Source organism: Cognatundibacterium crateris (assembly GCF_010078235.1).
GTDB lineage: Bacteria > Pseudomonadota > Gammaproteobacteria > Burkholderiales > Burkholderiaceae_D > Undibacterium > Undibacterium crateris.
Genome location: NZ_JAABOS010000001.1, coordinates 172,085 through 287,427 on the forward strand (window position 1 = coordinate 172,085; position 115,343 = coordinate 287,427).

101 protein-coding genes and 1 pseudogene (1 of these 102 cut by a window edge) are annotated in these 115,343 nt (G+C 51.6%); 60 read left to right on the plus strand and 42 right to left on the minus strand.

Annotated elements, in window-relative coordinates:
- Window positions 1–87 precede the first annotated feature (87 nt).
- Window positions 88–345, plus strand: coding sequence for a type II toxin-antitoxin system Phd/YefM family antitoxin (locus tag EYB48_RS00735; RefSeq protein WP_162018371.1), 258 nt, complete (start codon window positions 88–90; stop codon window positions 343–345).
- A gap of 4 nt (window positions 346–349) precedes the next feature.
- Window positions 350–760, plus strand: a complete 411-nt coding sequence (locus EYB48_RS00740) for a type II toxin-antitoxin system VapC family toxin (protein WP_162018372.1) — start codon at window positions 350–352, stop codon at window positions 758–760.
- Between the two features lie 139 nt (window positions 761–899).
- Here EYB48_RS00740 and EYB48_RS00745 read toward each other — a convergent pair whose 3' ends face one another.
- Window positions 900–1,190 (minus strand): putative quinol monooxygenase, encoded by a 291-nt coding sequence (locus EYB48_RS00745; protein ID WP_162018373.1) that lies wholly within the window; start codon window positions 1,188–1,190, stop codon window positions 900–902.
- Window positions 1,191–1,358: 168 nt separating this feature from the next.
- Window positions 1,359–2,117, minus strand: coding sequence for a helix-turn-helix domain-containing protein (locus EYB48_RS00750; RefSeq protein ID WP_162018374.1), 759 nt, complete (start codon window positions 2,115–2,117; stop codon window positions 1,359–1,361).
- Window positions 2,118–2,427: 310 nt separating this feature from the next.
- Here EYB48_RS00750 and EYB48_RS00755 point away from each other — a divergent pair, with 310 nt between their 5' ends.
- The 19 genes from EYB48_RS00755 to EYB48_RS00845 all read left to right on the plus strand — a co-directional run bounded on the left by EYB48_RS00755 (window position 2,428) and on the right by EYB48_RS00845 (window position 24,291).
- On the plus strand, window positions 2,428–3,231 hold the full coding sequence (locus tag EYB48_RS00755; RefSeq protein ID WP_162018375.1) for a TatD family hydrolase: 804 nt from the start codon (window positions 2,428–2,430) through the stop codon (window positions 3,229–3,231).
- 12 nt (window positions 3,232–3,243) lie between these two features.
- On the plus strand, window positions 3,244–5,685 hold the full coding sequence (locus tag EYB48_RS00760; protein ID WP_162018376.1) for a DNA internalization-related competence protein ComEC/Rec2: 2,442 nt from the start codon (window positions 3,244–3,246) through the stop codon (window positions 5,683–5,685).
- 65 nt (window positions 5,686–5,750) lie between these two features.
- The gene (locus EYB48_RS00765) at window positions 5,751–6,557 is read left to right on the plus strand and encodes an alpha/beta fold hydrolase (protein WP_162018377.1); all 807 of its coding nucleotides are present in this window, start codon (window positions 5,751–5,753) and stop codon (window positions 6,555–6,557) included.
- Between the two features lie 8 nt (window positions 6,558–6,565).
- On the plus strand, window positions 6,566–7,555 hold the full coding sequence (locus EYB48_RS00770; protein ID WP_162018378.1) for a lipid A deacylase LpxR family protein: 990 nt from the start codon (window positions 6,566–6,568) through the stop codon (window positions 7,553–7,555).
- A 235-nt stretch (window positions 7,556–7,790) separates the two neighbouring features.
- The gene (locus tag EYB48_RS00775; protein WP_162018379.1) at window positions 7,791–9,419 is read left to right on the plus strand and encodes a CTP synthase; all 1,629 of its coding nucleotides are present in this window, start codon (window positions 7,791–7,793) and stop codon (window positions 9,417–9,419) included.
- A gap of 10 nt (window positions 9,420–9,429) precedes the next feature.
- Window positions 9,430–10,284, plus strand: a complete 855-nt coding sequence (gene kdsA / locus EYB48_RS00780) for a 3-deoxy-8-phosphooctulonate synthase (protein ID WP_162018380.1) — start codon at window positions 9,430–9,432, stop codon at window positions 10,282–10,284.
- Between the two features lie 186 nt (window positions 10,285–10,470).
- Window positions 10,471–11,754 carry a phosphopyruvate hydratase gene (gene eno / locus EYB48_RS00785; RefSeq protein WP_162018381.1) on the plus strand — a complete coding sequence of 428 codons (1,284 nt, stop codon included), beginning with the start codon at window positions 10,471–10,473 and terminating at the stop codon, window positions 11,752–11,754.
- A gap of 136 nt (window positions 11,755–11,890) precedes the next feature.
- Window positions 11,891–12,268: a cell division protein FtsB gene (gene ftsB, locus EYB48_RS00790; protein ID WP_162018382.1), complete on the plus strand. Its 378-nt coding sequence runs from the start codon at window positions 11,891–11,893 to the stop codon at window positions 12,266–12,268.
- A gap of 161 nt (window positions 12,269–12,429) precedes the next feature.
- Window positions 12,430–14,103, plus strand: coding sequence for a benzoate-CoA ligase family protein (locus EYB48_RS00795; protein WP_162018383.1), 1,674 nt, complete (start codon window positions 12,430–12,432; stop codon window positions 14,101–14,103).
- A 12-nt stretch (window positions 14,104–14,115) separates the two neighbouring features.
- The gene (locus EYB48_RS00800; RefSeq protein WP_162018384.1) at window positions 14,116–16,476 is read left to right on the plus strand and encodes a bifunctional salicylyl-CoA 5-hydroxylase/oxidoreductase; all 2,361 of its coding nucleotides are present in this window, start codon (window positions 14,116–14,118) and stop codon (window positions 16,474–16,476) included.
- Window positions 16,473–17,276 (plus strand): SDR family NAD(P)-dependent oxidoreductase, encoded by an 804-nt coding sequence (locus EYB48_RS00805; protein ID WP_162018385.1) that lies wholly within the window; start codon window positions 16,473–16,475, stop codon window positions 17,274–17,276. Before EYB48_RS00800 ends, EYB48_RS00805 begins: the two co-directional genes overlap by 4 nt.
- A gap of 136 nt (window positions 17,277–17,412) precedes the next feature.
- Window positions 17,413–17,895 carry a MarR family winged helix-turn-helix transcriptional regulator gene (locus tag EYB48_RS00810; RefSeq protein ID WP_162018386.1) on the plus strand — a complete coding sequence of 161 codons (483 nt, stop codon included), beginning with the start codon at window positions 17,413–17,415 and terminating at the stop codon, window positions 17,893–17,895.
- An 88-nt stretch (window positions 17,896–17,983) separates the two neighbouring features.
- The gene (locus EYB48_RS00815; protein ID WP_162018387.1) at window positions 17,984–18,838 is read left to right on the plus strand and encodes an enoyl-CoA hydratase family protein; all 855 of its coding nucleotides are present in this window, start codon (window positions 17,984–17,986) and stop codon (window positions 18,836–18,838) included.
- Window positions 18,839–18,842: 4 nt separating this feature from the next.
- The gene (locus tag EYB48_RS00820) at window positions 18,843–20,081 is read left to right on the plus strand and encodes an acyl-CoA dehydrogenase family protein (protein WP_162018388.1); all 1,239 of its coding nucleotides are present in this window, start codon (window positions 18,843–18,845) and stop codon (window positions 20,079–20,081) included.
- A complete protein-coding gene (locus EYB48_RS00825) occupies window positions 20,081–20,473 on the plus strand; it encodes a RidA family protein (protein ID WP_162018389.1) in 393 nt (130 codons plus the stop codon). The genes EYB48_RS00820 and EYB48_RS00825 overlap by 1 nt, the downstream gene beginning before the upstream one ends.
- A 272-nt stretch (window positions 20,474–20,745) precedes the next feature.
- Window positions 20,746–21,921, plus strand: a complete 1,176-nt coding sequence (locus EYB48_RS00830; protein WP_212681417.1) for an acyl-CoA dehydrogenase — start codon at window positions 20,746–20,748, stop codon at window positions 21,919–21,921.
- A 288-nt stretch (window positions 21,922–22,209) separates the two neighbouring features.
- On the plus strand, window positions 22,210–22,626 hold the full coding sequence (locus tag EYB48_RS00835) for a TIGR02594 family protein (RefSeq protein WP_162018391.1): 417 nt from the start codon (window positions 22,210–22,212) through the stop codon (window positions 22,624–22,626).
- Between the two features lie 696 nt (window positions 22,627–23,322).
- Window positions 23,323–23,727, plus strand: coding sequence for a VOC family protein (locus EYB48_RS00840; RefSeq protein ID WP_162018392.1), 405 nt, complete (start codon window positions 23,323–23,325; stop codon window positions 23,725–23,727).
- Between the two features lie 153 nt (window positions 23,728–23,880).
- Entirely contained in the window at window positions 23,881–24,291 is a 411-nt protein-coding gene (locus EYB48_RS00845; RefSeq protein WP_162018393.1) for a DUF4279 domain-containing protein, read from the plus strand.
- A 182-nt stretch (window positions 24,292–24,473) separates the two neighbouring features.
- Here the strand turns inward: EYB48_RS00845 and EYB48_RS00850 are convergent, their stop codons facing one another.
- Both EYB48_RS00850 and EYB48_RS00855 read right to left on the minus strand, forming a co-directional pair.
- On the minus strand, window positions 24,474–24,713 hold the full coding sequence (locus tag EYB48_RS00850) for a hypothetical protein (RefSeq protein ID WP_162018394.1): 240 nt from the start codon (window positions 24,711–24,713) through the stop codon (window positions 24,474–24,476).
- Window positions 24,714–24,854: 141 nt separating this feature from the next.
- Entirely contained in the window at window positions 24,855–25,817 is a 963-nt protein-coding gene (locus EYB48_RS00855) for a sigma-54 interaction domain-containing protein (protein ID WP_162018395.1), read from the minus strand.
- A gap of 829 nt (window positions 25,818–26,646) precedes the next feature.
- On the opposite strand from EYB48_RS00855, the gene EYB48_RS00860 reads away from it, so the two are divergent.
- Window positions 26,647–26,910, plus strand: coding sequence for a hypothetical protein (locus tag EYB48_RS00860; protein WP_162018396.1), 264 nt, complete (start codon window positions 26,647–26,649; stop codon window positions 26,908–26,910).
- Here EYB48_RS00860 and EYB48_RS00865 read toward each other — a convergent pair.
- Window positions 26,907–27,197, minus strand: a complete 291-nt coding sequence (locus EYB48_RS00865) for a 7(1) septoil knot domain-containing protein (protein WP_162018397.1) — start codon at window positions 27,195–27,197, stop codon at window positions 26,907–26,909. The two genes, EYB48_RS00860 and EYB48_RS00865, sit on opposite strands and share 4 nt — an antisense overlap.
- A gap of 103 nt (window positions 27,198–27,300) precedes the next feature.
- Between EYB48_RS00865 and EYB48_RS00870 the strand changes: the two genes are divergently transcribed.
- Window positions 27,301–27,642: a hypothetical protein gene (locus EYB48_RS00870; protein ID WP_162018398.1), complete on the plus strand. Its 342-nt coding sequence runs from the start codon at window positions 27,301–27,303 to the stop codon at window positions 27,640–27,642.
- A gap of 42 nt (window positions 27,643–27,684) precedes the next feature.
- Here EYB48_RS00870 and EYB48_RS00875 read toward each other — a convergent pair whose 3' ends face one another.
- The 19 genes from EYB48_RS00875 to tssC form a co-directional block, all read right to left on the minus strand.
- On the minus strand, window positions 27,685–28,275 hold the full coding sequence (locus EYB48_RS00875; RefSeq protein WP_162018399.1) for a hypothetical protein: 591 nt from the start codon (window positions 28,273–28,275) through the stop codon (window positions 27,685–27,687).
- A gap of 80 nt (window positions 28,276–28,355) precedes the next feature.
- Window positions 28,356–29,513: a hypothetical protein gene (locus EYB48_RS00880; RefSeq protein ID WP_162018400.1), complete on the minus strand. Its 1,158-nt coding sequence runs from the start codon at window positions 29,511–29,513 to the stop codon at window positions 28,356–28,358.
- A 231-nt stretch (window positions 29,514–29,744) separates the two neighbouring features.
- Entirely contained in the window at window positions 29,745–30,284 is a 540-nt protein-coding gene (locus tag EYB48_RS00885; protein WP_162018401.1) for a hypothetical protein, read from the minus strand.
- A gap of 187 nt (window positions 30,285–30,471) precedes the next feature.
- Window positions 30,472–31,161: a hypothetical protein gene (locus EYB48_RS00890; protein ID WP_162018402.1), complete on the minus strand. Its 690-nt coding sequence runs from the start codon at window positions 31,159–31,161 to the stop codon at window positions 30,472–30,474.
- Between the two features lie 176 nt (window positions 31,162–31,337).
- Window positions 31,338–32,471, minus strand: a complete 1,134-nt coding sequence (gene tssA / locus EYB48_RS00895) for a type VI secretion system protein TssA (protein WP_162018403.1) — start codon at window positions 32,469–32,471, stop codon at window positions 31,338–31,340.
- Window positions 32,472–32,493: 22 nt separating this feature from the next.
- A complete protein-coding gene (locus EYB48_RS00900; RefSeq protein ID WP_162018404.1) occupies window positions 32,494–36,516 on the minus strand; it encodes a type VI secretion system protein in 4,023 nt (1,340 codons plus the stop codon).
- A 68-nt stretch (window positions 36,517–36,584) separates the two neighbouring features.
- Window positions 36,585–37,418 carry a DotU family type IV/VI secretion system protein gene (locus tag EYB48_RS00905; RefSeq protein ID WP_162018405.1) on the minus strand — a complete coding sequence of 278 codons (834 nt, stop codon included), beginning with the start codon at window positions 37,416–37,418 and terminating at the stop codon, window positions 36,585–36,587.
- Window positions 37,419–37,422: 4 nt separating this feature from the next.
- Window positions 37,423–38,853, minus strand: a complete 1,431-nt coding sequence (tssK, locus tag EYB48_RS00910) for a type VI secretion system baseplate subunit TssK (protein WP_162018406.1) — start codon at window positions 38,851–38,853, stop codon at window positions 37,423–37,425.
- A 41-nt stretch (window positions 38,854–38,894) separates the two neighbouring features.
- Window positions 38,895–39,425: a hypothetical protein gene (locus EYB48_RS00915; RefSeq protein ID WP_162018407.1), complete on the minus strand. Its 531-nt coding sequence runs from the start codon at window positions 39,423–39,425 to the stop codon at window positions 38,895–38,897.
- Window positions 39,426–39,427: 2 nt separating this feature from the next.
- The gene (locus tag EYB48_RS00920; protein ID WP_235934819.1) at window positions 39,428–39,823 is read right to left on the minus strand and encodes a DUF4150 domain-containing protein; all 396 of its coding nucleotides are present in this window, start codon (window positions 39,821–39,823) and stop codon (window positions 39,428–39,430) included.
- 84 nt (window positions 39,824–39,907) lie between these two features.
- Window positions 39,908–40,471 carry a DUF3540 domain-containing protein gene (locus EYB48_RS00925; RefSeq protein ID WP_235934821.1) on the minus strand — a complete coding sequence of 188 codons (564 nt, stop codon included), beginning with the start codon at window positions 40,469–40,471 and terminating at the stop codon, window positions 39,908–39,910.
- Window positions 40,468–41,535 (minus strand): pentapeptide repeat-containing protein, encoded by a 1,068-nt coding sequence (locus tag EYB48_RS00930; protein WP_162018408.1) that lies wholly within the window; start codon window positions 41,533–41,535, stop codon window positions 40,468–40,470. The genes EYB48_RS00925 and EYB48_RS00930 overlap by 4 nt, the downstream gene beginning before the upstream one ends.
- Window positions 41,532–44,210, minus strand: a complete 2,679-nt coding sequence (locus tag EYB48_RS00935) for a DUF2169 family type VI secretion system accessory protein (protein WP_162018409.1) — start codon at window positions 44,208–44,210, stop codon at window positions 41,532–41,534. The genes EYB48_RS00930 and EYB48_RS00935 overlap by 4 nt, the downstream gene beginning before the upstream one ends.
- Before the next feature lie 7 nt (window positions 44,211–44,217).
- On the minus strand, window positions 44,218–47,025 hold the full coding sequence (locus tag EYB48_RS00940; protein WP_162018410.1) for a contractile injection system protein, VgrG/Pvc8 family: 2,808 nt from the start codon (window positions 47,023–47,025) through the stop codon (window positions 44,218–44,220).
- The gene (gene tssG / locus EYB48_RS00945; RefSeq protein ID WP_162018411.1) at window positions 47,022–48,143 is read right to left on the minus strand and encodes a type VI secretion system baseplate subunit TssG; all 1,122 of its coding nucleotides are present in this window, start codon (window positions 48,141–48,143) and stop codon (window positions 47,022–47,024) included. The genes EYB48_RS00940 and tssG overlap by 4 nt, the downstream gene beginning before the upstream one ends.
- A complete protein-coding gene (gene tssF / locus EYB48_RS00950; RefSeq protein ID WP_162018412.1) occupies window positions 48,107–49,939 on the minus strand; it encodes a type VI secretion system baseplate subunit TssF in 1,833 nt (610 codons plus the stop codon). The genes tssG and tssF overlap by 37 nt, the downstream gene beginning before the upstream one ends.
- A gap of 41 nt (window positions 49,940–49,980) precedes the next feature.
- The gene (locus EYB48_RS00955; RefSeq protein WP_162018413.1) at window positions 49,981–50,364 is read right to left on the minus strand and encodes a GPW/gp25 family protein; all 384 of its coding nucleotides are present in this window, start codon (window positions 50,362–50,364) and stop codon (window positions 49,981–49,983) included.
- 55 nt (window positions 50,365–50,419) lie between these two features.
- Window positions 50,420–50,995, minus strand: a complete 576-nt coding sequence (locus EYB48_RS00960) for an Hcp family type VI secretion system effector (protein WP_162018414.1) — start codon at window positions 50,993–50,995, stop codon at window positions 50,420–50,422.
- 45 nt (window positions 50,996–51,040) lie between these two features.
- Window positions 51,041–53,656, minus strand: a complete 2,616-nt coding sequence (gene tssC / locus EYB48_RS19025; RefSeq protein WP_202927621.1) for a type VI secretion system contractile sheath large subunit — start codon at window positions 53,654–53,656, stop codon at window positions 51,041–51,043.
- A gap of 936 nt (window positions 53,657–54,592) precedes the next feature.
- Here tssC and EYB48_RS00975 point away from each other — a divergent pair.
- The 3 genes from EYB48_RS00975 (at window position 54,593) to EYB48_RS00985 (ending at window position 59,965) form a co-directional block, all read left to right on the plus strand.
- Entirely contained in the window at window positions 54,593–56,917 is a 2,325-nt protein-coding gene (locus EYB48_RS00975; protein WP_235934823.1) for a glycosyl hydrolase family 18 protein, read from the plus strand.
- Window positions 56,918–56,925: 8 nt separating this feature from the next.
- Window positions 56,926–58,317 carry a glycoside hydrolase family 19 protein gene (locus EYB48_RS00980; RefSeq protein WP_162018415.1) on the plus strand — a complete coding sequence of 464 codons (1,392 nt, stop codon included), beginning with the start codon at window positions 56,926–56,928 and terminating at the stop codon, window positions 58,315–58,317.
- Window positions 58,318–58,429: 112 nt separating this feature from the next.
- On the plus strand, window positions 58,430–59,965 hold the full coding sequence (locus EYB48_RS00985) for a glycosyl hydrolase family 18 protein (RefSeq protein WP_162018416.1): 1,536 nt from the start codon (window positions 58,430–58,432) through the stop codon (window positions 59,963–59,965).
- Window positions 59,966–60,061: 96 nt separating this feature from the next.
- On the opposite strand, the gene EYB48_RS00990 is transcribed toward EYB48_RS00985, so the two are convergent.
- Both EYB48_RS00990 and EYB48_RS00995 read right to left on the minus strand, forming a co-directional pair.
- The gene (locus EYB48_RS00990; RefSeq protein ID WP_162018417.1) at window positions 60,062–60,580 is read right to left on the minus strand and encodes a M23 family metallopeptidase; all 519 of its coding nucleotides are present in this window, start codon (window positions 60,578–60,580) and stop codon (window positions 60,062–60,064) included.
- A gap of 58 nt (window positions 60,581–60,638) precedes the next feature.
- Window positions 60,639–61,193 carry an RDD family protein gene (locus EYB48_RS00995; protein ID WP_162018418.1) on the minus strand — a complete coding sequence of 185 codons (555 nt, stop codon included), beginning with the start codon at window positions 61,191–61,193 and terminating at the stop codon, window positions 60,639–60,641.
- A gap of 95 nt (window positions 61,194–61,288) precedes the next feature.
- Between EYB48_RS00995 and EYB48_RS19400 the strand changes: the two are divergent.
- Window positions 61,289–62,158 (plus strand): annotated as a pseudogene (locus EYB48_RS19400) (HD domain-containing phosphohydrolase).
- A 61-nt stretch (window positions 62,159–62,219) separates the two neighbouring features.
- Here EYB48_RS19400 and hslO read toward each other — a convergent pair.
- Together hslO and EYB48_RS01010 are read right to left on the minus strand one after the other, a co-directional pair.
- Window positions 62,220–63,149 (minus strand): Hsp33 family molecular chaperone HslO, encoded by a 930-nt coding sequence (gene hslO / locus EYB48_RS01005; protein ID WP_162018419.1) that lies wholly within the window; start codon window positions 63,147–63,149, stop codon window positions 62,220–62,222.
- 87 nt (window positions 63,150–63,236) lie between these two features.
- Window positions 63,237–63,761, minus strand: a complete 525-nt coding sequence (locus EYB48_RS01010) for a gamma carbonic anhydrase family protein (protein WP_162018420.1) — start codon at window positions 63,759–63,761, stop codon at window positions 63,237–63,239.
- A 185-nt stretch (window positions 63,762–63,946) separates the two neighbouring features.
- On the opposite strand from EYB48_RS01010, the gene EYB48_RS01015 reads away from it, so the two are divergent.
- Complete coding sequence (locus EYB48_RS01015; RefSeq protein WP_162018421.1) at window positions 63,947–64,777, plus strand: ferritin-like domain-containing protein; 831 nt, start codon at window positions 63,947–63,949, stop codon at window positions 64,775–64,777.
- Between the two features lie 103 nt (window positions 64,778–64,880).
- On the opposite strand, the gene EYB48_RS01020 is transcribed toward EYB48_RS01015, so the two are convergent.
- Window positions 64,881–65,501: a head GIN domain-containing protein gene (locus tag EYB48_RS01020; protein ID WP_162018422.1), complete on the minus strand. Its 621-nt coding sequence runs from the start codon at window positions 65,499–65,501 to the stop codon at window positions 64,881–64,883.
- A gap of 204 nt (window positions 65,502–65,705) precedes the next feature.
- Window positions 65,706–66,233, minus strand: coding sequence for a GNAT family N-acetyltransferase (locus EYB48_RS01025; protein WP_162018423.1), 528 nt, complete (start codon window positions 66,231–66,233; stop codon window positions 65,706–65,708).
- 137 nt (window positions 66,234–66,370) lie between these two features.
- On the opposite strand from EYB48_RS01025, the gene EYB48_RS01030 reads away from it, so the two are divergent.
- Window positions 66,371–67,003, plus strand: a complete 633-nt coding sequence (locus tag EYB48_RS01030) for a flagella assembly protein FlgT middle domain-containing protein (RefSeq protein ID WP_162018424.1) — start codon at window positions 66,371–66,373, stop codon at window positions 67,001–67,003.
- Between the two features lie 16 nt (window positions 67,004–67,019).
- Here EYB48_RS01030 and EYB48_RS01035 read toward each other — a convergent pair whose 3' ends face one another.
- Window positions 67,020–68,705 carry an acyl-CoA synthetase gene (locus tag EYB48_RS01035; RefSeq protein ID WP_162018425.1) on the minus strand — a complete coding sequence of 562 codons (1,686 nt, stop codon included), beginning with the start codon at window positions 68,703–68,705 and terminating at the stop codon, window positions 67,020–67,022.
- Window positions 68,706–68,863: 158 nt separating this feature from the next.
- Here EYB48_RS01035 and EYB48_RS01040 point away from each other — a divergent pair, with 158 nt between their 5' ends.
- The 3 genes from EYB48_RS01040 to EYB48_RS01050 all read left to right on the plus strand — a co-directional run bounded on the left by EYB48_RS01040 (window position 68,864) and on the right by EYB48_RS01050 (window position 72,803).
- Window positions 68,864–69,787 carry an alpha/beta fold hydrolase gene (locus tag EYB48_RS01040; RefSeq protein ID WP_235934825.1) on the plus strand — a complete coding sequence of 308 codons (924 nt, stop codon included), beginning with the start codon at window positions 68,864–68,866 and terminating at the stop codon, window positions 69,785–69,787.
- Between the two features lie 290 nt (window positions 69,788–70,077).
- A complete protein-coding gene (locus tag EYB48_RS01045) occupies window positions 70,078–70,965 on the plus strand; it encodes a phosphatidate cytidylyltransferase (RefSeq protein WP_162018426.1) in 888 nt (295 codons plus the stop codon).
- Between the two features lie 50 nt (window positions 70,966–71,015).
- The gene (locus EYB48_RS01050; protein ID WP_162018427.1) at window positions 71,016–72,803 is read left to right on the plus strand and encodes a bifunctional alpha/beta hydrolase/class I SAM-dependent methyltransferase; all 1,788 of its coding nucleotides are present in this window, start codon (window positions 71,016–71,018) and stop codon (window positions 72,801–72,803) included.
- Here EYB48_RS01050 and EYB48_RS01055 read toward each other — a convergent pair.
- Together EYB48_RS01055 and EYB48_RS01060 are read right to left on the minus strand one after the other, a co-directional pair.
- Window positions 72,757–73,392, minus strand: a complete 636-nt coding sequence (locus tag EYB48_RS01055; RefSeq protein WP_162018428.1) for a CDP-alcohol phosphatidyltransferase family protein — start codon at window positions 73,390–73,392, stop codon at window positions 72,757–72,759. The genes EYB48_RS01050 and EYB48_RS01055 overlap by 47 nt on opposite strands.
- Window positions 73,389–74,624: a phosphatase PAP2 family protein gene (locus EYB48_RS01060; protein ID WP_162018429.1), complete on the minus strand. Its 1,236-nt coding sequence runs from the start codon at window positions 74,622–74,624 to the stop codon at window positions 73,389–73,391. Before EYB48_RS01060 ends, EYB48_RS01055 begins: the two co-directional genes overlap by 4 nt.
- Window positions 74,625–74,632: 8 nt before the next feature.
- Between EYB48_RS01060 and EYB48_RS01065 the strand changes: the two genes are divergently transcribed.
- The 7 genes from EYB48_RS01065 to EYB48_RS01095 all read left to right on the plus strand — a co-directional run bounded on the left by EYB48_RS01065 (window position 74,633) and on the right by EYB48_RS01095 (window position 82,997).
- The gene (locus tag EYB48_RS01065) at window positions 74,633–75,751 is read left to right on the plus strand and encodes a patatin-like phospholipase family protein (protein ID WP_162018430.1); all 1,119 of its coding nucleotides are present in this window, start codon (window positions 74,633–74,635) and stop codon (window positions 75,749–75,751) included.
- A gap of 11 nt (window positions 75,752–75,762) precedes the next feature.
- Window positions 75,763–76,512 carry an SDR family NAD(P)-dependent oxidoreductase gene (locus EYB48_RS01070; protein ID WP_162018431.1) on the plus strand — a complete coding sequence of 250 codons (750 nt, stop codon included), beginning with the start codon at window positions 75,763–75,765 and terminating at the stop codon, window positions 76,510–76,512.
- A gap of 179 nt (window positions 76,513–76,691) precedes the next feature.
- Entirely contained in the window at window positions 76,692–77,936 is a 1,245-nt protein-coding gene (locus EYB48_RS01075) for a cystathionine gamma-synthase family protein (protein ID WP_162018432.1), read from the plus strand.
- A 69-nt stretch (window positions 77,937–78,005) separates the two neighbouring features.
- Window positions 78,006–80,504 (plus strand): ABC transporter permease, encoded by a 2,499-nt coding sequence (locus EYB48_RS01080; protein ID WP_162018433.1) that lies wholly within the window; start codon window positions 78,006–78,008, stop codon window positions 80,502–80,504.
- A gap of 44 nt (window positions 80,505–80,548) precedes the next feature.
- Window positions 80,549–80,992: a group II truncated hemoglobin gene (locus EYB48_RS01085; protein ID WP_162018434.1), complete on the plus strand. Its 444-nt coding sequence runs from the start codon at window positions 80,549–80,551 to the stop codon at window positions 80,990–80,992.
- Between the two features lie 14 nt (window positions 80,993–81,006).
- On the plus strand, window positions 81,007–82,452 hold the full coding sequence (locus tag EYB48_RS01090; RefSeq protein WP_408058248.1) for a DNA recombination protein RmuC: 1,446 nt from the start codon (window positions 81,007–81,009) through the stop codon (window positions 82,450–82,452).
- A 239-nt stretch (window positions 82,453–82,691) separates the two neighbouring features.
- Entirely contained in the window at window positions 82,692–82,997 is a 306-nt protein-coding gene (locus EYB48_RS01095; protein WP_162018436.1) for a hypothetical protein, read from the plus strand.
- A gap of 215 nt (window positions 82,998–83,212) precedes the next feature.
- Here EYB48_RS01095 and EYB48_RS01100 read toward each other — a convergent pair whose 3' ends face one another.
- From EYB48_RS01100 to map, 4 genes are all read right to left on the minus strand, one after another.
- Window positions 83,213–83,350, minus strand: coding sequence for a hypothetical protein (locus tag EYB48_RS01100; protein WP_162018244.1), 138 nt, complete (start codon window positions 83,348–83,350; stop codon window positions 83,213–83,215).
- A gap of 185 nt (window positions 83,351–83,535) precedes the next feature.
- The gene (locus tag EYB48_RS01105; RefSeq protein WP_162018437.1) at window positions 83,536–84,282 is read right to left on the minus strand and encodes a pseudouridine synthase; all 747 of its coding nucleotides are present in this window, start codon (window positions 84,280–84,282) and stop codon (window positions 83,536–83,538) included.
- Between the two features lie 146 nt (window positions 84,283–84,428).
- Entirely contained in the window at window positions 84,429–86,981 is a 2,553-nt protein-coding gene (locus EYB48_RS01110; protein ID WP_162018438.1) for a [protein-PII] uridylyltransferase, read from the minus strand.
- Between the two features lie 10 nt (window positions 86,982–86,991).
- The gene (map, locus tag EYB48_RS01115) at window positions 86,992–87,852 is read right to left on the minus strand and encodes a type I methionyl aminopeptidase (RefSeq protein ID WP_328823225.1); all 861 of its coding nucleotides are present in this window, start codon (window positions 87,850–87,852) and stop codon (window positions 86,992–86,994) included.
- A 251-nt stretch (window positions 87,853–88,103) separates the two neighbouring features.
- Between map and rpsB the strand changes: the two genes are divergently transcribed.
- The 15 genes from rpsB (at window position 88,104) to EYB48_RS01190 (ending at window position 103,120) form a co-directional block, all read left to right on the plus strand.
- Entirely contained in the window at window positions 88,104–88,850 is a 747-nt protein-coding gene (rpsB, locus tag EYB48_RS01120; protein ID WP_162018440.1) for a 30S ribosomal protein S2, read from the plus strand.
- A 132-nt stretch (window positions 88,851–88,982) separates the two neighbouring features.
- Window positions 88,983–89,864, plus strand: a complete 882-nt coding sequence (tsf, locus tag EYB48_RS01125) for a translation elongation factor Ts (protein ID WP_162018441.1) — start codon at window positions 88,983–88,985, stop codon at window positions 89,862–89,864.
- 174 nt (window positions 89,865–90,038) lie between these two features.
- Window positions 90,039–90,755, plus strand: a complete 717-nt coding sequence (gene pyrH, locus EYB48_RS01130; protein WP_162018442.1) for a UMP kinase — start codon at window positions 90,039–90,041, stop codon at window positions 90,753–90,755.
- 73 nt (window positions 90,756–90,828) lie between these two features.
- Window positions 90,829–91,389, plus strand: coding sequence for a ribosome recycling factor (frr, locus tag EYB48_RS01135; protein WP_162018443.1), 561 nt, complete (start codon window positions 90,829–90,831; stop codon window positions 91,387–91,389).
- A 192-nt stretch (window positions 91,390–91,581) separates the two neighbouring features.
- Window positions 91,582–92,412 (plus strand): phosphatidate cytidylyltransferase, encoded by an 831-nt coding sequence (locus tag EYB48_RS01140; RefSeq protein ID WP_162018831.1) that lies wholly within the window; start codon window positions 91,582–91,584, stop codon window positions 92,410–92,412.
- Between the two features lie 28 nt (window positions 92,413–92,440).
- The gene (gene ispC, locus EYB48_RS01145) at window positions 92,441–93,622 is read left to right on the plus strand and encodes a 1-deoxy-D-xylulose-5-phosphate reductoisomerase (RefSeq protein ID WP_162018444.1); all 1,182 of its coding nucleotides are present in this window, start codon (window positions 92,441–92,443) and stop codon (window positions 93,620–93,622) included.
- Window positions 93,622–95,007: an RIP metalloprotease RseP gene (gene rseP, locus EYB48_RS01150; protein ID WP_162018445.1), complete on the plus strand. Its 1,386-nt coding sequence runs from the start codon at window positions 93,622–93,624 to the stop codon at window positions 95,005–95,007. Before ispC ends, rseP begins: the two co-directional genes overlap by 1 nt.
- Window positions 95,008–95,141: 134 nt before the next feature.
- Window positions 95,142–97,493 (plus strand): outer membrane protein assembly factor BamA, encoded by a 2,352-nt coding sequence (gene bamA / locus EYB48_RS01155; RefSeq protein ID WP_162018446.1) that lies wholly within the window; start codon window positions 95,142–95,144, stop codon window positions 97,491–97,493.
- 45 nt (window positions 97,494–97,538) lie between these two features.
- Window positions 97,539–98,069, plus strand: a complete 531-nt coding sequence (locus tag EYB48_RS01160) for an OmpH/Skp family outer membrane protein (RefSeq protein ID WP_162018447.1) — start codon at window positions 97,539–97,541, stop codon at window positions 98,067–98,069.
- 2 nt (window positions 98,070–98,071) lie between these two features.
- On the plus strand, window positions 98,072–99,130 hold the full coding sequence (gene lpxD, locus EYB48_RS01165) for a UDP-3-O-(3-hydroxymyristoyl)glucosamine N-acyltransferase (RefSeq protein WP_162018448.1): 1,059 nt from the start codon (window positions 98,072–98,074) through the stop codon (window positions 99,128–99,130).
- Window positions 99,127–99,588: a 3-hydroxyacyl-ACP dehydratase FabZ gene (fabZ, locus tag EYB48_RS01170; protein ID WP_162018449.1), complete on the plus strand. Its 462-nt coding sequence runs from the start codon at window positions 99,127–99,129 to the stop codon at window positions 99,586–99,588. Before lpxD ends, fabZ begins: the two co-directional genes overlap by 4 nt.
- A complete protein-coding gene (gene lpxA / locus EYB48_RS01175; protein ID WP_162018450.1) occupies window positions 99,588–100,376 on the plus strand; it encodes an acyl-ACP--UDP-N-acetylglucosamine O-acyltransferase in 789 nt (262 codons plus the stop codon). Before fabZ ends, lpxA begins: the two co-directional genes overlap by 1 nt.
- Window positions 100,377–100,390: 14 nt before the next feature.
- Window positions 100,391–101,542, plus strand: coding sequence for a lipid-A-disaccharide synthase (lpxB, locus tag EYB48_RS01180; protein ID WP_328823216.1), 1,152 nt, complete (start codon window positions 100,391–100,393; stop codon window positions 101,540–101,542).
- A gap of 132 nt (window positions 101,543–101,674) precedes the next feature.
- On the plus strand, window positions 101,675–102,460 hold the full coding sequence (locus tag EYB48_RS01185) for a TatD family hydrolase (RefSeq protein ID WP_162018451.1): 786 nt from the start codon (window positions 101,675–101,677) through the stop codon (window positions 102,458–102,460).
- Between the two features lie 3 nt (window positions 102,461–102,463).
- Window positions 102,464–103,120, plus strand: coding sequence for an ankyrin repeat domain-containing protein (locus tag EYB48_RS01190; RefSeq protein WP_162018452.1), 657 nt, complete (start codon window positions 102,464–102,466; stop codon window positions 103,118–103,120).
- 121 nt (window positions 103,121–103,241) lie between these two features.
- Here the strand turns inward: EYB48_RS01190 and EYB48_RS19090 are convergent, their stop codons facing one another.
- Window positions 103,242–103,412: a hypothetical protein gene (locus EYB48_RS19090; protein WP_235934827.1), complete on the minus strand. Its 171-nt coding sequence runs from the start codon at window positions 103,410–103,412 to the stop codon at window positions 103,242–103,244.
- A 392-nt stretch (window positions 103,413–103,804) separates the two neighbouring features.
- Between EYB48_RS19090 and EYB48_RS01195 the strand changes: the two genes are divergently transcribed.
- The 6 genes from EYB48_RS01195 to EYB48_RS01220 all read left to right on the plus strand — a co-directional run bounded on the left by EYB48_RS01195 (window position 103,805) and on the right by EYB48_RS01220 (window position 110,713).
- Entirely contained in the window at window positions 103,805–105,493 is a 1,689-nt protein-coding gene (locus EYB48_RS01195) for an ABC transporter permease (RefSeq protein ID WP_162018453.1), read from the plus strand.
- Window positions 105,494–105,626: 133 nt separating this feature from the next.
- Window positions 105,627–106,925 carry an ABC transporter ATP-binding protein gene (locus EYB48_RS01200; RefSeq protein ID WP_162018454.1) on the plus strand — a complete coding sequence of 433 codons (1,299 nt, stop codon included), beginning with the start codon at window positions 105,627–105,629 and terminating at the stop codon, window positions 106,923–106,925.
- Window positions 106,926–107,189: 264 nt separating this feature from the next.
- Complete coding sequence (locus tag EYB48_RS01205) at window positions 107,190–107,861, plus strand: hypothetical protein (RefSeq protein WP_162018455.1); 672 nt, start codon at window positions 107,190–107,192, stop codon at window positions 107,859–107,861.
- A 66-nt stretch (window positions 107,862–107,927) separates the two neighbouring features.
- A complete protein-coding gene (locus EYB48_RS01210; RefSeq protein ID WP_162018456.1) occupies window positions 107,928–108,458 on the plus strand; it encodes an REP-associated tyrosine transposase in 531 nt (176 codons plus the stop codon).
- 1,107 nt (window positions 108,459–109,565) lie between these two features.
- Window positions 109,566–110,111 (plus strand): hypothetical protein, encoded by a 546-nt coding sequence (locus tag EYB48_RS01215; RefSeq protein WP_162018457.1) that lies wholly within the window; start codon window positions 109,566–109,568, stop codon window positions 110,109–110,111.
- Between the two features lie 62 nt (window positions 110,112–110,173).
- Window positions 110,174–110,713 carry a sterol desaturase family protein gene (locus EYB48_RS01220; RefSeq protein ID WP_162018458.1) on the plus strand — a complete coding sequence of 180 codons (540 nt, stop codon included), beginning with the start codon at window positions 110,174–110,176 and terminating at the stop codon, window positions 110,711–110,713.
- A 160-nt stretch (window positions 110,714–110,873) separates the two neighbouring features.
- Here EYB48_RS01220 and EYB48_RS01225 read toward each other — a convergent pair whose 3' ends face one another.
- The 4 genes from EYB48_RS01225 to EYB48_RS01240 all read right to left on the minus strand — a co-directional run.
- Window positions 110,874–111,938, minus strand: a complete 1,065-nt coding sequence (locus tag EYB48_RS01225; RefSeq protein ID WP_162018459.1) for an OmpA family protein — start codon at window positions 111,936–111,938, stop codon at window positions 110,874–110,876.
- Between the two features lie 385 nt (window positions 111,939–112,323).
- Window positions 112,324–112,899 (minus strand): lipid-binding SYLF domain-containing protein, encoded by a 576-nt coding sequence (locus tag EYB48_RS01230; RefSeq protein ID WP_235934828.1) that lies wholly within the window; start codon window positions 112,897–112,899, stop codon window positions 112,324–112,326.
- A 206-nt stretch (window positions 112,900–113,105) separates the two neighbouring features.
- A complete protein-coding gene (locus EYB48_RS01235; RefSeq protein WP_162018460.1) occupies window positions 113,106–113,321 on the minus strand; it encodes a hypothetical protein in 216 nt (71 codons plus the stop codon).
- A 138-nt stretch (window positions 113,322–113,459) separates the two neighbouring features.
- A protein-coding gene (locus tag EYB48_RS01240; protein ID WP_235934829.1) for a glycoside hydrolase family 94 protein crosses the window boundary here: on the minus strand, window positions 113,460–115,343 show its end. Its footprint extends 6,939 nt past the window's final position; the window shows 1,884 of its 8,823 coding nt (coding positions 6,940–8,823); the start codon falls outside the window, past its right edge — the gene reads right to left on this strand; its stop codon occupies window positions 113,460–113,462.

A 115,343-nucleotide genomic window follows, 5' to 3' on the forward strand; every position in this document is an offset into this window, starting at 1 on the left:
TTTAATTGAATCAATATTTGCCCGTGGTTTGACACGACATTGAATTTTTGACAGACTAGTCAGATAACTAGTTAGTTGGGGTAAATCATGCATACATGGCCGGTACAAGATGCAAAGGCGAGGTTTAGTGAGTTGTTGGAGTGCTGTCTCGCTGAAGGTCCTCAAATAGTGACTAAGCGCGGAGCAGAGGCTGCGGTGTTGGTGTCAGTGGAGGAGTGGCGTCGATTGCAAACTGCGGCCCGTCCATCTTTGAAACAGTTGTTGTTGTCCGATGCAGCACGTGGGGAGTTGAACGTGCCTGCGCGTGGAAAGGCCAGGCGGCGTAGTGTGGACCTGAAAGGCTGAGTCTATGTTTTTATTAGATACAAACGTAGTTTCTGAATTGCGTAAGCAGCGGCCACATGCAGCGGTTGTGTCCTGGCTGGAATCGATAGATGAAGCTCAGTTATTTTTATCTGCAGTGACTTTGGGTGAAATTCAGGCAGGCATAGAAATGACCCGGGAGCAGGATAAGATTAAGGCTGCGGAAATTGAAGCTTGGTTAGAGCAGGTGGCAGTCGCGTATAACGTGTTGCCTATGGATGCAGCGGTTTTTCGGGCATGGGCCAGGCTGATGCACAGAAAATCCGACACCCTATATGAAGATGCCATGATAGCGGCAACCGCCAAAGTTAATGGTTTGATCGTGGTGACGAGAAATGTCGCTGATTTTCATGCGCTCGGCGTTGAGGTGTTCAATCCCTTTGTAAAAGCTGATTGAAGCATTGATTAATGCTTGATTATTGCTTGAATAAAGCCCGAATGGGTTTGAATTGCAGTTGCCGGTTAGCCGGATACTGATTAACTGTCGCGCGGCCGACGCCTGCCTAAACAAGCCGCGCCGACCGGGTAGTTTTAAATTACATGACCGAGCACTGCTGCACCGAGAGTGCAGTAATCATTGCACCGGCTTGTTCCTTGAACAGAGCCAGACTGGCACCTTGTTCATGCCATTCATAGGCTTCCTGATTGGCGTATAACTCAAAGATCATGATGGTATTGCTGAGTTCATCAGGCTGCAGTAATTCAAATTGCAGCGTGCCTTTTTCTGTTTGCAGACTGCGTTGCTGATGGTCGCTGAGTACTTGTAAAAATGCCATTTTGGATTCTTCCTGATAAGAGATGGAGACAACGAGCGCTACTTTTTTCATGCTGGACTTTCAGATGGGTATGAACAGGGTTAAGGCTAAACAGATCAGCCTCAGCAAATCAGCAAAAGGCAAATGCCGGGTGTAAATGTAGCATTTCTATCAAGAACATGCCTGATTATTCCTGGCATGGTTTTCCACTGTCCAGCATTGCTCAGCGATGCGCGCGGCTCATTTTGCCTTGCCTGGCAGTCTTCTGAAACCGGTAAATTCCGCAGGTTCCCATTCACGGCTGGCCAGCAGCAGGCCAACGCCACGCCGTTTTTTGAGCGGGGCGGCCAGACTTTCCTGATGCAGGTCGGCGAATTTACGCTTGAGCTGGCGCAGTTCGTTATGCAGCTTGCTGATGGCGGCGTCGGTCAGCATGCCATGGCTGAAGCTCAGCGTTTGCTCATCGTCGTGGAAGTGAGAATCCAAGAAATCATGTAAGCCAGACTGTTGAAAATACTGGCGTATCGGGCCAGCTGGCAGCCATTCGAAATCGCGTGTGATGTTGAGGCGGATGCGGTTGCCGGGTAAGAGTGTGATCAACCCCAGCTTATCGAGCTTGAGCAGGTAATGCAGGCATTCCGGCTCGGTATAGCGATAGACCTGCATCATCTCTTCCATACTCCAGTGATTGATGGCGCAGACCGCGATCAGCAACAGGCGTTTATCAGCGACCAGTTCTTTTTCCTGATTCTGATTCAGCGTGGGCAGACGGTTGCCCTGATGATTGGCTTCCTGCGTCAGTTCCATCAAGGTCAAGCCCAGAAAATGCGCAATTTGCAGTATGCGTTCCAGACTCAGATTTACGGCATTCTCTTCGCGCAGTATGCGCTTCACACTGGCTTCTGACAGCGCCAGCGCTTCCGCCACATCCCGATAGGTTTTGCCCTGCAGCTTGAGCTGGCTTTTGATGGTGCGCATGATTTGCCGGATTTCATTCATGGTTTGCCTCGCCTCTGTGTGTGTTCGGTCCGCTCGCTGAACGAGCCTGTTGATTTTGATGGAGTTGTGCCATGGTAGCGGTTTCAGCTACTTTGGAAACCATTTCAGTCGCTTACTTACATATGGTTTCATTATTTCGTGTGCTTTTGCAAGTTGGAGCGGCTGAGGTCGCGAGTATTTTTTATGGTTTGCGGCAAGCTTGTGCGAATCCGGTGAGGTGAGCCGCCGCCACGCTAACTTCCGCTTGGCGCAGTTCGCAGAATTCCCGCATAATCGGTGCATTAGTAGCTAATTTGTAAAGTGAACAGGTATGTGGATAGATACGCATTGTCATCTCGATGCGAGCGAGTTTGGCGGGACTTCGCTGCGGCTCGCGCAGCAGGCGGTGGCGGCAGGGGTGAGTCAGATTGTGGTGCCAGCGGTGCATCTGAACTTGTTTAATCAGGTGCAGCAATTGGCGCAGCAGCATGCGGCCTGCGTGTATGCGCTGGGCATCCATCCCATGTATGTGCCGACTTCAGATGAAAGTCATTTGCAGATTTTGCGTCAGCGTATAGAGCAGGTGCTGAGCAGTGAACACGCGCATCAGCTGGTTGCGGTCGGTGAGATAGGGCTGGATTATTTTGTGCCTGCGCTGACCCAAAGTCCTTTGCTGGAAAAGCAGGAATTTTTTTATACCGAGCAGTTAAAAATCGCCAGGGATTTTGATTTGCCGGTCTTGTTGCATGTCCGGCGTTCACAAGACAAAGTGCTTAAGCATTTGCGGCGCATCCGGGTTCGGGGTGGGATAGCGCATGCCTTCAATGGCAGTGTGCAGCAAGCCGGGCATTTTCTGGATCTGGGGTGTAAGCTGGGATTTGGCGGCGCGATGACCTTCACCCGTGCTTTGCAAATCCGGCGACTGGCAGCGGAATTGCCGCTCGATGCGCTGGTGCTGGAAACCGATGCGCCCGATATACCGCCTAGCTGGATCAGGGAAGGCTATAACCGGCCCGATCAGATACCGGCGATAGGCGCAGTGCTGGCGGAGTTGCGCGCCATGGATGTCGCCGACATCGCAGCGGCCAGTTCACACAATGCGCGCGAGGTGTTGCCGCGACTTTTACTCAATTGAGGTAATAGCGTCATGCGCAGCTTTGCTATCGCACTGACGCTGGGTATCTTATGGCTGCAACAGCAAGCCAGTTTGCTGACATCGACGACCCTGATCACTATGCTTGTTGTCGCGGGTGGCTTATTGCTGTGCGTGTTCAAGCTGCATTTGCCTTACCTGCGCAGAGCGGCTGCATTGCTGGCTGCTGCGCTGATTGGGATAGCCTGGGCTGACTGGCGCGCAGAGCTGGCTTTGCAAACCGCTTTGCCAGAGGTCTTGGAAGGGCGCGATTTAATGGTGACTGGCGTGGTGGCCAGTCTGCCCGGTGTGAATGTGAATGGCAGCAGCTTTCAACTCGACGTTGAAACGCTGAGCGAATTCAAACCTGCGCAAACAAGCGCAGCGCAAGCCCCACTGCCAGGCCAAGACCGGCTTCCCTCCCGTATCAGTTTGTTCTGGCCAGCCAAAGCAGGCGCAACGCAAAGTCTCAAAGCAGGTCAGCGCTGGCGCTTGCCGGTACGTCTGAAACGACCGCATGGCAATCAGAATCCTGGCGGTTTTGACGCGGAATTATGGATGCTGGAGCAGGGCGTGCGTGCTACTGGCACGATACAAACCGCACAGTCAGCGGCAATTCAGCCGCTACAGGACTTTGTGCCTGGTGTGTTGTATGCGGTAGACCGTTGCCGTGGCTGGCTGCGCGAGCGCATCCATGCGGCCTTGCCGGGCAAGCCCTATGCGGCAGTGGTGGTGGCGCTGGTGATCGGTGATCAGCGCGAAATCCGTCAAACTGAATGGAATATTTTTCAGCGTTCCGGTATCGGTCATCTGATCAGCATTTCTGGTTTGCACATCACCATGCTGGCCGGTTTTTTTGCAGCGCTGATGGGGGCCTTGTGGCGGCGTTCATTCTTTATTTTTCATGCGCGGCCTTTACCGCTAATACTGCCGGTGCAAAAAGTGATGGCGGCGACGGCTGCTGTGGTCGCCGTGCTGTATGTGGCGCTGGCAGGATTTGGTGTGCCTGCGCAAAGGACGATGTACATGCTGCTCACGGTTGCAGTAGCAATTTGGACCGGGCGTTTTAATCAGTTTTCTGCTGTGCTCGCGCTGGCGCTGTGTGTGGTGCTGATCATCGATCCCTGGGCGTTGATGTGGCCGGGATTCTGGCTGTCCTTTGTAGCGGTTGCAGTGATTTTGTATGTGGCCAGAGACGAAGCTATTGGCAGCCTCGATGCAGACAGTGACTGGCGGGCGCGTCTGCGTCGCAACTGGCATGCTGCGCTGCGCACCCAGTATGGCATCACGCTAGGCTTGTTGCCGCTGACCATGCTGCTGTTTGCACAGATTTCGCTGATCAGCCCGCTTGCGAATGCGTTTGCGATACCGCTGGTGAGTTTTCTGATTACCCCGCTGGTCTTGATTGGTGTCTTCCTGCCCGAGCCTTTCTGTGGCTGGCTGCTGAGTCTGGCGCACGCCGGTATTGCATTGATGGCGGAGTTGCTGGCCTGGCTCAGTGCGCCGGGCTGGGTGATTTGGACTGCGCCACAACCATCCTTGCCGATGTTTTTGCTGGCGATGCTCGGGGTATTGTGGCTGCTGGGGCCACGTGCGTTGCCGATGCGCTGGTTGGGGCTGGTTTGCTTGCTGCCTGTGCTGATGCCACGTCCATCCGCAATCGGCGAGGCAGCCTTTCGCGCTACCGCACTTGATGTCGGGCAGGGTACGGCAGTGCTGATACAGACCCGGCAGCATACGCTGTTGTATGACACTGGCCCGGCTTATGGCCCCGATAGCGATGCGGGCAGCCGCGTGATTTTGCCATTTTTACGGGCTCAGGGCATACGCAAACTCGATCGTATGCTGATTTCACATCAGGACACCGATCACTCAGGCGGTGCTGCCAGCATACTGGCGCAAATGACGGTAGATGAGGTAATCAGTTCGCTGCCAGAGCAGCATGCGCTACGTCAGTCTGCGCGGCCACACAGCGCCTGCGTTGCGGGCCAGTCCTGGCAATGGGATGGTGTCACATTTGAGATGCTGCAGCCGACTGCGGCCAGTTATGCGAGTGAAAAATGGAAGCCCAATGCGCGCAGCTGTACCCTGAAAATCTCGACGCCTCAGCTGTCTGTGCTATTGCCGGGCGATGCAGAAGCGATACAGGAAGACGAGATGCTGCATATGCTGCCTGAGAAATTGCCTGCGACCGTTTTGCTGGCGCCGCACCACGGCAGCGCTACGTCGTCGACGGCGGCTTTTCTGCAAGCGGTACATCCTGAACTGATCGTAATCCAGTCCGGCTATCTGAATCGCTACCACCATCCCAAACCAGTTGTACTGGAGCGCTATCGGGCATTTGGAATAAACCATCTAAGAACCGATGAGGCAGGTGCTATTCAGCTTGATTTTGAAGCATCATTGCATATTTCCGAATATAGAAAACAACACGCGCGTTACTGGTATGGGCAATAGGCACAAAAATAAACACAGTCAGCCTACAGGTACGCGCGTACAAACAGGAAGATGAGGCAGGGGACATGCAAACAATTATTCATTTCGTACACGGCAATGGCTTCCCATCTGGCAGCTACCGTGCTTTTCTCGATCACTTGCGGCAGGACTATGAGGTACAAGTGACAGAGAAAATCGGTCATCAGGCGAATTACCCGGTTACCGATGGCTGGCCGCATCTGGTACGGGAATTAATCGATACGCTGGAAAGCCGCTATCGGCAGCCAGTGATTTTAGTCGGCCATTCGCTGGGTGGCTTGCTGTCGCTGATGACAGCGCAGCAGCGACCGGATCTGGTCAAAGCAGTAGTGGTGATCGATTCGCCAGTAGTGGCGGGCTGGCGCGCTATGCTGCTGCGGGTCAGTAAGTGGCTGGGCATCGATAAAAAGTTTTCACCGGCTGCGGCCTCTGAAAACCGGCGCCATCTTTGGCCAGATCAGGAGGCCGCATATCAGCATTACGCTGCCAAAGAGATTTTTGCGATCTGGCCGACGGAGGTATTGTGGGATTATGTGCGTGCCGGTACCATGCCGTGCGAACAAGGCGTGACGCTGAGTTTTGATCGCAACATTGAAACCGCGATTTACCGCACGCTGCCGCATACTTTGGGCAAGCTGTTGCGCAAGCGGCCGCAAGTGCCAGTCGGTTTTGTGGGTGGAAATGAATCGTTTGAATGCCGTCAGGCCGGTGATTACTACACCCGTCAATTAATGGGTAAGCATTATCAGCTGATACAGGGTGGGCATTTGATTCCTATGGAGGCGCCCGCACAAACCGCTGCGGCGGTACTGGCGATGTTGAATGCGATGCACAGTGAAGAAAGAGGTCTATGAAGAGGTCTATGAGTAAAGCTAAGCAAAACGAACAACGCGGGCTGAATAAAACACTGAGCCGCATTAACAAGCTGGCCGCACTGCCAATGCTGATTTTGGTGCCGCTGGCGGCGCAGGCGCAAGTTCTGGCCGATGCACCTGACTGGCAGGAAATGCAGCAGGTGGTGCGTACTGGTAAGCAGCAACTGCAGCTAAATATAGAAAATGACAGCCTGTTGCTGAATCGTGATGATCGCTTCTATACCAGCGGCATTCATTTTCAGCAGTCTTTTGCTGTGGCTGATCAGTTGCGCCAGACGGAGTACGGCTGGCGCGTAGGGCAGGATTTATACACCGCTTCTGATATCAAGCTCAAACCTGCGCAAATTCCTGTGCCGGATCATCCTTATGCTGGCTGGCTGTACGGCGGCTTTTTCAAGACCAGCGCTTATGCGACCGGACGCAGTATCAGCTATGGGCTGGATATCGGTTGCCTGGGGCCTTGCGCCGGGGGTAAATGGACGCAAGAGCAGCTGCATCATGTGATTAAACAGCCGCAACCGCAAGGCTGGAGTACCCAGTTGAAAAACGAGTTCGGCCTGATGCTGCATGCGGCTTATGCGCCGGGCCGTATGCTGCCGTGGTCGGGCATGGATCTGACGCCGACTGTAAAGGGACGCTTCGGTAATATCATGACCGATGTGTCAGCCCAGCTGGAGTGGCGGGTAGGGCAGTTGAATTTGCTGCCCACGCAGGATGCCAGCTATGGCTTTGCACGCATAGAGCCTAAGTACACGGCTTACAATGCGACCGTGCAGGGCGGCTACTTTGCGCATCAGGCGAATGCCTTGCATGCTAAGCGCTGGGGTGGCGAGCTGGAGCTGGGCTATCGCTGGCAAAAAAATGGCTCAGGCGTGCTGGTTTCGCTGGTGCGTCGCGCCAATGAGATAGAGGAGATTTCCAATGCTTATGGCGCGCAGAATTTCGTGAAATTGCAATTTAATTACGCGCTTAAATAAGCCAGCTTCGCCACTGTTAATTAGCAAGAATGTGCAAGTTGATAGCCAGCCCTGCCCATCAAGGCTGGCCGCTTGCCCCGTGTTTGCTGGCCTAGGCGGCAACGGCGTTGAGCCTGTGATTGAAGCAGGGGCAGTGTGAATAAAAAAGCGGCAGGATTTACGCGGGACTCGTCTACATGAACAAGAGTGATGTATAATTCGAATTTCCCGCTTGTGCCATCGGGCACCTTCTGCAATGACAAAGTTCGTATTCGTTACGGGGGGCGTAGTCTCCTCACTAGGCAAAGGCATTGCTGCCGCCTCTCTCGCCGCTATTCTTGAATCCCGCGGTCTCAAAGTCACTATGCTCAAACTCGATCCATATATCAATGTGGACCCGGGTACCATGAGCCCTTTCCAGCATGGCGAAGTATTTGTTACCGATGACGGTGCAGAGACCGATCTGGATCTGGGTCACTATGAGCGTTTCATCAGTTCCAAGATGAAAAAAGTGAATAACTTCACCACCGGTCAGATCTATGAGTCCGTCATCCGCAAAGAGCGTCGTGGCGAATATCTGGGTAAGACAGTGCAGGTTATTCCGCACATCACCAATGAAATCCAGGAATTCATCCACCGCGGTGCGGCTGGTGCTGATGTTGCGCTGGTTGAGATCGGCGGTACCGTTGGTGATATCGAGTCTCTGCCCTTCCTCGAAGCAGCACGTCAGCTCAGCCTGCGCGCAGGCCGCAATGCGGCAGCCTTCGTGCACCTGACACTGGTGCCTTACGTGGCAGCGGCTGGTGAGCTGAAAACCAAGCCTACCCAGCACAGCGTACAGAAGCTGCGTGAAATCGGTATTTTCCCGGATGCTTTGCTGTGCCGCGCTGACCGCCGTATTCCGGATGATGAACGCGCTAAGATCTCCCTGTTTGCGAACATTCCTGAAGAAGGCGTGATCTCAGTCTGGGATGCAGACACCATCTACAAAATTCCTCAGATGCTGCATGACCAGGGTCTGGACAAAATCGTGTGTGACGCGCTGGGACTCAATCCTAAGCCAGCCGATCTGACCATGTGGGATAAACTGATTTTTGCGCTGGAAAATCCTAAGGCAGAAGTCACTATCGGTATGGTTGGTAAGTATGTCGACCTGACTGAATCCTACAAATCCCTGACTGAAGCGCTGCGTCATGCCGGTATCCATACCGAAAGCCGCGTCAATATCGAATACGTGGATTCAGAAGAAATTGAAGCGCACGGCACTAAATCGCTGGAAAAATACGATGCCATCCTGGTACCTGGCGGCTTCGGCAAGCGCGGTGTCGAGGGTAAAATCCTGGCAGCCCGCTTTGCACGTGAACACAAAGTGCCTTACCTTGGTATCTGCCTTGGTATGCAAGTGGCGCTGATCGAATACGCACGTAATATGGCCGGTCTGAAAATGGCGAATTCCACAGAATTCGATCCTGAAACAGAACAGCCAGTCGTTGCGCTGATCGATGAATGGCAAAACGCCGACGGTAAAGTCGAAAAACGTGACGAGAATTCTGATCTGGGCGGCACTATGCGTCTGGGCGCACAGACTTGCGCAATCAAGCCTGACACGCTGGCAGCAGAAATCTATGGCACAGTTGTGACCGAGCGTCACCGTCATCGCTACGAAGCAAACAATCATTACCTGGAACGCATAGAAACAGCCGGTCTGGTGGTGTCTTCCCGCACTGCCTCCGAAGATCTGTGCGAAATCATGGAATTGCCACGTGATGTACATCCTTTCTACATCGGCGTGCAATACCATCCTGAGTTCAAATCCACGCCACGTGATGGACATCCGCTGTTCATCGCATTTGCAAAAGCGGCGTTAGCCCATAAAAAGGCATAAGGAATCAAGCATGAAATTATGTGGATATGATGTCGGTCTGGATCAGCCATTTTTTCTGATCGCCGGTCCTTGCGTGATCGAGTCTGAGCAAATGGCGCTCGATACCGCAGGAATCCTGCGCGATATGACGAAGGAACTCGGTATTCCTTTTATTTACAAGTCCTCCTTCGACAAGGCGAACCGTTCTTCCGGTTCTTCTTTCCGTGGCCTGGGGATGGAAAAGGGTCTGGAAATACTCGCCAAAGTCAAACGCGAAATCGGCGTGCCGGTACTGACGGATATCCACTCCATTGAAGAGATCACGCCGGTTGCGGCTGTGGTTGACGTGCTGCAGACGCCGGCTTTCCTGTCGCGTCAGACTGACTTTATCGAGGCCTGTGGTCGTGCCGGTAAGCCGGTCAATATCAAAAAAGGCCAGTTCCTGGCACCGCATGACATGGTCAATGTGATCGCTAAAGCCCGCGCTGCAGCGCGCGCAGCAGGCTTGAATGAAGATAACTTCATGGCTTGTGAGCGTGGTGCTTCATTTGGTTATGGCAATCTGGTTTCTGATATGCGTTCACTCGCGATTATGCGTGAAACCAATTGCCCGGTCGTGTTTGATGCGACCCATTCCGTGCAGTTGCCGGGCGGGCAAGGTACTTCCTCCGGTGGTGAGCGCCAGTTTGTGCCAGTGCTGGCGCGTGCCGCAGTTGCTGTCGGTGTGGCTGGTCTGTTCATGGAAACGCATCCGGACCCAGCCAAGGCATTGTGTGATGGCCCGAATGCCGTGCCGCTGAACCGCATGAAAGAATTGCTGTCCACACTGACGGATCTCGATCGTATCGTCAAGAAGAATGGATTCCTCGAATCCAGCTTTGCTTAATCATTGATTGGTGACACTCGCTGCTGTCGCTGATCCTTGCGGCAGAAGTGAGATGGTCGTCTTGCTTCTGCTGCGTTAGTCTCCTGATGGCTTGCCTGTGCCTGGTTGGCTATGAATCTCAAGACCGCAATCCCGGATGCAAAACTTTTTATTTTGTACGCAATTTTGATCGTTTAGGAGATATAAATGAGTGCTATCGTTGACATTATCGGTCGTGAAGTGATTGATTCACGCGGTAACCCAACCGTGGAATGTGACGTTTTACTGGAATCCGGCGTCATGGGCCGTGCTGCTGTTCCTTCCGGCGCATCGACCGGTTCCCGTGAAGCTATTGAATTGCGTGATGGCGACAAATCCCGTTATCTGGGCAAGGGCGTACTGAAAGCCTGCGAAAACATCAATACAGAAATCGCAGAAGCGATCATGGGTCTGGATGCGAACGAACAGGCTTTCCTGGATCGCACTCTGATCGATCTGGATGGCACAGAAAACAAAGGCCGCCTGGGCGCGAATGCGATGTTGGCGGTTTCTATGGCGGTTGCTAAAGCAGCAGCGGAAGAAGCTGGTCTGCCACTGTACCGTTACTTCGGCGGCTCAGGCGCAATGCAATTGCCTGTGCCTATGATGAACGTGATCAACGGCGGCGCGCATGCTGATAACAACCTGGATATCCAGGAATTCATGATTATCCCGGTGGGTGCTCCATCCTTCCGTGAAGCAGTCCGTTACGGCGCTGAAGTATTCCACGCACTCAAAAAAATCCTGCACGACAAAGGCCTGACCACAGCCGTTGGTGACGAAGGCGGTTTTGCACCTTCCGTTGATAACCACGAATCTGCCATCAAACTGATCATTCAGGCGATTGAAGCCGCTGGTTACGAGCCAGGCACACAGATCGCTCTGGGTCTGGATTGCGCAGCATCTGAATTCTACAAAGACGGTAAATATCACCTCGAAGGTGAAGGCCTGACTTTGTCTTCCACCGATTTCACTAACCTGCTGGCGACCTGGGTCGACAAATATCCTATCATCTCGATTGAAGATGCGATGGCAGAAGGTGACTGGGATGGCTGGAAAATCCTGACTGAAAAACTGGGCAAAAAAGTACAGTTAGTCGGTGATGATCTGTTCGTGACCAACACCAAGATCCTGAAAGAAGGCATACAAAAAGATATCGCCAACTCTATCCTGATCAAAATCAACCAGATCGGTACCCTGACTGAAACTTTCGCAGCGATAGAAATGGCGAAGCGCGCAGGTTACACCGCTGTTATTTCTCATCGTTCCGGCGAGACAGAAGACAGCACCATCGCTGATATCGCAGTTGGTATGAATGCGCTGCAGATCAAAACTGGCTCTATGTCCCGTTCTGACCGTACAGCAAAATACAATCAGTTGCTGCGTATCGAAGAAGATCTGGGCGAAGTTGCCAGCTATCCAGGCCGTGATGCATTTTACAACCTGAAGTAATCTGCTATAGTCGGCCAGTTAGTCAGACTTTGTCAGTGTGGCCGTGAATTTGCGGCCCGGTTCTGACAACTGCTGAATATAGCCATAGGGGGGAACCTGGTTCCCCTTTTTTTCTGTTCCTTGTTAGTGAGTTGCTGTGCGTCTGATCGCAGTCGTTTTCCTGTTGTTGCTGGCCGTCATACAGTACCCGCTTTGGCTGGGTAAAGGTGGCTGGTTGCGTGTATGGGAGCTGGAACGTCAGCTGACCCAGGCACAGGGCCGCAATGACAAATTGAAAGAACGTAACAGCAAGCTGGAATCTGAAGTCATGGATCTCAAAACCGGTACTGATTCCGTTGAGGAGAGGGCGCGTTTTGAGTTGGGTATGATACGCAAAGATGAAATTTTTGTTCAGGTTCTCGATCCCAACAGTACTTTGCCAGCACCCACCACACCGGCTGCACCTGCTGTATCGGCTAAAGCAGCGACACCAGTTAAAACTCCAGCCACGACACCGGCTAAGAAAAACCGCTGATTGTTCTTCCTCCTTAATTCGCCCCACGTGTCTGATCCCGCATCGCCTGTTGTCCCACTGTTTCATCATTAAGAAAAAATCGCTTTACCTGAATTTATTTTAGGTTTAAAGTAATTTAGCTGTATATTTTATACGGCGCATCTTTGAATGATGGAGGGGGTATGGCAGATATCAGCGCACATCAGGCATTACATCAGACCGCGCATCTGGATACATTCACGCATGCGCATTTACCGCCTGCTGAGCTTTGGCCTGAGCGCAGTTTTGCTCTGCCTGAACTGCAATACCCGGAACAATTCAACTGTGTCGATGCGTTTTTAGACAAGGCGCTCGATACGCAATTTGCCAATAAGTACGCCATCCTGAGTGCAGAGCTGCAATGGACGTATGCTGAATTGCTGGCACAGGTGAATCGCATTGCGCATGTGCTTACCCAGGACATGGGCGTGATACCGGGTAACCGCGTGTTATTGCGGGGTACTAACCATGCGATGCTGGCAGCCAGTTTTTTAGCGGTGCTGAAAGTTGGTGCAGTCGCCGTACCGACCATGCCCTTGCTGCGCGCCAAAGAGCTGGGTGTGATGATAGATAAAGCGCGCATCAGTCATGCGATTTGCGATTTTCATCTGAAAGCGGAGATGGAAGAGGCGCAGGCCGCGCATCCTGAATTGCGTCAGCTGATTTTTTACCGTGGCGGCGAGCATAGCCTGGAAAGCCGCATGGCTGCTATGCCTGCAGAATTCACCAGTTTCGCCAGCTATGCCGATGATGTGTGCCTGATCGGTTTCACCTCAGGCACCACCGGCACGCCTAAGGCCACCATGCATTTTCATCGCGATATGCTGGCGATCTGCGATTGCTTTCCGCGCTCAGTATTAAAGGTCAGAGAAAGCGATATCTTTATCGGTACCCCGCCGCTGGCATTTACCTTTGGGCTGGGTGGCTTGCTGTTATTCCCTTTGCGTTATGGCGCGACTACGGTGCTGTCAGAAAAACTGACGCCGGACACTTTGCTGCAAGCGATAGTGCGCTACCAGGCCACGGTCTGTTTTACTGCGCCGACTTTCTATCGTCAGATGGCACTGTTGGCGAAAGACATGGATTTGCGCTGTTTGCGCGAGACTGTGTCTGCTGGTGAAATGCTGCCGATTTCCACCCGTCAGGCCTGGCAGGAAGCGACAGGATTGCGCATGATCGATGGCATCGGTGCGACCGAGATGCTGCATATTTTTATCTCCGCTTCTGGCGACGAGGTCAGGCCGGGCGCGACCGGTAAGCCTGTGCCTGGTTATCAGGCCTGCATACTGGACGCCGATGGGCAGCCCGTGTCGCCCGGTGTGGTGGGGCGGCTGGCGGTTAAGGGGCCGACCGGTTGCCGCTATCTGGCCGATGAGCGTCAGCTTAATTATGTGCATCAGGGCTGGAACCTGACTGGCGATGCCTATGAAATGGATAGCGATGGCTATTTTTACTACCGTGCCCGCACCGACGATATGATCATCTCGGCCGGATATAACATCGCTGGTCCCGAAGTGGAGGATGCCATCCTGCTGCATCCGGCTGTGGCTGAATGCGCGGTGATCGGCATCGCCGACGAGCAGCGTGGCCAATTGGTCAAAGCCTTTATCGTACTGCGTGCCGGACAGGAAGCCTCTGAGCAGATGGTCAAAGCGATCCAGGATTTTGTCAAACAGTCGATTGCACCTTACAAGTACCCGCGTGCCATCGAATTTCGCAGCAGCCTGCCGCGTACCGAGACCGGCAAATTGCAGCGTTTCCGCCTGCGTGAAGCCAGCATAACGATACCGCCTGTAGCGCATCAGTCAGGTCAGTGAAAGGATAAGAACATGAATATTCTGTGTATAGGTGGCGGTCCGGCCGGTTTGTATTTTGCGCTGCTGATGAAGAAGCAAAGACCAGACGCGACGATCACAGTGTTAGAGCGCAATCAGCCTTACGATACCTTTGGCTGGGGCGTGGTATTTTCGGATCAGACTCTGGGTAATCTGGAGCAGGCGGATGCAAAGACCGCCGCGCAGATACTGGCAGCCTTTAATCACTGGGATGATATCGATGTACATTTTAAAGGCCAGCTGGTCAGCTCCGGTGGCCATGGCTTTTGCGGCATAGGCCGCCAGCGTTTGCTCAATATTTTGCAACATCGTTGTGAAGAACTCGGTGTGCAACTGGTGTTTAATCAGGACGTCGAGGATGAGCATGAACTGGCGCTGCAATATCAGGCTGACCTGATCATCGCGGCGGATGGATTGAACAGCCGCCTGCGCAGCAAATATGCATCAGTCTTTCAGCCTGATATTGATACCCGGCGCTGCCGTTTTGTCTGGCTGGGCACTAAGCAGCGTTTTCCGGCGTTTACTTTTGCGTTTGAAGAGACAGAATTCGGCTGGTTCCAGGCGCATGCCTATCAATACGATGGTGAGACGTCGACCTTTATCGTGGAGACGCCGGAAGAAGTCTGGCTGCGCGCCGGGCTGGATCAAATGAGCCAGGAGCAGGCGATACAGTTTTGTGAAAAGCTTTTTGCGCGCTATTTGAATGGACATGCACTGATGTCGAATGCGCGCCATTTGCGTGGCTCTGCCAACTGGATCAAGTTTCCGCGCATCTTGTGTCAGCGCTGGGTACATCATTTGCAGATAGCACAAAAATCTGTGCCCCTGGTACTGATGGGCGACGCTGCTCATACCGCGCATTTCTCTATCGGTTCCGGCACCAAACTGGCACTGGAAGACGCGATAGAACTGGCGCAGAGCTTTGCAGCACAAGGCGATGCGGATCTGGAGTCGGTCTTGACTCAGTATGAAAGCAAGCGCTCGGTGGAAGTGCTGAAGATACAAAGTGCGGCGCGTAATTCCATGGAATGGTTTGAAAGCGTGAGCCGTTATTCGCAGCTGCAAGCGCCACAGTTTGCGTATTCCATGCTGACCCGCAGCCAGCGCCTGTCGCATGAAAACCTGCGTCTGCGTGACCCGGCCTATATCGCCGGACTTGAGCAGGATCTGGCGCAGCAAGCCTTTGCCGCAGCGGGCCTGCCTCTGCCACAGACTGAGCGGCCAGTGCCGCCGATGCTGACGCCGTTCCGCTTGTGCGAGCTGGTACTGCCTAACCGCATCGTGGTCTCGCCGATGGCACAGTATTCGGCACAGGATGGCGTGGTCGGTGATTATCATCTGGTGCATCTGGGCAGCCGTGCGATGGGCGGTGCCGGATTGGTGATGGCAGAGATGACTTGCGTATCCGCCGATGCGCGTATCACGCCAGCTTGTCCGGGGCTGTATGCCGATGCGCATATCGCTGCCTGGCAGCGTGTGGTCGATTTTGTGCATACCCGCAGCACTGCAAAAATCGGTGTGCAGCTTGGTCATGCCGGCGCTAAAGGCGCGACCCGGGTCGCCTGGGAAGGCATCGATCAGCCGCTGGCAGAAGGTGGCTGGCCTTTGATCTCGGCTTCAGAACAGCAGTATCTCCCTGGTATCTCAGCACTCGCAACCGCAGCTACCGCAGCGCAGTTACAGCAGGTCTTAAACGACTTTGTTTCCGCCACCCGGCGTGCCGATGCAGCCGGATTCGACTGGCTGGAATTACATTGCGCACACGGTTATTTCTTATCCAGTTTTATTTCACCGCTGACCAATCAGCGCAGCGACCAGTATGGCGGCAGCCTGGAGAATCGCTGTCGCTACCCGCTGGAGGTGTTCGCTGCGATGCGCGCGGTGTGGCCCGCTGCAAAGCCGCTGTCTGTGCGTATCAGTGCGCATGACTGGGTGCAGGGCGGAATCACGCCAGATGATGCGGTACAAATTGCCCGTTTGTTCAAAGCGGCAGGCGCCGATCTGATAGATTGTTCTTCCGGTCAGGTCAGTAAGGCAGAAAAGCCCGTATTTGGCCGCATGTACCAAACCCCATTTGCAGACCGCATTCGCAATGAGGCCGGGATCGCTACTATGGCGGTTGGTGCAATTACAGAAGCGGATCACGCCAACAGTATCATTGCAGCCGGTCGTGCGGATCTGTGTGCGATCGGCCGTCCGCACCTCACAGATCCGGCCTGGACCTTGCATGAGGCCGCCAAAATGGGATTCCGCGACATCGCCTGGCCGCGTCAGTATCTGGCCGGAAAAGCCCAGCTGGAGCGCAATTTGCAACGTGAGCGCGCCGTCGAAGCGCCGGAGGCACGCATCGTATGAAGCCTGTTGACCTGACCGCAGCTGGCAGTCTGGCTGGCAAACATGCGATGATTACTGGCGGCAGCCGTGGCATAGGCCGCGCCATCAGCTTGGCCCTGGTGCAGGCTGGTGTACGTGTGACTATCGCTGCCAGAAATGATGCGGGCTTACAGCAATGCGCCGCCGATATCGGCGCACAGACCGGAGAAACCGTGTACACCGTGCAGATGGATGTTTGCAGTGCTGAATCGGTCGCGGCCGGTTTTGATGCTGCGGCAAAAGCGCAGGGTGGTATCGATATCCTCATCAATAATGCAGGACAAGCGGCTTCCGCACCGGTGCTGGTGACGGATCAGCAGTTGTGGCAACAAATGCTGAATGTGAATCTGAGCAGTGCATTTCTGTGCACTCAGCAAGTCTTACCCGGCATGATGGATAGGCGCTGGGGGCGTATTGTTAACATTGCCAGTACTGCTGGCTTGAAAGCCTATCCCTATGTCAGTGCCTATGTCGCAGCCAAGCATGGACTGATCGGCTATACCCGTGCAGTGGCATTGGAAATTGCACGTTCCGGCATTACGGTCAATGCGGTTTGTCCTGGCTTCACCGATACTGCAATCGTCGATGAGGCAATACACAACATCGTAGAAAAAACTGGCCGCAGCGCGGAGCAGGCGCGCGACAGTCTGGCACAACATAATCCGCAGCGACGCCTGATTCAGCCCGAAGAAGTCGCACGCTGCGTGCTGTGGTTGTGTGAGCCTGCTGCCTCAGCGATGACAGGGCAGGCTATTACCGTCGCCGGTGGTGAATGGATGTAGCTACTGAAAAAATACGTGAACTTGCACAGGCTGGTACGGTCTGTTCGAGACAGTGGTATGGTGACTGACCGTGAAGGCCAGTGTGCATCAGTGAGCATCAGTGAGTATCAGTGAGCATGAGTGTAAAAGGATATCAATGAGTGAGAGTCAGCAAGCAGTGACCGATATGGAAACCCGACTGACAGAGGACGATCATCAGTCCCTGCGTCTGTGGTTGCGTATGCTGTCCTGTAGTAACCGCATAGAAAACGAAATCCGCAGCCGGCTGCGGGCCGAATTTGGCATTACCTTGCCGCGCTTTGATTTGATGGCGCAACTGGAGCGTTATCCCGATGGTCTGCGTATGGGCGAGCTGTCGCGTCGTATGATGGTCACCGGTGGCAATGTGACTGGCATTACCGATCAGCTGGAGCAGGAAGGTTTAGTGCAGCGTGTGATCGATACCAACGACAGGCGCGTTTACAGTGTGCGTCTGACACCGGCTGGGCGTAAGGTATTTAGCAAGATGGCAGCTGTGCATGAAGAATGGATCGCCGAATTACTGGGCGGTCTGCCTGCACAAGACAAGACCCAGCTCTACGCCTTGCTGTCGCGCCTGAAGCAGCAACTGCCGTCCTGATCGTAAAGCACGCAATACGATCACAACAAGATTGCGACATAACTGCTGCAGTTGAAACGCAGCAGCCTGGATTTTTAGAAGGATAAGCATGAAATATTTACCCGGCCATCCCCATCACTTACCCGCAGGCCGCAGCCAGCTGGCCGATTATGAGGCCACTCATTTCTACTTTGAAGTGGCGGATCAGGTAGCAACCATCATTCTGAACCGGCCTGAACGCAAGAACCCGCTGACCTTTGAATCCTATGCTGAACTGCGCGATTTGTTCCGCGCTTTGGCCTATGCCGATGATGTGAAAGCGGTGGTGCTGACGGGTGCAGGGCATAACTTTTGTTCCGGCGGCGATGTGCATGAAATTATCGGCCCGCTCACAGAATTAGATATGCCGGGCTTGCTAGCTTTCACACGCATGACAGGCGATCTGGTCAAAGCCATCCGTGCCTGTCCTCAGCCTGTGATTGCTGCGGTAGATGGCGTCTGTGCCGGGGCTGGCGCGATACTCGCGATGTGTTCGGATATCCGTTTCTCTACCAGCCGTAGCAAGACCGCATTTTTATTCACCCGCGTCGGACTGGCCGGTTGCGATATGGGTGCCTGCTCTATCCTGCCTCGTTTAATCGGTCAGGGGCGGGCCGCAGATTTATTGTATAGCGGCCGCGTGATGACGGCGGAAGAGGGTGAACGCTGGGGCTTTTATAACCGCCTGGTACCGGAAGATGACTTACTCATTGAGGCGCAAAGCTATGCGCGAATGCTGGCCAGCGGCCCTTCGTTTGCGCACAGCATGACAAAAAACATGCTGCAGCAGGAATGGAATATGAGTATCGATCAGGCGATAGAAGCGGAAGCGCAGGCGCAGGCGATTTGCATGATGACGAATGATTTTCATCGCGCTTATCACGCCTTTGTCGCCAAACAAAAACCGGAATTCGAAGGGGATTGACGCCATGAGTCAAACGAACAGGACGACGCTGTTACAAGACAGCGCCTATCTGGAATGGCCATTTTTTGAAGCAAGGCATGGACAATTGCAACAGTCGCTGGATAGCTGGGCGGTGCAACACCTGCTGCATCCTGCGCATGATCCGGCGCAGGTGGGTGCCAGTTGCCGCGCATTGGTCAGTCAATTGGGGCAGGCAGGCTGGTTGCGGCATGCAGTCGGGGGCAGGCAATGGGGTGGGCTGCAGGATGTGATCGACACCCGTGCAATTTGCCTGATACGCGAAACGCTGGCCCGCCACGAAGGCCTGGCCGATTTCGCATTTGCCATGCAAGGCCTGGGTTCCGGTGCGATAAGCCTGTTTGGCAGCGCAGAGCAACAGGCGCGCTACCTGCCAGGTGTGGTCAGTGGTGCTTCGATCGCCGCTTTTGCCTTGTCCGAGCCTGAGGCTGGCTCGGATGTCGCTGCCATGCAGTGCAGCGCTGTGCGCGATGGCGCAGACTATGTACTGAATGGCGAGAAAACCTGGATCTCGAATGGTGGTATTGCCGACTTTTACACCGTGTTCGTACGAACCGGTGAAGCGCCCGGAGCGCGTGGCATCAGCGCCTTTATCGTCGATGCCGATACGTCGGGTTTTTCTGTCGTTGAACAGATCGATGTGATCGCGCCGCACCCGCTGGCACGCATCCGTTTTGAGAATTGCCGCATTCCGGTCAGTCAGCGCATAGGTGAAGCCGGGCAGGGCTTTAAAGTGGCGATGGCCACGCTGGATGTATTCCGCACCTCGGTTGCTGCAGCCGCGCTGGGCTTTGCGCGCTGCGCATTGCAGGAAGCTCTGCAGCGTAGTACCACACGTAAGATGTTTGGCCAGACCCTGGCAGATTTTCAGCTCACGCAAGCCAAACTGGCGCAGATGGCGATGGCGATAGACAGTTCCGCCTTGTTGATTTACCGCGCCGCCTGGCAACGTGATCAGGGTAAAAAAGTCACGAAAGAAGCAGCGATGGCAAAGTATGTCGCGACTGAATCGGCGCAGCAGGTCATCGATATGGCGGTGCAGATGTTTGGCGGCATGGGTGTGGTCAGTCAGGTTAAGGTAGAAAGCCTGTACCGCGAAATCCGCGCGCTGCGCATTTATGAAGGTGCGAGCGAAGTGCAGCAACTGATCATTGCACGCGAAATGCTGAAAGAATTCAGCGCTGCGCAGCCAGCATTGGAGCAACAAGTAAGGCAGGAGGCATAATGGAAATACTGCAACCACCGGATTGGGCCAGACCACGCGGTTATTCCAATGGCATTGCCGCCAGCGGCAGACTGGTTTTTGTGAGTGGAATGATAGGCTGGGATGGGCAGGGTGTCTTCCATACCGATGACTTTGCGGGACAGGTCAGGCAGACCCTGGCCAATATCGTCGCCGTGCTGGCAGAGGCCAAAGCCCGCCCTGAGCACATCGTCCGCATGACCTGGTATGTGGTCGACAAAGCGGAGTATGTGGCGGCCTATAAAGAAATTGGCGTGGTGTATCGCGAGCTGATCGGCAGCCATTTCCCAGCCATGACCGCGGTGCAGGTGGCAGCCTTAATCGAAGACCGCGCCAAAGTCGAAATCGAAGTCACCGCTGTGGTTCCCGAATAAATTCCGGTATTTGGGGCTGAAATCCATCAGATATCCGTTACTTATCGCCACTTAGCAGGCGGGGAAAATGCGCGCTTGGCTTATACTATGGACTTTTCCGGAAAATCGGTATCAGTCAGGTATAAGCCAGGTGTTAAGCCAACTGGTATTGTGTTACTGCATGCGCGACTGAAGGAAAAAAGCTTCGCGTCTGCACAGCAAACGTGAATCTGCAGCGATCTGTAGCCTAAAGGTCGCATGCTGTTTTCTATAAAAATGATCAGGAGATTTTGATGGCCAAGGCTGTATTTAATTGGGAAGACCCGTTGTTATTGTCGTCGCAATTGAGCGAAGAAGAACGCATGGTGCAGGAAGCGGCACGTACTTATTGCGAAGAGCGCCTGGCGCCACGCGTGTTAGAAGCATTCCGCAATGAAAAAACGGATGTTGCCATCTTCCGCGAAATGGGCGAACTGGGTTTGCTGGGCTCCACGATACCGGTTGAATACGGCGGCGCTGGCCTGAATTATGTCTGCTACGGACTGGTCGCACGCGAAGTGGAACGTGTCGATTCTGGCTACCGTTCTATGATGAGCGTACAAAGCTCATTAGTGATGGTGCCGATTAATGAATTCGGCAGCGAAGCGCAAAAACAAAAATACCTGCCTAAACTCGCCACTGGCGAATGGATAGGCTGCTTTGGCCTGACCGAACCGAATCACGGTTCCGACCCGGGCAGCATGGTGACCCGCGCTAAAGCTGTACCAGGCGGTTACTCGCTGAGCGGTTCCAAAATGTGGATCACCAACAGCCCGATCGCCGATGTGTTCGTGGTCTGGGCTAAAACCGAAGATGGCCGCATCCGTGGCTTCATTCTGGAAAAAGGCTGGAAAGGCCTGAGCGCTCCGGCGATACACGGTAAAGTCGGCCTGCGTGCCTCGATCACCGGCGAAATCGTGATGGATGAAGTTTTCGTCCCTGAAGAAAATCTGATGCCAGGCGTGGAAGGTCTGAAAGGCCCGTTCACCTGCCTGAACTCCGCACGTTACGGCATTGCCTGGGGTGCGCTGGGTGCTGCCGAATTCTGCTGGCACATGGCGCGCCAATACACCATGGACCGTATGCAATTCGGCAAACCACTGGCCGCTAACCAGCTGGTACAGAAAAAACTGGCCGACATGCAAACCGAAATCACACTGGCACTGCAAGGCTGCCTGCGTTTAGGTCGCATGAAAGACGAGGGCACAGCAGCTGTAGAAATCACCTCCATCATGAAACGCAATTCCTGCGGCAAAGCACTGGACATCGCCCGTGTCGCCCGCGATATGCTGGGCGGTAACGGCATCTCCGACGAATTCGGCATCGCACGCCACCTGGTCAATCTGGAAGTCGTGAACACCTATGAAGGTACCCACGACATCCACGCCCTGATCCTGGGCCGCGCCCAAACCGGCATCGCTGCATTCTGATTGTTGATCGCTGTTGTTGGTGTAAAGCGATTTGTGAGTAAGAAAAAAACCGCACTGGGAAGTGCGGTTTTTTGTTTTTGGCAGGGGTGTTTTTTGTGGGGTCGATGGATGTAATATTTAATGAGACTGCGTAGTGAAAGAATGGTTGTGAATAAAAAGGTTTATAAAGGATGATTTGCCATACTTCTTTTGAGCTCACTGGAACAAGGTTGAGTCCATTGCCCCATTGTGTTAATGTCATTCTTTACTTTAATTTAAGTCATAACCCATATGCAGCAGCCTCCTTGGATGTCCGTTGCCTTTGCAGAAGTCGGCGTCCGTACGTTTCCGCTTGGACAAAGCAATCCGCGAGTCACCGAGTACCATGAATATACAAACATACGCGGATACGATGACAAGGCTGCCTGGTGTTCCTCGTTTGTCAACTGGTCACTCGCGCAGGTGGGAATCGTTGGTACAAATTCGGCTCTCGCAAGATCATGGCTTGAGTGGGGTGAGGCTTTGAGTGAACCGATTCCGGGGTGCATCGTAGTCTTGTCTCGCGAAAATCCAACGGGCTGGAAGGGACACGTTGGATTTTTCCTCGGTCTTAACCAAGAGTACATACATTTGCTTGGTGGGAATCAATTAGACCAAGTACGAGAACATTCCTATACAAGAGACTCGGTGTTGGGCTATCGCTGGCCATCGAAGAGTGTGCTTTGACTCGTATTAAGCAGTACCTCCGGCGGGGAGGCTTACTCAAACTTAATTGAGCTTTAATTTTTCAATAATTCTGAGAAATGAATGCGAATCCATAAATTTTTGCCGCTTGTGGCAATGCCGTCGGTTGAAAGACTTCTCTATCCGGCCACTATTTTTATTGAGATCTGGCTAGTTTCCACGCGCGCTCGGAGAAAAAATGTCGATTAACTGATCGATCAAGTTGACGTCAATATTGGTCATGCCTGCGACATCGTCACATGGTTTGTAGGGATTTCTTCCGCACTTCCTTTTCTGCTTTTGCTTAACTATGGCCTAAGATTCGATGAAGACCAAAGATATATTAGGGATACTTTTCTGCAGCGCCGGTGCCACTATCGGCACTGTAGGTTATCGGCTGTTGGGTTTGGAGTGGTACTTTGGAGCCTGTGTTTTATTGGTCATCGGAGCTTGGTTAATTTGGGATGCCGCACGTGATCGAAAACTGCGCAGAGTAATCGATGAAGTTCCTGGCGACTAGGGCGATAGACATTACATTTCAGGCGCAAGTGCAACTGATGGTTTTGATGATGTTGGAAATCATGTCGATGGGTCTTAACTTAGCACTCAACATGGAATCAACGATACAGTCCATAATCCGTTTAGCCTGATCTTTGCCGAAAAAACTTCACTCCTCCCCACACCAGAAAGGCAAACCCCATGAGCAAACAAATTTACCTCAACCTGCCGGTTGCTGATCTGCCTAAGTCGCTTGCATTTTTCAAGGCACTCGGGTTTGCGGAGAATCCTCAGTTCGCCAGCGATGCGGGGGCCTGCGTGGTGATCAGCGATACGATTTTTGTGATGTTGTGTACGCGTGACCGGTTTCGTGACTTCACGCCGAAAGCGATTTGCGATACCAGCGTTGCGGTGGAAATGCTGATCAATCTGCACTGTGATAGTCGTGAAGAGGTCGATAGCCTGGTCGCCAGAGCGCTTGCAGCCGGTGGCTCAAGCTACGATCAGCCTGAGGACTTAGGCTTCATGTATTCACATAGTTTTGTCGACCCCGATGGTCATGGCTGGGGCCTGTTCCATATGGCTGCCACACCAGCTCAGGGCTGAACCCTGAGTGAGATCCACACGGCTCACACCTGATTCGTATGACTATTCCCAATTTTTTCAGCTCGGTGTTTTCACAAAGCGTCCAGATATAGCCTTAATGAGGCATGACTGAGATAAGATTCGGCCTAATATACAATCAAGCTTGAGGTGCATGTGACAGAGCGAAGCGATGTTTTTGCGTATTTCTGGGTTAAGGCGAGCAACTGCCCGGTAGAGGCCATCACTGCACAGCTACAGACTGAGCCAACGGACGTGAGGGTTCTCGGAGCATCCAGGTCTGATGACTTTCCGAAGATAAATCTGTGGCGCTTACTGAGTCCAATTCCACGTGGCGATGGTTTTTTGCAGGACCATATCGATGCGCTATTGGCTCGCCTCGAAACGTGCGCCGATGCAGTTGTTGATTTAGGAGCGAACTGCGAAATGGGTATCAGTTGTGTAGGCTACTACTATGGAACAAATCCGGGCTTGCATCTTTCTGCTACCCTGATTCAAAGGCTGGCAGCACTGCGACTTGCGGTTGATTTTGACTTGTATAACTTCGCAGGCGAAGACGCCAGATAATCTGTACCTGAAATGCATTCATAACGGTGGCTTGCTTGTCAGGCTTAAACTTGTTTATCGCATAAAGCAGGGAATATGGCTAAAGAAGCGCGGCCTTCATCCCCAAATTACTAAAAGCAAGTAAGCAGCAAGCGTTCGTGCCATGCCGAGCAATCGCTAAGGCCTACACAATGAATTTGATTTTATGTTGCAGGCTGACGTCGCAGGCGCCATATTTCCTGGTTGCCTATGACGCGGCGCTCAAGCAGGCCTGATTCTTCCAGGCGTCGAAGTGCAATAGTTGTGATCAATATCGATTCTGGAAGATCATTCCACTGTATCCACCATTGGTGAATGCCAATAGCAGTATCCGCGCTTGTCGGGGAGGTATGTAAATAGTTTTTGATTGAGTCGCACGCAAATTGAATTAATTGTTCATCCACTGTTGCGTCCGTTTAAAAGAAAATGCAATTTGATTTTTTCAAAAACACACAAAGAAATCGGGGCGTTTTTTTATTAAGTTTGAGTTATGAATTTTAATGTTTTGTAGGTAAATAAACAAACATTTTAAGCAAACTATTGGATCATAAATTGGATTGTTCCATACCCAGGATTTTATGCTTACGTACTAACTTACCAAATGCACTGCGATCTTGTCCCGCTATGCGCGCGGCTTCTGATAAGTTCCCCGCGCTTTTTTCCAAAGCCTGGCGCAGGTAGCGTTGTTCAAAGTCTGCAATTGCTTGTTGCTTCGCAGTTTTGAACGAATTCATGGTGTTTTCAACGGCAGCGCTGGTTTCGCCATTGAATATAATTTCCTGGCCTTCACACATCAAAAATTCCCTATGCATGACATTTTCCAGCTCTCGAATGTTACCAGGCCAGTCATATTGGGAGATAAACTCGATGGCGGAGGGGTGCAGCGTCTTTTTTGGAAGCCTGTACTGATGACTCAGTCTGGTCAGAAATGTTTGCGCTAACTCGATTGCGTCATCACCACGCTCGCGCAATGCGGGTAGTCGCAGCTGTAAAACATTTAAGCGATACAGCAAATCGCGTCGAAAAGCTTTTGCTTCCACCAATTGCTCCAGATTGGCATTGCTTGCCACGATCACGCGTACATCTGCTTTTCTTTCAATCCCGCTGCCGACACGGCGATAGGAGTGATCTTGTAAGAAGCGCAGCATAGATGCCTGTGCCTTGGGGCTTAAGGTGTCTACTTCGTCGAGAAACAGGGTGCCACCATTCGCTTCGCAGACCAGTCCAGGCGCAGTCGTTTTAGCGTCGGTAAATGCGCCACGCTCGTGACCAAATAATTCGGATTCGATCAGCGTTTCGGGAAGAGCACCACAATTGACCGGGATAAAAGGCTGGTCTCGACGCTTACCCAAATAATGCAGGGCACGGGCGGCAACTTCTTTTCCTGTACCTGTCTCACCCGCGATTAACACGGCGACATCGACACTGGCCATCTTCTTGATTTGGCTGCATACACCCAGAAATTTTTCGGATGAACCAAGCAAATTTAAACGTGATAAATCGTCCATGTACATCCTCTAAAAAACTAAGTCGAAACCTGACTACTCTTGTTAACGAGGGTAAGGCTTTGAAAGATGCTAATTTCAGTGTAAATCGTGTTCCGGGTGTCTTTGATTCACGTCAATAAGAGTCTCGTAATCGTTGATTTTGATCGAAAAGCCCTTGCTGAGATGCTATTTAGTTGTATTTAAAAACAATTCAAGATTACAACATTTTCCCGACGTCATGATAAATTTAATTTAATTACTCACAATATTCGTTCAATTTTGTCTATTGTTGTAGCTGGATACTGACTGACAATTAAGATTGTTAATGTAGTTGCTTAATTGCTTACTGCCATTAGCGAAAAACGTGCCAAGACTTTTATTGAGATATCAGAGTGCAAATGTGCCCATCCGTGACGGCTTAGATTTTCAACTGAGTCAGAGCGACCTGGTGGTTTGATTTGTACGGATCAAATACTGTGCTAGTCATTGCTTCGCCAGAATTGAAGGCTAATTGTTACTATTGGCGAAATGAACATCGTTAATCAGCGATGCTTCCCTGTACAGGGAAAATTTGCTCAGTACGTAGCTGGAATAAAGGCAATTGACATATAACTGACATGTCAATTACGCATCAAATAACCAGGCTATCGCTTAGTGTAGATTGCCGGTAAATTGGGGCAGGGTAGTCAGGGATGTTGTAAATGTGAACTTGTTATGCTGCAAACTTTAGCAATGCGGTACTATTCTTTCCCATTCAATGCACTTTTTAGACACTCGCTGTGCATCAACTCATTAGGCTTGGTTTTAAGGGAATTGATACGCGAATGAAACATCAATACTGGCTGCAATCATGATTGCAAAATTTGGTTTTATCTTGCTTACCCTGTTATTCGGGGCGCTGATGTTTGTAGCGGGTATATTGTCCCCGGATGACTGGCAGCGCAATGTCAAACACTGGTCAGCGTCCATGATGGCAAGCTTTGATAGTCCTAAAACCGATATCAAGCCTAAACCACAAAGCGCACAGACTTCAAGCCAGCCAGCAGGTAACTCAGCTGTACTACCCGCCAGCGCACCGGCATCCGCCAGCGCGGCTGTGCCTGCAAGCCATTAAGAAAATCTGCCGCGAAACTTGAGTGCTGGCTGCCCCCGGTCTTGCCAGCCTGCACAACCCATAGAATCAACAAAACACACCTTCACTTGCGCCATGCCTATGCTGGTAAAGTAAACCCAGCTCGAGGCGTCTTGCTTATCACGGGTGATAAACCACAGTGCATCACCGCTTGCCAAGCCCCAACTGCTAACGCGATACACCAGCAAATCAGCTTCACCTTGTGAGGTGACGATAGCGACTCTGATTTTTGCATCGCCCATGGTTGGCGTTTGATAAATACGTGCCATGCTTTGCTCTTCCTTTGCATAATCGGTGACTTAGCGTATACTCAATTGACTGCTTTGAACTGCTGGCCAGAATCTGAACATCGTCTTGTTGAGGGAGTTGAGAATGAGTGTAAAGCTAATACTAGGTATGCGCAATCAAGCGCACCGGGTCGACGTGGTACAGCCAAATGGCACGGGCAAACCGGTACTGGGCACAGCGCATCCGCAAGAAGATACCCGCCGCCAGGATGTACAAAAACAGTGGGGCAGCAGCACACAAAAACCACGTCCTCAGACCTTGGCGACCATTGATGAACCTCTGTCACAGCGCGCACAAACTATTTTGTCGTATCAGGTTGACGCACCGTTGCGGCAGCGGCTGAATACGGGAATGGGGCGTTTGGCGGATTCGCGTAAGCGTGCCGGAGAAGCGGAGACGGCGGCGTTGGTGCCATCAAAATCTTAAGTGGACAGAACAATTTTTAAAAATAATTATTACCACTCAAGGTCATTTTTTTCTGGTCAACGTAATTTGATGAAAAGTATCTGGTGTAGTGCCATTGCCATCGATATGAATATGGTATTTGCGTGACTGCGATTCGCCACTCGCGCTAAAACTACCTTCAACCTCCATACTTCCCCGTCGTTTTAGTGTGTGCGCGCCGGGATGTGCATCTTCCATTAAGCGACCAATGCGATTCTCTATCACTTTGTGTCCCGACAAATTCATCCTTGGTTCTTCATTGCTCAAATTTTCTTGCTTATTTGGCCCGCCAAATACATCAGGAAAAAAGTGCGACTTATGCGATGGCTGTGTAAAGCCAGGATTGACCACGTTGAATTTAGATAGACTTTCTCTTGCAGAACCTGGCTTTCGCCTTCGTAATACGCCCGACACAGTAATATGTTTTTCACCGCCGATGACAATGCTTTTATGTCCAAACCCCTTTAAACGGGTCATATCGCGTTGTAGTTTCCCTGCGTGATACTCCGCATGAGTGATCGTTTTGTATGAGATGTGAGCAATTTTTTTACTGCTTTTATTGAGTATGGATTTTCGTGTCCAATTTTCAGTATTTTTTGACTTTCCATTTGTCATTGCACGTCCTTTTTTAAAGTGCTGCCAAAATTATTGTTGTGCAGCGGCTTCTGAATGTGCTGCTTATTTAACTATGAAAATTAACGCCATTTCAGCTTCCTAAAACCGCTAACAATCGTCTTGTTTTTTCTGGTAATTTGTGCTGTTTCAAAATGACCTGAATTAATACCGTGTACGGGAATGGTCTGCTGAGTTGGCTCAGTCACCATTTGTACTGTCTTAATTTCCCGCTTTACCCCTGCCACTGATTTCTTCGAATTCCAGAGTGGATTGACGCTGGTCACTGTCTTTGTAGTTGGTATGCCATAGAATTTCCCATGCATGTCGGTGTCATGTGCAATGCGTGCCTTTTCAAATTGCTGACTCAAATGTTCAGCACCTTTCTGCGTTAATTCATAACGACCTGACTTAAGTAATAAGCCCATATTGTGAACAGGGCGTAAATGTGTAGACCGTTTATCCCAATCTCTTTTTAAATTAGCTGAATTTTTCCCTCGCCCGGAAAAGGTCGCATCAAAACCTTCTTTCGGATCACCTTTGACATCTTCGGCCTTGGGGCCAAAAGTCAGATTTTGCTGAACTTGAAAAAGTGCATTGGCATGATTACCCCCTTGATACAAGCTATCTTTTTTGATCTGTAAGCGGAACTTTTGTGCTGCTGACTGTTCGCCAGCAGTACCTGCCTCCAAACGTTGGATGCCAGCATTGACAAAACCAAGAAAGTGATCAGACACGGTATGATGAGCAGTTTCACTTTTATCCAGCGCTGGATTTCTATTTAAATGTCCTTTTTGAGTATCGACTCCACCACTCCAATCACCAGCTAAACGCCCGGCATTTTTATCGATAGAATCATTGATTCCTCCAACTTGCTTAACCTTTCTAATCAGGCCATGACCTTCATAAAAACTCCCGACTGCGCTCATAAGCTTTTCAGGTGTCTGGCCTTTCATTACTTCGCTCAATTCTCTCTTGGCTTGTCTGCGCGCCAAATGGGATCGGAATGCTTGTTGAATTTTGCTGGCGGCATTCAATTGCTTCTCCAGCCTCTTTGCCGCACGACGTTGAGAACCTGTCATAGGTTTTGAGGATCTAGATATGTGAGCTGGTCGTAGCACGAGTGGAGAGAGACCCTCAGGCGGCTTTCCTTGCTGCTGTTTTCTAGCCTGAGTAACCAAGGCATCTTTGCGCAGATTCGGTGCTGCCATGCGACTGCGCCCTTTATTTTCAATAGACATAATTTCTATCCTGGTTTGTTTTTTTGAGCATCACCACTTTACAAGCAACTGTTTTATGCTGGGATTGGTAGATGATGCCTTCATTTAATTTTCAATATCCCATGTTGTATTGCGTATTGGAAAACAAGTTATTGCTGGAGAAAGAGCGAATGACTAAGACCATGTCAAATGCAATATTCCTACCTTCAAAAATCGGATAAATTCGTTCCCATAAAGTCATTCATGTGAAACTTATGGGGCGTCCCATGTCGTTGCTTTTTTTCTTACAGACTCGGCAGACACATCACCATATGTTTTGGTATCAATATCTGTTGCACGTCGACTACCGCTTGGTGTGTGCCACTCGGGAACCAATTCATGCTTGTGTAGCCGATTTGTACGATTTGTCGATGTCACAGGTGGCAACGGTGTGGTAATTTTCGGGCGCCCGTCACTGAATTCAGTACGATTTTCATAGATGTTGGTGGTAGTTGTAATCTCACCGATGGATAAGCCACGCGGCCGTACACCGCCAGGCACACTCGCTGCCATGTCAAATTCCCGTGCATAGGTGTTTCGGGTGCTACTGGTTCCTGTCAAATGTCTTGTTGTTGTTCCTTCCTCTTTTGCTTTTTTAGTGGCAGCATTTCTGATTTGGCGTTGTTCCTGAGTGAGGTTTTTTGGCATAATTAATTTTTCATATTTGATGAAGTTCGGTTTTAAATTTGAGTCAAAAAACGCTGAGAAAGATATAGGTAGCCCTCCAGTCTCAACTGCATCAGGACACTTCAATCGTTACTTAAATTTGAGATTTTCATTGGGTTTATAATCTTTGCCTATCCGTCGCGCCAAGCCAGCACGTGACTTATCAAGCGAACCCTAAGGTGCTATAGCCGCCGGAGTTCACGGAGCAATAACCACTTATCTATGATGAAAAGTGCCACAATTGCGTGATTCAGCACAACGTTTTGGCCTTCGCCTAATCGTTGTCAGAGTCATCCGAAAAATAGCCCTCACTACGTAGCCTTGCATTTTTTGCGCGAGTCAGCTCAATCCCCGTCTTTTTGACGGTGTGGAAAGCCCGTGCCCCCGTCGCATATGTCAGTTTTTCTTTCGATCGCCTCGAGGCAGGAGCTGCTTGTGGAAATGCATTTTCCACAGCCTCTAGTTTCGATTTCCCTCCATCACTTTTATCCGGTAGTTTTTCTGCTTCGCGCAACGCCGCCCTAAAACCCTTGTGTGCTGAGGGATGTCTTTGTTGTTCCGCTATACCTATTCCCATCAAGTGAGCAGCAATGCGTTTTTGGTCTGCTGATAAGGTACTCACGTTAGCCTTTTTCATAATTCGATATTTTTTCGAACTGAACATCCGTTTATTCTCGTATTCAACGAGCTTTAAGGTGTCTTTTGAGGCCCTTCCTACCAGTTGCAAATATGATCCGTCGGTTTTACTGATCGCTGTAGAACCCTTGAAATTTTTTTGATTTGTGCTGGCAAAACCCCCAGCGCCTCTCGCCTTTCGCAGGGTGACAGGGCCAAACGCCGTCGTGTGAATTTCATTCTTGACGATGATTTTGCGATTATTCGCACGCAGCTCCGCGCCTAGCATCCCGGTTTTCTTCCCCGCACCGCTACCCGTAGCCTTTTTTGCATCAGTCATTTTTTTCATATACTCGTCATGTCCTAATAATAGGGAACACATAAAAATCGGGTTCAGCCGACAGTCCCCATGAACATTCAGCCATGCACCTCAAAAAAGGCAAATCGCCAAATTTAACATTCACGAATCACGCGCCCAGACAGCAAGTTGTGCTGCCATGATGTGCTCCCGATGAACCTCAATGTTTATTGCGTTTCAACCTGCGCTTCTAAACCCAGCATCTCAAAAATATTTAATTGCCCATTCAAACGTAAAAATAATTCCTGATACAGCTCCACCGTATTTAAGCCGCCCCATTCGGTGGCGCGTCTGACCAGATAGGGCACCGGGCTGTGCGGTTCCAGGCGCATGAGATATTCAGCGGATTCAGCCAGGCGTGCATAGGCATCGGCCCTGTCCTGGATGGCGCCATGTGGTAAGGACAGCTCAGTCATCCGGCCAGCGATGCTGCCTGCTGGCGGTGCGACTGCTAACTGTGCGACGGCTGCATCGTTAGGCGGCGTGGCAGCACGCACACCACGCTTATGCAGTTCAGCCTCGATCGCCGCTAATATCTGTTTGAGCATGCCACCCATTGCCGCCATGCTGGGCGAATCATCGCCAAATAGCTGATCCAATGTCACTGTGAGTGCCTCGATGCCGTTGACAGCGTCACTCAAGATGTCGCGCATAGCGGTATAGATGGTGGTGGAGGTGGCGGCCATGCCGCTGTTAATGTCGCTGCTGCTGACACCTTCTTGCATACTTTCAGGCGCTTTGTTTTGATGAGACTTAATTTGCTCATGACGGCGCGCCAGCTCCAGATCGGACCAACTGTATTCAACTGGACGTCCGGTGGCGGTGATGGCTACCTGGCGCAAGCTGGTTAAGAGTTTATCGTTCACCCAACGGAAGATATTGGCACGGTATTCGAGATCCCCGTCGTCAGCCTTGGGATACAGATTGTCCCAATAGCGCAGGCAGAGGTTTTGCAGCAAATGCATGCAAGCGGCAATGCCGGCAAAACCTGTTTGCTTAATTTGGGCTTCCAGCAACCAGGCCGCCAATTGCAAATCTTTACTTTCAGTCGCGAGAGACTTAGCGCAAAGTGCTGCCGCATTTTTCCAGTCGGCGCGCTTTAACTCGTATTCCCAATGACCTAAGGGCAGACTGGCATCATCCTGGCGCCGCGCCTGTTCTATGGCGCTGTAAGAACTGCTGCCACGCAGGGCGCGACCGGCCGGTTGGCTGGCTTCCACTGGTGCCAGCAAAGCGTCCAGCGTAAGACCAAGATGTTCTTCAAAATAGGCGCTGGCACTTGCTTCAAATGGAGTTGACATGATGTTTCCTTTAGTTTTACGTTTAAGGGGCAGAGCGGGGGAAACCAAGCGGTGGCTTGATACTGACTGGCGCAAAGGTTTTGGGGTCCTTGCCACTCAGATTGAGTCCGACATAAACACGGGCATTGCTCTGAGTAAGTTTGCCGGGCGTGCCGGTATTGCTGACGATGGGTACTAAAAATTCCAGCATCAATTGATTCGGATTACTGCTGCTGGCGCTAAAGCCATTTTGTGGCTGATGCCGTTCTATCATGCGCAGCAGGGCCCATTCGCCACTTTGCGCATACGAGGCGGTAGCACCCTCAGCTTGCAAATCGGGCTGTTGCACATCATTGGCAGGCAACCATAGGGAACCGCTGGCCCAGGTGAGATCGAGTACAGTCGCTTGTCCAAAGGCCCAATCCAGGACATTCGTGCGTCCCGGGTAGGTCGCCGATTTACTGCCTGAAGTCAGTCCCCAGGCCACGATCTGGCTACTGCCCTGGGCACTGGTCTGATTCGTATTGAAGGCGATGCTCAGTTTGATCGGCTGACTGACTAAAGTTGTGTCATCTGCGTTCGTGCCGGTGCTGGCAGTTGAAGCCGTCGTTGCGGGCGGATTGGCGTCGAGATTGAGCGTGCTCTGGAAAAATTTTGCGCTTGTGTCGAGTTGACTCAGGAATTGACGCGCCGCATTCCAGTAAGCGCCGCTTAAGCCTTGTAATGACTGTTTCAGAGCCGCACTCTGCCCGGCATAATCGGCAAAGAAATTGCGCGTCGTACTGAGACTGGCGTCGCTGGACGAGAGTGGTCCAAAAGGATAGCGACCAGCCAGTTCACGATTAAAACGCGCAGCTAAATCATTGTAATTATTTAAGGCCAGCGTATTGCGATCACCGCTGCAATTGGCTTGAATCTGGGCTTCCAGCTTTTGTCTGTGCATAGAGAACAGGTCATTGCCATAGTCGGCCGGTGTATATGCTGCCAGCGTTTTGCTGCAATTGCTGACGTCCAGATTGGGCATTTGTTTTAAAAACAGATTGTTCAGTTGCGCAACCTGACTGGCAGGATCTTTGAATTGAATCTGGCTATTCAGTTCGTTGACGGTATTAGTCCAATAGCTGGCGCTTTGGGTATTGCTGCGCTGTGCGTCATTTGGACCACTGCTTTGCGTGAGATAACTCAGGAATGGCGTAGCGTATGAGGCCAGTACCTGGACTCTGCTCAGCTGGCGCGTTAAGTAATCATTGATGACCGGCACCGGACCCAGATCAAACAGCGGTCCGCCGCCGCTATTGGCTTTGCTTTCATATAAGCGGCTGAGCTCATTTAAGTTCTGAACACGTGCCAGACTATCGCTGCTGTAATTGCGTATGCATTGACTGACTTTCGTGTCGCTGGCAGTAAAGCCCAGGGTCTTGTAACTTCCTTGCAGTTTCAACAGGGCGTCTTTCACAGCACCGAAGGCGCTGCTTTCTTGTGCCAGCGCCAGGTCTATGCTGGCAGCAGGATTGACTTCCAGCTGGCTTGGTTTTGCTTTGATCTGGGCATCACGCAGATTACTGTTGAGTACACTTTCCAATTGATGCAGGGCGATACGCTGATACAAAGGAGACTGACTGCTGGTAGTGGCTGGTGTAATTTTGCCTGCACCGGCTGGCATTGTAAGGCTCTGTATAAACTTATCGTATTCGGCGACATAGTTGTTCGATAAGCTAATCTGCGTCGTGTTCCAGCCAGCTACACTGGATGAACATAAAAAGTCCTGCGTTGGTTCGACTTGCATGAAATTGAGTACCACCAGTGCATTCAGACCCACCATCTCGCTGGCTAATTTTGGATTGAGTGTCAAGGTATCCGGCTGACCGATGAACAGTGAGCCATAGGGCGCTAATTGCATGCCTGAAAGCGTAGCGATATTGGGTTCGTAGCAATTGCTTTGGTTGAAAAAAGCGCTCATTTTTTTCAGCGGTTCTGCCGGATAGTTAAACCCAAGCAAAAGATCATTGCTAGTGCCTAAGCTGATTTCAATATCCTTGCATGGATTGCTGCTGTTTGATGAATTCGCCCACGCCGTACTCACCCAGGTCAGCCAGGCAGAAAAATCACGGGTACTCGATAAAAATGGCGGCTTCAGCGCATTTAACTGTTGCGACAGCTCTTTGCCGGAAGTGACTTTGGCATTCATTTGCTGATGTAACTGATTGGACAAATCTACCAGCTGATCCGCCATGCGCGGCCTGAAATTGTCCGGTAACTGAACTGGGCTTGGATATTGTGCCTGCAGTACGGCGGCCATTAACACACCCTGATCCTTATGCACTTGTTTTGGCAGCTCAGCCTGATAGGCATAATGGGTTAAGGTCAGAAAAGGTTGCAAAGACGGCAGATTCTTCAGGCTTGCATTGAGCGTGCTGATGCGCTGGAAAACAGCCAGATTTTGTTCAAACAAGGCAATATTGTTTTCTGTTTCTAGCAGATTTTTCCTGGCCAGTTCAAAGGCCAGACTGGAGCCATTCGGCGCGTTGCCGGTACTTGGTGTTGCAGCCTGCTGCAGGGCTTTGGCACGTTGTTCCAGACGGCAGGCAATACCTGGCAATACCACTCTTTTTAAGGCGCCATTGGCGATTTGCTTCACAACTTCAGGGCTGACGCGATGGTCAATCCATGAAACAGGAATGGAAAGATACCAGCTGTTTTTTTGAATAGTCGCGATTTGTTCCAAGGCTTTATAGACAGGCTCACGCGCTATGCATTGACCTGGTAACAGAATTTTTTCCTTGGTTTGCTGTTCGAGTTGTTGCAGCAGCGCTAAATTTGCTTGCAAGCTCGCGTTCTTCCCGCGCAAGTCGAGTGTCGCCAGACCAAGACACAATGCCAGTGCAGAAAATGTCACCATGCCTGCGATCTGACAGCGGCGGATCAATTGGTTACGCGATAACAGTGCCTTGCGGTTAGCTTGTCCCAGATAGGGTTCGGCCAGGATTTTTTCAGCGATGAGGTCGTGAATAAAGGCAATATCACTGCGTGGCAGTTCGCCATTGGGTATCGTGATCTCGCCTTCCTGAGTAGCCGTGTCAGCGCTGATCTGGCCAGTAAAATACAGTCCCCGGAAAACGCTTCCAGTTTGCCACGCAGAGGAGTGAAAAACGATAGATAAGAGATGCTGCAGTGGTACGCGCAATTGCTGAAAATGGCGTGGAAACAGGAAGAATTGATCAACCTGACTGGCGCTAATCTCTGTGCTGTTGCCTGCTGCCTGGACTTGTAATTCTTTGAGCCGTTCACCGATACTGTCAAAGGCAACATCGGTCAAGCTCTCAATATTCACGGATGGGGGCAGATCCGGTGCCGACCAGCCAAACATTTCCTTGCGTACGGCCTTGTCCTGGATGCGCCAAAATTCGCTGAAACCCACGATGGTATCGGTCTGGCTGATTACGACATACACGGGTAAGGAAAACTGAAAACTTTGCTCAATCTTTGATAGTTGTGTACGTAGATTTGTGGCAAGTGCGAGACGTTGTTTTCCATTCGCGTCACGTAAGCTTTGTGCCGAAATCACCAGAACAAGCGCATCCAGGGCGCGCTCAGGACGGACATTCAGCAGCTTTTTGAGTACTTGTTCCCATTTGAGGCCAGTTTCACTGTCGGCTGGTGCAGCGGGCAGCTTACCGTCAGGATCCAGGACGACTCCTTTAAAGCCTGTCCGGGTTTCTAAAAAACTCAGCTTTGTATCGGTAAAAACGAGTTGTTGCTGGCTTGCACTTGGGATCTGCCAAAGCCCCGGCATCAGCGAGGACAGTAAGCTCGATTTACCCGCTTGTTCCTGACCTAAAACCAAAATCCATTGGCGGTCATAGAGCCATTCACGCCGATAAAAAAAAGCGATGAATTCCTTGAATACAGCAGCCCACCGTTGACTGAAGGCGAGCCCTTTGAGTCTTTTTAAAGGCACAGTCAAAGGCGGCAATTTTAGCGGTTTGCGGGCACGCCAAATCAGCAGCCCGAGCAGCAGGGCGACAAAAGTGGCGAGTCCGGCGATCAGATAAAACGGCGTGTTCACAAATGACTCCTATAACTCATATTGCCATGTGGCGGCTAACTCGAAAAATGTCGGTAACTTCTGTCAATTTAAAATTTGTCCGGCGAATACACATTCCAAAACCAAATCAACGTCGATAGCAACAGGTAGCCAATACCAAGATGCCTGAGCCAACGTATCCAAGGTGCCAGCGGTGCGATACGTTGATCTTTTCCGTCCGTGATCTGCTGTTGATAGGCCTGTATAAAAACATGCTGTGCTTCACTGCTGACACGTCTTTCTCCGGCGATGGCAAGCAGACGTTTTCGATATTCGGCTAGCTTAGCCATGCCATGTTGACCGCGGTGCTTACCTTTGAAGCCTAGCTGTAAGATCAATAAAAATACGCTGGCTAAATCCGCATCTAACGCGGTGCATTGTTTGGTGTTGATTAAACGGTCGGCCAGATCAAAAAATTCTTGTCCGGCGCGGCAGGTGCCAAACATTTTCTTTTCAAGAGGAGAATTGACCCATGCGTCCTTGCCCGGCCAGTCTAATTCCAGGATGAAAATGTCATCCGCCAGTGCTGCCATCGCGTACAAGGCTAATTTATGCATCCTGATTTGTGCGTCGCTGGCATGGCGTCCAAACTCCAGATATTGCTGGCGCAACAGCGTGAGCAGACGTTGGCTGACCGCATCCACCAATGCGTTGATCGCCTCATCGGTTTTATAGCTTTCATCAGTACCCTGAAGCCTGGAGGTTGCTGCAAGCTGTTCATTTCCCTTATTCAAATAAGCAGCTAAGCGATGTTCGTTCTGGGCTTTTTTAATGTTTGCCACTTCTTCATAAAAATTGGCGCAGCAAGTCAATAGCATGGAACCTGATGCCTTGGGCACATCATCGTTGTCAGTCCATTGCAGGATTGGTTGTTGCTTGTTCATTTTTTTAGTTGCTGGCGTTGGCGTTATCGCGGGGCAGCTTGTGATGCAAATAGATCGCTGCCGGCATATTTTTATCGGATTTTCCTTGTATGAATAAAGACTGATCGGGCGCAAACAAGTCTTGCTCAATGCCGACACCCAGCTCCACTTTCCGGTTTTGGATGGTGAATAAATCGGCTAGGGGAGGCAGTTGCCGACGCTGAATTTCATCTGGCGTGAGTTGGCGAACCTGAGCCCCTGGAATACGTTGCCTGCGCAATTGTGATATCAACATGCCGCTTGCAATGTCAGCTTGATTCAACCAACGGCCGATATCTTCAAGTGACTGACCGTGGTGTGGTTTAACTTCAATAATTAAATCGTCTTCCCAACTTACGGGCAATTTACGTCCAAAGCCGTAGTCGCCATGCGCCTGGAAGGGATGCACTTCGTAGACTGGTTTAGGCGCGCTCAGACGTTCCTGTTCGATACGTTGCATTTCCACTGCCAGCGTTTCTTCGATATAGCGCCATGCTGCCTGGAATTGCGGCAAACAATCGTCATGCTGATAGGGCAGCAGTTTCGGTGGCAGCGGACTTTCTGCAAACATGGTCATGCAAGCAATCAAAGGTGCCAGCGCCTGATACAAGGCTTGCGGGTGGCAGCTGGCTTCTATCGTCATGGATAAGCCTGGCAAAGCGCTCGCTAAATGGCGTGCAACCAGCTGATTGCGCACACCGCCTATAGTCAACTTACCGTCTTTATGTTTGCCACTGGCTTCATTAAATAATTCTTCCACCTTGCCCCACCAGCTTTCGTGTTTATTGCTGATCAGACTGTGTAAGCAGTGTGTACCGAGATGCGAGCTGGCTGACAGGCGCAACATCGGTGGCAGGTAAGTTCCTATACGCAGGATGCCAGCGGCATCACGTTCTACTTCCAGCAGTGGGCAGGCACACTGGCCAGTGGAAGGCGAAAGCCGGCTTAAGACCAGTTCATAGCGCGTTTGCAATCGTGGTACCGTAATGCCACTCTCGCCGGTGTTTTCATCGACAGTGAGCTGGCCGATTTGCGAGTTGAAACGTCGGTCCTGGTCACTTTGACGCGCCGCACAGGGGCCGCGTTCCGGCACCAGCAGCCATACACGCATAGGCGCCTCACCGGACTTACAGGCGCTGACATTGAGTTGCAAGACTGGCTCAGGCTGACGCGGAAAATTTCCCGGGTGGGTCAGGGAAGTGCCATCTGGCAGTACACATTCCAGTTCATTGATGACGACGTTCTCTTTAATTAACTCCACTTTCATGTGCAACAAACCCCAATAGTGCGGCGTGATGCAGCTCAGACGGTGGCGCAACTGTTCATGCCAATAGATATCGTTTTGTTGCAGATGTTGCGGTGAGAGCAACATGCCTTCCGACCATTGCACGGCATCGGGTAAGGGTAAGGTTTTCATGCTGTTGATCCTTTCAGTCCAAATTCACCTGCTGGTCCGGCTTATTTTGCAGTTGGCTTACTAAACAAATTTTTAAATAAACCAAGCGGTTCTTGTCCCTGTACCAGAATCGTGTCAGGCGTAAGTTGAATCACTACACTGCCATACGGCGTCAGGTTGGCCATTAACTGTCCCCCTGGTTTGACATAGTTGGCATAGCTGTAGACGCCTATCGCTTTTTTATATCGCTCCGGGAAAGCGCGTTCTTGTGGCAAATTAAGTGTGCTGATGGCCGGTATTTGCAGTGACAACACATCCAGCGAGGTCGCCAGGCTGGCCATTAATGCGGCTTTCTGATCAAACCAGTCCGAACCAGTTTTCGGTAATAAAGGCAGTGCGTTGCTGTCATAGACAAACACCAGATCCAAGGCGGTGGCGGTATTTTGGTTAGCGTTCACCGCAGCCTGAATTTGTATGCTTTGCAAACTGGTCGATGGCAGCTTGGTGGCGCAGCCGCCTAAGGCCAGACCTAACAAGCTAGTTGCCATCAAACCCAGCAGCGTATTTCCAAGAGGGAGGGAGTGAAGTTTCATGGTCAGCTCAGCAAAAGCACACGGAATTGGGCAGGTGTCAGAGAAAGGCCGGGCGTGTTTGGCAAGATCCCGTTTTGTCCGGTCAGACTGGTTAAACGTGTACCGAACACACCACCCATCAGGGTCTTAAAACTGCCGAGCAAAGCGCGGTCCGGCCCCATGATCAGATTGGAAATCAGACCCGTCAGTACACCGGCCTGATCACCATTACTGATGGTTCCCATGGTGATCAGGTTTTCGGCCAGTCCTCCGCCGACTATGACGTTCGGCACCGATGGAATATGGGTGGTAGACAGGGCTATATTCGGAAAGGGCACAGGGATGGCTAAGGGCGGTGTCTTACAGACATCCAGAAACCCCAAATTGAGGACGCCGAGATTGGTATTGGCAAACATCATGACTCCCTGTGCTAAGTGAATTAATCCTTATCCGTACGGATAAATTGGTATTGCTGAATCGAGCTACTGAATTGCGCTGCTGACTCAACCCATGCTGATGCGTTCAGCGTCGATCTTCACATCCTGTTCAGCCGTGACACTGGCTTGTTTGCCGTGCAGACGTAAGACTTGTCTGACATCGAGTAAGTATTGTTCTGCCTGGCCAATGTAATTCCGTACGTTCTGCACTAAGGATTCGCTCACCGTTGTGAACAGATTGCGTGCCGTCAGGCGCAACACACCGGTGCTGGCGGTTACGTCGACATCGCCTAAAGCCCGCAAAGCAAGGCTATCAAAGGCGTTGACCTCGACCTGCTGCTGCATAATCGTCAGTTGTTTCATGCCGGGGACCGACAGGCAAGCAGAAACGCTGCGCGGTCTATGGAGCAAGTGAACGATATAGGTATCGCCCTGTTTCGCCATGGCGACCAACACTTTGTCACCGGCGATAGGTTTCAGTAAGCACGACACAGCGGGTTGAGCCAGACGTCCATCGTCGAGTAAAAAACTGCCATCCTGCATTTCCACAGCGACGCAGGCTTCGGCCCACACCGGGCTGTTGGGAACGGGGGAGGACGAGGTCTGGGTTTTTGGGCTAATTTTCATCATGTCTGCTCCGTTGAAAGGGTTCTGGCTTCAGCTGCCAAGAGCTCAGGGTCGGTGTACCAGGTATGCTTGCGATCCGCCGAGTCAAAGCTGCTGTCGTGTAGTTCTGTATTGTGAAAATTGCTGTAAGCAAGTTGGGTGCGGTCAAACACCAGCTCGTTGCCGCGCACATGATCGAAGCGGCAATAGCGCATGTCGCTGCCAAAAAAATTGGTTTTGTTCTGCAGGCTTTTAGTGAACACGCTGCCGTTTAGATTAGCCTGCCGGAACTGGCAGTCGTTCATCCTTGCCTGTTGGAAGATGGCATTTTCAAAATTTCCATTCGATAAATCGGCTTCTGCAAACTGTGCTTGCTCAAATAATGAACGTGCCGCCTGAATGTGCTGCATGCGGGTTTGTTGGAATTGCGCTTGCTGGCAATTGCTTTCGGTCAGATTGACATGCGTTAAATCAGCCTGATTAAAATTGGCTCCGCGCAGCATGCAGCGTTCCAGTTGAATACCGTGTAATACCTTGCCTTGCAGATTGGCGTTCATTAACACTGCCGTGTGTGCAGTAAGGCCATCCAGTTTGACGCTGCGCAGATCGAGGTCATACAACACAGCCTGGTCAAGTCTCAGGCGTGAAAAATCAGCGTTTTGTACGACACAACGATTGATCGCCGTGCGCTCAATGATGGCATCCTGAAAAACGGCATCGCTAAAGTCGCACATGCTGATCATACTTAGTAGCAAATGCGTTTTGCTCCAGACCGTAGCACGGCAATCGCAATCGATTAAGCTGATCGTTTTAATACGTTGTGGTGGCAGCGTCGCTTGCTGCATCTGGCAACGGACAAACGTGGTATTTCCCAACTGCGCCGCGCTGAAATCAACACCACTCAGCTTACAGTCTATAAATTTGGCTTCGTTTAAATCACAGTTGCTCAGTAAGGCATCTGTCAATACGCAGTGATTAAATACCGCTTTCTGCAGGGAGCGGCCACGTCCATCCAAACCGTGTAAATCGGCTGCGTCTATCGGGCGTCCCAGACGCAGACATTTTTCAATTTCTGCCCAGCTCATCATGCGACTCTCCTTTGTGGATCAAGCCGGACTTGATCCAGACAGGCACCGTCCAGCTTCGCGCCTGTGAGATCGACCTGTACCAGATTGGCGGCCCGCAAATTGGCGTCACTGAAATCGGCTTTGCGACCTAAGGCCCGGAAGAAATCTGCCTGCCCGGCGTCGACCCGGCACAGTTTGGCATTCATGAACAGGGAGCTGGAGAACAGACCCATACTCAGCCTGGCATCACTCAGATCGCAGCTGCCAAAATCACATTCCAGAAATTGCGCATCCGTGAAGTCAGCAGCGATGAAAGACGCGCCGTGCCAGCCACACTTACTGGCTTGCGCCTGACTAAAATCAGCCTGAGAAAAATCAGTTTTTCCGCCGCCATAAGCACGTAGCAAGCTAGCCTTAATCCAGATGCTGGCGTGTAGTCTGGCATCCATGAAGACCGCCTTATGCACTTGCGCGCCGCTGAAATTTGCCTGTTCCAGACTCGCCTTCAACAGTATTGTCTGATCCAGCTTGGCATGTTGCCAGGAGCTATGATCGGCGCGGGCTTCGAGCAATGTGCTACGGCTGCAATCAGCACGATCCAGGCAAGCGTGGCTTAAGTCTATCTTTAGAGCCAGGCAATCGCTAAGGTCTGCATCCTGCAAATTCGCTTCTGGCCACACGGCATCAATCGCTCGAGCCTGGTTGAGCTGCGCATAGTCAAAGCAGACAGCTGTACCATGGGACAGGCAGAGATTCGCATTGCTTAAATTGGCGTGGCTGAAGTTGGTTCCGTTGATACTGGCTCCGGTTAACACCGCGCCGCTTAAATCAGCACCGCTAAAATTAGCGCCGTCCAGCAGGCATTGCTCTAACATGATCTGACGTAAATCCGCGCCAGAAAAATCAATATTGCGTAAATCGGCACCAGCCAGATCGCGTCCTGCCAGACAGGCACCGCCAGCTTGCCATTGACGCACCTGCTCACCCAGCCAGCTTGCCACCTCAGGCGACATGGCTTGCGCCGGTGCCGTAGGCTGCGGTGCAGCGTTGCGCGCCTGACGTTTTTGCTGCGCTTGTTGTAGCAGTGCGGCGTGAATGCGCTTGCGTTCGGCCGAATTACTCTGGTCTTGTTGAGCGATGTCCAGGACGCTCATTAATTCTGCTAACTCAGCAGGCAAGATGGTGTTGTGCTGGTCTTGCGGTAATAAGTCATAGGCTGGCACACTGGCCAATTCCAGTGCAGCGTTTTGTTGTGCTTTCATGTCAGCTGCGGGTGGCGCTGGTGGTGTTGGCAGATCGGCGAGTTGAAGCTTCAGATCGGCAAGCCTGGCATCACCATCGACCTGTGCTTGCGCCGCCACGGCTTTCGCTGCCGCCACCACGCTACTGAGATCGAAATCACCTTCTGCCAGATCATGTTGGCTAATGCTGGGCAGCGCCTGAATGTTGGCTTGCGGGGCGACATGACCGGGCAAGGGCTCTATCCCGCATTCGGCCCAAAAATCCTGCTCCATTTCATCCAGCAGCGCTTGCTGTTGCGCGGCTCTTGCCGTCGTTTCTTGTTCGATCAACGTAGCGCGTTTGCTCAGTTCTTCCGTACTGCGGGCTGGAGCCAGTTGGGACTCATTAAAGGCATGCAAGGCAGCGGTTTCTGGATCCATACGTAGCGCAAACACTTGTTGATAGTGTTCCAGCGTTTTGTCTTCTCCTGCAGCTTCATAAGCAAGCATGATGGCCTGGACATCTTGTCCATCAATATCCTGAATGGGGGTTTGGCCGTGATAGATCGCCACACCGAGTTGCTGTTCCGGGAAAAACCATACCGTATCCATTTGCATCCTTACCGACTGCGCTTGTTCAACCGTACAATTTTTTTGCAGTACAAAGGCGCGTACCGTGGCGTTGGGCAAAGTCCCTGCTATGCAGCTCAGTTCTGGATGCATACCTTCCAGACGATATGCCTCACCGCCACTAAAATGCTGTGGCATCCATTGATCGACAGGTGCGGTATTAAATACCGACCAGTCTACGTCTTTCGCCAGTCCGGGGGCGTGATGATCCAACCAGTCCTGATTGAAGGTGCCGTGCTTTTCTTTACGCGGACTCCAGGTCATGTCGATAGGACCAAAGCCAGCTGGCGCATACTGCTTCAAGGGTGATTTAATCGGCGTTTCCGGATATTCGATATTCGGCATAGCACCATGATTTTTACCAAATAGCGGCCCCAGCAGTTGACCGGTGTAGCCGCAGCCGATGAGATTGGCGGTGTGATTCGCTGCACCGAAAGCGCGTTGATACACCAGTGGCATCTGAGTGAAGCTTTGTGGCTGTGAAATCTGATACAGCGGCAATAAGCTATATACCCAGTTGCGATCACCCAGTACGCGCAGCCGCTTGTCTATGCTGCCAACGCAAAGCCGTACTTGCATTTCGCTGACTGCTTTTCCGCCAGGAGCAAAGGCGGATCCTGCCACCAGTACCTCGCTATGTGTTTTGGGCATGACTTCGTCAATCGGACGGCCCAAGGGCAGGGCGGGAACAATGCGCGGCCATTGAATATTTTCAACTAAAAAACGTGTCGCGTTCTTTTGTCCGAGTTGAAAAAAACCGAGTGCGCTGATTACCAGAAAGTCCTGTCCCTGAAAGCGATAGGGCTTTTGCAGTATGCCTAAGGTGAGCGGTTTGATGATTTTCATTGTCTGCTCACAGAAAAAGTTGGATTGCAGTCAGAATTTTCATCGCCGGCCCACTTAATTTGAGTTCCGTGACCGCTGGTCCAAGCTTCAATTCGGATGCTGATCCCCACAGTTCAATCGAGTTACTGGAACCCTTGATAGACATAGAATTCGATTGGCCGACGATGTCGAGCGAGTTACTCATACCTTTCATCGACATGGAGTTCGCAACGCCTTCAATAGAAACCGAGCTGGAGACGCCGGTAAGCGACGTTGAGGTCGACATGCCTGTCAAATTGTTGCTTAAGCTGGCGCCAGTCAGTGCAACGCTGTTGCTCATTCCCGTAAGCGAGTTACTGCTGCTCATGCCGGTCAGCGACATTGAGCTCGTCATACCAGTCAGTGAGGTGTCGTCAACCAGGGCCCGGAGTGATGTCGATGTGCTCATCCCGACCAGCGTGGTGTCTTTTGTCACCCCGGTCATGTTGACATTGACGGCGGCGCCCGTCAGTGCTGTGTTGTTGCTGAGCGCAAGCACGGTATTGTTCATGCTGAGTCCGGTCAGGCTGCTGCTGACGCTCATGGCGGTAAGTGCATCTGAGGTATTGATACCGGCAATGATGTTGCTTGAGGTGGTATTGCCATTATTCAGCGAGCTTGAAAATGTATTGCCATTAACCGTGGTGTCAGTAGTGATTTTCCCGTTATTGGTCGTGCTATTGACCGCATCACCAGTCTGGGTGCTGGTATTGCTGGAGTCTGCATTGATGGTGGAGATAGTCGTGACCTTCCCATTTTGGGTCGATTCAGAATACGTCGTTCCGGTAGTGAGGGCATGGCTTTCGCTTTTGCCTGTCGTTGAGTTGGAATACGAGGTGCCGATATTGCTGAAGCTTGATGTCACCGCGGCGTATTGACGTGAGTAGCTTGAGCCAGATGATTCGGATGCGCTGGAGATATCTGCAGCGCCGCCATATGGCCCCCATAATTCTGCTGCATTCGGGACAAAGCTGGTCGCGACACTTTCTGCTACCGAAAAGCTATAACTGGCGCCTTGAGAGTAGCTGCTGTCACGATACAGTCCAGTATTGTATTTATTGAGTATGATGCCTATCGCATTCGGTAAATCGGCCTGTGAGTACTGACCGAAACTGATGTTGTTGGCGTCACCGTAACTGGTCGAATAATTATTCCCGACCCGGGTACTGGCGTCCCACCCGGTAGGCATAATGCATTTGCTGCCGTCGGTAGCAATCACGTTTTGTATTTCCGGCAGCTCGGATTCATCCTGTGCGCGGCTCACCATGACTAAGGCGCCGACTTCCGGCACGGTGGTCATACTTGATCCCAATTTAACGAAGACCGGCGTTTGGCCGTCCGCATCGGTGCAAAAATTTACATACACCCCAGTTGGCTGGTAGAGCGGTTTAGGGCTATTGTTATCGCGGAACGAACTATGTTCCGGTGAGAAGTTAGCGGGCAGAAAATGGGTCCAGTTACTTGGTTCCGGGTCGCCGCTATAGCCGATTACCATGGCCAGCAAATTGCCTTGCTGGGTTTCCTGCATAGAAAATTTACTGATCAAACCACTGGCCTTTGTGGCCTGGAATTCGTTTTTATATTCACCATCAGCGGTCGCCGTATGTTTTACCTGGGTCAGTACAAAGTCACAGTCGGCAAACGAAGGGCGTACGATTTCCGGATGATTCAAACGGTCTTGCGGTGTCGCCTGGCTGGCGATGCTACCCAAGTGGAATTGATGTCCTGCCCGGAAATGGGGACAAAAACTGGTGCCGGAAAATTGTATCGATTCTGCTTCGAACGCCGCGCGTGCTGCTTCGGTATAGTCGAGCACCTCATCACCCGTATCGCCATATTGATAGGATTTAAAGAGGTAGAACGGCAAATCCCCGGAATTCAGTGCCTTTTGTGCGGCATCAGAATGAAATGTCAGCAAGGGCTGTGATTCCCATGTCGCATATTGGCGTGTGAAAATGCCATTAACAGAACTGCTGCTGAGTGAGCGTTGATAGCTGTACTGAGTAATCACATCAGGTTCATTCGCTCCCAGGGCTTCCAGATCGGTACTGCGATAACGAAATGCCGGTGCATCCGGATACACGGATGGATAGTTCGGATAGTTGGCAAACACGATGGTGTGACTGGTCGCGGTATGGATAAAGTAATAGTACAAATAGGCTTTACCCATTAAGCGTACGATGAAATCGTAGTCACTTTCGCCAGCTTGTAACCAATCCTGTACGCGTGCCACAGCCATATTACTGTTACCGGCAATCTGCATGCTATACAGGATGGTGTATTGATCAAGCAAATCAGCAATCGTGTCACGGACATTCATTTGGCGGTGCATACGGTAGGCGTTACTTAATTTCAGCCGTGCCAGCGCTGGCTTCATCGTAACCCGGTATACGCCTTGGTCTGCCATCGCGAAGGCGCTGATGATGCCATTGAAAAACGCAAATTCTGGACCTGCCGCCGGACTCAGCGTCTGGTTCACCGCAGCCAAAAAGCGTTGCGTCATTTCTTCTTGCGTGTAGAGAGAAGGAAATTCGATTCCTACCGTGATCACCGCACCCAGCAAATCGTCCAGATTGAACAGGGCGCCACCGGAGTGACTGGTGGTATTGGCATGCAATTCCAGTTCATATTCAAACAAATCGGAGCTGCTGTCCTGCCCCTGAAAACTGACCAGACGAAATACCTCATCGCTGACTATGCCACGCTGCGGCAAAAATATCGCCACATGCAAAGGCTGCGCGGGTTGGGGAATCGCGGCAACATTAAAATTGGCAACCGCATCAACTCTGGCGTTCATACTTGCTCCATGCTGGCAAAGGCTGGTATTAAGTAGTTGATTTGACGCGCCTTCCTGGTCGTTTCTTCGCTGCCGCTTAACCAGGCGCTGTGACTTAGGCGCAAACCCAGGTAGCGCTGACCATGTTCATTTTCTTTTGAGCTGCTGACCAATCGTGCAGCCGGCACTTCGGATTCGAGTAAGTGCAATTGCATCTCACAGTCATGTAAGCCATTGACTAGCAGACGCAGCAGTCCGATCAGTCCGTTGTAACTGCGGTTATTGTCCGCATTGTCCTCCGACTGCCTGGGCTGACCCGAACGTAGGGCTGGTGGCAGTAGTTGACTGAAGCGCGCATAGTTCAGCGGCGCTACGACTATGCGTATCCTTGCGGCCTGATCCCAGGCTTTTTTGCCCAGCAATGAATGTTGTCCCAGCCTTTGATTACGCTGGCCCAGCGCGATACGCTCGTCTGCTTCTATCATCTGCCATGCACCTACCCATTGCATGACGCTCACTTTGGCACCGATGTACAGAGTGAGAACCTGGGCAATGGCGTCCGCACTTTTGCGACAATTCGCCAGCAGACCAGCCAGTCCCAGCAGACTCCTTTTTGGTAAATCGATTTGCGCACTTAATTGCGGTAATCCCAGCCCCATAATTGCTGCTAACTGCGCTGCATGCTCGGTTTGCGCTGGCGGCAAATGATTTAAGGCCAGCGTTTGCCGTGCTTTGAGTTGATAGCGCACGCAATTGAGGCGATGATTAAAAACATCTAAAAAATCAGCTAAAGCAGGGGTGCGGGCGCGTTTCAAATCGCGTATCCACTCCACATAGGGTTCTGGCAAAGGGCCGAGTTGGCTGGCAATACAATAATTTGCGGTTTTGATTTCTATCAGTTCTGACGCTGGCCTGCTTCCTTGTGCAGGAAGTACTTTGTAGCGCAGGGCACTAAATTCATGACCGGCGAAGCCAGCTGATAAATCGGCCCGGAAACGCAGACGCAATTGCGGATCCAGCTGCTGAGCCGGTACGGGCCAGTGCATCAGGCGCAGCAATTGAAACACATCAAAGCGCTCATAATGTTCCAGCACGACTTGTTTTACAGTACGGTCTGCACGCCAGCCAATGGTTGCCATTGTTTTTGTACTCCAGTGAGGTTATTCATTTCCAGGCTGACTTCAATCGAATTATTGACGGTGGCGTAGGAACGTAAAAAATGGCGTAACACGGAACAAAACAATACTGCGCTGCGATTTTCAAATCCGTATTCATCGATATAGAGCCGGACATCTTGTCCGCGTACAAATCCGCGCCAGCCATCGCTATGTCGATGGTGCATGGTTGGTCTGCAACGGACTGACAGAATGCTGTCGATCTGCCGCATGCTGCTGGCTTGATTCGGGCCAAGATGCAAGCGCAAAATATCTTTTAAGGCGCTCAGCGCCTGTTCGCCATCGGCCAGCGAGAGGTGGTTGAGGCTTAATTGCGAGACCAGGGACCAAGGCCGGGAGCCGATAATCGGTGGATTTTGGTGCGGCGTCGGTTTGCTTAGCGCGGTAATCCTGGTGACAGCGCCAGCCCCCTTTAAGTACATCGTCGCTCCGCAGGTTATTTGCTCGGCCAGGCGCCGGTTGGTACACAGCGCGCGGCCACCGATGACTTCATCGACCAGCTGGGCCTGGTTAAAGCGTTGATCGAGAAAAGAAACGAATAACTCGCTGCCGGCAATATTGGCGCCCAGGCTGGCTTCACGCCGTGTCACGTAAAAATAATCCTGCTGAGCCAGGCGTTCTGATTGGTCAATCGCAAAATACGGCGCAATTTGGCGCGGCGCACCTTTGGGCCGTATCGATTCGAGCATTTCTATCGCATATATTTCGCATTGACTGTGATTTTCCAAATCACCGAGCAGACGGTATTCAAATTGACTATGATCGAGCGTTAGCGGGTCAATTCGCTGCGAAAATAAATTAATTAAGGGCACACAGTTCAGACGCAGAACGGCCGGGTTAAACACCCTGTTTTTTGGCAGAGCCGAGTCCAGTACAAATAAGAGATCAAACTGATCAAAAATCTCGTTAAAGTCGACCCTGCTCACTTCAAAAAACATGAACTTTTCCGGGAAAGAAAAATATTCTTGCAGTAAACGGTAGCCGGGATGTGTTTGCGCATTATTCGGCAACATGGCTTCATCATCCTGATCGCCCAGCCAGCGAAAGCAGGTGTTGGGCATCAGGCGCGGTGCAGGCGTTTCGGTTTTCCCTTTAGCCTTGGGCAATTGCAATACGATGCTGCTTAAGGAGAGTGCCAGCATATCGTATAAATCATAGGCGCCAGGTTCGGTGGGATTGATAAAAAATCGTATCCGTCCTTGCCCTGATAAATTGTTCACGCCCTTGCAACGCAGCCGCACCCGCAAGACGGAAGCAGCGTGGCGGTCACCGCGTAAAAACGGATAGTTTTCCAGTGACTCGGTTTCTACTTCCATCACTTCCAGTGGCAGCAAGGGTGTCTCGTAGGCTGTCCGGAAACGACAGTCCATGCTTTTTCCATGTTGGTTAACCGCCGGTGCGTTAATACTGCGGCCACGCTCCAAGATCTGCTCTTTGGACAGATCGCTGCCAGCTGGCTTCACGCTTAATTCGGCGATTAACATGGAGGGGGTTGGGGCTGCCAGATGCGGGTAGAGCGAATTCAGCAGGGCATTGGCCGTGTCCGCCTGATTGACCTCGCTCTGGTATTGCAAACGTCCGGTTAAAAAGGCGAACGATTGCATTAATAATTCGACTTGTGGATCGCGGGCTTCACCTTGGTTCAGGCCCAGAGAATGCGCCAGTTCAGGATGCTGTTGAGCGAAGGCAAGCCCTTCCTGGCGTAGCGCAGAAAGCTCTGACTGGTAAAAATCCTTCAGTTTGGTGTTTGCGCTTAACATCACAGATCCCGGTTTGGAATGACTGATTGAAAAAATCGGCTTTATCTAGGTAATTCGAAGAAAAACTGTTCAGGCTCAGCATTCACCGCTAACTTTCCGGTCACCACTAACTGAAACGGCGTGAGTACCTGTCCAGTTGGACGGATACTGGCATGTGGCCGTAACAAACGAGGTTCATACCGTTCGATTAAGCTGGTGAGCCGCGCGGCATACCGTTGCAAGGCATGTTGGTCCAGCATGCCTTGCTCGACCACGTGCGGCATCCAGAAGTCGAGCAAGCTGGCAGCATCATGATCGTCGATACCGAGACGGGCACTGACCAGCCGTTGAATCTGCGCCTCAATCAACTTGGCGGGATTCACTGCTTCCAATTGTCCCGGTTGCGGCAGCGTTGGATTGGCCAGACGTTCCATGAGATATTGCATGATCCAGACTCCTGTAAATTCCAAGCGCTGACCGCCGACGATCGTTTTGTCAAATTTATGGTGAAGTAAAGGCACCGATGGCGCGGTTTTGCCGGACACTCCAACCGCTCGCAATCTGACCTGGCACGGTGACATCATTGGCCTGCATCGAGTACGTCCACAAAATCTCAGTGAAATTGAGCTTGAACTGCTCCGTTGGCATGTCATCCGGATGCGATTGAAATTGAATTTCGCTGATGATGGCGTCCCGCAGCTGTATCGTAATGATGTTGGCCAGTGTTTCCCCCGAATTGCGCAGCAGATAAATAATCGACGGCGCACTTGCACCTTTACCCAGCGGCGCGGCACGCAAGCAGTAGTCATACAATTTGACCGAAGCCGCATCGACATACTTCACACAGGTAAATTCGGTGATCACGGGACGACCTGAAGTGCGCGCCTGATTACTGACGTCTGTGGTAATTTGCTGCTTCATGCCATGATGAATTGAGGTCAATTCAAAAAAGGGATTTTTGTTGGATGTACTCAAGGGGCTGGCACCTTTGGTAATCGGCCAGTCTCCCTGTATCAAGCTGCCTGCACCTGCGCTTAAGACTCCTGCGTCGCCAGGCTGAAATAAGATTAAATCCATGTTAGCTCCAGTAATGATCAAAGATACGATGAATGCGACTAAGGTTTAGCCCGGCAATTTCGCGACGAGTCGAATTGAAGTGGTCAATTCTTCTAACTGGAAATGCGGTTTCAAAAAGACAGTCGCACGATAGACTCCCGGTTCGCCAGGAACATCGGTAACCACCACGGACGCTTCACGTAAGGGGTAGGCTGACTTGACTTCCTGCGAGGCATTGTCATCAAGCAAAACATAGTTGGCGATCCAGCCATTTAAATAAGACTCGACATTGCCGCGAGTCATGAAGCTGCCGATCTTGTCACGCATAATGACTTTGATGTAATGCGCAAATCGTGACGCGGCCAGGATGTACGGCAACATGGCTGAAATCTTTGCGTTCGCGTTAGCATCATCGGAGAAGTATTTTTTAGGCAGATTGGTCGTCTGTCCGCCGAAGAAGGCGGCACGACCGGTTCCCTTGCAATGACACAGGGAGATGAAGCCCAGGTCATTGAGTTCTTTTTCGCGCCGGTCAGTAATGGATACTTCTATCGGGCAAAACAGTTCGCTGCTGCCGGCGTTGTTGGTATAGCTGTACAGCGGCAAGCCTTCGATTAATCCACCGCCTTCGACTCCACGGATTGCCGCTGTCCAGTTATACAGAGAGAAGGCATTGGTAATGCGCTCGGCCAAAACGTAGGCAGCGTTACCCCACAAGAAATTTTGATTGTCTGGTTTGGGATAGCCCAGCAAATCGCCTTTGGGTGAGAAGTAAGGAGTCAGATCTTCACCGGAGATATTTTCTTCAAAATTGATCCCTTCGCAAGGCGTGGTATTCCGCTTTTCTGGTCTTCCGTAAGGCAGGCGCAGCATAACGCGTGGCATCACCAGCGAGACGTAACGTGCATCCTCCGTTTCACGGAATTCACGCCAGGCTGTGAGTTCGGCATTTTCGAAGATTTTTGCCAGATCACGCGGCTTGTCCAGCTTATCAAAGCCGCTTAAACCAAACATGCTGGTTGACGCGGCGGCGATAAACGGTGCATGAGCAGCGGCGGCAATTTCTGACATTTTTTTCAAAAAGTCGATATCCGCTGCACCGGCTCCAAGTTCATAACCGCCAATCAGCAAGCTATAGGGGAAGCCGCCATAGGTGCCATATTCCGCTTCGTAGACCAGTTTAAACAGCACGCTTTGGTCAAATTCAACCGCCTTATCCATGTCCTTGGTCAGCTCGGCTTGCTGGGCATTAAAAACGCGCAGCTTCAACATTGTGCTGGTCTCAGTATTGAATACCAAGTGACCTAAGCCACGCCAGGTGGCTTCCATCTGTTTGAAGCCTGAGCAGTGCAAAATAGCGCTTAAGGCTGTGCTCAGTTGTTGGTCGCAATGTGCAACGAGTTCATCTATGACTGCCGCTGCACCGCGCTTTTGAGCACTTAACATGCGGCTCATATCATCGTTATTACCGAAGTAGGAACGTACTTGCAATGAAAAGTGATAGAGACGGAGTACAGTTTTAGCCGCATCGACTTGTAGCAATGGAGTCAGCGCATCCATGATGCCAAGTTGTGCCGGACCAGGTGTGGTGCCATGTATGAACTTCGCGAAGTTCAGGAATGCAAGTTGAGCCGCATCATCTGGACCTGTCATCCCCAGTATCAGCAATGGTTTTGCCCAGACTGGATCATTTGTCGGGGCATAGAGGGCACCATTGAGATCATCGAGTTTGATGCCGGCAAAGGTAGGATCAGTTGCGGTTTCGGCGGCTTTCGTATCAAAACCCAGATGGCTTAACAGATCACCGCGCTTGGTGAAGCTTGCTTTGACTTCGTCATTAGCATTTTCTGGCTCGGCTCCAGCTAACTGCAATTGTTCAATCACCAATTTAGCTTTGAGACGATTTTCCAGATTGTCCGGAGCACTCAGTGCGCGTGCCAGTGCGACCGCATTTTGTGCGGCACGATCCAGCATTTTTGGGTTCGCCACATCGTCTGCGGAAATCAGCGACCAGGATAGATACAGGCTTGCTTTGGCTTTGGCCGCAGCTTCATTCGCTGCGGCATCGGTACCGGCGACTTCGGTTGCAGCAGTCGTTCCATCCTGTAATTCCAACAGAGCTTTACGAAGTGCTGATTTCTCTGCATCTTCGGCCACTGGGAAATTAGCCAGCATCCGGAAATTATCAGCCTGTTTGGCTGGATCGTTATTCTGCATGAGGGCATCGACATGATGGGCAATGTCATCGTCCGATTCATAACTGGCTTGCAAGCTGCGGATGAGTCCGCGTGATTCATATAAAGCGCGCAAGCCGGGCAATTTTTGAATCACTTGCATCGGTTCGAAGTCAGCCATGTTTTCGAACACAATATGCTTATCTTCAGGCGTGGACAGCAGTGCCGCAATCGATGGGGCAATTTTCGGAATTTTGACCAGATCGACCCGTGGCCCTATGGTTTTCATGACATCGTTAAAATTATCACGGTCTATGTCGACCATTTTTCTTTCTTTTAACGGTGTCGGAATCTGGTTAGGATCGCGATCCCCTGATAAGTCGGCCAGAATGCCGACGATAAAGGGCAGCTCTCGCTTTTCAATCGCGCCGCCAGTTTCGACATCATAGGTAATTTTGACCCGCGGAGGTCTAACCCGTAAAAGTCGCTTTTGTATGCTTTCAGTCATGTTGTCGCCTCGTCTCAAGTTTACTAAGATGTCAAACCACGATTTTCAGTCATGTGTGTACAAACAGGCCGCACATTGCTGAAGGAATAAAATCGTTCTAATTCGCAAAGAGCGTTTCCCAAAATCAAGATGTTGCTTGACTTGACGTTGGCAACTACCCGACTTGTCGTCTTTGCTGATGTGCCGGAGTCGTACGATGTATCGATAGCAATTGGTGTGCCACGTTTTTGTTTGAGCTTAACTTGTTGAATTTAAAGGAAAGTTTTATTTTTTCTATTTGAGGTAGGACGTTTTTTACCTAGTGCACGAGTATCCGCTTTCAAGACATGCAGTAGAGCGTGGTGGGTGAAATTTATCCTGGCTGTGGTGAGATTTAACCCAGTGCCTTCATGCGAGTCATTTGTTAGTGCATACCCGTACAGCTTACTTAGCCGGATTCAATCTTCATATGCATTCTTATGGATGGAATGCGACATTTGAATTCCCAGCTAGCGAGCTCCACGATCTATGTACGCACTGGGATTTTTTACTGCCGGTATTTTCGTTTCCCTTTTTCTGCCTTCCGGGTTGGTTCAGCATCCCCGCTCTGTTTAATACCAGTTACATATTTAAGCCTTTGTTGAATATGTGTCCTCTAGGCAATTATTTGCTGAAAAACGAAATTGTAAGCCGGGACAAAAACCACTTGCAGGCCTGTTGTTCTCTCCTAGACTGGACTTGCTCATCTAGTACCAGATTAATACCAAAATAAGTCACTAAATTAGTCACCAAGAGCGTGCAAAAACGCGCTGTTCTGGTCTGCGTCAGCATGGGCAAGGGTGGTGTACGGCATCGCAGCAGCAAGTCTTAATGCGCTGCTGCCGCGTTGTATGCCTGAAAGAAAATTCGGTGTGCAGGTGCTGAACCTGGACAAATGGATGTTCACTTGGGGGAGACATGAAACAACAACTTACTATGCGCTACGCGCAGCTGTTAGGCATGAGTTTGTGTGCGGTCGTGACGATGGAGGCACAAGCGGCCTGCAGTTCGCCAGCCTGGGATGCGGCGAAGGCTTATAGCGGTGGTGCCAAGGTGTCGTATCAGGATCAGGAATGGAGTGCGAAGTGGTGGACGCAGGCGAATCCGCCGAAAAATGATGCAGATAGTCCCTGGAAGTTTGTCTCGAATTGTAGTGGCGGTGGCGGGGGAGGTGGCGGTGGTGGCGGATCGTCAGATCCTGTGCTGGTTACGCCACCATTACCACCGGGTAGTGCACTGTGCCGGCCTGATGGCATGGCGGTGACTACAGGCGTGAACGCACCTTACTGCCAGGCTTACGATAGCAATGGCCGTGAAAAACTGGGTAAGCTGCAGCGCCGTGTGATCGGCTATTTCACCAGCTGGCGCACCGGTAAGGATGGCAGTCCGGCGTATCTGGCGCATCAGATTCCCTGGGATAAGCTCAGCCATATCAATTACGCGTTTGCGCATGTGGACAGCCAAAACCGTATCTCGGTCGGTGATGTCAGTGACCCTAAAAATGCAGCGACCAGCCTGCAATGGCCAGGTGTGGCGGGTGCAGAAATGGACCCAGGTTATGCGTATAAAGGGCACTTCAATCTGCTTAATAAATTCAAGAAACAAAACCCGCAAGTGAAGACCCTGATCTCAGTTGGCGGATGGGCGGAGACTGGCGGCTATTTCGACAGTACCGGCAAGCGCGTCAATAGCGGTGGCTTTTATGCGATGACGACGAATGCTGACAATAGTGTGAATCAGGCCGGTATCAATGCCTTTGCGGATTCTGTGGTGGCGTTTTTGCGTCAGTACAATTTCGATGGCGTCGATATCGATTATGAATATCCGACTTCGATGAAAGATGCAGGTAATCCGCTCGATTTTAGTATTGCCAATGCGCGCCGTCCCGGCCTCATGAAAAGTTATTCAGCCTTGATGAAAACCCTGCGTGAAAAATTGGATGCAGCAGCGGCGCAGGATAACCGCTACTACCTGCTGACGATTGCCGCACCGGCTTCGGCCTATTTGCTGCGCGGTATGGAAAACTCACCGGCACTGGCATATCTGGATTTTGCCAATCTGATGTCTTATGACTTGCATGGTGCCTGGAATGAATTTGTAGGCCCGAATGCCGCCTTGTTTGATGATGGTAAAGACGCCGAACTGGCGCGCTGGAGTGTATACAGCTCTGCACAATATGGCGGTATCGGCTATCTGAATACCGACTGGGCGTATCACTATTTGCGTGGCGCGATGCAATCGGGCCGTATCAATATTGGTGTGCCGTATTACACCCGTGGCTGGCGTAATGTGAGCGGCGGGACCAATGGGCTGTGGGGTAAATCGCTGGGCAGCAATTGCCCGCCGGGCACCACCGTGTGTGGCGCGGGTGCGATCGGTATCGACAATCTGTGGCGTGATCTGGATGCGCAAGGCAAGGAAGTGCCTGCCGGTGGTAATCCTATGTGGCATGCAAAAAACCTGGAACGTGGTGTAGCTGGCTCTTATCTGGCCAGCTACGGCCTCAATCCGGCCAGCAATCCGGATGACAGACTGGTGGGCAGCTATGTGCGCAATTACGATGCGACGCTGGTGGCGCCGTGGTTATGGAATGCACAGAAAAACGTTTTTCTTTCTACAGAAGATGAAGCATCGGTACAAAGAAAAGCGCAGTGGATCATCGCGCAGGGCATAGGCGGGGTGATGTTCTGGGAGTTGGCCGGTGACTATGACTGGAACGCCACGCGCGGTGAATATTTTATGGGTAGCAGTTTAACGCGCAGTTTTTATCAGGCCTTCAGCACGGCAACCCCTTACGGCAATCTGCGTTCTAAACAAACTGCGCCGACAGCTGCCATCGATTTACTGGTCGAAGTCTCAGGCTATAAATTAGGCGACGCCAATTATCCGATGAATCCCACGCTTAAAATTACCAACCGCTCCGGTTTTACGCTGGCAGGCGGTACAGAAATCCAATTCGATTTACCGACTTCCACACCGGACAATACCAGCGATCAGTCCGGCATGGGCCTGCGCGTACTGAGCAGCGGACACAACGGAAACAACATCGGTGGCCTGAAAGGAGATTTGCATCGTATGTCCTTCAAGCTGCCGGCCTGGTCGAGTTTGCCACCAAACGCCAGCACCAGCATGACGCTGAATTACTTCCTGCCAATTGCTGGGCCAGCTAACTTCAGTGTCATCATCAATGGCAAAGCCTACGCCCTGCGTAGCGAACAGCCCTATCTGCCCTATATCAAATGAGGTCGGCCATGAAGCTCAAACTAATCAGTCTGTTGTTCGCGTTTGCACCTGCCGCCTATGCTGCAACACCGGTGTGTTCACCCTGGCAAGCCAGCAAAGTCTATGTGAAGGGGGATTATGTTCAGGTGCAGAGTAAAGTCTGGCGTGCCAAATGGTGGAGCCAGAATAACCAGCCAGGTGCAGCCGATGTGTGGGAAGCGCGCTTGCCGGGTGAGTGTACGCCGGATACCAGTAATCCCGGCAACCCCGGCGATGCAGGCAATCCTGCGGGCAGTCCGGCTATCCCCAGCCGCAAAGAGGCCGAGGCAGAAGAAGCAAAAAAAACCGATAACCCGCTGTTTAAACGTATCCAGTCCAGCGTGCGTACTTTGGATAGTGCAGCGGTCGATGCGGTGCAGCCTGGGCGCAGCGCCAATCCCCTGAATGTGAAACGGGTGGAACGCATACTGAGTGCGGCCGATTGGCAAACCCTGTTCCCTCTGCGTGATGCCAGTTATAGCTATACACGTTTTTTGCAAGCCATCGCCAAGTTCCCTGCCGTGTGTGACGACTATAGCGATGGCCGCAATGCCGAGGCGATTTGTCGTAAGACGCTGGCCACTATGTTCGCCCACTTTGCACAGGAAACCGGCGCACACGATCCGAATTCCAGTGTGCCGCAATGGCGTCAGGGCCTGTATTTTTTGCGTGAAGCGGGCTGTTCGGATAACGACACCAGCTGCGGCTATAACGCGGAATGTGAGCCATCAACCTGGCAAGGGCAAACCTGGCCTTGCGGTAAAGATGCCAGTGGACGCTGGAAGAAATACTATGGCCGTGGTGCGAAGCAGCTTTCGTACAACTACAACTATGGCCCATTTTCTGACGCCATGTTCGGCACTGTGCGCACTTTGCTGGATAAGCCGGAACTGGTGGCTGATACCTGGCTCAACCTGGCTTCGGCGATTTTCTTCTTCGTCTATCCGCAACCGCCCAAACCATCCATGCTGCATGTGGTCGATGGCAGCTGGCAAATCAATGATGCCGATCGTCAGGCTCAGCTTAGTCCCGGCTTTGGCGCAACGATACACATCATCAATGGCGGGATTGAATGTGGCCAGGGCTACGACAAACCGCAGGCACAAAACCGTATCAGCTATTACCAAAGTCTGGCCGCATATTTTGCGGTACCGATTGCAGCGAATGAGGCACTTAGTTGCGCCAATATGAAACCCTTTCCCGCTGGCGGGGCAGGTGCGCAATTGCTGTATTGGGAGCAGGACTGGAGTTATGACCCACGTCGTCCGGATGGCAAAAGCTATGCCTGCAAACTGGTGTCTTACCAAACCCCGCACTACGCATTAAAGGCGGGCGATTATGTGCGTTGTGTTGAGCATCACTTCAAAGTCGTACTGAAGTAAAAGCTGGAGTTGATACAAAATTTGAACGCAAAGGGCTGCTCACTCTGGCAGCTTATCGGGAAAGTTTTGCATCAGCCTACATATCAGACTACATCCCGAAACGGAGGAAACTATGTATGCAATGAAATCGGTATTTTATGGTGTTGCCTTGTGTGCTGCCATGAGCTTCAGTGTGAATGCACAGGCTGCAGCAGCGTGTGACTCCTGGTCGGCGGCGACCGTGTACACCCAGGGCAAATACGCAACGTACCAGGGTAAAGCCTGGCGCGCAAAATGGTACACCCAGAATGAAACACCCGGTGCGCAATGGGGACCTTGGGAAGAGCGTCCCGCTTCCGAATGTTCAGCGACACCAACACCCGGTGGAGACGGTAGTGGCATCCCGGAACCCAGTCCTACCGTAGGCATGCACCATGGCTCTTATTTTGCGCAGTGGGGGATTTACGGACGTAACTACAAATTGCGCAATCTGGTGGATGCGGGCGGCGACAAAAAGCTGACCTTCCTGAACTACGCGTTTGGTAATGTGTATGCGAATGGCGAATGCAATATCGTGACCCGTACTGAAACTGGCAATGGTGACGGTGGTGATGGCTGGGCCGATTACCAGCGCGGCTTCGCAGCCAATGAATCGGTCGATGGTGTCGGTGATAACTGGGACGATAAACTCAAAGGCAATTTCAATCAGCTCAAAAAACTGAAGCTGAAAAATCCAGGCTTGAAGGTCATGATTTCCTTAGGCGGCTGGACCTGGTCGAAAAACTTTAGCAAGGCAGCGGCGACTGAAGCCAGCCGCAAGGCGTTGGTCAGCTCCTGCATTAATCTCTACATCAAAGGTAATCTGCCAGTGGCAGAAGGAACGGGCGGCACTGGCGTCGCCAAAGGCGTGTTTGACGGCATCGATATTGATTGGGAATATCCGGTAGCTGGTGGTTTGGCCAGCAATGGCTATAGCGCTGCAGATAAGCAGAATTTCACGCTGTTACTGGCAGAATTCCGCAGTCAGCTGAATGCATTGAGTGCCACCAATAAGCGTCGTTATTACCTGACTGCCGCAATTGGTTCCGGTGTCGATAAAATCCGCAATACCGAACCTGCCTTGTACTCGGCTTATCTCGATTGGGTTAACGTGATGAGCTACGATTATCACGGTGGCTGGGATGCGACTGGGCCGACCAATTTCCAATCCAATTTATATGCTGATGCTGCTGCACCGGGTACTGGCGACATCCTGAAATACAATATCCACGATACGGTACAGGCACTGACTGCAGCGGGTATGCCTAAAGCGAAGATCGTACTGGGTATACCTTTCTATGGCCGTGGCTGGCGTGGTGTGGCAGCGGGACCAGATAAGAATGGTCTGTACCAAAGTGCCAGCAGTGCAGCACCCGGTACCTTCGAGGCAGGTATCGATGATTACAAAGTGCTCAAGCTCAAGCGCTCCACCAGCTACGTGCATCCGGTCACCAAACAACTCTGGATTTACGATGGCAATGAATTCTGGAGTTACGATGATCCGGCTGTGATCGCCACCAAGATTGCCTACGCCAAAGAAAAAGGTTTGGGCGGCCTGTTCTCGTGGTCGTTGGATGGCGACGATGCGAATGCGACGCTGTTAAAGGCCACAGGGGGCATACGGCCATAAACCTGTTGCATGCAGGCTGGCTTTCTGACACTGCGTTGAGTGTGGAAGTGCGGCCTGCATGGCTCACCTATTTGAAGTGCCATTTGGCATAAGTCTTTAGCTTCCGCCAGCAAGCACCTCATCGGGATTCAGGTAGTAGATTTGTCTCCAGCCTTGCGTAGCCTGACTATAGCGCCAGGGCAGGGGAATCAAAGACAGAATCGCATAGTGCAGATGCGGTGCTTTGCCAGCAGCGTTACCACTGGTACCCACAGATCCTATGCGCTCGCCAGATGCCACGAACCAAGGCGCAGCTGTCGGTTCGGCCAGGTGTGCGTAATAGTGTATGCGCCATTTCGGACCCAGTATGGCGATCACGTTTCCACCAATGCCTAATTGTCCTTGATAGATGACGAGGCCTGAACTTGCAGAGATTACAGGCTGACCCTGCTTCGCAAAAATATCGATCCCCTTGTGTACACCCGACTGGCCCCAGGGTTCAAACCAAAAGGAAGAACGATTCCAGTCTTTTTTAGAGGCTGCCTGAACCGGAATGACAGTTTTGTCCGGAATAAGGTAGCCCGTGACGACGATGGCGAGTAAGAAAAGCAGGATCTGAATGGAACGATGGTGCATGCGCTTGCTGGCAGATGGGTAAGGGGGCACGGCCTCGTGTCCCCGGACTTGAGTGCAGTTAGTTGCTGACTGCAGTGTTGTTGACCTCAGTGTTGATAACCACAGTTCCAGCTAAAAAATCATGTACCGCCCTGCGTTTTTTATTAAAAAGCATGGTGAAGAATTCTCCCCAGACCCAGATGTTCATGAGGATGATGTTGATGCCATACCAGGAAGGAGCCAATTCTTCCAATTTTTCAGCTTGCTGCATGTAAGTTAATGACAAATACTCTGCATCACTGAGCTGCAAACAAGCATAAACTACGGCAATCGAAGATAGCGTCGAAAATATAAACAAAACAGAATGTCGTACTATCGCTGCTTTGGCCGTGACGGGGGAGCCATCGACCATTGCGATTCTGGTTTTCAAGAGTAATTTACCTGGCGTTCCACCATATTTGTATACCAAATACACAGAAAACCAAACGCCTATAATTAGCTCAGGTAAAAACCAATACAGGTAAAACAAGCGAAAGTGCGAACCAAAATAATAGTTAATTCCAATCAATGGAAGTAAGCACACTAAATCAACCAGATAAGCGCCAAGTCTGCGCCAGAAACCTGCATATTCCAAAATCTTTCCTTTGTTGTTGAATTTTGAAGCGAGCAATCTAACATGTTCGTATCATAAAGGCAATTTTATGCATGCCTACATGCGCGGACGTGATGATGCCGGATATAGACGGCTATGAAGTGTGCCGTATGCTGAAAGAAAATCCAGTCACAAAAAATATTCCCGCCAGTTTTATCACTGCGATGAATGAAATCCAGAACGAGCAAAAGGGATTGGCGCTTGGCGCGGTGGACTACATTACAAAGCCGATTAGCGCACCTATCGTTTTAGCACGTATCCGTACCCATCTCGCGCTGTATCAGCAAAATATAGAACTGGAACGTAAAGTGCAGGAGCGCACGCTGGAGCTGCAGAAAACCAATCTGGCAGTGATACAAAGACTGGCACGTGCGGGTGAGTTTAAGGACAATGAAACCGATCGTCATGTCATTCGTATGACATATTACTCGCGTCTGATCGCCAGCAAAATTACGCAGGATGAAAGTTGGATAGAGTTGGTATTCCATTCCTCAGCCATGCATGACATAGGAAAAATAGGTGTGCCGGATAAAATCCTGCTGAAAAACGGCAAACTGGATACCGAGGAATGGAGTGTAATGATTTCCCATCCTATGATGGGGGCGTAGATTATCGGTGAACATGCCTCAGATTTGTTAACCATGGCCAGAGAAATTGCGCAATCTCACCATGAAAAATGGGATGGCAGCGGCTATCCCTTCAAACTCAAGGGCGAGCAGATTCCTCTGGCTGGTCGCATTGTCGTGGTGGCTGATGTGTTTGATGCGCTGACTTCAGAGCGACCTTATAAAAAAGCCTGGCCGATAGAAGAGGCTTATGCGCATTTGCTGGATCAGTCCGGCAAGCATTTTGATCCTAGGCTGGTGGAAGTCTTTATTGCGTCAAAACCTGAGGTGGAAGAGATCATGCATAAATATGCAGAAGTCCGGCTCAGTGACGGCGATTAAAAAACTGCGCACTTATTCTTAAATCAGCGCCCCGTCGCCGGAACGCCGATATCACTGAACATCAGTGTTTGATCTCTGCCGGCGCTACTGTACCTTCGGCCAGGGTATTCGTGACGAATAACTGTGCACAGTCGACCGGGTCAAAACCATAATGCTGGCCACAGAAGTCGCAGTTGATGTCGATGCGTCCTGCTTCAGCAATAGCGCTTTCGATTTCGGCAGCACCCAGCATTTTCAGCATATCGCCGACTTTTTCACGGGTGCAGCTGCAATGGAATTCAGGATGCAGCGGTTCGAATACGCGCAGGGTCTGCTCCCAGAACAGACGGTGCATCAGGGTTTCAGCGCTGTGCTCCAGCATTTCATCTTTTTTGAGGGTGTCACCCAGCATCACAGCATGGTTCCAGGCTTCTGCTTCGTCTTCGACTTTGGATTCGCTGCCGCCAATTTTCGGCAGTTTTTGCAATAGCATGCCGCGTGTTACTTTGTCGTTGGCCGCCAGCCAGAGCTTGGTATCGAGCTGCTCGGAACGCAGCATATAGTTTTCGATGACGGTGGCAATATCATCACCATCAAGCGGCACGATGCCTTGATAAGCCTGCTGGCCCGGCATTTTATCGTTAGGATCAAGCGTGATCACAAAGCGGCCCTGACCATGCGCATGCACCAGGTCTTTCAGGCTTTCATTGTCTTCGATGACGGCATCATCGGCCAGCTTGGCCGTCGCACGCAGACGCAGATTGGCATCACATTCGACCACCATCAGTTTGACCGGGCCATCGCCATGTATTTGCATGATCATGGTGCCGTTAAATTTCAGATTAGCAGAGAGCAGGGCGGCGGCGGCCATCAGTTCGCCAAGTAAAGTTTGCACCGCCTTAGGATAGCTGCGGTGTGACTGCATTTGCTGCCAGGATTGCTCCAGTTCGACCAGTTCGCCGCGTACGCCGGCATGTTCAAACATAAATTTTTGCAGTGTATCTGTTTTCATAAGTTCAAATTCAAGCTGAGTGTTAAGCTGCACAACACTGTCCCAGCCAGCTGCCTTCAGCTGCGTGAGCCATGTCGCGGCAGTTGATTAATCTATGCGTTTAAGCTCAGTTTTATAGAGCTGGCCACGTTGCGCATAATTGGCAGTGTTTCTGTGCATGCCCGCAATGTCCTGTTCCGTCAGCTGGCGCACCGCCTTGGCGGGCGAGCCTATGATCAGTGAGTTGTCAGGAAATTCCTTGCCCTCTGTGACCAGTGCACCGGCACCGACCAGACAATTTTTACCTATTTTTGCACCGTTCAGTACGACTGCCTGGATACCGATCAGCGAACCCTCGCCTATGGTGCAACCATGCAGCATGGCCTGATGACCGATAGTGACATTGCTGGCGACTGTCAGCGGATAGCCGGGATCGGTATGCAGGATGCAGCCCTCCTGCACGTTGCTGTTTTCGCCGATGTGGATGAGTTCATTATCGCCGCGCAGGGTGACATCAAACCAGATGCTGGCTTTGGCATCGATTTTGACTTTACCTATGATTTTCGCGGTATCCGTGATGTAGGCGGAAGCATCGATATCGGGCGTTTGATCGCCTAATTGGTAGATGGGCATGGTTTTTCCGTAAAATAGCGGGACATGAACAGAATCAGCGTAAAGGACATCGCGATTTAAGCGCGCCGTGTGCGCGACTTATGTACGAAGCATGCACGAAGCATACGCTGTCTTTTTACACTGATATGATGCAAACCCCGTATTTTAGCGCCCCGCGCATGATATTGCCGGACTCTTTCAAAAACATGAATCTATCTCCCAGCCAAGCTCCTGAGTTAAGAGCAACCGCCTTACAAGTATTGTTGCAGACTGATCCACAAGAAAAATGTCGCCTTGCCTTGTCTATCCCCGATGATGTGAGGCTGGATAAAACGATCCAGATCCATGAGCCGGATGGCATCCCTGGCCGGCCGGTGCGTCCAGAACTGGTACCGCCTGGTCAGGTTGGACGACGCGCCATGCATACGGTGGAGGGCAGGGCGGTACTGATCCACGCACTGGCCCATATAGAAATGAACGCGATTAACCTGGCGGCCGACATCCTGTGGCGCTTCGCCGGTTTGCCGGAACAGTTTTACCGTGACTGGCTACGCGTGATGAGGGAAGAAGCCTATCACTTCCAGTTACTTAGTGATCATTTGCAGCAGCAGGGTTACGAATATGGCGGCTTTACGGCGCATAACAGTTTGTGGGAAATGGCGGCCAAGACCAGACAGGATCTGATTGCGCGGCTGGCGCTGGTGCCACGTACGCTGGAGGCGCGCGGGCTGGATGTCACACCGGGCGTGGCAGTCAAGCTGGCGCAGGCCGGTGACGCACGGGGCGCAGAGATACTGATGATTATTTATCGTGATGAAATCGGCCATGTCGCGATTGGCAATCACTGGTATCTGCACTTTTGTACCGAACAGGGACTGGACCCGGTCGCTTTATATCCGCAACTGGCGCTGCAATATAAAGCGCCACGTTTGCGCGGCCCCTTTAATCTGGAAGCGCGGCGTACTGCTGGCTTTAGTGATGAGGAATTGCAGCTGATGCTGCAAGCGGATCAGCCTCAGACTCAGCCAAGAGTTTAATTTAGGCTGAAGAGAGCGATAAAAAAGCCCTGAAGGCTGCTCGCACAGCTATTCAGGGCAAAACCTCTCTTGTTTAAAGGCAGGAGAAAAACTGGTGTCCGGCTTAGTCGCCAGCCTTGATGCTGCCGATACCATCAACCGATTTGCTCAAATTGCGCGGATGTCCGTAATAGGTCAGGGAACCTATGCCTTGCACCGAGGCGCTGAGTTTTTCTTTGGCATGCACCGAAACCGAGCCTATGCCTTCCACGCTGACATCGGCGCGTTCAGTCAACAAATCCTTGGTTTCTACCATGCCCACACCTTGGGCTTTCAGTCGCAAATTTTTTACCTTGCCCGCAGCAGTCAGCATGCCCGCGCCTTCATAAGAAATTTCTACGTCGTCGCTGTTAATGTTACTGATCCTGGCGACACCTGCGCCTTCCATTCTGAAACGGCTCAGGCTGGGAACGGTGACGATGACCTGTGCGTCATCCTTGATTTTGATGGAATTTTTATCTTTGTAGGAAATAATCAGTTCATTTCCCGCGACCTCAGTGAGGACTTTGGCATTGAACTTGTCATCGCCCTTGAGTGTGATTGACTGCGCTTTACCGACTTCTACGCTGAGGTTAAACGCGCAACGGCATTTGATTGCGGTAAAAGCCGGTACTTCTCTTGTGCTGTTTTCTGCATGTGCCATGCCTGCAATGAGTAAGCTTCCCAGTATCCAGAATTTGCGCATCGTGATCTCCTTGAGTTCTTGTTTATAGGTGAGGAAGGAATTGGCTTCCTGCGTCTTGTTTCTACTTGTGACTGCTCGATGGCTGCAGTATCCGGTGAGTTCATGTCCTAAGCTAAGGCTTTGCGACAGGCTGCAAAATCGGAGGGGTGAGATGCGATAAATCCGCTTCTGTCTCGTTGGATCAGTGCTGGGCTGACTGTTTGCTTATCGTGTGATGGGCAGATCAGAGGCAAGGCGCTCAAAGTGCAGCATATCCATCCAAACATCATGTCTGAGTACGGCGGAGCGTGCGTGCCCATATTGTTGGAAACCGCATTTTTTCATTACTGCAAGTGAGGCCTGATTATCGATAATCACGACCGCTTCCAGCCGGTGTAAGCGCAGCTCGTGAAAAGCCTGTTCACAAACCAGATTGACTGCCTGACTGGCATAGCCATGTCCGCCATGTCTGGCGCTGAAGCGATAACCGACAGACGCTTTGTGATAATGGTCGCGTTCTATGCCGCGTAAGGTAACACGTCCTATGATTTCTTCTCCCAGCCAGGCCAGGTAGTGGTACTCACGGTCGGCGTTGGCCAGCCATAGTGCTTGCTCCAGACTGCTGCGTACTTGCCCGGGATGGTAAAAGTCATCACCCCGGCTCGCTATCCATTGCTCAAAGTGCTCACGATTCTCTAGTTCGAAGTTGAGTAAAGCCTGTGCATCAGATGTTTTGACCAGAGTAAGTTTCATGGCAATAAAGAATGAAAATTTAGCTGTTATTCAGAAAATTGTAACTCAATTGTAAAACATGCATCAGATATTGCTGCCGCTCATGAATCCGGAATAGATGTCGTTAATATATGAAACTACCGATATCAGGAGGCAGCATGTCACAGTCGAGCTTTAAAGTGGCGAATTTTTTTGTCCTTATTTGCAGCGTATTTTGCCTCACCCAGGCGCTTGCTGAAACTCAGATACAAGCCATGTTTCCCGCACGTGGGGCGGATCGTAGTGTTTTATTGACCGGTTTTGCCGTCAATAAACCTGCACAACTGTCCGATGTGGATGATATCGCCCAGGGTTTCCCGCGTGAAGTGGCACGTGTGCTGGAACAGAGTCAGCAGTTTAGTGTACGTACTATCCCTGAGCTGTTGTCGCTGGACTGGCAGTTAAATCCACCGACACCAGTGTTTCTGGCGCAAGTCGCCAAAAATTTTGATGTGCGCTATGTGATTTCCGGCGACATTCGTAATGCGGGCATACGCAATACACCGGTATTGTTTGGCCTGTGGACTAAAAAGACACGTGCGATTGAAGTCGATCTCAATGTCTTCGATGCCAAAGTCGGTGTGCTGGTCGCCAAATACCGGCTGACTGGAACCGCTGAAGGAGATGTGATCGTTGGGCGTCAGCATGTATTTGCCGGTGAAGGTTTTGCTGCAACTGGCTATGGCAAGGCGATACTGGAGCTGGCACAAAAAGCTGCGCTATCGGTCACCACTCAGCTTGCCCCGCGCTAGGCCTCTGGCACTTATCCTAGCCGCTGGCCTTAGCCCTTTCGATTTCCTGCAGACGTAATACCCGGCGCTGTACCTTGCCGGTAGTCGTCATCGGCAAGGCATCCAGGAATTCAATTTCTTTCGGATATTCATAGGGCGCCAGCAATTTTTTGACGAAAGCCTGCAGCTCGCTGGTCAGCGCAGTGCTGGCGCGGTGACCTGGCGTAACCACGATGTAAGCCTTGACCAGATTGCCGCGCGCTTTGTCCGGTTTCGGGACTACAGCCGCATTTGCGACAGCCGGATGCTTGAGCAGACAGTTTTCAATTTCAGCCGGACCGATGCGGTAGCCTGCCGATTTAAACATATCATCGGTACGTCCCTGATACCATAAGTATCCATCCGCATCCATCACAGCCAGATCTCCGGTGCGGCACCATTCACCAGTGTATTTTTGGCGGGTGGCCGCTTCGTTTTTCCAATAACCGAGAAAAAATACCGGATCAGGTTCGCCCTGAATGTCACGCCGGTGCACCGCAATTTCACCCGGCGTACCAACTGGCACTGGCTGGCCATCCTCGTCGATCAGTGCCACCTTGTGCCCGGGATAGGGACGGCCCATGCTGCCGGGGCGGGCAGGCCAGCGCTGATGGGAATTGCCGACGATGTAATTCATCTCAGTCTGCCCATACATTTCATTTGGCGTGATGTGCAGTGCCTGCTGGCACCAATGGAATACCGTTTCTCCCAGCGGCTCGCCAGCACACATCAGTGCACGCAAACGCAGCCGGAACTGAGTGCGTGGCTGAGGGTAGGTCTTCATCATTTGTTTGAGTGCAGTCGGGAATAAAAAGGTATTCGTGACGCGGTATTTTTCCAGCAACTCAAAGGCCTTTTCCGCAGAAAAGCGGCCTTGCCAGGCGACGATGGTTTTGCCGAAATACAGGGTCGGTAACAAGGCATCCATCAGGCCGCCAGTCCAGGCCCAGTCTGCCGGTGACCAGAATACATCACGCTTTTGAGGAAACCAGTTTTGCGAAGCGACGAAACCAGGAAGATTGCCGATCAGCGCGGAATGCGGCAGCAATGCGCCTTTGGGATCGCCGGTCGTACCGCTGGTGTAAATCAGGATGGCGGGATCGCTGGCACAGGTATCAGTCAGTTCGAATTCCTGCGGCATTTCCGGCACATAATGGGGCCAACCCAGTGCAGGCAAGTCTTCATCCAGGTCTTCGTGATCAACGCAGATGCAGGTTTTTAATTCCTTGCAGCGCGCGGCGATGACTGCAAATTGATCCCAGACGGAGCGGTCGATGATAATGGCTCTGGCCTGACTGTGCTGCAGCCGGTATTCGAGCGCATCCGGGCCGAACAACTGCGACAGCGGCATTGCGATCGCTCCCATTTGCAGGATGGCAATCAGTGTGATGGCAGCTTCCGGTCGCTGAGGTAATACATAGGCCACCACATCGCCACGCTGTATGCCTTGCAGACTAAGCAGGTTGGAGAGCTGATTGGCCTGAGTCTGCAATGCAGAATAAGTCAGGCTTGTACTGATGCCGGCTTCATTTTCATGCCGGATCGCGATCTGATCCGGGTCTGCTGCCCAGCGCCGGGCACAAACGTCTGCGATATTAAAGCGCTCTGGAACATACCAGTTGAATTCCTGGTGCAACTGCGCATAGTCATCACAATCCGGGTGTTTCTTTACTGCTTTCTGCATACGACTTCAGTCTCCGTTATAATTATCGAACGATCGTTCTATTATTTTAAGCCTGCTCTCCCTGATTGCACCGGGCTGCCTGGTGTCGGTCTGGTGCGCTGTTCAGACATGCTACTGTAAATTGATCAGGCCTAAGCGGTCTGAACTGCTATTCCTTGATGAAAAAAATTAATCCTATGAGTTTGCCTGACCAAATACCACATCGCGCTTCCCGTACCGAAATGATACAACTGCGTGGCATTGCTTATCATGTTCGTCACTGGGGCAATGAAGACGCGCCGAAAATTTTTATGATGCATGGCTGGATGGATGTGTCTGCCTCGTTCCAGTTCGTGGTCGATCAGTTGCAGGCTGACTGGCATGTGATAGCACCTGACTGGCGTGGTTTTGGTCTGACCGAGGCACCGGGTACCGATACTTATTGGTTTCCTGATTATCTGGGCGATCTGGATGCCATGCTGGCGCATTATTCACCCGATGAGCCCGTGAATTTGCTGGGGCATAGTATGGGCGGTAATGTGGCAGGTCTGTATGCTGGCGCACGGCCGGAGCGGGTCAGACGCCTGATCGATCTGGAGGGCTTTGGCCTGCCAGGCACTGCACCCGGGCAGGCGCCAGGACGCTACCGCAAATGGCTGGAAGAATTGCGTACCCCGCCTGTGCTGAAAACTTATGCCAGCCTGGCTGAAGTGGCGCTAAGACTACAAAAAACCAATCCACGTCTGAGTGATGAAAAAGCCGCGTTCCTGTCGCAACACTGGGCCAGGGAAAATGCGCAGGGACGCTGGGAAATTCTCGGTGATCCTGCGCATAAACAGACTAGTCCGCTGCTGTTCCGGGTCGAGGAAATGATGGCGTGCTGGGCCAATATCAGCGCGCCGGTGTTATGGATGGAAGCAGAAGATACCGATATCTGGAGCTGGATGGGTCCTAAGGAACAGGCGCGACCGGAGATAGACCGGCGTCTGACTTATTTCCGTCAGCTCGAAAAACATATGATCGCTGATGCGGGCCATATGCTGCACCATGATCAGCCTGCTTTGCTGGCGCAGATTATTGAAGAGTTTTTGCTGAGGGACTGAGGTTCTGAGTAGCTGAGTTACCGCGCATCAGAGAAATGTTGAGACTGTGCAGCTGAAGTGGGCTAAGCGAAAGCCTTGTTGTGGCTACAGCAGCCAGTCCCGCAGCTCCTGGCGCGGTCTTGATCTTACTCACCCTTGCAATTTTTTACAAAATATCCGGCCCCTGCTCAGTACGGAATTTGTCTTGTCGAGATTATAATCAGAGACGTCCATTGAACATCGTCAGCAAAATCCACTTTGCTGACGATCTGGATAGCCTGTCCACGGCTTGGACCCCATCTCTGATTTTCATGCATTTAATTTCACTGTCTTCCCTTGCTATCGCAACGCTGGGTATCTACAGCTTTTTGCTGCTCGCCACCCTGGCGACGGCGATCACAACGCGTGGCCGGCCTGATTCGGGCTTGCGGCCAAGGGTATATGCCTGGTGGGTCATCGCGCCGGTGATCACCGCCTCACTATTGGCCTATCCGCTCGGTGTGCTGGCCTTTGCGCTGTTGATCGCTGGACTGGCATTGAAGGATATTTGTCGTCTGAGTGCGAAACCTGCACAAACTTTGGGCTACGCGGCTTTGATCGCGATGACGATTGCGCTGATCGTCATGCGCCAGCCTGCGCGGGCCGCCCTTGTGCTTGGCTGCGTGTATTGGCTGGCTTATCTGTTTTTTTTACTGAGCAAGCACAGGCAAGCCTGCTTACTGATCGCCTGGTGCTGGACTGGTTGCGGTTTGGGCTTTTTGTATTTGCTGACAGCCGATGCCGTGATTGGGACTGAATCGCGACTGCCTTGGCTGTTTTTTCTGATCGTGTGCACCTGCCTGAATGATGTCGCGCAATACCTCACAGGTACACAGTTTGGCAAACACAAGGTAGTGGCCAGCATCAGCCCGAATAAAACTGTGCAAGGCCTGATCGGCGGTATGCTTTTCTCTGCAATGTTTTGTATGTTGCTGGGCTCTTACCTGCAATTGGCCAGCCTGCCATGGCTGTGCGCAATCGGTATCTGGCTTGCGATTGCGGGCTTTTGCGGTGACTTGCTGTTTTCTGCCGTCAAACGTCGTTTAGGGATTAAGGATTTTTCAAACCTGATTCCCGGCCATGGCGGCATACTGGACCGGGCTGACAGCCTGATGCTGACTGCACCTGCTTTGTATGTGGCGCTTCGCATTTTGCAATGATGTGCGCAAAGATGCGTGCTGCTGATTTTCTTTTTAAAGAATGGAACAAGATGACTACTAACCTGCCTGTCACCCGGCTTGCTGAAGAAAGCGGTTTCGTTTCGCATGACGGCACCCGGCTGTTCTTTCGCCACTGGCCTGCGCTGAGCGCCACACCGGATAATGCGAAGAAGGCGCTGGTCTTTCTGCACCGTGGACATGAGCATTCTGGCCGTGTGCAGCAACTGGTCGAAGAATTCACGCCCACTGACACCGCCGCCTTTGCATGGGATGCACGTGGACATGGTCATTCGCCCGGCGAGCGTGGTGATGCGCCGGATTTCATGTGTCTGGTCAGGGATTTTGAAGCCTTCATGCAGCATTTATCTGCGCATTATGGTTACGGTGCTGAGCAAATTGTAGTGATCGCCAATAGTGTCGGTGCCGTGATCGCAGCCACCTGGGTGCATGACTATGCGCCACCACTGCGCGGCCTGGCGATGGCAGCTGCCGCATTTGATATCAATCTGTATGTACCGCTGGCGAAGCCTGCACTCAGGCTGGCGACGTGTTTTCAGCCTGACTTATTTGTGACCAGTTATATCCGCCCCGGCATGCTGACCCATTCGGCGCAGCAAGCCAGTTCCTACGCCTCGGATAAGCTGGTCACGAAAAATATCTCTGCCCGTGTCTTGTTGGATCTGGCCGATACCGCGCAAAGGATAGTAGCGGATGCGGCGGCGTTGGATGTGCCAGTGCTGATGCTGGTTGCGGGCAAGGATTATGTGGTCAAAGAAAAGCCGCAGCACTTATTTTTTGAACGTATCAGCTCGGTGCACAAAAAATATGTACGTATTCCGGATGCCTTTCATGCGCTGTTATACGAGCAGGATACTCAGCTTGCGTATCAGGAAGTGCGTGAGTTTGTGCAGCAATGCTTTGCGCTGCCGCTGCCAGATGCACGGCGTTATCTGACGCTGGACCGCAATGGTCAGTCAGCGCGTGCTTATCAGGCCTTGAGCAATGGTCAGAGCATAAGCACACTGCAAAAACTGAATTTCGCCATTCAAAAGCGCATGCTCAATAGTCTGGGACGCCTGAGTGATGGCATGCGCATCGGTTTGGAAACCGGCTTTGATTCCGGCAGCTCGCTTGATTATGTGTATAAAAATCAGGCGGCAGGACGCTGGGGCATAGGTAAAGTTCTGGACCGTGGCTATCTGGATGCGGTGGGCTGGCGCGGTATCCGTGAGCGCCGCGTCCATTTACAGCAAATCTTATCGGAGGCAATACAGGCTGTGCCCGCTGGCCAGACTGTGCGCATCCTGGATCTGGCGACAGGTGGCGGACGCTATTTGCTGGAGACGGTAAAACGTTTTGGCGAGCGCAAGTTTGCGCTTTGTCTGCGCGATTATGCAGAGGCGAATCTGCAGGCCGCACAAGGCTTGGCGGCTGAACTGGGGCTGACGGATAGTGTCTGTTTCGAACAATGCGATGCGTTTGATGACGCCAGTTATCGCGGTGATGCGCAATACGATATTGTGATCGTGTCCGGCCTGTTTGAGCTGTTCGCTGATAATACCCTGATACTCAATGCGGTCAAGGGCATCGCGCGCGTGCTGGCAGAGCAGGGCTGTGTGATTTACACCGGGCAGCCCTGGCATCCGCAGTTAGCAATGATCGCTGGTACGCTCAATAATCATCAAGGGCAGCCTTGGGTGATGCGGCCGCGTTCGCAGGCTGAGCTGGATGCGTTGTTGGCCGAAACCGGCTGCCGTAAAGTCCGCTCCCTGATTGGGCTGCAGGGCATATTCAGCGTGAGTCTGGCGCGCCGCCTTGTGTCTGGTCCTGCTGCTTAAGTGCAGCGCTCAACCGGTTCCAGACAGTACATACAGACAGCAGGATGGCCAGACTTAGGATTGCGCTGATCCAGCTGGCTGGTGCTGCGCATACGCCAGCCAGACTCAGTAATCCAAACAGCACGGCGCGGTCGCTTTTACCCATCGGTCCCTGAAAGCCACGCGCAGTACCTACGCTGAGACCCAGCACACCGGCAAATTCGCTGAGCATGGCCAGCATCAGCACAGCGATGATCCAGGCCGGGTGCACAGGCAACAGGAGGATCAGCGGCAGATACAGCGCGAGGTCTGAAATCACATCGCAGATTTCATTGAGCAGCGCGCCGAGCCGGGTTTTCATGCCACTCGCATTGGCATACATGCCGTCGATTGCATTCAGCGCCATCCTGAATAGCATGGCAAACGGATAGAGCCACCATAAAACCTCGTTATCGGCGAACATCGCCAGCGCCCCGCCGTATAGCAGGCACAGCGTCATACTGAACAACGTAATTTGATTCGGCGTGATGCCGCTGCCTTGCAGCGTGCTTAACAGCGGGCTCAGCAAGCGTTGAAATTGGGGTTTTAACTGGTAGACAGAGATTTTCATAAATGAGATGTCAGGTAGCGCGCAATGTGGCGGCAGCGATGAAAACCCATCGCACAATGTAAATACACCGGTGTGCCAGCTTTCAGCAAGGGCAGGGTCAGCGCGGCTAATTCCTGCATTTGCTGCGGGTTCGGTGGCAGGATGTCGAGCAAGGGATAATGCAGATAGCGCTTCGTCGCTGCAACCAGCGGGCCGCATAGCGCCGGATGTTCCGGCAACTCTGCACTCAGATCGATGATGACGCCAGCCGGATGCAGCTGGCTGATTTCTGCACTACGTAATCTGGGGCCTATTGCCAGCAATGGCGTGATCTGTTGGATGCGGATGGAGGGCTGTAGCAAATAGCGTTGCAGCAGCCAGCTCAGCCGGTAGCCCGCCAGATAAGGCGCATACAGCAGCCTGACCCAGACAGGATGCTGTCCCTGATGTTTATGCAGGAAGTGACGGTCACCGCGCGCATAGGCACGCGCCACCAGCAGCAGGCAGGGCAGGGTCGCTGCAGCCAGCAGCAATAGCCACAGGTTTTGACAGTACAAGGCTAACGCAGCCAGCCAGGCGGCTGCAATACGGTAATAGGCCGCAACTGGCGGCGCATCATGTGGCTTGCATCGCCAGATACACAAGCAGCCCAGCGCAGCGCCAGCAATCACATCTGCCAGATGATGCTGATGCGTGAATAGCGTCGAGGCGATCAGCAAGCCAATTCCAGCATTGAGCAACAGCCATGCAGCCACGGTGCGCATGGCGGTACGCAGATGGAACCAGAAAATAAGGGCATACGCCACATGTAAAGACGGTAGCTGGTTATAGCGCTGATCCATCAGATACAGGGATTGAAACGCATAGCCCAGCCAGCCCTCAGGCAGTACGGCAGCATGCTGCTGTCTGAGTGGCATCAGCAGAAAGCACATTCCCGCCAGATGTGTGGCGGTGAAAATTTGTAAGCTATACTGCCGGCATTGCTGCTGTGTGCCGCAATGATAAAAAATGAAAACAAACAGCACAAGCGAGCTGCTGTAAGGAATAATCATCCACGGTATCAGCGGTATGCTGGCATCGGCGGTCAGCATCAGATGCTGGCTGACCTGATGCGCCGCAGCCAGCCAGTTGGTCGTCAGATAAATCAGCGTAAAACACAGTGCATTGAACACCAGCAGCCTGCTCGCCAGAGTCAGGGCGGAGCGCTCAGGCGTTTGTAGACTGGCATTAGAAATTTCAGTGAATTCAGACAAAGCAGGCTATGCAGCAAAAAATAAAAAAAGACAGCGCAAGGGCTGAGCATCTTAGCATGAGCACGGTGGCGCAAGCCACTGCGGCCAAGCCTTACCAGCGTTGTCTGGTGATGGCGGGTGGCGGTTTTCGCTTTGGCTATTATCTGGGCATGATGGCGGCATTGGAGCAGCATCAGCGTGCGCCTGATGTGCTGGTGGCCAGTTGTGGTGCGGCGATCGCGGCGGCGGTGATACGGAACCTGCCGGACAATACATCCAGATTCGAATTCCTGAGCTCACCACAAATGTATGCATACTGGTGCGGCCTGGGTTCGAATCCGCAAAAAAAGCTGAGTACCACTTTAAAGGACCTGGGCCAACGCGCCTTGTGGTCACGCTTTATGCAGACTGCGCCCGATCTGTATCAGGATTATCTGTTTGAAGTCCCGCCGTTACTGCCTTTGCCTGAGCCACAGTCCTACGCTGGTGCACCTGATTTAGCGATTATTGCGGGCCGCATGCTGTATCCGTCTGCGGCAGCAGGCAGCCGCATAGGCGGGCCCTGGTTTGAAGAAACCGTGTTTGCAGAAGGTGTGCTGGCGGCGGCCTTAGACGGGATGGTGTCGCCTCTGGCACCCGTGCATTTTCCGGGGTCGCGTATCGCGCCGCAAATTAATGTGCAAAGTGGTGTCGCGTTAGCGGATGCAGTACGCGCCTCAATTTCAGATATGTATTACTTCCGTTGCCATGAAGTGGCAGGGCAGGCGTATATAGGCGGTGTGGTGGATTTATTTCCGCTGGAAATGGCCAGCCGCCTCGCTACGCAGGTGGTGATGGAGCGTAAAGCGCCTTATGACCGGTTGCTGGGTTTGCCTGCGGTGCGCGCAGTGCTTGGGTTTGATGGCAATCAGCGTATCCGCCAGGTGAATCAACAGTTTGCCGATTACTGGGTCGATACCGCCGATATGACCAGTGCTTTGACAAAACACCAGATAGGCAAACGCATTAACTGGCGCGCCAACCGCATTGAACTGGTGATGCCTGCCACCTACCCACAATTCCGGAAAATGCTGCAATTGCAGTGGGATTACGGCTATCAGCGCGCTTGTCTGGCACTGGGTGTCGAGGCCAGCCTGAATGCCGCATGAGGGCTGATCAGATGAATCAACACAGTCAACAAATACTGATTATTGGCGGGACTTCAGGCCTGGGCTGGGCGCTGGCACAAGCTTATTTGCAGGCCGGACATCAGGTCACGGTAGCAGGCAGGAATCCTGAACGGCTGAGCCCTCAGGCATTGCAGCAGTATCCGGGCTTGCAGTATTTGCAGCTGGATATCGCTGATGCGGTGGCAGTACGTGCCGCGATCAGCGGATTCGCCGCAACCGGGCTGGATCTGCTGATTGTCAGTGCCGGCAGCTACGTTAATTCACGGCGACAGGCGCTCAGCCTGGAACAGACTGAACACATGCTGGCCACCAATGTCAGTGGCCTGGTACATGCATTTCAGGCGGCGTCTGGGCTGATGATGCGTCAGGGACGCGGGCAACTGGTGGCAATCGCGTCGATTGCTGGGCTGATGCAAGACTATCCGGGTGCTTCGGTGTATGCCGCGACCAAGCGCAGTGTGATACAGCTGGCCGATACTTACCGTCGTGCCTGTGCACCGTTCGGGGTGCAGGTGACCACCATCATCCCCGGTTATATCGATACCCAGAAATTGCGCGATCTGAATCAGGGCGATGCCAGTCATAAGCCTTTTCTGAGCTCAGAGCAGCAAGCTGCCAGCCGCATATTGCAAGCGATCGCCAGCAAACAGGCGACTCTGGTCTTTCCAAGACGCCTGGCCTGGCTGGTGCGGCTGCTGAATTGCCTGCCAGCCTTTGTTTTGCGCTTTCGGCCTGATTAAAGTCAGCGCACAGGCGGAATACGGTCAAAAGTCGTGCGCCATCCTGGGCCGGAATAGTAAGGGGCTGGGCAATGCGGTACACTGCACGTCTGGAACACCGCTTTTATGCCGTTTGCTGCACACGCTGTGTAGTCAGACGGCTCAAATCAACGCCGACCGCAACCGAAACAGAGTCAAGAATGAGCAATCTAGCCAATTACGGATTTACCACCACCATCCTGCATAACGACAGACAAAAAAGCATAGAGCACGGCTCAGTGCATAAGCCCGTGCATAACGCCGTCATGTATGGCTACAGCGATGCGCGAGAGCTGGCTGCTGTATTTCAGGGTAAGCAATCCGGTTATCGCTATGGCCGTCAGGGTAATCCTACGGTCGCCGCCTTAGAAGAAAAAATCAGCAAGATGGAAGATGCGGTGTCCAGCATTTGCTTCGCGACTGGCATGGCAGCAATCGGCGCGGTGTTCCAGGCCTTATTGCGTCAGGGCGACCATGTGGTGTCTTCGGTTTTCCTGTTCGGGAATACCAACAGCGTGTGGCAAACCACGGCCCAGCAAGGCATACAGGTATCGATGGTGGATGCGACTGATGTCGCGCAGGTTGAAGCCGCCTTGCGTCCGGAAACCCGCATGGTGTTTGTCGAAACCATCGCCAATCCGCGTACTCAGATTGCTGATTTGCGCCGCATCGGTGAATTATGCCGTGCGCGTGGCATTCTGTTCGTGGTCGATAACACCATGACCTCACCGTATTTATTCCGTCCCAAAGCGGTGGGTGCCGGGCTGGTGATTAACTCGCTCACCAAGTCTATCGCCGGACATGGCAATGTACTGGGTGGTGCGATCAGTGATACCGGTCTGTTTGACTGGGCCAGCTATCCGAATATTGCCGATAATTTCCGCCAGCAGGCGTCCACCATGCAGGGCATGTCGCAAATTCGCGCCAAGGCCTTGCGTGATTTTGGCGCCAGCTTGTCCCCTGATGCGGCGCATCAGATCGCCGTCGGTGCAGAAACCCTGGCCTTACGCATGGAGCGTGAATCGGCGAATGCACTGGCGCTGGCGACCTTACTGCACCAGGATGAGCGGGTCGCGGTGGTGCACTATCCCGGTCTGCCCAGCCATCCCCAGCACGCGCTGGCTACTGAATTGTTCCGTGCTTATGGCGCCTTACTCAGTTTCGAACTCAAGCCAGAAATCGACTGCTTCGATTTCCTGCAGCATTTGAAACTGGCGATCCATGCGACCCATTTAGGCGATACCCGGACCTTGATTATTGCGGTAGCACACACCATTTTCTTTGAAATGGGCCCGGCTCGCCGTGCAGAAATGGGCATCGCTGATTCACTGATCCGTGTTTCGGTCGGTATCGAGGATCGCGACGATTTGCTGGCGGACTTCAGTCAGGCGCTTAACGCATTCTGAGCTGCTGTAGCCAGCATTGAGCCCGGCACCAGGCATGGATAGCATAAACAGCATAGATAGGACATAGGTATGTGGTTGATCTCCTGGCGTATGACTTTACGAGACTGGCGCGCGGGCGAATTGCGCTTCTTGCTGGTGGCATTGATGATCGCAGTTGGCGCGCTGAGTGCAGTCGGTTTCTTCACCGATCGCATGCGCAATGGACTGGCCAGAGATGCGCATCAGTTGCTGGGCGCGGATTTACTGGTCAGCGCTGATCAGCCTGTTCCCGCCAGCTGGAAGGCGGAAGCCAGTCAACAAGGCTTGCAGCTGGCTGAAACCGTGGTGTTTCCAAGTATGGCGATCAGCGGCCAGGGCGATCAGCTCGCGACGCGTCTGGTGTCGCTCAAGGCGGTCAGCGCTGGCTATCCCTTGCGTGGGCAGATGAAGCTGCTTCAGGGTGAGCGCGAAGTCGCGACCAGCACCATCCCGACCGGCGGGACAGTTTGGATAGACCCTGCCGTGCAGACCGCGCTGCGTGTGCAGCCAGGATCCTTGCTGCGACTGGGTGAAAAGGAATTCAAGGTAGCAAATCTGATCGGCGATGAACCTGACCGTGGCGCCGGTTTCATGAATTTCGCACCGCGTGTGATGATCGCCTTGCCTGATCTGGCGGCCACCGGTCTGATTCAGGATGGCTCACGCGTAACCTATCGTCTGCTGCTGGCGGGGGACAAATCGGCCATCCAGGCTTTTCAGCAAACCCTGAAAAACCGTATTGAACAGCAGGCACTCAAAGGCATACGGCTGGAATCGCTGGATAGCGGACGCCCGGAAATGCGCGCGACTCTGGACCGTGCCGAACAGTTTTTGTCGCTGGTCAGTCTCTTGTCCGCCATGCTGGCGGCGGTGGCGATTGCGATGGCCGCACGCCGCTTTATGTTGCGTCATTTGGATGCCTGCGCCATGCTGCGTTGCCTGGGACTGACCCAGACTCAGGTGACCTGGCTGTATTTGATTGAGTTTTTGTTAGTCGGTATCGCCGGTAGTCTGGCCGGTATTTTGCTCGGCTTCCTGAGTCATTATGTATTACTGGAGTGGCTGGGTGCACTGGTCGCGAAAAATCTGCCAGCAGCAAGTCTGCTGCCCGCCGTGCAGGGCGTTGCGACCGGGCTGGTGTTGTTGCTGGGCTTTGCTTTGCCGCCGGTACTGCAATTGCGGAATATTCCGCATAACCGCGTGATACGGCGTGATCAGGATGCGCCGCAGCCTGTGACCTGGTTCAGTTATCTGTGTGGTCTGCTCATGTTTGTCGGCTTATTGCTGTGGCAGACCGGCGATATCAAGCTGGGCTTGCTGACCAGCGCCGGTTATGCGATTGGTCTGGCGCTGTTTGCGCTGATTGCCTGGGGCAGCGTGAGTGCATTAAAGCCTGCACGCAATCTGTTTAGCTCAGCTTCCTGGCGCTTTGCCGTGAGTGCCTTGCAGCGCCGCCCGGGCGCCAGCGTAATCCAGGTGGTGGCATTGGCACTGGGCCTGATGGCCTTGTTATTGCTGACCGTGATACGCTCCGATCTGGTCTCCGCCTGGAAAAAATCCACACCGGCTGACGCACCGAATCAATTCGTAATCAATATCCAGCCCGATCAGCGCGAGTCTGTCGCCGCCTTGCTGCAGCCTTACTCGGCACCGCGTTTTTATCCCATGATACGCGGCCGCTTGGTCGCGATTAACCAGCAGGCAGTCACCGCTGAAACTTTTGAACAGGATCAGGCCAAACGCCTGGTGGACAGAGAGTTCAATTTGTCGACCATGGATGATCTGCCGGAACTCAATAAGATCACGGCGGGTCAGTGGTTTGATGCATCTAAAGCGAATGTCGCTGAAGCGTCGGTTGAAGAAGGCATAGCCAAAACTCTGCGCCTGAAACTCGGCGATCAGCTGAGCTTTGATGTGGCAGGTCAGCAAACGACTGTGACCGTGACCAGCCTGCGCAAGCTGGACTGGGGTTCGATGCGGGTCAACTTTTTTGTCATCATCAATCCATCCGCCATGCAGGATATGCCGCAGACCTGGATTACTGCTTTCCATTTGCCACCATCCGATCAGGGCCTGATACAGAAGATGACGGCGCAATTCCCGAATCTGACCATCGTCGATGTGGGCGCCATGATACGGCAATTGCAGGCTGTGCTTGATCAGGTGGTGACAGCCGTGGAATTCCTGTTTGCCTTCACCTTATTGGCGGGCGTGCTGGTTTTGTATGCCGCCTTAGCCGGTACGCAGGATGTACGTATGCGCGAAGCCGCATTACTGCGTGCTTTGGGGGCGACGCGTCAGCAATTGTCACGTGCGCAGTGGATAGAGTTTTTACTCATCGGTAGTCTGGCTGGTGTGTTGGCGGCGGCAGGTGCAACGGCGATAGGCTGGACGCTGGCAACCTATAGTTTTCAGTTTGAGTGGCAATTCTCGCCCTGGGTCTGGCTGGCCGGTGCAGCCTTAGGTGCGGGCTGTGCTGTGACCGGCGGCTGGCTGGGCTTACGCCATGTACTCAGGCAGGCACCCATCATCAGCTTGCGTGAATCCTGAACTGTATCGCAAAGAATCAACCTTTAAAAAGTCAAAAAAGAAGTATGGCAACAGAACAAAATAGTCATCAACAAGATGATAGGCAAGATGATGCGCAAGAAGAACAGACCATCAGCCTGTATCAACGCATAGGCGGTGCTGAGCCGCTGCGGCAAATGGTCGACCGCTTTTATGACCTGATGGAGCTGGAGCCGGAATTTGCAGGCATACGCGCCATGCATCCGACTCCGACCGATAGTTCGCGCGACAAATTATTCTGGTTCTTATCGGGCTGGATGGGCGGCCCGGATTTGTATATCAGTCAGTTTGGTCATCCGCGTCTGCGTGCGCGCCATTTGCCATTCGCTATCGGCGTCAGTGAACGTGATCAGTGGCTGCGTTGTATGGCCTGGGCGATGCAGGATGTAGGCATCGCTGAAGAGCTGCAACTGCACTTGATGAATTCCTTCTTTCAGACCGCCGACTGGATGCGGAATACACCCGGATAAGGCCTATGACAACAATGGTGTGGATGGATTGGGCGCTCTTACTCGGCTTGTTATGCGTGCTGGGCTTGCTGATTTTACTCTTGCTCAGACAGGGCAAGGCCGGTAATGCAACGCTGGGCACGGAGCTGCAAGCCTTGCAGGCATATTTGCAGCAGGCGCAGTTACAGCAGTTGCAAAGTCAGGAAAGAACAGAACGCTCACTGCGCGAGCAATTGCAGTCCACTGCGCTGGCAGGACGCCAGGAAATGGGCAGTAATCTGGCGCGGCTGCAGCAGGCTTTGGTACAGCAACTGGCGCAGGGCGCGGGTTTGCAAAAAGGGCAGCTGGACAGTTTCGCGCAGCAACTGGAGCAATTACGTCAAACCATGCTGCTGCAAAGCCAGGGCGGGCGCGAAGAACAGACCGCCAGCCTGAAACAAATGGCCGATACTTTATCGCAGCGCATCGACCAGCTGACCGAATCAAATGCACAGCGCATGCAGGAAATCCGCAGCACGCTGGAACAGAAAATCCAGCAACTACAGGCGGAAAACAGCGGCAAACTTGAAGAAATGCGCAAAACCGTGGATGAAAAACTGCATGCCACGCTGGAGCAAAGGCTGGGTGAGTCGTTTAAGCTGGTTTCTGATCGTCTGGAAAAAGTGCATCAGGGTCTGGGCGAAATGCAGCAACTGGCGATCGGTGTGGGTGACTTGAAACGGGTGCTGACCAATGTCAAAACCCGTGGCACCTGGGGCGAAGTGCAGCTGGAAATGGTGCTGGAACAGATGCTGACGCCTGATCAGTATGCGAAGAATGTAGAAACCGTGCCGGGGTCCGGCGAGCGGGTTGAATTTGCCGTCAAGCTGCCAGGCAAAGAAGACGGCAGGGCGCCGGTATGGATGCCTATCGATGCCAAATTCCCCAAAGAGCAATACGAGCGTCTGTTAGATGCCGCCGAACGTGCCGATGCAGAAGGCGTGGCGCTGGCTGGTAAAGAGCTGGAGCGCAGCATACGCAATGAAGCCAGGACCATTGCTGAGAAATACGTATCCCCCCCTTTGACGACCGATTTCGCCATCCTGTTTTTACCGACCGAGGGCTTGTATGCCGAAGTCATGCGCCGACCCGGACTGGCCGATGATTTGCAGCGCAGTTTCCGCGTTTCTGTGGCCGGGCCATCGACTTTATCTGCTTTGCTGAACAGCCTGCAGATGGGCTTCCGCACATTGATATTGGAAAAACGCTCTTCCGAAGTATGGCAAGTGCTGGGCGCTGTCAAAACGGAATTCGGTAAATTCGGTGAAGTGCTGGCAGCCACCAAATCCACACTGGAGCGCGCCGCCAAAAACATCGACCAGGCCGAAGTCAGAACCCGTCAGATGACCCGCAAGCTCAAGCAAGTTGAGCAAATGCCTGAACTGCAGGCACAAATGCTGATCGACAGTGCGAGTGGGTCCGGTGAGGATGGCAGCGAATAAATGAGGGGAAAGCAGGCATTATTGCGAAGGCGGGTGGGGCAAAGTGTCTGGCGAAAGACATTAAAAGCCAATCTAATCTCAAGATTCTTTGAAAAAAGAGTGACATCTATAAAGCGTTACTGTGATAAATGTACAAAATACTACGCATGCTATTGGTTTTTTCTCTCGCGGGATTCGGGTGTTTCCTATTGTCGTACAACCTTTTTTCTATCGTAGAAACAGCCTCCTCTGAGCAGGTGATGGCTAGTCTTCAATATGTGAATGGTGAAGTCTATGGTTCACAAGGTGATCGTGTTGAAGTGGATAGGGTACTGGCTATAGGAAAAGAAGGCTTTTCTTGCCGTGTTGCCGGGCATGATGGTCAGTCGGTTTCCATAAAAGAATTCCGGTATTTGGTATCGAATATTAATATTGAAATTCCAGTAAAGAAGAGTCGTTTGAGAGGTAATAGGTGTTGGATACTTGATCAATGGAATTGGCGGATTGGTGCCATGTTATGGGGTTTTACCTTCCTAATTTTTGCATTTTTTGCATCTAAACTTTAAGAAAAACATATGAGCTTCTTGCAAAATACCCAAGCCAGTAAAGTCGCGCATAGCTGAGAGCACTACCGCAAGTGGTTTCCTTGTTTGAAACAGCACTTGTGACATGAATTTGTGCTGTTTCATCGCTTTATGGCGTGTCAATTCCTATGTAACCATCACGGCTCCAATGAACGTTGGATAACCTTGTTTTTACTGCTCTTTGACAGCAACTCCTGTTACGTGAATAAGCGCATCAACTGATCTGCCGTCAATGCCAACAAACCAAACATCAAATGCGACATCACTTTTTCAGAGCGGGTAGGGCGCATCATGATGCGCCGCATGGAATCGCTATTATCATCAAGACTGATCAAAACGCCGCCTGCCCAATGGTGAGGATAAACGCTTGCTTCTGCCAAGCGATGCGAGGTCCAGCAGGAATAATCTGCGACCCGATTGAAGAAGCCGCACTGAATGGATCGCTATGATTGAAAGTTAAATGCGGCGCATCGCGATGCGCCCTACACAGCTTAAACACATGAACGTGTTGGACGGCTGATCAGAAAACCTCATCTTCGCGCAGATAGCGCCATTGGCCTTCAGGTAATTTGCCGAGTTTGACTTTACCGATGCGTACCCGTTTCAGACCCAGTACACGCAGACCGACCATTTCGCACATGCGGCGAATCTGGCGTTTTTTACCTTCTTTCAGGATGAAATTGAGCTGATCTTCATTTTGCCAGCTGACCTTCGCAGGTAACAGCTTTTTGCCGTCCAGCGACAAGCCATGGTTCAGGCGCTTCAAGTCTTCGGCTGGCAGGCGACCTGGTTTGCTGTACTGTACGCGTACCAGGTACTCTTTTTCCACGACCGTGGTTTCACCGATCAGGTGCTTGGCGATACGGCCATCCTGCGTCAATACCAGTAAGCCGACGGAGTCGATATCCAGGCGGCCGGCGGGCACCAGGCTGCGCAGCTGGGTAGGGTGGAACACGGTGTCGACCGTGTCTTCGCTCCAGCGGTTTTCTGGCTTGATCAGCCCGACTGCAGGCGTGTAGCCATCTTCCGCCTGTCCACTGACATAGCCTACCGGCTTATTGATTAAGATGGTGACGCGCTTGGATTGCTCGGCGGCGGCCTGGCGTTCTACGCTGACTTTTTGATGAGGTAAAACTTTACTACCGAGTTCGGACACGATTTTGCCATCGACCCGGACCCAGCCCTTGGCGATCCATTCATCGGCTTCGCGGCGTGAACAAAGTCCGAGCTCGGACATGCGTTTTGATAATCTGATTAAGTCTGTCATGTGTTGCTTATAGTGGCTGGTAGTTACTTATATTTGTTTAAGTTAGCTTGTCGTGGCTTGGTTTAGCTCAGCTTGGCTAATTGAGTTGCTGATATTCGTCGGTCCCGCATTGTAACGGAGTGCCGCGCAGATCCGGCTGAAATGCCTCAGATACGCAGCGCATCCAGCAATTCAGCCTCAAACTGGATCTGGGTTTTGGCGCCTTGTAAGGCTGCGCCATCAACGATGAATACGTCTTCCACCCGTTCGCCCAGAGTCATGATCTTAGCGGTATGCAGATTGATTTTGTACTTGGTGAGTACATTCGCAATCGCGTACAAGAGACCATTTCTGTCATTGGCCGATATCGATAGCAGGTAATACTGTCCCTTATCATCAGGGCGCAAATCCACGCTGGGCGTGATCGGGAAGCTGCGCGACATTCTCGATAAGCGTCCGCGGTTCGGCGCTGACAGCGGTGTCTGAAGGGTCAGAATTTCACTGAGTTCATGCTCGATCAGGTTAATGATGTCGCGGTATTGATTGGCAAAGCTGGGTTCGATGACCAGGAAGGTATCGAGCGCATAGCCATTGCTGCAGGTATGAATTTTGGCATCCAGAATGCCGAAATTTTTGCCATCAAAATAATTGCAGATGCGCGCAAACAGATCCGCCTGATCCTTGACATAGACCGTGACCTGTAAGCCTTCGCCTATCGGTGACAGTCTGCATTTGACGACGGGATGGCTGGCATGGGTTTTATCATGCAGTACCCGGGTTTGCCAGGCGATGTCTGAGGCGTCATGGCGCAGGAAATAAGCGACATCGAGCTGCTTCCAGAATTCTTCGTGTGCGTTCGGTGCGATACCCGCCAAACGCAAGGCTTTGAGCGCATCTTCCTGGCGGTTTTTGAGTTCGCGGTCTTTCGATGGCATTTCGCCACCCAATACACGCAAGGTCATTTTGTATAAATCTTCCAGCAGCTTGCCTTTCCAGGCATTCCACACTTTCGGGCTGGTGCCACGGATATCGCAGACGGTCAGCAGATACAGTGCGGTCAGATGGCGCTCATCCTTGACCAGACTGGCGAATTGCTGCACCACGTCGGGATCGGATAAATCCTGTTTTTGCGCGACCTGAGACATGGTCAGATGATTTTGCACCAGGAAGACCACAAGCTCGGTATTGGCGCGTGTTAAACCATGGTCGTAACAGAACTTCTTGGCATCGGCCATGCCAAGCACCGAGTGATCGCCGCCGCGTCCCTTGGCAATATCATGGAACAGGGCAGCGATGTAGAGCACCCAGGGTTCATTGAAATTCGCCATTAACTGGCTGCAGAAAGGGTATTCATGCGCATGTTCTGGCATGGTGAAGCGGCGCAGATTGCGTACCACCATCAGGATGTGCTGATCCACCGTATAGGCGTGAAATAAGTCATGCTGCATCTGGCCTATGATGCGCCGGAAGTTGGGCAGGTAACGGCCCAATATGCTCATTTGATTCATGCGGCGCAGCGCATGGGTGATGCCACGCGGCGATTGCAGGATCTGTAAAAACAGTGCGCGGTTGAAAATATTGTGGCGGAATTCTGCATCCATCAGCAAACGCGCATGCCATAGCGCACGCAGGGTGCGCGCAGTCATGCCCTTGAGCTCGCTGTGCTGGGCGAGCACTAAAAACACTTCCAGCACCGCAGAAGGATGCGATTCAAAGGTGTCGTCCGCCGCGATATCGATGAAGCCATTGACTTCATTAAAGCGCGCATGGATGGGCCTTGCAGTGCTGTCTTGCGGGAATAGCACGGCTTCTATGTTTTGCAGCAAAATCTGGTTCAGTTGCGTGACTGCCTTGGCTGCCCAATAGTAACGCTGCATCAGGTATTCGCTGGCGCGGCGTGATTCCGTGGTTTTAAAGCCAAAGCTTTCCGCGATCGGTGCCTGTATATCGAAAATCAGGCGGTCTTCGCGCCGTCTGGCGTGCAAGTGCAGACGTATGCGTATGTCTTTGAAGGCGCGTTCATTGCGCTTCAACTGACGTGCTTCGGTATCGGTAATCAGACCCCGCTTAGCCAGTTCATGCCAGGAATTGCCCAGATTGGCGGCTTTTGCCACCCAAAGTATGACCTGTAAATCACGCAGGCCGCCCGGGCTTTCCTTGCAGTTCGGTTCCAGGCTGTAAGGCGTATCTTCATATTTCACGTGGCGCTGCTGCAGTTCCAGCAGTTTGGCCTGAAAAAACTTTTGCGGCTGCATCGCCGCCAGATAATCCTGCTGTAAGGCGCGGAATAATTTCCGGCTGCCGGTCACCAGTCTGGCTTCCAGCAGGCTGGTTTGCACGGTGATATCGGCGGCTGACTCTTGCAGGCACTCTTCGACGGTACGTATGCTGTGCCCTATATCCAGGCCTATATCCCACAGCAATTGCACCAGGTTTTCCAGTTTCTCTTTGAGTGCACTGTCGGGCTGGGTTTGCAGCAGTATCAGTACATCCACATCGGAGTAAGGGAATAGTTCGCCACGACCATAACCGCCGACGGCGACTAATGAGCATTCCTTGGGTAGGGCAAAATGACGCCAGATTTCAGTCAGGGTCTGGTCTACGTTTTTACACAGATCCTGCAGTAGCTGCTCTGCTTTTTCCTGCTCTTTAAAGCGCTGTATGACTTCCGCCTGAGCGCTTTTCAGTTTGTCCTTGAATGCCAGCATAGGAGTGCTCATCGTCGGGGTCTCAGGCCAGTTTGATGAAATCCGGCAGCGCTGGATAGCCTTCAGACATAGTCAGTACTTCAAAGCCGGTTTCAGTCACTAGTATGGTGTGTTCCCATTGTGCTGACAGGCTGCGGTCCTTGGTTTTGATGGTCCAGCCGTCTGGCATCGCTTTGATTTCTTTTTTGCCCGCATTAATCATCGGTTCTATCGTGAAGATCATGCCGGCTTCCAGTTTTTCCATGGTGCCAGGTTTGCCGTAGTGCATAACTTGTGGCGCTTCATGAAAGACCTTGCCTATGCCGTGGCCGCAGAATTCACGGACTACGCTGTAGCCAGCTTTTTCTGCGTGCTGTTGTATCGCATAGCCGATATCGCCCAGATGGACGCCGGGCTTGACCTTGGCGATGCCTATCCACAGGCATTCATAGGTGATCTGTGACAGGCGTCGCGCCAGGATAGACGGTTCGCCGATGAAAAACATACGGCTGGTGTCGCCGTGGTAGCCGTCCTTGATGACGGTGATGTCAAGATTGACCACGTCGCCGTTTTTGAGCGCCTTGGCATTCGGGATGCCGTGGCAAATCACATCATTGACGGAGGTGCAGATCGCTTTTGGGTAAGGTGTGTAGCCGGGCGGGCAGTAATTCAGCGGTGCCGGGATGGTGCCTTGCACATTCACCATGTATTCATGGCAAAGGCGGTCTAATTCTTCGGTGGTGACGCCGGGTTTGACGAAAGGCGTAATGTAATCCAGCACTTCGGAGGCTAATTTGCCTGCAATGCGCATGCCAGCGATGTCTTCGGCGGATTTAATTGAAATGGAGTCCATACGGATTTTTGTTATTTTGAAAAAGTGTTGGGATTGCTGCGCTCTGGAAATATGCTTAAAACATTCCTCAGAGAAAGCATTGGGGCTTCATTATAGACGAGCTGCGCCCCTGTCGTCCTGTTTGAGATGACAGGATGCTTGAGGAAAGCAATGTTTTCATAGTAGAATAGATGGTTAGCTTGTATTGGCATAAAAAAATCTGTGCAAGTTATTCATTTTTTATTAATCGAATCCGGTCTGAAAGGGTGTTCAGGTATTACCTGGATCACTGACTGGATTCAAGACCTAACCCTGGAGTTATTATGTCCGTAACAATGCGTGAAATGCTGGAAGCTGGTGTGCACTTTGGTCACCAAACCCGTTTTTGGAACCCAAAAATGGCACCGTTCATTTTCGGCCATCGCAACAAGATTCATATCGTCAACCTGGAAAAGACTCTGTCTATGTACCAGGAAGCGATGAAGTACATCCGTCAATTGTCCGCTAACCGCGGCACAATTCTGCTGGTTGGTACTAAGCGTCAATCGCGTGAAATCATCGCGGCTGAAGCGCAGCGCGCAGGTATGCCTTTCGTTGATCAGCGTTGGTTGGGCGGTATGTTGACAAACTTCAAAACTGTCAAAACATCCATCAAGCGTCTGAAAGAAATGGAAGTAGCTATCGAAGACGGCTCCGTAGAAAAGCTGTCTAAAAAAGAAGCTCTGATGTTCCAGCGTGAAATGATCAAGCTGCAAAAATCTATCGGCGGTATCAAAGATATGGGCGGCATCCCTGACGCAATTTTCGTGGTTGACGTTGGTTACCACAAAGGCGCGATCACTGAAGCAGCTAAACTGGGTATCCCGGTTATCGGCGTGGTTGATACTAACCACTCCCCAGAAGGCGTAACTTATGTTATCCCTGGTAACGATGACTCTTCCAAAGCAATCGCTCTGTACGCTCGTGGCGTTGCAGATGCAATCCTGGAAGGCCGTGCAAACGCAGTTAACGAAGTTCTGGAAGCTGTTAAACCAGGTTCTGACGAGTTCGTAGAAGTAGAACAAGCGTAATTTTGTTCAGCTGAATCACCCTGATCTGTTGCGGCAGATCAGGGAAAAAATGGGGCAACGATCGTTCGCCCTTTTTTTTAAACTAAATTTGATGATCAGTGTCCGTTGGCACTAATGAATTAGGAGAATGACATGGCAGCGATTACAGCAGCGATGGTTGGCGCACTGCGCGCAAAGACTGATGCCCCTATGATGGAATGCAAAAAAGCATTGACAGAGGCTGATGGTGATATGGACCGTGCGGAAGAGATTCTGCGTGTAAAACTGGGTAGCAAAGCTTCTAAAGCTTCTTCCCGTATTACTGCAGAAGGCGTTGTTGCTTCCTATATCTCCGGCAATGTTGGCGCGTTGATCGAAATCAACTGCGAAACTGACTTCGTGACTAAGAACGATGACTTCATCGCTCTGGCAAACACTTGCGTCAAACTGGTTGCAGAACACAATCCTGCAGACGTTGCAGCATTGGGCGCATTGCCACTCGATGGCAAAACAGTGGAAGAAGTACGTGCAGCACTGGTTGGTAAAATCGGTGAAAACATGTCTATCCGCCGTTTCGTACGTTTCGAAACTCAGTCCAAACTGACTTCTTACCTGCACGGCACACGTATTGGTGTTGTAGTTGAGTTTGACGCAGCAGAAGAGCAAATCGGTAAAGATGTAGCGATGCACATCGCTGCGATGAAACCAGTTTCCCTGTCTACAGAACAGGTTCCTGCAGAACTGATCGAAAAAGAGCGCTCAGTTGCAGAACAAAAAGCAGCAGAATCCGGCAAGCCAGCGGATATCGCAGCGAAAATGGTTGAAGGTTCGGTACAGAAATTCCTGAAAGAAGTTTCTCTGTTGAATCAGCCTTTCGTTAAAAACGATAAGCAAACAGTTGAACAGATGCTCAAAGCATCCGGCGCATCTGTCAAAGCATTCACTATGTTTGTTGTTGGTGAAGGCATTGAAAAGAAAGTCGACGATTTCGCAGCTGAAGTTGCAGCGCAGGTTGCAGCAGCAAAACAAGCGTAATCTGGCATTAAAGAAAACGGGCCGAAAGGCCCGTTTTTTTAAGCTCAGCAATTACGTACGTCAAGCAGGCTAATTTGCCTTGTACATCCTGATAGTGCAGGTTTTACCTGGTGTGCAAAGCAAATCAGCAAGTTTATTTTGTTTTTATTTTTTAATTTCTGAAGGAGTCCTGTCATGACAAAACCTGCGTATAAGCGTGTGCTCTTGAAGCTCTCCGGCGAAGCCCTGATGGGTGATGATCCATTTGGTATCAATCGTGCAACGATAGAGCGTATGGTGGCAGACGTAGCTGAAGTTTCGCGCATGGGCGTGGAGCTGGCTATCGTTATTGGTGGTGGTAATATTTTCCGTGGCGTGGCACCTGGTGCGCAAGGCATGGATCGTGCAACAGCAGATTACATGGGTATGCTGGCAACCGTCATGAATTCTCTGGCACTGGCTGATGCAATGCGTCAGGTGGGCCTGACTGCTCGCGTGATGTCTGCGATTGGTATCGAGCAGGTAGTAGAGCCTTATGTGCGTCCTAAAGCATTGCAATACCTGGAAGAAGGTAAGGTCGTCGTGTTTGCGGCCGGTACCGGTAATCCTTTCTTTACCACAGATACTGCGGCAGCGCTGCGTGGTTCCGAAATCGGTGCAGAAATCGTGTTGAAAGCGACTAAGGTTGATGGTGTCTATACAGCAGATCCGAAAAAAGATCCGAATGCGACCCGTTTTTCCACTATTTCTTTTGATGAGGCTATCTCTCGTCATCTGCAGGTAATGGATGCGACTGCATTCGCACTGTGCCGCGACCAGAAGCTGCCGATCAAAGTGTTTTCTATCGTGAAACCAGGCGCATTAAAGAATGTGATTCTGGGGGCAGACGAAGGCACATTAGTACACGTATAATTCTGGCTTTTGCATTAATCAATTTCCTGTGCGGGATGCCAAATGATTCCCGCACTGATGTTTGGAGGTAAGTATGTCCGTAGCAGATATTAAAAAAAATACCGATCAAAGGATGCAGAAGTCGATAGAGACTCTCAAAGCTGATCTGGGTAAGGTGCGTACCGGTCGTGCGCATACAGGTATTCTCGATCACGTCATGGTGGACTATTATGGTTCCCCGACGAATATTACTCAGGTTGCCAATGTGACGCTGATTGATGCGCGTACCATCGGTGTGCAGCCTTGGGAAAAGAAGATGCTGAGCACGATAGAAAAAGCGATTCGTGATTCCGATCTGGGTCTGAATCCATCCAGCCAGGGCGACATGATCCGTGTACCTACGCCACCTCTGACTGAAGAGCGTCGTAAAGAGATGGTCAAGCTGGTCAAGACCGAAGGTGAGGGCGCGAAAATTGCGATTCGTAATATCCGTCGCGATGCCAATGAATCCCTGAAAAAAATGCTCAAAGAAAAAGAGTGCTCGGAAGATGATGAGCGCCGTGCGCAGGATGATATCCAGAAGCTGACAGACAAATTTGTCGCTGAAGTGGATAAACTGCTGGCAGACAAAGAAAAAGAAGTACTGACGGTATAAATCTGCCTTTGCATGTCAAAGCGAAATTTGTACTTGTCGATGTAAACCGGAATCGTGACGGATTGGCCTGATTTTCCAGCCTAGCTCTGAAAACAGGCCATACCGTCACTTTTCTTTTTGTGCGTCATATTTTTCCGTGCTGCTGATCGATGTTGTGCCTGATCGCAGCGATGTATGCTAACGAAGCTCACTATGTTAAAAACCCGGATTATCACTGCACTGGTCTTATTGGCCATACTGATTCCTACCTTATTTTTAGGTAATCCCATTTTATTTGCAGTAGTGATTTCTGCATTTTTTGCAGCTGCCATCTGGGAGTGCCAGCGCCTGTTTAAAAAGCCGCTGCCGATTCCGATGAGCGTGGTCTGGACGGCATTTTTTGCCTATATTCTGTTTCATCTGCGCGATTTTTCCACGGTCCTGCTGTTTGCCCTGTGTGTCGCATTCTGGGTGCTGCGCCTGCTGCCTTTGCTGTACAAAGGTCTCCCTAAAGATTTTGGCTATTCGAATGGCATACTGAGTACCTTGTATGGCATCGTTGTGTTCGGTTGTTTTGTCGCGATAGCGGTGTTATATCAGCGCTCTGCCTTATTTTTGTTGTCGGTAATGGCGATCGTCTGGATCGCAGATATCGGTGCCTATTTCGCAGGTAAGGCTTTCGGTAAGCGCAAACTCGCTCCGACTATCTCGCCGGGTAAATCCTGGGAGGGAGCGATAGGCGGTGCGATTGCGGTGGTCGTGCTGACGGCAGCATCGACTTTTGTACCGGCCTTGCAGGATACCTTTGCGACGCAATTAATACAGGCTAAAGGCGTGCCTGTCTTTGTTGTTGTGATGTTGTTGATTTCTGCCGCCAGCGTGGTGGGTGACTTGTTTGAATCTATGCTCAAGCGCCGTGCCGGCATGAAAGATAGCAGCCAGCTCTTACCCGGTCACGGTGGCGTGTTGGATCGGGTCGATGCGCTGATTCCGGTACTGCCTTTGGTGGCGCTGATTTGCGCTTACCTAAATATTACTCACTGATTTCGTTTTATATTGCTTATTGCTTGATATGGCTACTCCTCAAAAAATTTGTGTGCTGGGCTCTACCGGTTCCATCGGTGTCTCAACCCTGGATGTCGTCGCACGTCATCCGGAACGTTATGCAGTCCATGCGCTGACCGCACATAGCCAGGTAGATAAGCTGCTGGAGCAATGCCGCGTATTTCAGCCGGCACTCGCTATCGTCGGTACAGCGGCGGCTGCAGATGCCTTGCATCAGGGTTTGATGACCGCCGGTTTACGCGGCATACAAGTTGAATTCGGCCCGGAAGCCTTATGCCGTGCGGCCTCTGCACCTGAAGTGGATATGGTGATGGCGGCCATCGTCGGTGCCGCTGGCTTGCCGCCATCGCTGGCAGCGGCGCGCGCAGGGAAGAAGGTTTTACTCGCCAATAAAGAGGCGCTGGTCATGTCCGGTCAGCTGTTTATGGATGCGATCTCGCAGTCCGGTGCCAGCCTGCTGCCTATAGACAGCGAGCACAATGCGATTTTTCAATGCTTGCCGCGCCAGTATCAGGGCAATATGCAACATCATGGCGTGCGTAAAATTATATTGACAGCGTCCGGCGGTCCTTTCCTGCATCGTGCCGTCGAGACCCTGAACGATGTGACGCCGGAGCAGGCAGTGGCGCATCCTAACTGGGTCATGGGACGTAAGATCTCAGTCGATTCCGCGACCATGATGAACAAGGGTCTGGAAGTGATAGAGGCGCACTGGCTGTTTAATGCACCGGCTGAAGATATTGAGGTGGTGATCCATCCGCAAAGCGTGATCCATTCCATGGTGTCTTACAACGATGGCTCAGTGCTGGCGCAAATGGGGAATCCTGATATGCGTACGCCGATTGCTTACGGTCTTGCCTATCCTGAGCGTATCGACTCTGGCGTAGCGCCGCTGGATCTGGTGAAGGTAGCGAAACTGCATTTTGAACAAGCGGATTTCCAGCGTTTCCCTTGCCTGGCACTTGCGTATCAGGCTCTGCGCGCAGGCGGCTCTGCACCCGCCGTGCTGAATGCTGCGAATGAAATTGCTGTGCAAGCCTTCCTCGATAAGAAAACCGGCTTCCGCGATATCGACCGGATCATCGCTAAAACCATGGATGCGATAGAAGTCAGTCAGTGTCAGGATTTGGCGGCGATTCTTGAGGTGGATGCGAAAGCGCGCCGGTTTGCTGCGGCGTTGGTGAACTGATGATTTTTTCCCAAAATGCCTTAGCGTTTCTGATCACCATAGGCTGCCTGGTGACCTTCCATGAGCTGGGCCACTATCTGGCTGCGCGTTTGTGCGGTGTGAAGGTCTTGCGGTTCTCGTTTGGCTTTGGACGCGTGCTGTTTTCGCGCCGTTTTGGTCCCGATCAGACTGAGTGGGCAATTTCCATGATACCGCTAGGTGGTTATGTGAGTATGCTCGATAGCAGTAATCCGGACGAGTTGCAGGCTGGCGCGCCGGAGCAAGACAGTCAGCGGGATTATTCCCGTCAGCCGGTCTGGAAGCGCATGATTATCGCAGCAGCGGGTCCGGCAGCGAATTTTGTGTTAGCGCTGTTGCTGTATTTTGGTTTGTTTGTGCATGGCACACCAGAGCCGCAAGCGCATCTGCGCATCGCGAATGCTGGCTCGATTGCAGCGCAGTCCGGCTTACGCCATGCAGATCAGGTGCTCGCGATTAATGGTAAAGCCGTGCAGAGCTGGAATGACGTGCACTGGCTGATTTTGCAGGCTGCTGTTGCGAAACAAGATGCCAGCGTTGAGGTGCAGCGTGTTGATGCTGGTGGTGCCACAGCGCGTTACCGTTTGCATCTGCCTTTGTATTCACTGAAAGCGGACGACCTGGAGCAGGATTTTCTGGCTAAATTGGGTTTAGCGGTGGCAAGGCCGCCAGCCATACTGACTCAGGTGATCAATGATGGTCCGGGTTTTGCGGCGGGCTTGAAGGAGGGGGACCGCATCCTCAGTGTGAATGGGCGGCCTTTGCTGGATGGCGTCGATTTTGTTGAGCGTGTTAATCAAAGCCCGGATCAGGCGCTGCAGCTGACTGTCCTGCGTGAACAGGCGGTACTTGAGTTGCGCGCCACACCAGTGGCTGACGATGTGAATGGCCGTCGTATCGGGCGTCTGAAAGTGCAGTTGAACCTTGCGCCTGAAATGAAGGAAGTCAGCCTGCCTGCGCTGGCAGCGATTCCTAAAAGTCTGGAAAAAACCCTGGATACGGCCTGGCTGAACTTAAAAATGATAGGCAAGCTGCTGACCGGACAGGCATCGCTCAGTAATGTGACGGGCCCGATTACGATCGCCGATTATGCAGGACAAACCGCACGTATCAGCATAGTGACCTATATTTCATTCCTGGCAGCGGTAAGTATCAGTCTGGGTGTGATGAATTTACTGCCTGTGCCGATGCTGGACGGTGGTCATTTGTTGTATTATTCGCTGGAACTCATCAGAGGTAAGCCTTTATCAGAGCGCGCAGTCGAAATTTCCAAGACGATTGGTATCGCCTTGCTGGGCGCGATGATGGCATTAGCTTTTTTTAATGATTTTCGGCGACTTGGTGGCATAATAGCCCGCCTGATATAAGTGATGTGTCCTGGATAGCAATATTGAGAGTATTAAGGGCTGAAGTGACTGAAGCATTTACTGGCTGAATTCCTGACCAGAACGGATGAAATCGGTTTTACCTGAGTCCTAGTATTGAAAGAACTTTATACCCAATGAAATTACATATAGAGCATTTTACTTTGCCACATTTTCGTCGTCGTTCACTGGCTCTCGCAGCCTTAGCACTTTGCTCCGGTAGTGCATTCGCCATCCAGCCATTCACCGTCAAGGACATCCGGGTTGAAGGCTTGCAAAGAACAGAGGCAGGAACTGTTTTCAGTTATCTGCCAGTCAAAGTCGGTGATGTATTTGATGATTCCAAGAGCACTACGGCAATCAAGTCTTTATATGCAACCGGATTTTTCAAAGACATCCAGATTGAAGAGCAGGATGGGGTGCTGGTTGTATTGCTGGAAGAGCGTCCAACCATTGCCGGTGTGGAATTCACCGGGACCAAGGAATTTGAAAAAGACGCACTGGTTAAAGCGCTCAAGGATATCGGCATAGGCGAATCCCGGATTTTTGATAAAGCGACAGTGGATCGTGCCGAGCAGGAATTGAAACGTCAATACCTGTCCAAAGGTTTGTATGGCATGAAAATCACGACCACCATCACACCGATAGAGCGTAACCGTGTACGCGTTACCTTTGCGGTGGATGAAGGTGAGATCGCGCGTATTGCAGAAATTAAAATCACCGGTAATAAAGCGTTTTCCGACGGTGAGTTACGTGATCTGATGGCCTTGAATACGCCTACCTGGTTCTCCTGGTACACCAAGGCTGATCAGTATTCCAAGCAAAAACTCTCTGGTGATATCGAGACCCTGATTTCCTTCTACCAGAACCGTGGCTATCTGGAGATGCAGATTTTATCGACCCAGATTTCCATCAGCCCGGACAAAAAGAATATCTATATCGCGATCAATCTGACCGAAGGCGACAAGTACACTGTCTCCGACGTGAAGCTGGAAGGCGATATGTTTGGCCGCGAAGAAGAGTTGGCGTCCCTGATGCTGCTCAAAAAAGGCAATGTCTATAATGCGGCGCGTCTGACCGAAAGTACCAAACGTATTTCTGAGCGCATGGGGAACTTTGGTTATGCATTTGCGAACGTGAATGCGATTCCGCAGCTGGACAAAGAGAAAAAAGAAGTGGCATTCAACGTCGCGGTCGATGCTGGCAAGCGCGTGTACGTGCGCCGTATCAACCTGGCAGGTAATACCCGTACCCGCGATGAAGTGATACGCCGTGAATTCCGTCAGTTTGAAAGCAGCTGGTACGATGGTGCCAAGATTAAGGCTTCACGTGATCGCGTTGAACGTCTTGGCTACTTTGAAGACGTGAAACTGGAAACGCCGGAAGTGGCGACCAGTGCCGATCAGGTAGATGTCAATCTGAGCATCAAAGAAAAACCGACCGGTAATTTGATGTTTGGTGCCGGTTACTCCAGTGCAGAACGCCTGACTTTGTCGGGTTCGGTCAGTCAGGCCAATGCTTTCGGTAGTGGTGATACGATAGGTCTGGAAGTTAATACCAGCCGCCAGAACCGTACCATTGTGCTGGCACATACCGATCCTTACTTCACAGATGATGGTATCAGCCGCAGTGTTGATGGCTTCCTGCGCACGACTAACCCTATCCTTGGTTCTTATTCTTACTATAAGATTCAGTCCATAGGCGGTAACCTGCGTTTCGGTGTGCCATTCTCAGAAGTCGATACTGTGTTTTTTGGAATTGGTGTAGAGCGCACCAAGGTGCAGACTGACTTTACCAGCCCAAATTTGTACAAAACTTACGTTGCGAATTTTGGTAATGGCGGTAAAGACATTACGGATTTGACGACTTATGGTATCGGCACCGCGACCACCAGTTCCTATCCGCTGACTGTAGCCTGGCAGCGTGATAGTCGTGACAGTGTATTGACGCCGACGATCGGTCGCTACCAGCGTGCCAATCTTGAGCTGGCAGCCCTTGGTAACTATCGCTATTATCGTGCGATTTATCAGGCGCAGTACTTCCAGCCAATTTATCGTTCCGTTACGCTGGCACTGAACGGTGAATTCGATTATGGTCATGGTTTGGGCGGCAATCCTTACCCGGTATTTAAAAACTTCTATGCCGGTGGTATTGGTTCGGTACGTGGTTACGAGCCGTCCTCTCTGGGCACAAGAACACCGCAGGGTGATTCTCAGGGTGGTGCTAAACGCTTGTTAGGTAATGTAGAATTACAGGTGCCGTTCCCAGGTGCAGACAAGTCGCTGCGCTGGTTTACTTTCCTTGATGCCGGTCAGGTATTTGATGAAGGTCAACGTATACGCTACAGTGACTTACGTTTAGGCGCAGGTATCGGTATAAGCTGGATATCGCCCGTAGGTCCTTTGAAACTGAGCTTTGGCCGTGCGCTGAATGCCAAGGAAGGCGATAAGAAGCAGGGCTTCCAGTTCCAAATGGGTACCGGGTTCTGATTCGCGTGGCTATGTTTGCTATATGTGTTTGCTGTGCTTAGTGTTATGGAGATTATTTTGAGTCAACTGATTACACCGTCCAAATTGTTCCAACGCTTGATGATTTGTGCGGCTTGCTTGGTGAGCGTCTCTCAAGTGCATGCACAGGATTCTAAGGTCGCTATTTTTGATTCGCAGCGCGTGATTCGTGAATCCGCGCCTGCGAAAGCAGCAGAAGTTAAGATAGAACAGGAATTTTCCAAACGCAATAAAGATCTGCAGGATATGGCAAACAAATTCCGTATCCTGGCAGAGAAATTTGATAAAGACGCGCCGGTATTGGGGGAGTCTGACCGTATCAAGCGTCAGCGTGAACTGGCTGATCTGGATCAGGATATTAAGCGCAAACAACGTGTTTTCAGCGAAGATCTGAATCAACGTAAAAATGAAGAAATTGCGGCCTTGCTGGAGCGTGCATCCAAGATCGTGAAGCAGATCGCTGAAGCTGAAAAATACGATCTGGTATTGCAGGACGCGGTATACCACAATCCACGTATTGATATCACCGACAAGGTTCTTAAAGCACTCACTAAATAATCATGACCACCACAAGCATTCGGCTGGGAGAATTGGTCGATCGCTTCGGTGGTCAATTGATAGGCTCTCCTGATTTGACCGTAAGCGGTATTGCTCCGTTGAGCGATGCCGATGCCAGTCAGCTCACATTTCTCTCCAATTCAAAATTAAAACAGCAGGCGGCCAGCACGAAAGCCGCTGCGCTGATCGTGACTGAAGCTGATTATGAATATATTCGTAGCAGCTATCAGGGTGCCTGCATCATTTTCGCCAACCCTTACGTCTATTTTGCGCGTACCGCACAGTTGTTTGCTGAGCTCAATAAAATCCCTGCTGTGACTGGTGTACATCCGACAGCCTGGGTCAGCCCGGCTGCGGTGGTGCATGCGTCTGCCAGCATAGGCCCGCATGTGAGCATAGAAGCAGAAGCTGTGATTGGTGAACACGCAGTGCTGGAAGCAGGTGTGGTGATCGGTCGCGGCGTGGAAATCGGCGCGCATACCTTGATTCATGCTAATGCGACCGTATACGACTATTGCGTCATTGGCACTCACGGCATCATTCATTCGGGTGCGGTAATCGGTGCCGATGGATTTGGCTTCGCCAATGAAAAAGGGCGCTGGATAAAGATACCGCAAACCGGTCGCGTGGTGATTGGTAATGATGTGGAAATCGGTGCCAACACCAGCATAGACCGTGGTGCACTGGCTGACACCATCATCGAAGATGGTGTCAAGCTGGATAATCAGATTCAAATTGGACATAACTGCCATATAGGAGCGCATACTGCGATGGCAGGTTGTGTCGGCGTTGCCGGTAGTGCAAAAATCGGCAAACACTGTACATTTGGCGGCGCCGCGATGGTGCTTGGGCACCTGACTATCGTCGACAATGTACATATTTCGTCCGGTAGTATGGTTTCGCGCTCGATACTGGAGCCGGGGCAATACACTGGTTTTTACCCTTTAGCGAAAAATGCGGATTGGGAAAAGAGTGCGGTCATCGTGCGTAATCTTCCTTCCATGCGCGAAAAAGTTCGCGAATTAGAAAAAACAATTAAAGTTTTAGCAGACAAATCATGAATTCTCTCGACATTAACCAGATCAAAGAATATTTACCTCACCGCTACCCGATGTTACTGGTAGATCGCGTATTGGATTGGGAAAGCGGTAAGCGTATCACTGCGATTAAAAATGTCACTGCGAATGAAGAATTTTTTAACGGGCATTTTCCGAATAAGCCTGTCATGCCTGGCGTGCTGATGATAGAAGCGATGGCGCAGACGGCGGCGATTTTGTCCTTCCTGACCATGGGAAAAAAACCGGATGAAAAAACTCTGGTGTATTTTCTGGGTATTGATGGCGCGCGTTTTAAACGTCCGGTTGAACCTGGCGATCAGTTAAAAATGGAAGTGGAAATCACCAAAGTGGCACGCGGTATCTGGAAATATCAGGCGCGCGCAACGGTAGATGGTCAGTTGGCGGTAGAAGGCGAACTGATGTGCACCATGCGTTCCACTGACGACTCAGCGGAGAAGTAATGGCTATTCATCCCACAGCACTGATTGATCCGAACGCCCAGCTCGACAGTACTGTAGAGGTGGGGCCGTATTCCATCATAGGACCGCATGTCAAGATTGGTGCCAGAACCAAGATAGGCCCACATGTCGTGATCGATGGGCATACTACCATAGGCAGTGATAATCACTTTCATGCGTATTCATCCATCGGTGGTCCACCTCAGGATAAAAAGTATGGCGGCGAAGTCACTTATCTGGAAATCGGTGACCGTAATCTGATCCGGGAATTCTGTACCTTCAACTGCGGCACTACCCAGGACAAAGGAATTACCCGTATCGGCAGTGATAACTGGTTCCTCGCTTATGTGCATATTGCGCATGACTGCGTCGTCGGCAATCACACCATATTTTCCAATAATGCCGCTTTGGCTGGCCATGTTCACGTAGGTGACTGGGTGATCATGAGCGGCTTTTCTGCGGTTCACCAGTTCTGTCAGATCGGTGCGCATGCTTTTGTTGGCATGAATACCAGCCTGACGCAGGATGTGCCGCCGTTCGTTCTGTTATCGGGTAATCCGGCACAGGCACACGGTGTGAATCTGGAAGGCTTGAAACGCCGTGGCTACACACGCGAGCAATTGAATGCGATCCGCCATGCATACAAGCTGATTTACAAATCCGGTTTGACGCTGGACGAAGCTAAGCAAAGTCTGGATACCTATGTGACTGAACTGAGTGCAGAGGCGCAGCTCCCTGTGCAGCAAATGCGTGGCTTCCTCGATGTGTCCACGCGCGGCATCGTGCGCTGAAACAGGATAGTGTTGTGACTCGTCCTATCATTTCTATGGTCGCCGGTGAGACTTCCGGCGATATGCTGGCGGCCCGCATGTTGTCCGGTTTGCGCCCCAGGTTACCTGATTCGCTGATGCATGGCATAGGCGGGCCACGGATGGCGGAACATGGCTTTGTCAATGACTGGCCTATGGATAAGCTGTCGGTACGCGGTTTGTTTGAAGTGCTTGCGCATTACCGCGAAATCAGCGGTATCCGCAAGCAATTGAAACAGCGCTTGCTGGATGAGCGGCCAGATGTATTTATTGGCGTTGATGCGCCAGACTTTAATCTGGACCTGGAAATTCAGTTGAAGCAGGCCGGTATCCCGACCATGCATTACATCAGCCCTTCCATCTGGGCCTGGCGCGCTGGCCGCATCAAAAAAATCGCTGAAGCCGTTTCACACATGCTGGTAGTCTTCCCGTTTGAGGAGCAGATTTATCAGCAAGCAGGTATTCCTGTGACCTATGTCGGCCATCCGCTGGCACAAGTCATCCCTGTTGAGATTGACACTGCCGCTGCACGTGATGAACTGGGGTTGGACCCGCGCTTCAAAGTAGTCGCGATTTTGCCAGGCAGCCGTATTTCAGAAATTAAATACAATACCGAAGCCTTTATTCGCGCCGCTAAAATTTTGACCGACCGCGATCCGAATTTGCAGATCGTGGTGCCGATGGCAGGGAATAAGCAAAGAGCGTATTACATCAAGCTGGTGGTGGCCGCAGGTCTGGAAGGCGTGCCGGTTTTGCTGGTGGATGGACGTTCACATACCGTGATGGCTGCAGCGGATGCAGTGCTGGTCGCATCGGGAACCGCCTCGCTGGAAGTGGCTTTGTACAAAAAGCCTATGGTGATCGCCTATAAGATGATGGAAGCTTCCTGGCAGATTTTGCGTCATATGGGCTATCAACCCTGGATAGGTTTGCCGAATATTCTGGAAAAAGAATTTGTAGTGCCGGAATTTCTGCAATCGGCGGCAACGCCACAGGCATTGGCAGAGGCGATCTGGCAGCAACTGAATGACGATGCCTTGCAAAACCGGCTCAAACAACGCTTCACAGACATGCATCACAGTCTGTTGCGCGATACCGCCAATCTCTCAGCGCAGGCGGTGCTGGATGTGATTCAGGCACACAAATAAGCCGTACCAATCAGTCTTCAAATGCCGCGCACCACGCGGCATTTTTTTGGACTGACCCCAAAGCTACAGCGCCATCTTGCGCCTTAACGTACACTAGTGCCTGTTTACTTAAAAACCGTTTTTTGCTTATCCATGTATATCGATTCACATTGCCATATCAATTTTCCTGAGCTTGCCGCCAAACTGCCTGAGCTGATGCAGAACATGCAAAACAACGGGGTCACCCATGCTTTATGTGTGTCGGTGGATTTGCCGGACTTCCCGCAGGTATTGGCCTTGGCCGAGCAATATCCGCATATCTACGCCTCGGTCGGTGTGCATCCGGATTATGAAGACACGCCTGAGCCCAGTGCGCAGCAGTTAATGGAGCTGGCCCAGCATCCGAAAATCATCGCCATCGGCGAAACCGGCCTCGATTACTTCCGCTTGCAAGGCGATCTGGAATGGCAGCGTGAGCGCTTTCGTCAGCATATACGCGCTTCGCGCCTGAGCCGTAAGCCGCTGATTATTCATACCAGAGCTGCTTCGGCAGACACAATACGGATTATGCGCGAAGAGGGCGCCGGTACCGATCAGGGCGGTGTGGCAGGCGTCATGCATTGCTTTACCGAGTCGCTGGAAGTCGCGCAGGCGGCGGTGGAAATGGGCTTTTATATTTCATTTTCCGGCATCCTCACCTTTAAAAGCGCTAAAGACTTGCAGGCAGTCGCCAAAGCCTTGCCGCTGGATCGCATCCTGATCGAAACCGACTCGCCGTATCTGGCACCGGTACCTTTCCGTGGCAAGATGAACGAGCCGGCCTATGTCAAACACGTAGGCGAATTTTTGGCGGATTTGCGCGGTATTTCCGTGCTCGAGGTACAGCAAGCCACCACCGAGAATTTTTTCCGTCTGTTTCAATTTGCCAGGGAAGCTTAACTCATGCTGATACTGCCATTTGTACGCACACTGTGCGCTGCTGCGTTGCTGACCGCTACACTGGCTGTGCAGGCGGCAGAGATCGATGATTTATTTTTCGCCGTCAGATTTAATGATGTAGGAACTATGCAGGACTTATTCCGCAAGGGCCAGGATCTGAATGTGAAAGAGCCGCATCGTGGCGAAAGTTTGCTGATGATGGCAATCCGCGAAAAGTCTTACAAGGTGGTGGATGCGCTCATCAATACACCGGGCATACAGCTGGAAGCCCATGCCAATAATGGCGATACTGCACTTATGATGGCAAGCTATCTGGGGCAGACCGAAATCGCGCAAAAGCTGATCACCAAAGGCGCTGAGGTTAATCAACCCGGCTGGGCGGCATTGCACTATGCTGCAGCCAGCGGTAAGACCGAGCTGGTCGCTTTGCTGTTAGAGCACCACGCTTATATCGATACCGAGTCGCCCAATAAAACCACGCCACTGATGATGGCAGTACAGTTTGGCAAAAAAGCAGTCGTTAAATTATTGCTGGAAGAGGGCGCGGATGCCAGCTTGAAAAATGCCGCGGGTCAGACTGCTCAGGATTTCGCCAAAGCCAACCGGCGTGACGATATTCTGGAAGTTTTTGCCGAATTCGCCAGCCAGCAAAAGAAATAAGCCGCAGATATAAGCAACTGATAGAAGCAAAATATGTCAGTAGCTGTGCGCGCAGCCTGCTTCGCGCCACACTTTGCGGGCGTGGGGCAGCCTTCACAAGCAACAAGTGCTATATCTGAGATCACGTCATCCCTGCGCAGGCAGGGATCCAGCGTTTTTCCTTCCCCCTTATTTTTCCGTACACCACCACATTGCTCATTGGCGGCAACAGCGCGCGATTGCTGCCATCAGCCCGCCTGTAAAGGCGTGCCCGGACGATGCGCTGATACAAAAAAATACGTTCATTTCTCATATTTTGCGTTGCAGCATATTGCTTCTGTTTTTGCTCCCGTGTTACATTGCGGACTTCATCATTTCGGAGCTCATTCTGTGGAAAGTTATAGTTGTCGCTATTGCGACTTCACCATGGCAATGTAAGCAGTCCTAACGCTGCTACCTTGCCATCAGGCGGGTAGCGGATCTGCGCTCAGGCGCGCCTTCTCTCACCCACAATTTCAATTGATTTCACGTCGTCACGCTGGCCTCTCAAGGCTGCGTTCTTCAGCGTACGTGCAAATTTGTTTGGCTTCAGATACTTGATCTGAGGCAGGGGAGTACGCATGTTTTTCTACATCCTTAGCTGTCACCTCTGTGGAGGTGCCAGTGTTTAATCTGTTTTCACTACAATCCAAATCGGACAAGCTAATGCGTGGTCCGAATAAATGGGACTGGATTTTATTGCCGGTTTTTCTGGCATTGCTGGGCTTGCTGACCTTTGCTGCGCTGCAAATGAGCCGGCCATTTGCGGTCGGGGATGTGCTGCCGGTATCGCTCGATCCCTGGTATTTGCCGTATTACCTGCTGCGCACGATACTGCGCATGTTTACGGCGCTGGCATTTTCTCTGCTGTTCAGTCTGATTTTTGCCGCCATTGCGGCCAAATACCTGACTGCAGAAAAAGTCATGATACCGGCGCTGGATATCCTGCAATCTGTGCCCATCCTGGGTTTTCAGGCGATTGCGATTGCGCCGTTCATCGCCTTTTTTCCGGGTAATTTGCTCGGTGTGGAATGCGCGGCGATTTTCGCGATCTTCACCTCGCAAGCCTGGAATATGGCATTCAGCCTGTATCAATCCATGCGCACTATACCGCCAGAGTTACAGGAAGCCGCCAGTGTATTCCGGCTCTCGCCCTGGCAGCGTTTCTGGCGTCTGGATTTGCCATTCGCGATACCGGGTTTGTTATGGAATATGATGATGTCCATGTCCGGTGGCTGGTTCTTCCTGGTCGCAGCAGAAGCGATTTCTGTGGCCGGGCAAGACATACGCCTGCCCGGTATCGGTTCGTATATCGCAGTCGCGATTGATGCGCGCGATGGCACCGCCATCGTCTGGGCCATCCTGGCGATGATGACAGGCATCCTGGTCTACGATCAGTTATTTTTCCGGCCTTTGCTGGCCTGGGCCGATAAATTTCGCTTTGAAGAAAACCCAGGTGAAATTCCTCCCGATTCCTGGGTCTTACGCTGGATGCGTAACAGCCATTGGGTCAGGCGTCTGAGCCTGGCGATGTGGCGCCGACTGGCGGTGATGATAGGCTGGTTCCGCCTGCAGCCAGACACCGTGCCACGCCCTAAACGGCGCATCATGCAGTTGCCCTGGCTGGCCAGAGCCTTTGATATTGCGCTGGTATGCGCCATGCTGGTCGCAACGCTGCAATTACTACAGTTCATACATAGCGTGGTCGGTTGGCGCGAGGTCGCCCATGTGGTCGGCTTAGGTGCACTGACCTTGTTGCGTGTGATGCTGCTGATTGCCATCGCCTCGCTGTTCTGGGTGCCGGTCGCGATCTGGATAGGCTTACGGCCTAAGTATTCGCAAGGGGTGCAGGCAATTGCGCAATTTCTCGCCGCATTTCCGGTCAATCTGATGTTCCCGCTGGTGGTATTGGTGATGGTGAAGCTGGATTTGACACCGAATATCTGGCTCAGTCCGTTAATGGTATTTGGTACCCAGTGGTACATCCTGTTTAACGTGATTGCCGGTGCCGCCGCGATTCCAAATGAGTTAAGGCTGGCTGCGGATAATCTGGGCCTCAAAGGCTGGCTCAAGTGGAAACGGGTGTATTTGCCCGCTGTATTCCCCAGCTATATCACCGGTGCGATTACGGCCAGCGGCGGCTCCTGGAATGCGAGTATTGTGGCTGAATACGTAACCTGGGGCGATACCACGCTGATGGCCGATGGGCTGGGCAGCTATATCAAGCAAATGACGGAAGCGGGCGACTTTCATCGTATTGCGCTCGGCATCGGTGTGATGTGCGTATTTGTGATGCTGCTGAATCGTTTTTTCTGGCGCAAATTATACGTGCTGGCCGATCAGCATCTGCGCTGAAGCACAGCTACAACAACGCACGGACAAACCAAACTATCGCAAGCGGCATGGCCCGGCGATGATTACCGACGTACAAACAAACATACATACCGGCGGTGACTGCAAGAGGCAGGCACTGCACAAGGAGTAAGTCATGATGCAAAAAAATTTACTGGATTTACAGCGTGTCGCAAAATCCTTCACTGCCTCAGACGGGCAGGCCAGGGTGATCCTGGATAAAGTCGATTTTCAGTTAAAAGAAGGCGAAATCGTCGCCTTGTTAGGGAAATCAGGTTCCGGCAAATCCACCTTATTGCGAATTATGGCAGGCCTGATCAGCGCTGATCATGGCGAGGTCAAATACCGCGAACGTGAAATCAATCAGCCGGTATCCGGCATCGCAATGGTGTTTCAATCCTTCGCGTTATTCCCCTGGCTGACGGTACAACAGAATGTGGAACTGGGTCTGGAGGCGCAGGGCGTACCGCAGGCTGAGCGCACCGTACGTGCCGATGCGGTGCTGGAGCTGATTGGCTTGTCCGGCTTTGGTGGTGCTTTGCCACGCGAACTTTCAGGCGGCATGAAGCAGCGCGTCGGCATTGCGCGTGCATTGGTCACCAATCCCGATATTTTGCTGATGGATGAAGCTTTCTCCGCACTCGATGTGCTGACCGGTGAGACCTTGCGCAACGATATGCTGGAATTGTGGGAACAGAAAAAAATCCCGACCAAGGGCATCCTGATCGTCTCGCATAATATCGAAGAAGCCGTCATGATGGCCGACCGCATCGTATTGCTGACCAGCGATCCTGGCACCGTGCGTTGTGAAATACCGGTCGATTTACCACGTCCGCGTGATCCGGATTCGCTGGAAGTCAGGGCACTGATCGATGAAGTCTACGGCCTGATGACCATGCGCGCGCAAGGCGACAGCCATCCTGAATCAGCAGCGCGCCATCTCGGTTATCGCTTACCGGAAACCACCATCAGCCGCATCGAAGGCATCCTCGATATGCTGGCCGAAGCGCCTTTCCTGGGGCGTGCCGATTTGCCGGAACTGGCGGAAGAAGCTGAATTATCAGACGAGGATTTATTCCCGACTTACGAGGCACTGAGCATGCTGGGTCTGGCCAGTCTGGAAAAAGGCGACATATTGCTGACCGCATTGGGCCAGCAATATGTACATGCAGAGCAATCGCTGAAGCAGGACATCTTTGGCCAGCAATGCCTGACCCATGTACCGCTGGTCGCCCACATCCGGCGCGAACTGGAACGTGAGCCCAGCGGTAGTGTAGCTGAGCAGCCGGTACTGGATCTGCTGCAGGAATTCCTCAAAGAGAAAGAAGCCAAACGCGTACTCGAAGTCGCCGTCGAATGGGGCCGCTACGGCGAAGTCTATGAATACGACTACCACACTGGCCGCCTGACTTTGCCGGGCAGCGCAGAGGATTAATTTCAATCAATAGCAGCGACAAGCCCGGCCTCAAACGACGTGGCAGGGCGCATCGCGATGCGCCGCATCTTCGCAACGCGAAGCGAGCCATTCAGACATGGCTTATGGAATAGCCTTGCATATCGGCCTGATTCGCGCTTTATCGTTTGCTGAAAGAGCTCGTTTACGCTTACGATTAGGTAGCTTGTGATTTGATTATTCTTGATTGCGATGAAAATTCCGTGCGGCGCATCGCGATGCGCCCTACTTGTGGGGGCGACCTTAATGAAAAATATTTATTTCGCACTATTGTTAATAGCTTTATCGATGGTTGATGCATTTGCGGAGCCTAAGTACCTACTCCCAGCCTATTCGATTGAGAAGAGCATCTCAATGAGTTTGTCTAATGCAAAGATAGTTGTGCTAGGTAGATTGGTTTTGCCATATAAAACAACAATTCCAGAGCGACTTGACGGTAATAGGGCTATTTTTGAAATGAGTTTTGAAATAGATAAAGTCATTGCTGGAGAACAGTTTATTTCTGGAATTCGTATCCCTGTTAGTTGGGTTATCCCAATGCCCAATCCCGACAAGAAGGCTGATTTGAAAAAAAGTGATGCCGATTTGCGAAACGCGAAAGCAATGAGTTTTCAATTAGAGAAGATGTTAGACGCCAATATTATCGACAGAGATGAGTTTAAAAAACGAAGTAAAAAAAATGACGAAATTATTTTGTACTCTGACGCTTATCTGAAACAGTTTGTATTAATGCCAATTGGGATGCCGATTAGTGAACCATATAGATATCTAAATGTTTTGGTTACGTTTGGAGACAGTTATATATTGATTTTACAAAACTCAAAAATATATGGCGGTTTGGGAATTGGTTTGATTGGGGAAGTTGACGTATATCCCGCGAAAGACGAAAAAATAAAGAAAATTTTTCATTTGAAGTGAAAACGCGGTGATGCGTAATCTCCGTAGGGCGCATCGTGATGCGCCGCATGGAATGTGGTGAAGACTATGCCAAACTATCGACGCGTCTGGCATCCGGGCGGTACCTATTTTTTTACTGTCAACTTGCTTGAGCGAACCGGCAATGATTTGCTGATCCGGCATATCGCAGAATTGCGTATATCGGTTCGCGTGGTGAAAGCGCGTTATCCATTCATCATTCATGCGTGGGTAGTGTTACCGGATCACCTGCATTGCGTGATTGAATTGCCTCAGGGTGACAGCTATTTTGCGACACGTTGGCGTTTGATCAAAGATGGATTTTCAAAAAGCATTCCTTTAACAGAAACCCGCTCCTCGGTTCGCTTACGTCGTGGTGAGCGCGGCATTTGGCAACGCCGGTATTGGGAACATCTGATACGTGATGAGCAGGATTTTGCGGCACATATGGATTATGTTCATATCAACCCACTCAAGCATGGCCTGGTTGAGAGAGTCGCAGATTGGCCTTATTCGACCTTTCATCGTTTGGTGGAAGTGGGCGTTTATCCTTACGACTGGGCAGGCGGGGACTTGAACAATCTTGATTACGACGACTAAGCCATGCGGCGCATCACGATGCGCCCTACGATCCTAATGCTTCCAATTACAAAGCGGTAAGCCGCAATCCTGTTGGGCAGATCGTGATGCGCCTTAGATTTTCGCGTTACGACTTTTATTTTTTATTTTTTTGAAAAAAATTGGTCTGGCGCTCGATAAATCCGGAACAAGAAAAATTTCGCAAAAAACCAGAAATACGGTTTGAGGCCAACTTAACGCATTCCAATAAAACCAAGAAAGTACAAATATACTAATCCATGCCGATAAATAGATAAATAGCAATGCCTTTTTTAGGTTTTCGTTCATTCGTTTCTCTTATCGCCGAGTCCATTTTATGAAGCTACAACTCTTTCGTAAGGCGCATCGCGACGCGTCTTAACTATGCGGATTTAGCCCTTAATTCAGCCTGTCTGAGCGCTGTACAGCTGGCGGAATATCCTGCAACTGGGTGTTGCCAGGGGCGCCGGTGGCTTTAGGTGTTTGTTCTGATCTGCTCAGTATAAAAATCAGCGAAAAGCTCAATTTAAAAATCCGCTCAAATCCAAACCAGCAAAACAGATAAATAATTTGTGTCGCCGAGAACAGCTCTGCGTCGTAGAGGGGGATGTGGGCGCGCGAAAACAGCAAATTGGTACACAACAGGGCGATTAAGGTGATGAGCACGCTAAACCAAAGTTTATTTTCTATCGCTGATTTCATATGTGTGTCATGTCTGAAAATTGTTCAGGAAGCAGCCAGACAGCGCTGCTGCTTCAATGTGTGGTGTATTTTTGTATATTACCATTGGCAATAAAATTCGCCAAAAATTTTTCTGCCTATGTCTATGCCTATGCTTATGTGCCGTATCAAGCGACCGCGCTAAGGACATTTAAGGCTTAGGTCATCAACACCTTAAAGCCTTGCGCTGCAAGCACATTACGTCCTCTATGTGGGTCTGCGAACAGAGCTGAAGGCTGTTTCCGGTAGAAGATGATGCACCGGAATTTCCGGCGCAGCGATGCATGTCATCTTCAAGTGAGTCGGTACTTTGCGAGCTTGACCACGCATTGTTTGCGATCAGTCTGCACAACAATTGTTATTCAACGCAATTTACCTCCAGAGGAAAAAATGAAACCATTAATGACGACAGCGCTAGTCTGCCTGTTTGCTTGTACCGGTGCTGTATGGGCCGCGACACCAGAAGCAAAGACAGAATATAAGCAAAAAAAAGAAACAGCTGAGAGGGAATATCGTGAGGCTGCACAGAAGTGTGATGCCATGAAAGATAATCCTAAAGATATCTGTATCGCTGAAGCGAAATCAGCCCGGATTCGCATGGTAGCGACGGCAAAAGCGGCCATGGAGAATACAGAAAAAGCCAGAGCCGCAAGCGCAAAAGAAATCGCTAATGCAGATTTTGCGGTAGCTAAAGCAATGTGCGGCAGCCAGGTTGGCAATGATAAAGATGTTTGTGTCAAGAAAGCTGATGCTGCCAGAATTGCAGCGATTGCTAATGCAAGCGCGGTAAAAAAAGTGAATGATGCCCGTTCTGAAGCTAGCAGCGATAAACAGGATGCTAACTATGACGTCGCACTGGAAAAATGCAATGCCTTAGTCGGAACAGCTAAGGACATGTGTGTGTCTGCTGCTAAAACCAAATTCAAAAAGATGTAATGCTGTCGCTGTCTGCAATTCGTTTTTTTTTGCAGGCAGCACTACGATCATCTGAGTTGACCATGTCTCTTTTTAGCTTTGAACACAGTAAGCGCGCGATGATGGCGGATTTTGTTTTTTACGGCTTCAGCATTGCTACGCTGCTGCTGTTTTTATGCCTGCACTGCGCTGCAAAGGATGGGCTGAGCGCAGGCATCTTCGTTTTTGCAGGCTGCTTAAGTGCCAATGTGATGGAGTATTGCCTGCATCGCTTTGTTTTACACCAGCTGACGCCTTTTCGCGATTGGCATCTGCGCCATCATGCACAGCCCAAAGCATTGATGGGTACACCGACTATCGCCAGTGCCGCATTGATTTTTCTGTTGGTCGCACTGCCTGCTTATCTTTGCTTAGCGCTATATCAGGCACTGGCCTTAACACTGGGCACGGTGCTGGGCTATTTTTTATACAGCCTGACACATCATGCAGTTCACCAGTGGCATGGTGAAAACCGTTGGCTACGCACCAGGAAAAGCTGGCACGCGCTGCATCACCATGTGAATCCGGCGCGGCACTTTGGGGTCAGCAGCGTAATTTGGGATTATATGTTTGGAACTGCATAGGGCTTTCCCTCAACTATCAGGGAATAGCTTCACATTATGCGAGTCTTACCTGGTGATACGGTGAGCGGGCTACTGCTTCTTGTCTTTCAACCGTTTTACGTGTTGGTGTAGCCGTTGATCCGGCATCCACCAACGCAACACTAAATAGCAAAGCTGATATTCAAGGGACGCGTTGCTCTATGGTGATTTGATCGACCTCGACACGCCGGTTGGGTTCCAGGCACTTGATTAACTGGCTTCTGATTTTATCGTGGCATTCAACAACAGGATTGCTTTCGCCTTTGCCACTTGCTGTCATGCGATTTGGGGCGATACCTTTTTCCACCAGATATGCTTTTACTGTATTTGCCCGTTGCTCAGATAAAGTCTGGTTATATCGTTTCGCTCCTATCCGGTCTGCGTACCCGGTAATAATGATATTTTGAATTTGAGTGTTCGCATTTAAGGCATCAGCTAAGGTATCAAGTTTTATTTGTTTACCATGCAACGTGGCATTGTCAAAAGCAAATAGCTCAGTTGCAGACAGCGTGATTTTTTCAAATCGTGCTGGTGCCGGCGCGGGGGCTGGAGCCGGATCGGGCGTCCTGACTGCGATCGGAATCGGTTCAGCAGGCATGCGTACAGGCTCAGCAGCACGGACTTGCGGCGCAGCCCTGACAGGCTTATCAAAAGCGTAGCTAAGTGCAATCGAAAGAAAACTATGGCTGGCCTGGCTGAAACCATATTCCTGACCGCGTAAGTAACTGTGTACTTTGCGTAAGTCTGCCTGGATAGACCATTGATCGCTCATTGAAAATTGTACGCCTACGCCGAGGTTGACATTGGGTGAGTAGCGATCGGCTTGTCCCAATAAAGAATTCATCCGGTTACGTTCGACGCCCGCTCCGGCGACGACAAAAGGACGGAGGCTGTTGCGGGAGAAAAGATATAGGGCATCGAGACTGTATGCGTTTTGGTAAAACCGTTGCGCACTGTTTTTGCTACGGGTAAAGCTGGTACCGATTTGCATGTCGACATTTTCAGAAACAGGTTTTCCGAAACGCAGGCCTAAACCGTAAGCACTTGTACCAGATCCAAATCCTTCATCGATATCAGCAATGTGTAAGCTTGGCAAAATATACCAGGATGGATAGGGATCATCAGCATAGGCAGATGTCAGTATTAACAGGGATGTCGAAGCGAGGACAATACTAATTGTCGATTGCGTCCGGTTGTGCGTTGTCATATGGATGTCCTATTTTTGGGCAAGGAGAACTGCGGATTGAAGAATTCTTTTCGCATCTCTATTCACATTGTTTATTCAGTGTGGGCAGCTCTTCCGGCTCATCAATGACATGTCTAATGAATGAAATTAAATGAAATATCTGACGATATTTACATTTGAAAAGACAGTATTTATGTGATCTTAAAAATACCTGATATCAGTATTTCGCATCGAAGACTTTCGCTCAGTGCGTTTGCTGACATAGTCTTCACGGAAGGAAAAGAAAATAATTTTCGTTAAAAAAAAGAGACGATTTCATTTTCACTGATGGCAGAAAAAAACCAGAAATTGCGTGAGCAATCCCTGGTTGCAAGGTAGGCTTGAGCCAGCAAGGACTCAGCTTTGTTCAGCGCTTAATCTTAGAAATTTTTGTTCCTTCCAGACTGAGGCTGACCATCAGGCCGGACTGATCGAAGATGAATGCGTAAGCATCATCTTTTAAGCTGGAGGTGGATAAATTCTTTGCGACACCTTCGTTCATGACAACTACAGTCGGTCCTACGCCAACTTCCCAACCGTGTGATGCACGCAAACTATTTTCAACCTGTTCGCTCATTAAAAAAACGACGTAGCCATAAGACTGGGCACCTGCCTGCCAACCGAAAGAGGCAGAGACAGCATTCATATATTCATTCGCGTGACCGGCTTTCATAAAAACGCCTTCACCATAGCTGCCGCCAAAGACCAGTCCGGCTTTGACTATTTTAGGGAAGACCAGAATGGCGCGCGCTTTCTTAGAAATGCTTTCTGCGAGCGGATTTCCTTTGTATAGCTTATGCAAGGCGTCGCTGGCTTCGCGATCCAGATCAGCAGCGCTTGCTGCATGTGCCTGTTGTAGTGTCGCAGTCAGAAACAAGCCGCAAACCAGGCTGCAAAAAAACATCAGCGCGCTGCGGTAGGGTAGGTGGAATTTGTGTCGCATGGCAGTACTCCTTGAAATCGGTTTAATCATTGAACTCGTCTGCTAATTTGCTCGCTCTGTCATAAAGTCTCAGGCAGAAGCTGGCTGAGACAGGTCGGCTTGCACTCGTGGCTATGTCTGGCCACGCTGTTTCGTGCTGACCTCAGTCGAAATCTGCACCAATGCACATCGCAAGATATGGCGCAGAGTCACTTGAGTCGGCTGGCTTATTTCGCCGTGGAGTTGCAAGCCTTGGCCGTGGTTTTGCTCGCCTTATCGGCGCATTGCATGGCGTTGTCAGTGCAATGTTTTGCATCTGCGGCTTTGTCTTTGCTATGGCAATCTGCCGCATCTAAGTGATGAGAGGCGGCCTTGGTGTGATCATTGGCAGCTTGTTGATGCAGCTGGGCTGCGTTCTGGTTGTGGTTGGCGGGTGTGCTCATGATTTGTCCTGTTCTGATCATTTTGAAACATGAATAAATACGGTTTTTTATTGCGCCGTATGCTGATGGGTGTCATCGGCTAAAGATCAGTTTGCGCGTTCGCTCACATAAAATCAGTTCGTTAGCGTACACCGGCAATCACAGTACTTCGGGCTTGGTAAACTCAAGCAGGAATTTGGCCTGATGTGTGCGGCCGTCATTGATCAAGGGTATACGCAGGTCGGCAACGGGCAGATCATCGATCAACAGGCTGGAGGGGCCGCTGCCTGGGTGCTTGCGCTGCACAGAGATGCAATAAAGCGATTCCAGATAACGGTAGCGAATCTGGTAGTTATCCCACTCTGCCGGCAGGCAAGGTTCAAGGCTCAGAAAATTGGCTTCACGTTGCAAACCTAGCAGTGATGCGGTGATCAGCGTGTACATCCAGCCCGCCGAGCCGGTGTACCAGGTCCAGCCACCGCGGCCAGTGTGCGGTGCCAGCGCATAGACATCTGCTGCCATCACATAGGGTTCGACTTTGTAGCGCTGCATGTCGTCTGCAGAGCTGCTGCGCCGGATCGGATTGATCAGATTAAAGGCTTGCCAGGCGCGGCTGTTCTGACCTGATTTGGCAAATGCCATGGCGGCCCAGATCGCTGCATGGTTATATTGGCCGCCATTCTCTCGTATGCCGGGCAAATAGCCGCGTATATAACCCGGATCCTGCTCAGGCTGGTCAAATGGCGGGGCCAGCAATGGCATGACGCCGCTGGCCGTATCCATCAGGCGTTGATGCAGCGATTCCATTGCCTGTACGCGATGAGCAGGATCACCCGCCCCGGAAAGCACGGCCCAGCTTTGTGAGATGGAATCGATCTGACATTCCTTATTTGTCGCTGAGCCCAGCGGACTGCCGTCATCAAAATAGGCGCGCCTGTACCAGGCGCCATCCCAGCCAGCGCTGGCTATATGCTGCTGTAGGCGCTCAGCTTGTTGGCGGCAATGACTGGCATAGTCAGGGTCGTTGTGATTCTGGGCGACTTCGGCAAAACCTGACAGTAGTTCATAGTAGAAAAAGGCCAGCCACACGCTTTCCCCTTGGCCCAGGTGACCTACCTTATCCATGCCATCATTCCAGTCGCAGGAACCCATCAGTGGCAATCCATGTCGGCCAAACCTGAGCCCGTGCTCTATCGCGGCTACGCAATGCTGGTAAAGCGTTGCAGTCTGGTTGGAACGTATAGGCTGATCGAAATAAGAATCTTCCGTAGCATGTACTTCGCGTCCTTCAAGGTAGGCCAGCTCGGTCTGCAGGATGGCGCTGTCGCCGCTATGACGCAGATAATGCGCTACTGCATAGGGCAGCCATAAATAGTCGTCGGAACAATGGGTGCGTACTCCCTTGTCTGCGGGTGGATGCCACCAGTGCTGTACATCTCCCTCTATGAATTGATGGCTGGCGCTCAGCAGTATTTGTTGTCTGGCTAAATCCTGCGCGGTATGCGCCAGTGCTATCGTATCCTGCAGCTGATCACGGAAACCATAAGCGCCGCCAGACTGGTAGTAGCCACTGCGTGCCCACAAACGGCAGCTGATGGTTTGATACAGCAGCCAGCCATTGGCAAGGAAATTGAGCCCCTGATCCGGGGTTTGTACCTGTACCTGTCCTAACACCTGTTCCCAGTAGGCCTGAATCTTGAGCAGCGCCTGTTTCGCCGCCTGGGCCGATCTGGTTTGTCGTATGAGTTCGGCAGGCTTAGCGCTATGCTGATTCGCGACGCCCAGGATGAAAACAATTTGCTTTTCCTGTTCAGGTTTTAAGTCAAAGACGACTTGTAGCGCCGCGCAAGGGTCGAGTCCGGCACCGGTTTTCCCGGATAGCTGACTTCTGCCCATCGCTGCCGGATGATGCAGGCTGCCATAACGTCCAATGAATTCGCAACGGTCGGCGCTAAGCGTGCATGTGGGCTGATCGACGCAAAAAAATGCAGTGCTGGAGGAGAAATCACTGTTGTAAGCATTTCTGGCAGCGATGCCGCAACC

Coding starts and splice junctions, on each gene's coding strand:
- EYB48_RS00735 (WP_162018371.1), top strand. CDS start 88: ATGCATACATGGCCGGTACAAGATGCAAAGGCGAGGTTTAGTGAGTTG.
- EYB48_RS00740 (WP_162018372.1), top strand. CDS start 350: ATGTTTTTATTAGATACAAACGTAGTTTCTGAATTGCGTAAGCAGCGG.
- EYB48_RS00745 (WP_162018373.1), bottom strand. CDS start 1,190: ATGAAAAAAGTAGCGCTCGTTGTCTCCATCTCTTATCAGGAAGAATCC.
- EYB48_RS00750 (WP_162018374.1), bottom strand. CDS start 2,117: ATGAATGAAATCCGGCAAATCATGCGCACCATCAAAAGCCAGCTCAAG.
- EYB48_RS00755 (WP_162018375.1), top strand. CDS start 2,428: ATGTGGATAGATACGCATTGTCATCTCGATGCGAGCGAGTTTGGCGGG.
- EYB48_RS00760 (WP_162018376.1), top strand. CDS start 3,244: ATGCGCAGCTTTGCTATCGCACTGACGCTGGGTATCTTATGGCTGCAA.
- EYB48_RS00765 (WP_162018377.1), top strand. CDS start 5,751: ATGCAAACAATTATTCATTTCGTACACGGCAATGGCTTCCCATCTGGC.
- EYB48_RS00770 (WP_162018378.1), top strand. CDS start 6,566: ATGAGTAAAGCTAAGCAAAACGAACAACGCGGGCTGAATAAAACACTG.
- EYB48_RS00775 (WP_162018379.1), top strand. CDS start 7,791: ATGACAAAGTTCGTATTCGTTACGGGGGGCGTAGTCTCCTCACTAGGC.
- kdsA (WP_162018380.1), top strand. CDS start 9,430: ATGAAATTATGTGGATATGATGTCGGTCTGGATCAGCCATTTTTTCTG.
- eno (WP_162018381.1), top strand. CDS start 10,471: ATGAGTGCTATCGTTGACATTATCGGTCGTGAAGTGATTGATTCACGC.
- EYB48_RS00795 (WP_162018383.1), top strand. CDS start 12,430: ATGGCAGATATCAGCGCACATCAGGCATTACATCAGACCGCGCATCTG.
- EYB48_RS00800 (WP_162018384.1), top strand. CDS start 14,116: ATGAATATTCTGTGTATAGGTGGCGGTCCGGCCGGTTTGTATTTTGCG.
- EYB48_RS00805 (WP_162018385.1), top strand. CDS start 16,473: ATGAAGCCTGTTGACCTGACCGCAGCTGGCAGTCTGGCTGGCAAACAT.
- EYB48_RS00810 (WP_162018386.1), top strand. CDS start 17,413: ATGAGTGAGAGTCAGCAAGCAGTGACCGATATGGAAACCCGACTGACA.
- EYB48_RS00815 (WP_162018387.1), top strand. CDS start 17,984: ATGAAATATTTACCCGGCCATCCCCATCACTTACCCGCAGGCCGCAGC.
- EYB48_RS00820 (WP_162018388.1), top strand. CDS start 18,843: ATGAGTCAAACGAACAGGACGACGCTGTTACAAGACAGCGCCTATCTG.
- EYB48_RS00825 (WP_162018389.1), top strand. CDS start 20,081: ATGGAAATACTGCAACCACCGGATTGGGCCAGACCACGCGGTTATTCC.
- EYB48_RS00830 (WP_212681417.1), top strand. CDS start 20,746: ATGGCCAAGGCTGTATTTAATTGGGAAGACCCGTTGTTATTGTCGTCG.
- EYB48_RS00835 (WP_162018391.1), top strand. CDS start 22,210: ATGTCCGTTGCCTTTGCAGAAGTCGGCGTCCGTACGTTTCCGCTTGGA.
- EYB48_RS00840 (WP_162018392.1), top strand. CDS start 23,323: ATGAGCAAACAAATTTACCTCAACCTGCCGGTTGCTGATCTGCCTAAG.
- EYB48_RS00855 (WP_162018395.1), bottom strand. CDS start 25,817: ATGGACGATTTATCACGTTTAAATTTGCTTGGTTCATCCGAAAAATTT.
- EYB48_RS00860 (WP_162018396.1), top strand. CDS start 26,647: ATGATTGCAAAATTTGGTTTTATCTTGCTTACCCTGTTATTCGGGGCG.
- EYB48_RS00865 (WP_162018397.1), bottom strand. CDS start 27,197: ATGGCACGTATTTATCAAACGCCAACCATGGGCGATGCAAAAATCAGA.
- EYB48_RS00870 (WP_162018398.1), top strand. CDS start 27,301: ATGAGTGTAAAGCTAATACTAGGTATGCGCAATCAAGCGCACCGGGTC.
- EYB48_RS00875 (WP_162018399.1), bottom strand. CDS start 28,275: ATGACAAATGGAAAGTCAAAAAATACTGAAAATTGGACACGAAAATCC.
- EYB48_RS00880 (WP_162018400.1), bottom strand. CDS start 29,513: ATGTCTATTGAAAATAAAGGGCGCAGTCGCATGGCAGCACCGAATCTG.
- EYB48_RS00890 (WP_162018402.1), bottom strand. CDS start 31,161: ATGAAAAAAATGACTGATGCAAAAAAGGCTACGGGTAGCGGTGCGGGG.
- tssA (WP_162018403.1), bottom strand. CDS start 32,471: ATGTCAACTCCATTTGAAGCAAGTGCCAGCGCCTATTTTGAAGAACAT.
- EYB48_RS00905 (WP_162018405.1), bottom strand. CDS start 37,418: ATGAACAAGCAACAACCAATCCTGCAATGGACTGACAACGATGATGTG.
- tssK (WP_162018406.1), bottom strand. CDS start 38,853: ATGAAAACCTTACCCTTACCCGATGCCGTGCAATGGTCGGAAGGCATG.
- EYB48_RS00915 (WP_162018407.1), bottom strand. CDS start 39,425: ATGAAACTTCACTCCCTCCCTCTTGGAAATACGCTGCTGGGTTTGATG.
- EYB48_RS00920 (WP_235934819.1), bottom strand. CDS start 39,823: ATGATGTTTGCCAATACCAATCTCGGCGTCCTCAATTTGGGGTTTCTG.
- EYB48_RS00925 (WP_235934821.1), bottom strand. CDS start 40,471: ATGATGAAAATTAGCCCAAAAACCCAGACCTCGTCCTCCCCCGTTCCC.
- EYB48_RS00930 (WP_162018408.1), bottom strand. CDS start 41,535: ATGATGAGCTGGGCAGAAATTGAAAAATGTCTGCGTCTGGGACGCCCG.
- EYB48_RS00935 (WP_162018409.1), bottom strand. CDS start 44,210: ATGAAAATCATCAAACCGCTCACCTTAGGCATACTGCAAAAGCCCTAT.
- EYB48_RS00940 (WP_162018410.1), bottom strand. CDS start 47,025: ATGAACGCCAGAGTTGATGCGGTTGCCAATTTTAATGTTGCCGCGATT.
- tssG (WP_162018411.1), bottom strand. CDS start 48,143: ATGGCAACCATTGGCTGGCGTGCAGACCGTACTGTAAAACAAGTCGTG.
- tssF (WP_162018412.1), bottom strand. CDS start 49,939: ATGTTAAGCGCAAACACCAAACTGAAGGATTTTTACCAGTCAGAGCTT.
- EYB48_RS00955 (WP_162018413.1), bottom strand. CDS start 50,364: ATGCAATATCTCATGGAACGTCTGGCCAATCCAACGCTGCCGCAACCG.
- EYB48_RS00960 (WP_162018414.1), bottom strand. CDS start 50,995: ATGGATTTAATCTTATTTCAGCCTGGCGACGCAGGAGTCTTAAGCGCA.
- tssC (WP_202927621.1), bottom strand. CDS start 53,656: ATGACTGAAAGCATACAAAAGCGACTTTTACGGGTTAGACCTCCGCGG.
- EYB48_RS00975 (WP_235934823.1), top strand. CDS start 54,593: ATGAAACAACAACTTACTATGCGCTACGCGCAGCTGTTAGGCATGAGT.
- EYB48_RS00980 (WP_162018415.1), top strand. CDS start 56,926: ATGAAGCTCAAACTAATCAGTCTGTTGTTCGCGTTTGCACCTGCCGCC.
- EYB48_RS00985 (WP_162018416.1), top strand. CDS start 58,430: ATGTATGCAATGAAATCGGTATTTTATGGTGTTGCCTTGTGTGCTGCC.
- EYB48_RS00990 (WP_162018417.1), bottom strand. CDS start 60,580: ATGCACCATCGTTCCATTCAGATCCTGCTTTTCTTACTCGCCATCGTC.
- hslO (WP_162018419.1), bottom strand. CDS start 63,149: ATGAAAACAGATACACTGCAAAAATTTATGTTTGAACATGCCGGCGTA.
- EYB48_RS01010 (WP_162018420.1), bottom strand. CDS start 63,761: ATGCCCATCTACCAATTAGGCGATCAAACGCCCGATATCGATGCTTCC.
- EYB48_RS01015 (WP_162018421.1), top strand. CDS start 63,947: ATGAATCTATCTCCCAGCCAAGCTCCTGAGTTAAGAGCAACCGCCTTA.
- EYB48_RS01020 (WP_162018422.1), bottom strand. CDS start 65,501: ATGCGCAAATTCTGGATACTGGGAAGCTTACTCATTGCAGGCATGGCA.
- EYB48_RS01025 (WP_162018423.1), bottom strand. CDS start 66,233: ATGAAACTTACTCTGGTCAAAACATCTGATGCACAGGCTTTACTCAAC.
- EYB48_RS01030 (WP_162018424.1), top strand. CDS start 66,371: ATGTCACAGTCGAGCTTTAAAGTGGCGAATTTTTTTGTCCTTATTTGC.
- EYB48_RS01035 (WP_162018425.1), bottom strand. CDS start 68,705: ATGCAGAAAGCAGTAAAGAAACACCCGGATTGTGATGACTATGCGCAG.
- EYB48_RS01040 (WP_235934825.1), top strand. CDS start 68,864: ATGAAAAAAATTAATCCTATGAGTTTGCCTGACCAAATACCACATCGC.
- EYB48_RS01045 (WP_162018426.1), top strand. CDS start 70,078: ATGCATTTAATTTCACTGTCTTCCCTTGCTATCGCAACGCTGGGTATC.
- EYB48_RS01050 (WP_162018427.1), top strand. CDS start 71,016: ATGACTACTAACCTGCCTGTCACCCGGCTTGCTGAAGAAAGCGGTTTC.
- EYB48_RS01055 (WP_162018428.1), bottom strand. CDS start 73,392: ATGAAAATCTCTGTCTACCAGTTAAAACCCCAATTTCAACGCTTGCTG.
- EYB48_RS01065 (WP_162018430.1), top strand. CDS start 74,633: ATGCAGCAAAAAATAAAAAAAGACAGCGCAAGGGCTGAGCATCTTAGC.
- EYB48_RS01070 (WP_162018431.1), top strand. CDS start 75,763: ATGAATCAACACAGTCAACAAATACTGATTATTGGCGGGACTTCAGGC.
- EYB48_RS01075 (WP_162018432.1), top strand. CDS start 76,692: ATGAGCAATCTAGCCAATTACGGATTTACCACCACCATCCTGCATAAC.
- EYB48_RS01080 (WP_162018433.1), top strand. CDS start 78,006: ATGTGGTTGATCTCCTGGCGTATGACTTTACGAGACTGGCGCGCGGGC.
- EYB48_RS01085 (WP_162018434.1), top strand. CDS start 80,549: ATGGCAACAGAACAAAATAGTCATCAACAAGATGATAGGCAAGATGAT.
- EYB48_RS01090 (WP_408058248.1), top strand. CDS start 81,007: ATGGTGTGGATGGATTGGGCGCTCTTACTCGGCTTGTTATGCGTGCTG.
- EYB48_RS01095 (WP_162018436.1), top strand. CDS start 82,692: ATGGCTAGTCTTCAATATGTGAATGGTGAAGTCTATGGTTCACAAGGT.
- EYB48_RS01105 (WP_162018437.1), bottom strand. CDS start 84,282: ATGACAGACTTAATCAGATTATCAAAACGCATGTCCGAGCTCGGACTT.
- EYB48_RS01110 (WP_162018438.1), bottom strand. CDS start 86,981: ATGAGCACTCCTATGCTGGCATTCAAGGACAAACTGAAAAGCGCTCAG.
- rpsB (WP_162018440.1), top strand. CDS start 88,104: ATGTCCGTAACAATGCGTGAAATGCTGGAAGCTGGTGTGCACTTTGGT.
- tsf (WP_162018441.1), top strand. CDS start 88,983: ATGGCAGCGATTACAGCAGCGATGGTTGGCGCACTGCGCGCAAAGACT.
- pyrH (WP_162018442.1), top strand. CDS start 90,039: ATGACAAAACCTGCGTATAAGCGTGTGCTCTTGAAGCTCTCCGGCGAA.
- frr (WP_162018443.1), top strand. CDS start 90,829: ATGTCCGTAGCAGATATTAAAAAAAATACCGATCAAAGGATGCAGAAG.
- EYB48_RS01140 (WP_162018831.1), top strand. CDS start 91,582: ATGTTAAAAACCCGGATTATCACTGCACTGGTCTTATTGGCCATACTG.
- ispC (WP_162018444.1), top strand. CDS start 92,441: ATGGCTACTCCTCAAAAAATTTGTGTGCTGGGCTCTACCGGTTCCATC.
- rseP (WP_162018445.1), top strand. CDS start 93,622: ATGATTTTTTCCCAAAATGCCTTAGCGTTTCTGATCACCATAGGCTGC.
- bamA (WP_162018446.1), top strand. CDS start 95,142: ATGAAATTACATATAGAGCATTTTACTTTGCCACATTTTCGTCGTCGT.
- EYB48_RS01160 (WP_162018447.1), top strand. CDS start 97,539: ATGGAGATTATTTTGAGTCAACTGATTACACCGTCCAAATTGTTCCAA.
- lpxD (WP_162018448.1), top strand. CDS start 98,072: ATGACCACCACAAGCATTCGGCTGGGAGAATTGGTCGATCGCTTCGGT.
- fabZ (WP_162018449.1), top strand. CDS start 99,127: ATGAATTCTCTCGACATTAACCAGATCAAAGAATATTTACCTCACCGC.
- lpxA (WP_162018450.1), top strand. CDS start 99,588: ATGGCTATTCATCCCACAGCACTGATTGATCCGAACGCCCAGCTCGAC.
- EYB48_RS01185 (WP_162018451.1), top strand. CDS start 101,675: ATGTATATCGATTCACATTGCCATATCAATTTTCCTGAGCTTGCCGCC.
- EYB48_RS01190 (WP_162018452.1), top strand. CDS start 102,464: ATGCTGATACTGCCATTTGTACGCACACTGTGCGCTGCTGCGTTGCTG.
- EYB48_RS19090 (WP_235934827.1), bottom strand. CDS start 103,412: ATGAGAAATGAACGTATTTTTTTGTATCAGCGCATCGTCCGGGCACGC.
- EYB48_RS01195 (WP_162018453.1), top strand. CDS start 103,805: ATGCGTGGTCCGAATAAATGGGACTGGATTTTATTGCCGGTTTTTCTG.
- EYB48_RS01200 (WP_162018454.1), top strand. CDS start 105,627: ATGATGCAAAAAAATTTACTGGATTTACAGCGTGTCGCAAAATCCTTC.
- EYB48_RS01205 (WP_162018455.1), top strand. CDS start 107,190: ATGAAAAATATTTATTTCGCACTATTGTTAATAGCTTTATCGATGGTT.
- EYB48_RS01210 (WP_162018456.1), top strand. CDS start 107,928: ATGCCAAACTATCGACGCGTCTGGCATCCGGGCGGTACCTATTTTTTT.
- EYB48_RS01215 (WP_162018457.1), top strand. CDS start 109,566: ATGAAACCATTAATGACGACAGCGCTAGTCTGCCTGTTTGCTTGTACC.
- EYB48_RS01220 (WP_162018458.1), top strand. CDS start 110,174: ATGTCTCTTTTTAGCTTTGAACACAGTAAGCGCGCGATGATGGCGGAT.
- EYB48_RS01225 (WP_162018459.1), bottom strand. CDS start 111,938: ATGACAACGCACAACCGGACGCAATCGACAATTAGTATTGTCCTCGCT.
- EYB48_RS01230 (WP_235934828.1), bottom strand. CDS start 112,899: ATGCGACACAAATTCCACCTACCCTACCGCAGCGCGCTGATGTTTTTT.
- EYB48_RS01235 (WP_162018460.1), bottom strand. CDS start 113,321: ATGAGCACACCCGCCAACCACAACCAGAACGCAGCCCAGCTGCATCAA.